Raw genomic sequence first — 114,955 nt, forward strand, 5'->3', positions numbered from 1 at the left:
CGATCTGGACAGAACCATCACCAACGCCGCTCAAGCCCTAGGCAACCTCGACAGCATCGCGTCCCGAGTCCATCACCGACTCAGACCGCCAAGATCCACCGAATCCGCCAGCTAAACCTGGACGCCCGCGAACCGAACCATCCGGACCTAGATGGCGGAGCCCAGCTCAGCGCCGTCCACGTTCGCCACCTTCAAGCGGAGCGGACAACCAGCGGCTGCCGGCCAGGTCAGGCCTGTTGCGATCCTGGGCCGACGAGCCCTCTGGCCAGAGAGCGTGCGCCTGGCCGGCAGCCACCTCATACGGATGCCCGACGGACGGGAGCTCATGGCGCGCTACTTCTGCGGTCTGGACTGGGGCGAGCGCCACCACGACATTGCGGTCATCGACCAGACCGGCACGCTCGTCGCCCAGTTGCGGATCACCGACACCGCCGACGGGCTGGCCGAACTCCTCACCGCTTTGAAACAGGTCAAAGCCAGCCGTCGGGACATCCCGATCGGGATCGAGACCGGCCGTGGTCTGATCGTCGCCGGGCTGCGTAAGGCCGGCCAGCCGGTGGTGGTGCTCAACCCCACCCAGGTCGCCCGCTACCGCGATCGGCTGGCCGCCCAGCGTAAGAAGTCCGACCGCACCGACGCGCACCTACTCGCCCACATCCTGCGGGTCGACGGCGACGCCCACCGGCCCCTGTCGGTGGCGAGCCCACTGTCCGAAGCGATCCGAGAGCTGGCCCGGGCGCACCGGAAGCTGGCGCACGACGGCCGGTGGTCCGCCGCCCGGCTCCGTTCCCGGCTGTGGGAGTTCTTTCCTGCCGCCTTGGACGCCTGGCCCCAACGAGCCGGTCTGACCCGGCCGGACGCCCGGACCATCCTGGCCGCCGCGCCCACCCCCGGCAGAGCGGCGCTGCTGACCCATCAGCGTCTCGAAGACCTCCTCGCCGCTGCGGGACGCACGCGCCTGATCGCCGACGAGGCCGATCGGCTGGCTGGCATGTTCGCCAGGCCGGCGCTGCGGCAGCCACCGGAGATCGAGGACGCGATGGGTCACCAGACGAGCGCCCTCGTCGCCCAACTCGACGTCACGATCGCCAACGCCGCCCGCCTACTCGATCAGGTCGAGCAGCTCGTCGACCAGCACCCGCAGGCGGTGATCTACCGCAGCATGCCCGGTGTCGGCCCGATCCTCGCCGGCCGGCTCCTCGGCGAGCTCGGTGACGACCCCGGCCGCTTTCCCACCGCGCGGCACTTGCGCGCCTACTGCGCCGCCACCCCGATCACCTGGGCCTCCGGCAGTTCCCACCGGCACAGCCACCGCCGCCGTGCCAACCCGGTCCTGGCCGAGGCCGGTCACCTGTGGGCCTTCGCCGCCCTGACCCGCTCTTCCGGGGCACGCGCGTTGTACGACCGCCGTCGGAAAGCCGGTGACCGGCACGCCGCCGCACTGCGCCGCCTCTACGCACACCTGCTCGGCAGCCTGCACTACTGCCTGCGCCACAACGTCACCTTCTCCGAAACCCGGGCCTTCCGCGCGCTCGGCGAGCCGGCCGACGTCGCCGAGCCCGCGGGCCAGGAGTCGGGATGACCGCCGGCCCGGTGGAGGCCGGGACACGCCTCACATCTGCTCCCGGGCCCAGAGCCCTCGCGCGGGATCGGCACCCGACCTCCTCCCGACCGGCCGTCCCCACACTCGGCCTTCGCATCGATCAAGGCCGCAGAACCCGACACGCTCAGCCTCGCGCCCCAAGGCCGCGCCAATCACGACGACCTGTCACGGCCTGCCCGACCTGCCAGCGCAGGTCCACAAACGCAGCCGGCCCGTGGGACCACGGGCCGCACCGTGCCATGCCGAAGTCACCGCGAGCTGGACGAGCAGCGCGTGGTGTCGCACGAGGCGGTCACCGTCGTCCTTCCGGCCGCCCCTGCGACGACCGTGTCCACGGTTTACCAGATCAGCCATCGATGTAGGAGAGCCGCCCCATGTCCGGGTCGTATGAGATCACTGTGCCGCCGTCGGATGACGGCGCGGTCAAGCCGTGGCGCAAGCTGTTGACGGGTCTGGACGTGGACCAGCCCGGTGGCGGCGCCTGCCAGGGCCACTGGCTCGATCCCGCAGCGGTTTACGAACTGCCCAGCGGGGCGTTGATCGTGGGCTGCGACCGGACAGAGCAGGGGCACCGTACCCGGCTGTGGCGGATCACCCGAGACGGCGGGCTCAAGATCGAACGGGATTCGCAGTTCCGGCAGGCCAAGTCCGCGTTCGGCGACTCGATCCGCGCCACGTTACGCGCCGCGTTGACGAGGTACCCGGCCCCGTTGACGACGCCGCCTCGAATGGTGACCGCCGCGCCACCGCGCGCCAACACCCGGGCAGGCGGATGCGCGCGCTGCCGGCAGACAGTGCCGGCCGAGGCGGGCCACCTCGTCCGTGCCGATGGCCGGACGGTCGTCGTCCACTACCCGGCCTGCCCGCCTCCGCCGCCGAGGCCGAACCGGTACCCAGGCGCGTGCCTGCACTGCCGGGGCTGGATCGAGGCGGACGAGGGCATCCTGGTCGACTACCTCGGTGACCTGATGCCCGCACACGGCGCGAACCGGCATGCGTGCCCGCCGCCCGAACAGCGCAGACCAGCGCCGCACCGGCCGAGCACCAACCCCACCCCCTGCCGGCGGTGCGGCCAGATGATCCCCGCCGGTGACGGCGAACTTCACGGTGACGGAGCCCGCCACCCCGGTGACTGCCCGCCGCACGCTGACGGGTACACCGGCCCGACGTGGACGATCGGTTACGGCCTGCCCGGACCGCAGCGGCCCAAGCCGGCCGGCGGCTACCGGGTCGGTGAGACGCTGCGCGCCACCCTGTACGAGACCGCACACCCAGTGCCGGTGGAAACGCCCGGCCACCGGCGGGCCGAGGAGGGACAGCGGGTGTCCGCGATCGTGACCGTGCTGGCCGAGCGCACGCCGGTCTACTACGGCGACGAGGACGGCAACGTCCCCTGTGCCGAACTGCTCGATGACGGCTGGTACTTCCAGGCGGTCGTGCGCCCGGCCACCGATGCGGAAGCCGGCCCGTTGCTGGCCGTCGAGGATCGCGACGCCCGCCGGGCAGAGCTGCAGCGGCAGTGCCGCGAGCTGCTGTCCTGGCCATACGCCGCGCATCCGGACGCGGACCGGCCGATGGCGCCGAACCTGGACGGCGCGGTGCGGGTGCCGCACCGCGCAGGCCGGAACGGGCACTGGGCCAGAGCCGAGGACGAAATCCGTGTCGACGAGGCGACCGAGGTGGTGTGGACGCTTGTCTACAACGGCGCCGACGGCGATGACTGGTCGCTGAGCAACCACGGCCCCTACATCGCCATCGCACAGCCGCTGACCGGCCCGCGGCGGGCGCTGATCGCCGCGCTGCGCGCGGAGTACGCCATCGTCGACCTGGCCCACCACGCCGCAGTCGGCGAGGACGCGGCGCAGGCGCTTCTGGCCGCCGGATGGACGGCGGAACAGGCCGCCGCCGAACTCGGCGGGTTCACGCTCACGACCGCCGCCGACGTGACCGAACTCTTCGCCCACACCGTCCTGTGGACAGCCTCAGGCTGGCTGGTACCCCGCGAGACGGGCCGCCGCCGCTTCCCGCTACCAGACGCCCTGCGCCTAGCCGACGCCGGTATCGACCACGCCCGGGCCACCGCACTGGCCGCCGCCGGCATTCCTGTGACGCAGATGCCCACCGCCGCCGCTCCAGCCGTGCCCGACACCGCCACCCGGGTGGTCATCAAACCGGCCCGCAAGCACGGCCATGCAATGGTCACCACCGAACCGCAGACCGCTCGGACCTGGCTGGCCGCCCACCCGGACCACTGGCGGGCCGACCTGCTCATGGTCGCCACCGGCGTCCGGTGCGTGCACGCCGGGGCCGACTGGTCACTGTGGGACGACGGCAGCCTGGTCCTCCGCAGCATGTGGATCGACCGGGCCGAACGTGACCAGATGCCCCGCACCCTCGCACCGGCCGCCGTCACCGCCCTGAACCTCGTCGTGGCCGGCGGAGCCGGAACCCCGATACGCCAACGGCCCGTGTGGCACCCGCTGCGCGACGCCACCGACCACACCGCCACCACCGTCGACGAGCGGGACACCACCGGGGCCAACTCCTGGACAGGCAAAAAACTCACCCGACACGACTTCACCCTTCCCACCGGCACCGTCACCTGGTGGGAACTCACCACCTACCACGGCGGATGGGCCGGCGGCGACGCCGACCACAACGAACAAAGCCAGGTGTGGCCGGACGAAACCACCGCCCGCACCGCCTACCGCAACCACCAACTCTGACGCCCTACCGCACAGGCCCTCGCCGAGTCGGCGGCGCGTTCGATGGTGTACAGCTGTAACGGCCATAGACGCGGACGGTGGGAGCACGCCGACTCACGGCCCGCGCATGCTCTGACCTTCGGCGCGGATGGTTGTTCCTGGATGAAAGGGGTCTACACCGTTCGTGCAGTCTCGCGACTTGTCGGGAATCCGGTGTGCGAACGGATGATGGGATCGAGGACGTTTTGTGCTGACTATATCCAACAGTGCGCGGAGTAGCGGGCCGAGCGACGTAGGCCACGACCGCGGCGGCGGCCTCGGGAGTGGGCTGCCAGAGAGGCACGTCCGGACGCCTACCCGGCGGCAGCTGGCTACGCGCCGTGACGCTCAGTCGGCGGCATGTGCAGCGTAGCCGATCTTGCACCTAATGCCGGACGGACTTCGACGTGATCGAACGCTGCATGAAACCCTTTAACCTGTTTGCATGACCGACACCGTCGGCGCCTGACAGCACCCGTCAGGCGCACCGCTGACAGTTTCCGAATCTGACAGCACAGCGACAGCCATGAGTGCCGCTCTGACAGTGCAGGTCAGCGCGCTGCGCGGCTGATCGCGCGACTGCGGTCCTGACAGATCAGGCCGCTACCGTTTCGGCACCACATCACATCCACATATCTCCACCCCGGTTCGGTCCCACCTGACCGCCCACCGCCGCACCCCGGCGGCACACGATGCCCACCCGCCTTCGGGCCGGTCGGCACCCGCGCCGCGCGGCGACCGGCAGGTCGTACCCAACCACCAGCACCACCTCTCTCCCGAACCGACCCATGCACCCGGTGGGTCGGTCATTCCCGCGTGCCTTCGCACGCCCCCGACAGTCCGAGGAGGACCCGTCATGGCAGCTATCCCCACCGGCGCCACCGGCACCACCGGCACCGCCGTGGCCCCTGCGGCCGTCCGCATGATGCTCGTCTGCATTTCCGACGAGTTGCCCTACGAGTCACTGACGCCCCGTCATCTCGAGCGGCACTTCGGTGTCCAGGGCAGCCTGCATGCCCGCCTCTGGGCCACGCCGGCGCTGCGGATTTGGCAGCGCCGGTCGATGATCGATCTGCGCAAGGGCCGCCCGGCCCTCTGCGCCGGCGGACCCGTTCGGCTGCTCGACCTGGCCGGCAGGCGCCACGCCGCAACGATGGGCGCGGGCATTCGTCACCAGTGGTGGCAGCGGGCCGTGCAGGGCACCAAGCCGGCGAGCCCGTGGCCGGTCTACGAGGCCCGGCACCTGGCCGACCCGGCCAAGTACCCCCTCGACAAAGCCGGTGACGACTTCCGGAACCAGCCCCGCGTCAACGCGATGCGGATGCACAACGCTACGTACCCGAGTACACCGCTGGTCCTGGAAGAGCTGGAGATGTACCAGGCAGGCCAGGCGGCATACCAGCAGTACGCGGCCAGCTGGGTCATCGTCGGTGACGCATTGCTCACCCTCAACGGCGACCAGTTGGTACCCGCGAGCGACAGGATGACCGACCGGGTCACCTACCTGGAGAAGGCCAACCGCTACCTCGAGACCCTTGAGGACACCCAGCGGCTGCTCGCGGTCACCCTCTGACACCCCCAATAGGCACTGCTGCGGAACCGGTCGGAACCAGCACACCCAGACTCCCGGCACCCGAGGGAAGCGCGTGTGACTGGTCCGACCGGCTCCACCTATCGGCAAACACGCCCACGACGACACGAAGGAGGAGCCAGTGATCGTCAACCTGACCCCGCACCCGCTGAACATCTACCCGTACGACACTCCGGACCACATCTGTTCCGGCGATGTTCTTCCGATACGGGTGCTGCCGCCGTCGGTGCAGCACCAGCCGGCACGGCTGGGATCCCAGGTGATCGGCGAGGAACGTATAGACGACGCCATCCCGGTCATGCGGGTCGCGTTCGGCCCGGGTAACGGCCGGTTCAGCGACCTGCCGGACCCCGTCCCGGGGACCTGGTATGTGGTGTCGCTGGTCGTCGGCTTCGCCGCGGCGCACCGCGACGACCTGCTGGTGCTCCACCAGTACGTCCGCGACATGGACGGCCGCATCATCGGATCCCGCGCGCTGGCCCGCCCGGCAACGGCAGCCGCCGCCCCGGCGCACCCCAGCGAACGCGCGGTGACCGCCGTGACCGCGACACCAGGCAAAGCGAAGCCGTGGTGCAACTACTCGGTCCACCGCACCACGAGCCCTCGCCGGGGTTCGGGCGGCAGGACGAACAAGACACCGCACGGTGTCAGCAAGCGACGCTGGCGTCGCCGCAGATACGACTGGTGGCGGCAGCAACAGTTCCCCCCGGCCGGGCCCTGCTCGCCCAGCCATCCGTAACCAGCAAGCGCTACGGGGCGACGCCTCGGCCCACCGGATCGCACCGGCGGCCCCGGGCACCCTCGCACGCCCCGATGGCCGCATACGGAACCGGTCGGACCCCGCGCACGCACGCTCCTCGCACCGTGAGGACACGCCGGTGACGGGCCCGACCCGCTCCACCTCCTGGCAACCACCGGCCACCCGGCCGACGCCGGTGCACGCACGCGCGCACGGAAACCGCCTCGGCCATGCGGGCGCAGGACAGGCCGACCGCTGACCGGCGCCAGCGCCGAACGCGCCGCGGTGCTGCCGGCGTCACCGGGTGAACAGCCAAACCGGCCTCAAAACGCCCGCCGGCATCCCCACTCTGATCCGGCTGCTCAACACCTGGACAGGTACCGGATCCGGCTGCTGCCACGCCGCCTCTCCCGCTGCTGCGGGGGTCGCGCACGCCCGGCGTCCCAGGGGTTGGGGGCGCTACACCATCGCCGCGGCCAGCGAAACGGCCGCCCTTTCCCTCTTCCGGCGGCCGTCGACCGACCGCCGTCACCCGTCACTCCGCGAAGGAGGAGTCTGCCCATGCACCCGCTACTCTGGTTCGCCCTCGCCGGCGCGCTGCGTCTGGCCGAACACGCCAGCGCCGCACCGGCCGACCCGCGCCGCCCCGGCAGCCCGTTCGGGAACGCCCCGGCGCTGCGGCTGATCGTCGAAACCGTGCCCGGCCTGCGGCCGGTCGTGTACCTGCTCAGCTGCGGCGTGCCGTTACCGGGCAGGCCCGTGGCGCTGTACGCCGCGCGGACCCCGGCCCCGCCCGACGGCTGGCCCACCGATCCGCACGAGGTCATCGACCTCAACCAGCTTGTCCCGGCCGGCACCACCACCGGCCGGCCCCTGCCGGTCGCCCGCGGCTGGTACCTGCCGCTGCGTCGGCCCGGCCAACGGCCGCTGCTCGAGACGATGCGCGCCGCCGCCGATGCCGGCTACAGCCACCTGGTGATCGACGCTGCCACCCTCACCTTCACGGTCGCCAGGCGCCGCCACCGGCACCCGCAGCCATGCTGACCCCTGCCGAACAGTCACCGCCGACAGTGCCCGGCCGCGCCCTTATCGGCGCGATCAGCCCAACCAGGCAGGTCGTCGCGGCCCGCCCGATCGCACAGCACGCCGATCCCGACAACGTCATCGCCACGCTGCGACAAATGTGGCGGGACACGTTCGCCCGCCGCACCTCGGCGATGCTTGCCGCGCTACTCGCCATCGACTGGCAATACCTGCGCGCAGGCGATGCCGCCGGGCACCGCCCGGCCGCGGCAGCCAAGCACGCCGTCGCAGGCAGCGGCGGCATCGGCATGCCCAGCACCCGGCACCGCCAGCACCGGCCGGTGAGCTTCTGCCTCGCCCAACCCGGCGACCTCGCCGTCGACTGGATCTACCTGATCGACCCGGTCGCCGACACCGTCGCGGTCTACACCGGCGACGGCCGGCCCACGGCGCTGCACCGGCTCACCGGCTGACCTCAGCTCGCCCGCACCGGAGCCGCCGCAAGTTTTTCGCCCGCTTGCCAGTCGCATCTCCCATGCAAGGCCGGGGCACGGGCCGCGCGGCCCGTGCCCTGGCCTTGCCCACCCGGAAGGGAAGTACCCTGCTGTGTCCCGTTTCTGGTTCCGCCTCGCCGAGGTCCTGCCGATCGCCGAGCACGCCCTCGCCTGCCCGCAGCACCGGATCACCAGCGCGCAGGCCGGTGCCGGTGATCTCCTTCGTCCCGCGCTGCTGTGCACCCGCATCTGGGGACAGGAGACGCTGCGTTCCAACGGGGTACCAGTCTGGTACGACCGGCATCAGGACGCCGTGCACGGCGCGCAGGCCAGCACCTGGTGGCACCGCGCCACGAATCGGCGCGGCACCGACGAGCAGCCGCTGCCGGAACACCGGATCCTTAGCCTGCGGCAGCGCCACCGCGGCGGGCGCCCGCCGCTGATCACCCTGCTGCGCGAGGGTGCCCGCCGCCGCGCGCACTGGTTCGCCATCAACACCGACCCGGCCCTGGCCGACCGGCCCGAGCGGTTCGAGTTGCACGGCCACCGCGACGACATCGTCCCCGCCGACGCCCACTGGCAGCAGGCGGTCGTGACCGCCGCGGCGGTCGCCGATGGCAGGTACCCGGCGCTGGTAGCTGACGGCTACAGCACCCGCGGCGACGATGTGCTGCCCCGCTTCGACCGGCGCACCGTCGAGACGATGATCGCCGACCTCGACGCCCTGCACGCCGGAACCAACCCCCACACCGACCCGATGCCCGGCGAGTACACGGTGCTGCGCATGCACCGCGGCACCGTCATCGTCCTCTGGGAACACGACGGCGGCAGCCGCACCCGGCTGGTAGAGATCGACCGGGTCAAGCCCGACCCGGACGGCTACTACAGCATCGGCGCATACCACTGGCCGTGGACCCGCACCGAGGGCCCCGTGAATGCCGCGCGGCGCCGACCGTCGCGCGGTCGGCGGCCCCTGCGACGACGCGCCGACGCGGCACCGCCAGCCGATTCCGGCCTGCCTGGCGTAGCCGCCTGAACGCCCGGCGAAACCACCTCGTCTTACATCCGCTTCGAAGGAGGCACCCCAGCATGTCGTATCGACTGTGGTTCCGGCTCGCCGACGTCCTGCCACTCGCCGAGCACGCCATGTCCTGCACCACCCACCGCACCACCAGCGCCCAGTCGCTCGCCCAGGCCCCGCCCGGGCCGGCTCTGATCTGGACCGGCAACCCGATAATGGACCTGCTGACCTCCGGCGGCATGCCCGCCTGGTACAGCGAAGGCGGCACCATCCACGCCGCCGAGGCCCACACCTGGCGATACATCAACGCCCGTCGCTACGGCATTGCCCGGGTCGACGGCTACGACACCGCGTACCTGCCGCTGGATGTGACCCGGAGCCAGCTGTCCGTCATCGACGTGCTACGCGACGTGCGGCGCACCAACCGGCACTGGGTCACCGTGGACATCGACCCAGCCGACCGGCACCTCATCCCGCCGGGCCGCGTGCGCGCCGTCGACCACCGCGACCAGCTTGTCCCAAACGGCGCGGAATGGGTACCGGCCACCGTCACCAGCAGCGCGGTCGGCGGTACCGGGTATCCGGCGCTGGTGGCGGACGACTACCACAACAACGCCGGCTTCGAACTGCCCCGTTTCGACCGGCCCACCATCGAGCGGATGATCGCCGACCTCGACGCGATGCCCGCCGATGCGACGCCCGACCGGCGCGCGCACCTGCACCTAGGTGGTGTCCTGCGGATCATGGAGTGTGGTCGGGTACGGCACGGAGCCAGTCGAGCATCTCGATGAGGTCCAGTGTGGCTTCGTAGCTTTCGATGAGCTTGTCGTACCTGGTCGCCAGGCCTCGCCAGTGTTTGCGTCGACCGAAGCCACGTTCGACCTGGTTGCGGTGGGTGTATGCGCTGGTGTCGAAGTCTGGGGGACGGCCGCCTGATGATCCTTTCCTTGTCCGGTTGGCTTTCTGGTCGGCGCGTTCGGGGATCACGGCGGCAATCTTGCGGGCCCGCAACGCGGCCCGGTTCGCCTTGGACGAGTACGCCTTGTCCGCGGTCAGCGAGTCCGGACGCTTACGGGGACGGCCGACGCCGCCGGGTCGGGTCACGGCGATCTGATCCAACAAGGGCACCAGCTGCTTGGTATCGGAGGCCTGGCCCGGGGTGATCCGCGTGGCGAGCGAACGGCCTCGCCCGTCGGCCATAGTGTGCACCTTCGTGGTCAACCCTCCCCGGGAACGACCCAGACCCTGACGTGCCTGCGAATCCTTGGTGGTGAGCCCCCTTTACGGGCACCGGCGGCGTGCTGGTGAGCGCGCACGACCGTGGAATCGACCTGAGCGTCCCAGTCGATGTCACCGTCAGCCTCAGCCAACGCGACCACCTGCTGCTTGAGACGGGTCCAGGTGCCGTCGGCAGCCCACCGGCGGAACCGTTCATGACTGGTCTTCCACGGCCCGTACCGCTCGGGCATGTCCCGCCACGGCGACCCGGTCCGTTTCACCCAGCAGATCCCGTTGATCACCTGCCGGTGATCGCGCCACTGCCCACCACGACGGGGCTGCGCGGGCAGCAACGGCTCCAACACCGCCCACTCGGCATCAGTCAAATCAAAACGCGCCACGACCAGAACAACGAACCACCATCAAGATCCGCCGGACACCACCTAGATGGAGACGCGGTGACAGTGTTCGAGGCGTACCACCACGGGGCGGGCACCAGCTACCGCGAGGTTGACCGGGTCCGCGCCGACAGCGCCGGCCGTTTCGGACTGGGTGCCTTCCTGTGGGACTGGCGTCTCGACATCCACTCGCCGCAAGGGTCGCCATCTGGCGCTCCGCCGCAGTCCGGACGGTCGTCATGACTGACGGTGGCAGTGACGGGGAGCGACGCGACGCCGAGCCGCTAGACGCGCATCGCCTCGTCCCCACCGCAGCGCTACACCCGGCCAAACCTGCTCATCCGCCGGGCATTGACGGCAGTCCGTACGTCATCGCACGCGTCGCACGGCGACCTGCTCGACGTAGGAGCGGACCTGCCCCGTGATCCACCCACCCTGGAACTGGTAACCCGCCAGATCCAGGCCACCCACCAGTTTCGTCGGGGAATCGCGCCGGCCGCGTGCCACAACCCGGGGCGTTCCCCGGGGCGGGCACGCGGCCCCGGCGTGGTGTCCCCCGCTGACCGAAGGAAGGATGCCATGTTCGAGCCATCCGCGCTGATCACCAACCTGCTCGCCGCCGTCGCCCTGAAGGACTCCGCCGGCGCGGGAATGCGGGCGGTCATGCAGCGCGAACAAGACTTTCCCAGCCCGACACAGGCCCGGCTTACCGGGGTTGCCCTGGACCCGAACGGCCGCGCCTACGCCGACGAGATCCTGGACACGTACTGGTCGGACGAGCGGCACCGCCGAGAACTGTTCAGCTCCGGCAGCAGCACCCGCGAGGTCATCATCGGCAGTGGTGTCCACGCGGCCATCTACGCGGCGATCCGCGTCCTGCGCGGCTACCCGAAGCCGCTGGTGTTGGAGCGCGCCGACCGCGTCGGGGGCAACTTCGCCATGACCGGCTGGCCGACTTTTTTTCTCAACTCCCGTAACCGGGCAGGTGCCGGAGGATTGGCAGGCGATCTTGGGGCGAGCCTGAACTACCTGCCGGGCGCGCCGATCCAGGCGGCGGACCTGAGCATGCGCGAATACATCACGAACGCGGACATGGCGTTCGCGGTCCGTCTCGCGCTGGCGCAGTATGCCGACGTGGTGCCCAACGCCAACGTCGTGTCCGTGAACCCCGACTCCCCCGGAGTGGAAATCGGGATCGAGGGCGACGCGTCGCTGCTCGCCGGACGGGTACTCGACGCCCGCGGCGTGGGAGACCCGAACGATCAGGACGTCGCCGACGGCGTCACGATTCTCACCTTCCCGCAGTTCATGCGGCGGATGGCCGGTGCGTGGCCGCTGCGTGGAGTACGTCGTGTCGCGGTGATCGGTGGCGGCGACTCCGGCAAGTGCGCCGTCGAGTCCTGCCTGGGCATCGGGCCGCAGCCGTTCATGGCCGCTATCGGCGTGGACCAGGTGGACCGGGTCGACTGGTACGCCGTCGGCCTGCCGACCACGTGCGAGCGGTGGCAAGAGGACATCCGCGGCAGGTACCAGGCCATCGGCCGCTACCTGCGGCCGGACCGGTTCGGCGCGCGTCGACTCACCGTGCTGCCCCGCACGGCACGGCCGGTCGCGCTGCCCGGCGCGGGTCTCGTCGACGGCCGCATGTACGACGTTGTCGTTCTCTGCACCGGCAACCGGGAGACGATCATCGACGGTCTCACCGTCGCAACGTTCGAGGAGTACACGACCGCCGACGGGGCCGCCGTCGCACGCGAGCACGACACCCTGCCGGTGTTCCGCGTCGGCCCCCACGCGCGGCTGCCCTTGAGCACGCGGGAACGTACCGACGGTGTCGCGGCCATCGCCGCGAACGAGGTCTCGATCTTCCGGACGGCGCCCAAGACCGCCGCGCTGGCAGCGACCCTCCCCCCAGTGACGCGGGATTAGCCGCAGGGGCTCCCCGCATCCAGCCTCAGGCGCGGGAGACCGCGGCGGCGTGTCGTCAGCGGCGCCCCTGCCGAAGGCCCAGGGGAGCTACGCGAGGGCTCCGGGCCGCCACGGAAAATGCATCCCGCCTGCGGCGACCGGCCGGCACCGCAGCCTCTGACACCGACCGGTCCCAGCCTCGATCTATGCGGCGCCCGTAGAAAACGGGCGATGCTGGTGCGTCTCCGGGTCCCGCTATCCGGTGCCAAACTCGGCCTCCGACGCCCGATAAGCCGCTGTCTCCCACGGCAGAACCCACCACAGTTTCCGGCACTTTGTTGCCTTTCAATGAAAGGATTAAGCCCGATGGCTACCAGAACGATAACCGTCGTACGCGACGACTTCGACGGATCGACCGACGGCATTGGAACCTACCGGTTCGCTTTCAACGGCGTGCTGTACGAGATCGACCTGTCCCGCCAGAACTTCGACCGGATGGCCGCCGCCTTCCAGCCCTTCATCGCCGCCGCCACCCGTCTGCCGAAATCGACGGCGAAACCGCAGACGGACAACCACAACAACGCAAGTCGCCGCGCGCTCAACGCCCGTATCCGGCGCTGGTGGGCCACGCAGTGGCGGGAGCGCAGCCTGCCCGAACCCCGGACCCACGGGTCAATTCCGTCGGCGGTCCGCGACGCCTACAACGACGCCAATTAGCTCCGGCGCACGGCGCCGGCAAGCCCGTGGACACCAAGCTCGGCATGACGGACCCGCCCTGCGGGGTTAGCCACAGACGATGTGCCGGGTCCGGCGTGGACGCGGCAGCAGGCATGGTCGCGACCTACCAGGCGGTCGGTTAGCGGCCCTCACCCCAGGCAGCCCGGGGGCGGGCGTTTGACGTTGGCGCGCTCACGCCCACCCCCGGTGCTCCTTCAGCACAAGGAGCGACAACCAGTGTCTCAGACAACAAACACCCTCCTCACCGCCACCGGCGGCCTCCTCGCCGGACTCACCACCGCCGGCCTGTGGGCACTACACCTACAAACCCACCTGACCCGCGCCCGCACCCGGACCCGGAACCAGAAGCGCGTCATCCTGCAAGCACACACCCTCATCGAAACCCTACGAACCGAACGCGACACCTACCACCAGCAGGCAACCCAAGACGACACCACCGGCCTGCCCAACCGCCGCGCCGCCATCACACACCTGACACACGCGACCGAAACCCACAACGACGTCGGCGTCATCGTCATCGACCTCGTCGGGTTCAAACTCATCAACGACCGACTCGGACACCGCGCCGGCAACACCCTGCTGTCCCAAGTCGCCGAACGCCTCCGCCGCCTGACACAGTCCGACGTCTACCCAGCCCGGCTCTCCGGCGACGAGTTCACCCTCATCGTGCACGGCGGCCTCGACCGCACCATCTCCGTGGCCGCCCGAGCATGGTGGGACATCAGCCGAATCCCATTCCTCCTCGACGGCAGACAAATCGACATCGTCGCCAGCGTCGGCTACACCACCACCCACCACGCCGGCCACGACCCCGACAACCTGCTACACCTCGCCGACATCGCCATGTACTGGGCCAAAACCAACGGCGGCGTCATACACGCCTACGCCGAACACATGGGCGACACCCCCACCGACGGACGCCCCCGCGACTGGCCCCCACCCCACGAGAACTGACACCGCCACAGCCGGGCCCGGCTCCCAGGCACCAGCCACCCCGGGCCCGGCCCCTCCCCCCGACCCACACCCCCACCGCACGCCCGCCGATCTACATCAGCCCCCGCCCACCCAGTCGTGGGATTCCACCCATCCCACACCCGTCATGGAGCGAACCGTGAAGGACATCAATGCCATCCTGCAGCATCTCGCCGGCCTCGACGGCGCCGCACCCGACATGGACCAGATCGGAGGCACCGCCGCGAGGAACACCGCCGCGGTCTGTGACTTCGTCACCGCCGGCTGCGCCTTCGTCGCCGCCAACGTTCAGGAAGAACTACTCGTCGAGGCCGCGCAGGTGCTCTGGAATGTCTACGACGGGGCCGACGGCCCCGCACTCGTCACCGCCGGCGAGCGTGTGCGCGCCGTCGGGCTCGCGCTCGTTCAGGCGCAGGTGGAGCGGGCAGAGGCGCTGGTCCGGTTCCGCAAGGCGTGCGCTGTCCTCCGGCACGACGGCGCGCTCTTCGACGCGGTTCCGGAGCCGGCAACCCCGCTGGGCGGTGTCCGCTGACGGGACGCGCGCTGCTCGCCGTCCTCGTGCCGGCAACCGCGACCGCCGACCGTCGACACTGACCTGGCCCGGATCGCCAAGCCAGGGCGGGTAACGCGCCGGCGACCACCGCACCACCGGCAGCGGTGACCAGACGCCGCGAAGGCCGGTGGCGGTGGCGATCCGCCGGCGCGGGCGCGCCACGTTACCGACGGCGAGCCGTTCTGCCCGGGCCGCCGCCGGCCCTGCTGCGGCCCCATTTCCGCCCACCGCGCCGGTCGACGGCAACCGGCATCCGCAAACCCTTTCACACCCACGGCCATCCGGTCCGCGTCACGCGCGACGCCCGGGTGGCCCTTCGCATGTAAGGAGCCAAACGACGATGACGCATCGACTGTGGTGGCGGGTCGAGGAGATCCTGCCCTTGGCCGAGCACGCCGCTGGGATGCCCCGGCAGCGCAAGACCCGCCAGCAAGACGACGCCCGCTGGCCGGACGTGCCCGCACTGGTCTGGTCCCGCGACGCCGCTGGCGACTGGTTGTCCTCCAACGGCGTCCCCATCTGGTACGACCGCGACGGCACCGAGTACCGGGTACGGGCCGAGACGTGGACCCACACCGCCACCGGCGCCACCGGAAACCCCCGCCCGAACGACGACGGCGACGGATTCCTGCCCCTGCACGCGGTGCACCTCGACGGGCGCCGTCACCTGCTCGACCTGCTCCGCTTCGCCCGCGACAACGAAGTGCCTTGGCTCGGCGTCCACCCCGACCGCGCCAGCAACGAGGACAACACCCGGTACGTGATCTCGCAGAGCCGCGGTGACGTCCTACCCGCCGACGCGACCTGGGTACCCGCGACCGTCACCTGCGACACCGTCGGCGGCGGCTACTACTCGGCGCTGGTCGCGGACGGGTACACCGCCCTGGACGGCGGCCTGCTGTGCCGCTTCCCCCGCGCCGAGGCCGAGCGAATGGCCGGCCACCTGCACGAGCTGTCAATCGAGGACATCCCCGCCGAACTCCCGGTCCCATCCGTCCTCGGCCCCTACGTCGTCGTCCTACGGCAGGAGGACACCGGCGAGGACAGCACCCGGTGGATCGAGGAGGACCGGATACCGGTTGACGCCGACGACCACTTCGCGATCGGCGCCTACCAGTGGCGCTGGACGCCCGCGCCCCTGCTCGAGGGGCAGCCGTGACCGCCGGCCGTAACCAGCGACGGCCCGGCACTCCCAACCCCGCCGACGACAGGGCGTTCCACCGTGCGCTGCAACGGCAGGTCGACACCCTGGCAGCCACGGTCACCCTCAACGGCTCGACCGACAGCTCCAGCGTGACGGCCGAGCGTGCACGGCGGGAACAGGTGGCCGCCGCCTGGCTCTACCTGTCCTGCGTCGCCGTCTGGGCCGAGGACCACCAGCTCGTCGAGCCGCTGCTACGCAGCGCGCCGCCCGGGATCGTGCGCAACGCCGCGAGCGCGCCGTTGTGGCTCGGCCGCGCCTTCGAAGCCCTCACCCGGCACCCGTCAACCCAGTGGCTTCTGCACCCCGAGTACAACCCGATGCTCTGGGCCGGCGCGCCCAGTGCCACCGCCTGCGACGACCTGATCAAATGGTGGGCCACCGAGGCGCCGTCGCTGGCCTGGCCCGACCGGGACGGCTATCCGCCGTCGATCAGCGGCTGGGTCATCGGCGACCTGCTGCAGATCCTGTCCCCGCAGCGGCGGGCCCGGCACGCCCTGGTGCAGACACCGCACTTCGTCGCCGACTTCATTCTCGACCGCACCCTCCATCCAGCCGCCGACACCTTCCGCGACGAGCCCGTGCTGCGGCTGATCGACCCGACCGCCGGCACCGGCCACTACCTCATCCGGGCGGTCGACTACCTCTGGCAGTGGTACACCACCGGCCGCATGGACCCCCGATCGGTCGGCCAGCCACCGATCACCGGCGGACACACTCACCCGCCCCGCGAGGCGGCCCGACGGATCCTCGCCGGAGTCGACGGCATCGACATCGACCCGCTGACCGCGGCGGTCGCCAGGCTCCGGATGACCGTCTACCTCGGACACCTGCTCGCCGACGCCGGGCTGCTCCCGCGTCCGCTGCGCCTGGCCGCCATTCCCGCCTGGGTCACCCCACGGATCGCGGTCGGCGACTCGCTGCTCATCGGCAAGATCAGCCGCGCCGAGTACGGCCGGCTGCACCCACACCTGGTGGACCTGCCCGGCGCCGCCTTTCCATTGCACGACTTCACGTGGACGGCCGACCAGGCGGCGACACCGGCACCCGCTCGACGCCGCCCGAGCTGAGCGGCTCTGCGTCGAGCAAGCCCATGCGACTTGATCGACACCGGTCGTTCGTGTGCGGTTCGTCGTGCCCGGCCCGCGCCAGGGCCACCTGCGCCAATCCCAACCCTGGCTCGGACCGCCATCGCGTCCGAGCCGCACCTACCCGCAAGGAGGAACACCGTGCTGCACCCTGCCACCCGCGCCGCCATCCCCGCAGTGCTCACCCAACTGGAGTCAGCCGCCGACCAGTACGGCTGGGACCAGCCCCCGGTCGTATTCGGCCTGTTCGACCGCCCCGACATCGCCAACGATGCCGGCCCCGGCCTCGGGGCGCTCGAGCTCGACACGACCCTGGCCGCCCCGGACCTGTGGACCGAGCCCGACCCGGCCCGGCCCGACGAGTCGCTGCCCGCACCGGTCATACTCCAGCGCTTCGCCCGGCAGCTCGCCACACCGCCCGCCCGAGTCTGGCTGCGGGACTGGCTGACCCGCGACCGCCGCGCACTCGTCGGCTTCGGCCTGGTGTTCGAGGCCTGGGCTGGACCGGTGGCCCCCGGCTACCGGCGCGGTGACCTCGCCAACGCCCCCGCGGCGCTGCGCCGCGAAGTCCGCATCGCCGCCGCCGTCGACACCGACCTCGGCCTGCACCGCGTCGCACGGGTACGCCACGGCCAGCCATCCACCGCGCGAAGCTGGCCCGAACTGCCGCGGTGGAGCCAGCGACGCGGCATCGTCGTCGGCCTACGCGCCCTCACCGAGCTGGCCAAACGCGTCTAGCGCTGCGATGCGGGCACCTCACCGAACCCGCCGCGCCCGGCACGGCGCCGACCGGCGCGGCAACTCACACCCACGCGGGTTCCAAGCCCACAACCGGGCTGCCGCACCCGCTTCGCCCGCCCAGGCCACGTCCTGGCCCCGAAACCCGGCAGACCGCACAGGGGGCCAAGACGGCCTGGCGTCGCGCTGCCGGCACCAGCGCGCGGGCCCGCCACGGAATCCACGCGTACCCGCCCGCCAACCCCACCCGAACAGCACCCACGAGGAGACCACAGTGGACACCGGCGACTCCGCCGTCCAGAACCGATCCAACCCCTCCGGTGCGAGCACCACGGTGCCCGCACCGGACCCCACCATCGTCGACACCCTCGCCTACCCCATTTCCCCGGACTACGTGAAGTCGTGGACACCGGTGCGGGCGCTGTGTGAACTCATCGCCAACGCCCTCGACGAGGACCCGCTCGCGCGGGTCGGCTGGGCCGACGGCGTGCTCACCATCACCGACGACGGCCCCGGCATCCCCGAGGAAGGCCTCATCCTCGGCTACTCGAGCAAGACCGACCAGCAGATCGGCCAGTTCGGGGAGGGTAAGAAACTCGCCGCCCTCGTCCTGGCCCGCAGCACCGAGATCGGCGCGGTGCGCTGCGAGACCGTCGGCTACGGGTTCATCCCGACGGTCGAATCCCGCCGCCTGCTCGGCGGTCTGATCCCGTCACGCTCCGCGCAGGGCGCCGAGGTCCTCGTCTACAACCTCTACCGCACCGATCGTGCCCGGGGCACGGTCATCACCGTCGCATGCCCGCAGGCGCTGGCCGAGGAGGCGATAAGCCGGTTCCGCGCCCTGGCCGAACCCGGCTACCGCCCGCCGGCGGCGCCCGGCGCCTGCGTGCTGGACGGCACACCCGGCCGGGTGTGGATCGGGGGCGTGCTGGTCAGCACCGTCGGCGGTTTCCTCGCCTCCTACGACCTGCCGCTGACCGACAAAGCCCTGCAGAACAGGGACAGAACGGTGATCGAGGCCGGCGCGCTGCGCGACGCGGTCCGCGCGATCCTCGCCGAAAGCGAGGACCAGCAGGTCATCGACCGGTTCGCCCGCCACATGCTGGCCAACGGCCGGCTGCGGGAGCCGGAGCAGTTCTTCGCCCAGGTCGACACGCCCCGGCCGCGTGCCGCGTGGCGGGCCTGGGGACGTACCCACCTGCCCGCCAAGACATACTTCACCGCCTCCGGCAACGAGGAGGCGGCCCTCGACCTGGTCGACCTCGGCTACACCGAGGTGACCGCCCGCGGCCTGGCCGACTACCAGCGGTGGCGGGTCATGGACCTGCTCGGTGTCGAGGTCGCCAGGGCGCGGCAGACCCGCCACTACGAGCGGACCCGCAGAAAGACCACCTGGGTGGCCCAGCGGTCCCTGACCGAGCCGGAACGGGCCGTCCTGGCCAAGGCCAGCCACCTGGTTCGTCGTGCGATCGGGCCGTTCGCGCTGGCCCGGGTCCGGGTGTATTCCGAAAGCGAGGAAGAGCCCTGCGCGCAGGGCTTCTACAGCCCGCGCACCGGCGACGTGGCGATCCTCCGTGATGCTCTCACCGACCGGCACGAGACCCTCGCCACGCTGGTGCACGAGGCGGCACACCGGGTCGGGCACCGCGGCGGGGGCCGCTGGGTCCCGATCCGCGACTACCACGACCGCACCCGCGGCTTCGAGCGGCTGCTCACCGAATTCGCCACGCTGCTGCTGGGCCACCTCGCCGACGGCGGCACCCTGCCCGACCCGGCCGACCAGCACCACGCAGCACCGCAGGCGCGGCGTCGCGTGTCCGCCGCGGACGATCCCGCCGTGCCGGCCGTCCGCCGCGAACTGGCGCACCTGCTCACCGACCAGCTCCCGCACGCACTGACCGTCGGCGGGTTCAGCGGCGAGAAGGACCTGGTGGCCTCCACCGCGGTCAACCCCACCTACTGGCGCACGCTGACCCACCCGAAAACCGCCGGTTTCCGCAAGACGCAAGGCGGCGGTCCCTGGGACTACGACAAGGTCGCCCTGCTCGCCGAAGCCGCCGGCGTCCACCCGCCGGTCGTGTGGCTGGGCTACCACCTGTGCGAGGGCGCCATGCACGGCCGCAGCCGGGCGAACTGGAGTAAACCCGGGCCGTGGGCGAAGAGGATGCGCGACGCGGTCAACCGCGCCTGCGCCGACCTGGAAGCACTCGGCGGCGGCTACGCCCAACAGATCCCCGCCCTGCAGGCCCTGGCGGCCGGGAAGACACCCGCCCCGACCGGTGACGACGGCTGGCACGCCCCCGCCCGAACCCTGGTGGCGCTGGAACGCCAGCGGCTCGGCCTCGACACGGCACCGGCGTGACCGACGTCCACACCTACGCCGACCTGATCACGGCCGAGATCGACGGCGACATCGCCGAAGGCGCGCTACCCGCCCGGGTGCGCACCTTCGGCGAACTGCACGACTACGTCGACGCCAACGACTACCTCATCGCCGCCCAGGTCCCGTATGACGGCACCCCGGCCACCATCGACGTCGTCGTCGCCGTCCAGGACGAGGTCACCCGCCGGCTGAGCGGACCCGGCCGCCCCTACTGCACGTACGGCGCCTGCACCTATCCACGCCACGACCACACCACCAGCATCGGCGCGGACGGTGAAGACCTGCAAGCGCCCGTACCGATGCGCTGCCGGCACTGCCAGCAGCCCTCGCACTACGACGAGAAGCTGCACCGCTACCGGCACGACGACCCGAGCGCGGCGGACTGCTTCCTCATCCACGAGCCCAACCCGCCCAGCTGATGCGGCCAGGGTTCGGCCATACGAAGCACGGGCGTGACACGGCGAACTCCTGCGGCCGGTCGCAGGAGTTCGCCGCCCCACGAGCGGCCCCGCACAGGGACTTCCGACGCCCGCGCCATCTTCGCCGAGTCCCGGCGTGCCTCGCCCCCGACCACACGGTGCACGCCGGAACCGTCCGGCGGCACCACCCTACGCAAGAAAAGGATCACAACCGATGACCGAAGCCATGTACGGCATCCAGCCGGTGATGGTGGCGGCAGCGGCGCGTACCGGCGCCGGTGCCCGCCTCGTCGCCATCCGCGCGATGCCCGCCACCGACCAGCGCACCACCACCATCACAGGTCTGCCCGCCGAGGCCGCGTGGACAGCCTGTGACCGCATCCGTGCCGCCATCAGCAACACGCCCGGGTGCGTCGTGCCCCAGCAGCCGGTCACCCTCAGCGTCGAACCCGAACCCGTGCCGGCCGGGGACAGCGGCCTCGACCTGGCGTTCGCCGTGGCGCTGCTCGCCGCCAGCGGTCAGATTCCCCCGCACCGGCTCGCCGCCACGCTGTATCTCGGCGAGCTCGGCCTGGACGGCGTCCTGCGCACGATCCCCGCGGTCGCCGACCGGCTCGCCGCCGCAGCCCATGCCGGACTGCCCGACACCGTCGTCCCGCCCGGAAACCTCACCGAGGCAACCGTCGCCACCTCCAGCCGGGTGTCCACCACCCATACCCTCGCCGACCTCGTCGCCGGACTACGCGGCGAAACGCCGCCCACCGCGCCGCAGGCGTGGCCGACCGCCCCGCCGACCGCCGACCTCGCCGACCTACCCGCCAGCCACACCCTGGCACGACGGATCCTCGAGGTCGCCGCGGCGGGCGGGCACCACCTCCTCATGACCGGCCCACCCGACAGCCGGGCGGCGATGCTCGCCGAGCGGCTGCCCGGCCTGCTGCCGGACCTCGACCCCGCCACCGCCGCCGAGGTCGCCACCGCCCACCGCGCCGCCGGCACCCTGCCGCCGGACGCGCCGGTCCGGTACCGGCCGCCGTGGCAGGCCCCGCACCACCGCACCAGCCCCGCCGCCCTCATGGGCTCCCCACGCCGGCCCGGCGTTGTCGGGCTGGCCCACGGCGGGGTGCTCTTCTGCGCCGAAGCCGACCAACTCCCGTCGCCGGCCCGCTACCTGCTGCGATCGGTGCTGGACGACCGGCGCGTCACCGTGGTCGGCTCCGACGCGACAGCCAGCTATCCAGCTCGCGTCCAGCTGCTGCTCGCCACCCACCTCGCCGCGGCGCCGGTCGCAGGATGCGGCTTTCCGTCACCGGCACACCGCCGGGCGCTGAATCGCATGTCGGCGCTGCTCGATCGGATCGACATCCGCGCCGCCCTGCCCTCGATGCCCGAAGCCAGCGAACCGCCGAGTGGGGAGACCACAGCGGTCGTCGCCGCACGCGTGGCAGCCGCCCGCGACGCCGCCGCGACCCGGTGGGGCGCACAGCCCTGGGCCACCAACGCGGAGGCCACCCCCCAGGAACTGCAGGACGCCCTCGCCGGTAGCCCGGCCGGTCGGTTCGCCGGAATGCGGAGGCTGCTGCAGGTGGGGGCGGTGTCGCCGCGCGGCGGCGTGCACGTGCTCCGGCTGGCCTTCACGATCGCCGACCTAGCCGGCCGCCGCCGGCCGACCGCCGACGACGTGGCCGAGGCGATCCGGCTGCACACGGGACAGGAGGCGTGATGAACCACCTCGACAGCAACCGCCAAACGCGGGCCTTCCTGTCCTGGCTGTTCGAACCCACCAACCCGCACCTGCGCGACCTGATCGTCGGCGCCGACGCCGACACCGCCCTGCAACGACTGGCCGGCGAGGCACTGGCCGCGACCCAGTTCCGCGACGAAGTCCGCGACATCCCCCGCCACCTGCTCCGGGACACGTTTACCGAGGAACTCGGGCAGGCGCACCGAGCGGGCATCCGCGTCGTCGTCCCACAAGACGACGAGTGGCCCACCGGTGTCGCCGACCTCGCCGCCGGCCCGCCACCCACGGACGGCGACCGGATGCCAGGCCTGCTGTGCCTGTGGGTGCGCGGTGACAAGCCGGTGGCGGACACGCTGCTCCGCTCGGTCACCGTCACCGGCGCCAGGGCCGCCACCGCCTACGGCAGTTACGTGGCCGCCCAGATCGGCCACGACCTGACCGGCGCCGGCTGGACCGTGGTCACCACCGGAGGGTTCGGGGTCGACTCCGCCGCGATCCGCGGGACACTGGCCGGCGGGGGCACGCCCGTGGTCGTGCTGCCCGGTGGGCTTGACTGCCTCCACCCCGCCGGCAACAGCACGCTGTTCGACCGGGTCGCCCAGTCCGGGCTGCTGGTCAGTGGCTGGCCGCCCGGCGCGCTGCCGAACCGTACCCGCCCGGCGGCCAACGCGGACCTTATCGCGCGGCTGACCCACGGCACCGTCGTCGTCGAGGCCACCCCCACCAGCCGGGCCCTGCGTCCGCTGCACCGGGCGATCGACCTCGGCCGGCCAGCGATGCTCGTCCCCGGACCGGTCACCTCGAGCCTGTCGGCCGGCTGCCATGACGCGCTGCGCCGCCGGCCGCAGGCCCGGCTCGTCACCAGCGCCGCGGACATCGTCGCGGAACTCGACACCGCCCAGCGGCCCGGCAACGACCGCGCCGACGGTGGACGGCAGTGACCATGCCGGCCCGCACCCAGCAGGAGATCGTCGACCGGCTGCGGCACGCCCGCGCCAGCGGCGAGGACCGCTTCGCGGAGCAGGAAGCCATACTGCTCCCGGCGCTCGATTTCGACCATGCCCGCCCGTTCCTGCGGGCGACGGCACGGCGCGACCGGTGGCGGCAGCAGCACGACCACGAATCTCGCGCCCGCGCCTACCTGGTGCTCGCCATCTCCGAAATCATCAACCACCGTGCCCCGCAGGCCCGCCGGGCCGTCGTCGCGCTCGTCGAACTCGCCTGGCTACTCGGCCGCGACGACATCGTCACCGCCATGAACACCGCCAGCTACGCCCGCTTCGGGGCGCCGAAAGTGAAAGCCTTCACCGACGGGCTCGGCTGGCGGTTCGCCGGAACGGTCGAGGACCCCGAATCCCGGCACACGCTCATCCGCATGGCGCGTGGCCAGCAGTGCCATCCGGACGGATGCCGGCGCGGCTGCGCCGACTGATCCAAGGCCGGCCCAGCACTGCGCCGACGCGACGAAACCCGCCCGGCGGCGCACCGGCTGGGCCGGCCACCTTCCCCTCAGGCCGGAACCGGAGCTTCTCCGTCACGGCCATGACGGCAACCACCGCAAGGCCAGAAGTACTACGACCACGAACGTCCCCACGCCGCCCTCGGCGACCGGCCATCGATCAGTCGCACTCCCGGCAGCGACTACCGCGTCGCCTTCGACCAGCCGCCCGAACCCCTCGACACCTTCCTACAGCACCGGGCCTGACTACCAGCGCCGCCGTACATCGATCCGCCAGCGGCGTTGCCGCACGTCGAGCACACAACGGCCTCACTCCACGGAGGACTCGTCATGGCACCGCTCTTCAACGCACCAGTTGCCCATCAGCCCCCACGTCCGGCCGATCACGGGAGGCAGCGATGACCGGCCGCGACGTGACGTGGCTCGTGATCGCCATCTGCGCTGTACTGCTGCTGTGCTCCGGTCTGTTCAGCGCCGTGTTCGTCGGCGGCGGCGCCGGTACGCCGGCCGGATGCTACCTGCCGGCCGGTCCCAGCGCCTCACCGTCGAACCCGCCGGTGGACCTGACCCCGCCCGCCGGCAGGTTCGACCCGATCGGGGACTGGAGCAGCGAGCAGGTCGGCAACGCGGCGACGATCGCGACGGTCGGCATCCGGCTGGGCATCCCGCCACGCGGATGGGTCATCGCCGTCGCGACCGCGATGCAGGAGTCGAAGCTGACCAACCTGCCACACCTGGGCGACCACAACGACCACGACTCGGTCGGGCTGTTCCAACAGCGGCCGAGCCAAGGCTGGGGCACCGTCGAGCAACTGACGCACCCGGTCTATGCCAGCACGAAGTTCTACCAAGCGCTGCAACGCGTGGACGGCTGGCAGGCGATGCCGCTCACCAAGGCAGCGCAGGCGGTGCAGAAGAGCGCCTATCCTGACGCCTACGCCACGTGGGAACCCGACGCGATCACCCTGGTCGGCACACTCACCGGCCATGCCGCCGGGCTCGGGGACTGCGACGCCAACGTCGGCCCGCTCGGCTGGACCCAGCCGGTCCTCGCCGAGGTCGGCAGCGGCTTCCGCACCGCGCAGCGTCCCTCGCACGACGGCGTCGACCTCGGCGTCGGCAAAGGCACCCCGATTCACGCCGCCGCCAGCGGCCGCGTCACCCGCGTGCGGTGCAACGCCATCGACGTACGCACCGGCGGCGACTGGGGCTGCGACCGCGACGGCCACCCCGAACTCACCCGCGGCTGCGGCTGGTACGTCGACATCGAGCACCCCAACCCCGGCGGCCCGGGCGGAATCATCGTCACCCGCTACTGCCACCTGCTCACCCACCCCGCCGTCGTCGAGGGCCAACACGTCGTGGCCGGCCAGGTCATCGGCATCGCCGGCAGCAGCGGACACTCCTCCGGCCCACACCTGCACTACGAGGTCCACCTCGGCGACCGCAGCCCGACGACAGCCGTCGACCCCGTGGTCTTCATGCGGCGAGTCTGCGCCCCCCTGGGCCGGGCCACCACCACCTGTGGTTCTGATCATCGACGACAGACTCTCTCGATCTTGGCGGGCGCCTTTACGGATCCGCCAAGATCGCGGCAACTACGGGCGTGGTGGCGTCGATACTCCTGGATGTCAAGTTAGCGCCATGTAGGGCGTGCCAGAAGGCGATGTCGCCCGGTCAACGACCTGCTGCACGACTTGCCAGTTGACCCGAAGGGCCCTATTCCATACACCGCCGCCGATGACGGCCGTCACTGGCGACCCACCATGGGAAGGCTCCGCGATGACTGGCCCACCCCGCGCCGACCCGGCCACCACAGACGAACCCGACGATCTGGTCGCCCACCTCGTTCGGAAACTGCTCGACCTGGACTACACCGCCACCATCGCGTTCGGCAGCACCACCACCCTGCTGGTACCGCCGAGGCGGCGCCCCACCCAGGTCATCGACATCCGCCCCGGCCGCGGCACCACCGCGTTCCTCGACGCGGTCAAGCTCGCCGACCAGGTCCTCGACATGCGCCAGCCCGGCCCACTGCGGATGCTCGCCGTGGTCTCCGACGGCAAGCTCGCCGACATCGAAGCCGGACAGAGGCTCATCACCACCCTGCACCGCCGCGGGTGCACCGTGCTGTGGCTATGCCCCGCCGGCCTGCCCAGCCACACCTTCAACGACACCACCACCGTGACCGTCGCCAGCCCGGCCGAGGCGATCGAGCACATCGCCGCCGCCGCGATCGCCGCCCTCCACAACGCATAAGAAGACAACCGCACAACGCTGCCATCGATCCTGCACCGGTCGCCGACCGGCCGCGTACGCCCTCGCCACACCCAGTCACGCCGTCGACCCCGATCGTCCCACCGCCACCGACCTGCCAGCTCCCGACGCTCGACCCCGCATCGAGGACCAGTCCGTGCTGGCCAGGCAGGTCACCGACATCGCGGGCAGCTCTCGGCACTCACCCGGCCCGCGCCCGCACCACGAGGTTCGCCTCGACGACCGCAGCTCGGCAACAGCCGCCGGTCCGGCACGGACCGCACAGCCCGCTGGTCGCACAAAGAGCCCCACGGCGATCGGCTCCGATCGCCGTTTTCGCCATGTCCCAGAAAGGACAAGCACGTGCGCCGAATCCTCACCTGCCTTCGCGCAGACCACCCGCGGCAGAGCCGCCTACCCATAACCGTCCTCGCGGCGACCGAGCTCCGCCGGCCGATCGCCAGCGACCCGGACAAGGCGATCTGCGACCTGAGCCGACCCTCCCTGATGGCCTGGGTGGCTTCACAGCCGGCGGACGCCATCCTCGTCACCTCCGGGGCTGGTCCCCGCGCTGCTGGTCATCGTCTACCTCTTCTTCCGGCGGGATCGAAGCGGACGAGTCGCTCGGTGGCGCGGGTGGCCGGACCGATGGTGGTGGGACCCGGGCGGGTCGAATGAGGCAGGTGCTGCGCAGCCGGGCGATCCGCACCTTCGCGGTCACCCAGTTCCTGCTGGAGGTGCAGTTCTGGTTCCCGATCTGGCTGATCTACCTGCTGGACCTCGGCTTTCCACTGACCACCGCGGTACTCGCCGACGGCGTGTTCCGGATCGTCTCGGTGGCCTGCGAGTTTCCGGTGGGGGTGCTGGCGGACCGGGTCGGGCGGCGCCGGGCGTACCTGATGCTGGCCGGCGGTGCGGTGCTGACATTCGCGGCGATCACGCAGATCCGGACCGTGCAGATGCTATTCGCCGCCTGGGTGCTCTGGGCCGTGCTCTGGGCGCTCACCTCCGGAGCGGCCAGCGCCTACCTCTACGAACTCTGCCTCCAGGACGAGTTGGAGATCAACCCGGCCAGGGCCTTCGGGCTGATCCGGGCGGTGGGTAGCGGCTCCGTGCTGCTCTCGCTGCTCGCCGCCGGCTATCTCTACCAGGCGGACCCGCGGCTGCCCTTTGCCGTGACCGCCGGACTGGCCGCGTTGGCCTTCCTGCTCGCACTCACCCTGCCGGAGATCACCGGATCGAGGGTGGTCACGACGCTCTCCTCGGTGCTCGCCGACATCCGGGCGGCGGTCACCGATGTCCGGCTGCGCCAGGCCGTGTGGCTGGGCGTGCTGCTGCTGCTCTTCGGTTGGAGCGCGCGGATCCTGTTCCAGCCGCTGGCTCTGGAACTGGGCCTCTCCGCGCGACTCACCGGCACCATGTATGCGGCGTTCGCCGCGGCCGCCGTACTCGGCGGCCTGCTGGCCGGGTACGTCCCGGTGCGGCGACGTCGGCTCGCGCTGACAGTGTCGTTCCTGCTCGTCCTCGCCACCCTGGTCGCGGTCAGTCAGGCGGAGTGGCTCGGCCCGTTCCTGTTCCTACCCGTGATGGGCTTCGGCTACGCACTGGGCATGACGGTGCTGGAGGTGGTGACAAACGAGGCCACCCCGCGCCGGGTCCGCGCCTTGGTCTTCGGCGTGGTCACCAGCCTGGCCGGGGTGGGGATCGCGCTCGCCCGCCCCGGCCTGGGGATCCTGTCCGAGCAGCACTCGACCGCCTTCGCCGCCGAGGTCTGGGCCGGGGTCGGCGTCCTACTGGTGGGACTGGCGATCTGGCAGATCCGCCGGCTGCGCCCGGCACCCGATGCCCAGGACGCCGGGCCATGCTTGGCTGCCCGACCGCCAGCGGTCGGGCTACCGGGAAAGCAGTCGACCGGCGCGACCGCCGACCGGCCGGACCCGGCGCGACCGCAGCGGAACACCGATCTGGGCCCGCCCGGGACGAGTGGGCATGCCGCGTCACCCACCGCCTCTGCCCTACACCCGCACAGCCGCCTGACCTCCTCGGCTCGCAACCCGCAGAACGGCCGCTCGCGGCGTCGACAGGCGTAGCAGATCAGTCCGGGTACCAACCAGGACACCCCACCCGTGCCCGGCCGGCCGGACGCCGGTGCCGGCGTTCGGCCAAGCACGCGTGACCACCCCGTACCCGGGACACGGCCGACCAGCCGCGCCCGGATCACCTCGTGAAAGGAACTCGCCATGCGCTACATCGCGCCCAACGCCGAACAGCTCGTCGAGCTGCTCACCGACATCATCCGCCGCCACAACGGACACCGCGCCCTGCACGAGCCTGTCCTGATCGACATCGACGATGTACGCGTCAGCATCGACTTCGTCGAACTGTCGGACATCACCGACGAGTGCCAGCGGAGCGGCTGCTGCGACGACGGCCAAGACGGCCCGGACGAGGACGCTACCAAGGAGGGCGTCCACTTCGCGGTCGTCATCGGCGGCTACGTCCCCTAACTCGGAAGTAGACTACTTCCTCCCCGAATAGGGCCGCTTCGCGCAGCGGAGCGACAGCGACTAGGTGGTGTCCGGCGGATCTTGATGGTGGTTCGTTGTTCTGGTCGTGGCGCGTTTTGATTTGACTGATGCCGAGTGGGCGGTGTTGGAGCCGTTGCTGCCCGCGCAGCCCCGTCGTGGTGGGCAGTGGCGCGATCACCGGCAGGTGATCAACGGGATCTGCTGGGTGAAACGGACCGGGTCGCCGTGGCGGGACATGCCCGAGCGGTACGGGCCGTGGAAGACCAGTCATGAACGGTTCCGCCGGTGGGCTGCCGACGGCACCTGGACCCGTCTCAAGCAGCAGGTGGTCGCGTTGGCTGAGGCTGACGGTGACATCGACTGGGACGCTCAGGTCGATTCCACGGTCGTGCGCGCTCACCAGCACGCCGCCGGTGCCCGTAAAGGGGGCTCACCACCAAGGATTCGCAGGCACGTCAGGGTCTGGGTCGTTCCCGGGGAGGGTTGACCACGAAGGTGCACACTATGGCCGACGGGCGAGGCCGTTCGCTCGCCACGCGGATCACCCCGGGCCAGGCCTCCGATACCAAGCAGCTGGTGCCCTTGTTGGATCAGATCGCCGTGACCCGACCCGGCGGCGTCGGCCGTCCCCGTAAGCGTCCGGACTCGCTGACCGCGGACAAGGCGTACTCGTCCAAGGCGAACCGGGCCGCGTTGCGGGCCCGCAAGATTGCCGCCGTGATCCCCGAACGCGCCGACCAGAAAGCCAACCGGACAAGGAAAGGATCATCAGGCGGCCGTCCCCCAGACTTCGACACCAGCGCATACACCCACCGCAACCAGGTCGAACGTGGCTTCGGTCGACGCAAACACTGGCGAGGCCTGGCGACCAGGTACGACAAGCTCATCGAAAGCTACGAAGCCACACTGGACCTCATCGAGATGCTCGACTGGCTCCGTGCCGTACCCGACCACACTCCATGATCCGCAGGACACCACCTAGCCCCACCCCGGCCGCGCTACCGGCGGCCGGTCGTCCCTTCGCTACTCATACATCCCCGCCGTCTCGCGCGGTGCCCCACGTCGGGCCACCACACCCGCGGCGGCCGCTCCGCCGACCTGTGGCCGGCCATCGCCCGACGCCGACGCCGCGTACGGCGGTCCCGCCGGGTGTTTTCGCCGGGTAGTTCTGGCCCCACCTCTCCAGGAAGTTCTGGACCCATCGCCTGCACCGCAGAGGACTTCATCAATTGGCGCTCCAACTCCAGTTGGCCCCGCCCGTCCCAATCCCTGGAACAGCCTGCCGCCGGCCCAGGAAGCTCCGCTGAGCCGGAGCTCGACGATCGCGGTCGGTGTGTCGCCTGCTGGACGGCGGCGCCGGGGCACAGGGCTCGATGGCAAGCCGGTCGAAGACCGGCGCGGCAGCGCTCTCGGCAGCAAGTCGCACGGGACGTGGGGCCACGATGACGCCGCGCGGCATCGAGATCGGTGTGGAGCCTTCAGTTTCTGGAGTTGAGGCAGTGGGTCCGGAATTCGCTGGAGTAGTGGGGCCAGAACAAGTCGGCGAGAACACGCCGGGCGCCCCGGGCTGGGGCATCCCACCAAGCCCGGCCCGCGGAAAGGGCCCGCCCTATACCTATTCCATAGAAGTTGATCGGCTTTGGTCGTTGACAACAGCGTCGACGCGGACGAGTTGAGTCGCTACATCCTCACGCGCCCCACCACGTCGACGGCCATCTCCTGCAGGTGCGGATCCGCCGCGACCACGCTGTCTACCAGTGTGTCGCCGTTGTCGAGGTTCTGACCCCGAACCTGACCTGGACCACCTTGGCTACCGAGCCCCGTGCCACCTGGTACCCGGGCACACCCGAGTACGCCGACGGGGTCCCCCTCACCGACGTGGCCGACCAGCTCCTCGCCCGCGCCCGTACCATTCTCGCCGGGCTTCCCAACCCCGGCTGCTGACCCCACCTCCGGCCGCCGGCCGAAACCGGCCCGCCGGACTCTCGCACCACCGCACTCGCACGACCTGGCCGTCGCCCGGCCGACCCGCGCAAACCGCGCACCCCGGGCACGGCCGTACGGCCGTGCCCGGGTTCCCACCTCCCCGCAGAAGGGAACCCCATGCACTCGAATCCCACTCCGGTCGCCCGCACCACCGGCGCCGGACCCCGAAGGCCGAACATCGCCGTGATCGGCGGCAGCCTGACCGGCCCCGTCACCGCCCTGCTGCTGCTGCGGGCCGGCTTCGACGTCACGGTCTACGAGGCCACGCCGGCGTCCGCCCCGCTGGGCGGCGGGCTCATCGGCCTGGAACACACCGCGCTCGACGTGCTCGACCGCCTCGACATCCCCCAGCGCGAGTTCATCGCCTACGACTCCGAGACGATCCTGCAGGTCGCGGTCCGCGACCGCCAGCCGGAACAGACCGTCCTGCGCACCTACCCTGGCCGGAACACCACCTGGACCCTGCTGCACCGCGCGTTGGCCGCCCGGGTCCCGGCGGGCGTCCTGCGCAAGGGAATGCGGGTCACCGGCCTGACCGAGCGTGCCGGTCGGCCCGTCCTGCGGTTCGCCGACGGGCACGCCCCCGAACCGGCCGACCTGGTCGTGTTCGCCGACGGCCGATCCTCGACCGGCCGCCGCCTCCTCGACCCGGCCCGTAGGCTGCACTACGCCGGCTACGTCGCCCACCGCGGGATCGCCGCCAGCACCCCACAACCCGACCTGCGGGACTTCGTCCGGCTGGAGCCGTGCCCCGGCGCCCAGTTCAACATCGCGCCGGTGCCCGGCGGCTGCGACTGGACGTTCTACCTCGGCTGTACCGCCACGGAATACGAGCAGCGTTTCGGGGCGAAGCCCACCCGCCGGGTCTTCGCCCTGCCGCAGCACATCACCCCGGCCGCACGTACCCACGTCGACGAGCACGCCGACCACCTGCTCCCGCCCGACCACGCGGCGGTCGTGCGGGCCACCACCACCCGCATGGCCGTGCCGGTGCTCGACATCGACCCGCCCACTCGCATGGTGTGGCCAGTCGGCGACGGGCACGCGGTCCTGCTCGGCGACGCCCTCGCCCCGGTCCGCCCGCACACGGCCCGGGGCGCCAACAACGGCATCGAACCGGCCGCCGGACTCGCCGTCGCGCTCACCCAGCACCGCCGGTACGGCGCCGACCTGCCCACCGCCCTGCACGCCTGGCAGCGCCGGCACCTTCCCACCGCAGCCGCCGCCGTACGGCAAGGGCCCATCATCGGCGACAAGCTCGGCCTCGGCTCCCGATAGCCCGCCGCCTCCCGCGGCCAGAGCCCCACCGAACCCGCCCGCACCTTGGCCGGAAACCCCACGTCGCACCGCCCGCCGCGTGCCGAAGTCGACGGCGAAAAGCAGACCGGGCGACACCAACGCCGTTCGCCGCGCCCTCAACGCCCGCGTCCGGCAGCGGTGGGTCAACCGCTGGCAGTACACAACCTGCCCGAGCCCAAGACCCGAGGGGCAATCCCTTCCCCCTCTTGATCAGGATGGGGTGAGACACCCCGTGTGAGTGGGGTGCTGACCTGCTGAGGGCGGGGATCGGAGATCCTTGTGTACGTGTCCACTTCATCTGGTGAGCAGCCGGCGTCCGGCGGTGGGGATCCTGCGCCGAAGCCGTCGCGGCGGGTTTTCAGCCCGGAGTACAAGCTCGCGATGGTCGCCGAGTACGAGAACGCCCCGAACGGCGAGAAGGGCGCGATCCTGCGCCGGGAAGGCCTGTACTCGTCGCACATCATCGAATGGACGCGAGCCCGCGACGCCGGGCAGCTCGGCCAGGTAGGAGGGAGTCCGGCAGCCGATTCCGGCTCGGCGGTGGCGGGGTCGCGGGTGAAGAAATCCGCGGAGCAGGTCGAGTTGGAGAAGCTGCGCCGGCAGAACGAGAAGCTGCAGGCGGATCTGAAGAAGACCCGCATGGCGTTGGACATCATGGGAAAAGCGCACGCGCTCTTGGAAGAACTCTCCGAGAGCGCGGACAACGACAACCCGCCGAAGAGATCCTGACCGCCGTGTTCGGCGAGCTACGCGACGCGGACATCTCGGTCCAGCGGGCGTGCGTGCTGACCGGGACGTCGCGGGCGACCTACTACCGGCGGGCGAAGCCGGTGGTCGGGCCTCGGCACGGGCCGTGGCTGCCTCGCACCCCGCCGCCACAGACGCTCAGCACGGCCGAACGCGACCGGGTCCTCGCCGTGCTGAACTCGCCGGCCTACGCCGACCTGGCGATCCCGCAGGTCTGGGCCCGGGAACTCGACGCAGGCCGTTACCACTGCTCGATGTCCACGATGTACCGCATCGCCCGCGCGGCCGGGCAGAGCCGGGAACGACGCCGGCTGGCGACCCATCCGCCCCGGGTGCGTCCGGAGCTGGTCGCGACCGGGCCCGGTCAGGTGTGGTCCTGGGACATCACCGCGTTGAAGGGACCCGTCAAAGGCGTCTGGTACCGGTGTTACGTCGTCATCGACATCTACTCGCGGTACGTCGTCGGATGGCTCGTCGCGGCCGCCGAGGACGCGGTCGTGGCCCGTGACTTCCTGGCCGACGCGATCAGCCGTAACGGGATCGAGCCGCACACCATCCACGCCGACCGTGGTGGTGCCATGGTGTCGAGACCGGTATCGGAGATGCTCGTCGACCTCGGTGTCCTACGGTCGCATTCCCGGCCCCGGACCTCGAATGACAACCCGTACTCCGAGGCTCAGTTCAAGACCATGAAGTACGTGCCGGACTTCCCGGCAAGGTTCGGATCCCTCGCTGACGCGAGAAGCTTCTGCGACGGCTTCTTCACCGCCTACAACCACGAGCACCGGCATTCCGGGATCGGCTGGCACACCCCGGCGTCGGTGCACTACGGCACCGCCGGGCAGATCCGCGAGCAACGCCAACGCGCCCTCGACACGGCCCACGCCGCTCACCCGGACCGGTTCAACCGCCGGCCACGGGCACCGAGACTGCCCGACCAGGCCTGGATCAACCAGCCAGCCCAGCAAGACCAAACCGTCTCAGTTTGACTTGACAACTACCGCCCGGCTGTCCGCGACACCTACAACAGTGCCCACTAGGTGGTGTCCGGCGGATCTTGATGGTGGTTCGTTGTTCTGGTCGTGGCGCGTTTTGATTTGACTGATGCCGAGTGGGCGGTGTTGGAGCCGTTGCTGCCCGCGCAGCCCCGTCGTGGTGGGCAGTGGCGCGATCACCGGCAGGTGATCAACGGGATCTGCTGGGTGAAACGGACCGGGTCGCCGTGGCGGGACATGCCCGAGCGGTACGGGCCGTGGAAGACCAGTCATGAACGGTTCCGCCGGTGGGCTGCCGACGGCACCTGGACCCGTCTCAAGCAGCAGGTGGTCGCGTTGGCTGAGGCTGACGGTGACATCGACTGGGACGCTCAGGTCGATTCCACGGTCGTGCGCGCTCACCAGCACGCCGCCGGTGCCCGTAAAGGGGGCTCACCACCAAGGATTCGCAGGCACGTCAGGGTCTGGGTCGTTCCCGGGGAGGGTTGACCACGAAGGTGCACACTATGGCCGACGGGCGAGGCCGTTCGCTCGCCACGCGGATCACCCCGGGCCAGGCCTCCGATACCAAGCAGCTGGTGCCCTTGTTGGATCAGATCGCCGTGACCCGACCCGGCGGCGTCGGCCGTCCCCGTAAGCGTCCGGACTCGCTGACCGCGGACAAGGCGTACTCGTCCAAGGCGAACCGGGCCGCGTTGCGGGCCCGCAAGATTGCCGCCGTGATCCCCGAACGCGCCGACCAGAAAGCCAACCGGACAAGGAAAGGATCATCAGGCGGCCGTCCCCCAGACTTCGACACCAGCGCATACACCCACCGCAACCAGGTCGAACGTGGCTTCGGTCGACGCAAACACTGGCGAGGCCTGGCGACCAGGTACGACAAGCTCATCGAAAGCTACGAAGCCACACTGGACCTCATCGAGATGCTCGACTGGCTCCGTGCCGTACCCGACCACACTCCATGATCCGCAGGACACCACCTAGACCGGCCAGCTTGTATGCGGGCCGGGTCGGGGAGGCGGCGGCCGGTCGAGGATCGACCGTCGGCGAACACGACCCGGTCGCATAGCGGCCCGCCCTGTGTGACCGCCAGCGATAGGTGGCGAGCTCGGCACTGCAGAGCTGGCGGTCAACGCGGTGCCGCCAGCGCCAGGTGGCGGGAGTTGCCAGGCGAGGTTGGCGGAGAACTCGCCAGCGCCCTGCGGCGGCACCGCCACTCCTCACTTCGCGCCTGCCAGCTGCGACGACCGACGCAGCCTCAACCCAACCGCTCGTTCCGTGAGCCTTCTACCGAAAGGAATCCCCGATGGAGGACGACAATTCAATCCCATCGATGGTGCCGGGCCAGCGATACCAAGTGTGGTACCGCACTGGAGCTCACCGACGCGACCGCACGGCCGTGATGGTCTACCTCGGCGAGGACGGCGACCAGCTCCTGTTCGATGCCCGCCCTGCGGCAGGGACACAGCGCATGCCACGCCTCTGGGCCCGCAGGGCCGAGCCGGTATCGGCGGACACTCCCGCCCACATCAACAGGCTCGCGCAATGAGCGCACGTAGGTACGTAGTGCGCCGACTTGATGGATACCGCAAGGGCGACAGGCGGTGGGTCGTTTGGGACACCGTCCGCGGCGGGTGGGCCGACGATGCGCAAACAACCCGTCGCGACGCGCAGGACATCTGCAACGAACTGGAGGCAGAGGCCGCAGCCGCGTCCGCACCTCCTCCCTCGGAGCCGTCGCAGGCGTGACCCGCCACCTATCGCTAATCACCGCCATCTATCGCTGGCGGTCTCACCCTGGCTCGCGCGGCTCCGGCCGCGGGAGTCCACCCAAACGACTTGATCGTGCCCCGCTTTGGAGCGTGCATAAGTGCACGCCTCGTCCTCACCTATTGGTAGCAGGCAAGAAAGGAACGCGTCGGATGACCGACAGTACCAAGAACCCATCCGTCCTGGACCGGGTGCTGACCGCGCTCGCCGAGCGCGGCCCGGCCACCGCCGCAAACATCGGCAAGTCCATCGGCATCGCCTATTCCACGACTACCCCCAAGCTGCGTGAGCTGGAAAGCGCGGGCCACGCCGAGCGGGTTCGCACCGGGCAGCGCACGACAGTGTGGCGGTTGACCGAAACCGGCAAGGCGGCAGCCGCGTCGGTCGCGGCCGACAGCACCAGCATGCACGCGCCACCTGCTGCTGCCTCAGCGAGTCACGACGACCGGGCTGGAGGCGAGCGGCAGCAGCGAGGCAACCCCCGCCCGGAGGCGGAACCGGAGCCCGGCACCGGAGCACCCTCCGAGAACCAGGTACCTGGTAAACCGCCAGCCGACCGACAGACCGGCGACTCGACGGCGGAGACCCGCCAGGCCAGGCCAGCGCCAGCGAAAGCGGCAGGCCCAGTCGGGACAGCCGCGCGGATCGCTGCGCCGCAGGCCGAGCCCGACCCGGAACCGATGCCCGAGCTGGAGACCGATCCAGGGACGCCACGCCGCAGGGCTACGCAGGACCAGCCGACCGGTGAACCTCGCGCCGACGACCGTATCGGCAAGTTGGAGTCTGACCCCACGGCGGAAGTCAAGCACCAGACAACGGCGCCGGCCGGGGGATCCGGAGCCAGCACGCAGGAGCGCGACGGCCGTCGGAAGTCGGCTCAGCCCCGACGCCGCAAGGGGGAACTCCGCGACGAGGTGCTGGCGCTGCTGCAACGCAACCCGGACACCACCTACAAGGTCGGGGAGATCTGCAAGCTGATCAACCAGGCCCACGACGGCGGCCAGGTCAACAAGGCCAGCGCGGGGGCAGTGGCGAACGCCCTGGACAAGCTCGTCATCGCCGGCAACGTCACGCGACTCGACACCACGGTCGCGACCTACCAGGCAGTCGATTAGCGGCCTTCACCCCAGGCAGCCCGGGGGGCGGGGCGTTTGACGTTGGCGCGCTCACGCCCACCCCCGGTGCTCCTTCAGCACAAGGAGCGACAACCAGTGTCTCAGACAACACACACCCTCCTCACCGCCACCGGCGGCCTCCTCGCCGGACTCACCACCACCGGCCTGTGGGCACGGACGCCGAGAAGGTCGCCGGGCAGCAACGCCTCGACCGGCTGCTGCGTACCGGCTGTGCCCTGCTATGGCCCGCCCCGCCCGGTTCCACCCCGCTGACCGGCGGGCAACAGGTCACTCTCACCGCCCCGTCCCGCTCCGGACAACCGATCGCCCGAACCGCCACCGCAGCCTTGGCCGCGCGCACCTGAACACAGGAGGCCCGGCGGTCTCGCCGCCGTCCGCCGTATCCGGCCACCGCGGCGCGGGGCGACCGTCAGCCGCGACTTGACCCGTCGCGGCCAACGAAGCCTGGCTTGCGTGATGACCGCCGGCCCTTGGGTCTGCGGCATCACCCCCGCGCGCCGACACCCAACCCACACCCGATCCCTTCGAGGAGATCCACCATGCAGTCCACGCCCGGCCCCGGGCCTGTAAGCCTTCGGCCCGCCACCTCGATGACGCCCGCAACGGTCCCGGATTCCCTGCGCGGTCTGGGCCTCACCGAGCAGCACCCGCACCCAAACGCGGTGCACACCACCTTCCGGCACGGCGACGACGACCGCGTCATCCTCGTGTACTGCTACCCCGGCGACCTCGCCGAGCCCAGCGACGACGGTGACTGCCACGTCGAGATTGTTTGCTTCGACCAGGGCGGCGACCGCGACCTGTGGCAGACCACCATCCGGCACGTCGACGCGTTGCCGCTCGCGCTCGCCCTGCTGCGCGCCACCGTCGGCAACCACGACTGAACGCGACGCCAGCGGGCCAACCCGCCGGTCGTCCTCGTCACGGTCGTGAAGGGCGAGCGAACCCACCGGCCTCCGGCCCGCCGCCTGCCTCCTGCCCGCCTCGCTTCGACGGCTGGTGGGACCGCCCCCCCTTTTTAATTGAGGAGTACGAAACGATGCGATACCACGCCGACACCGGCTATCCCTTCGACACCGAGAACCACGCGTACCAACGGATGCTCACCGTCAACGGCGAGCACCTGCGGGCTCTCGCGTGGAACCGCGACGACGGCCGACCCGTCATGCTCACTCTCTACGACCTCGCCACCGGCGACGCGCTTACCCGCGCCCTACTCGACTCCATCGAGGCCAGCCACGCGCACCCCCTGCTTGCGGTGCACCGCGACGGCACGCTGAGCGTCCATGGCCCGTTCGACGGCGGGACCGCCGCCGAGCGGCACGCCTTCCCGGACGCCGACGTCGACTGCCGCATCGTGCCGATGCACCTCGAGGTCACGGTCGCACGCGCGGTCCTTGACGGGGACGGTGGCCATGACTAAACGCCGGCCTCGGCCGCAACCTGAGACGGCGCCCGGCACGGAGGTCCGCAGCACCGTGCAGGACCCATCGCCGCAGGCGCGTACCGCTGATCTCGCCGGGCTGCTGGCGTTCCTGTCGTGGGTGCAGGACAACGCCGCCGTCCTCGGGCGGCGACCCGCAACGGTGGCCGTCTACCGCAGCGCCTGGCACGTCGCTAACAAACGGCTCCATCTGCCTGCGGTGACGCCGGTCGATGACCTGGACCTGGAGCTGCTGGCCCAGCAGATGATTTCGGCGGGGCCAGCCAATGCCAAAGGCAGCGCCCGCGACTACCAGGAGAGGCTGGCCATCTGCCGGCGCTGGCACCAACGGTGGCGCGCCGGCCAACCCGACTGGTGGCAAGCCGCAGGCAACACGCCGGCCGCGCCGCAGACCCCAACGCTCATCCACCGGTTCCCGCTGCGTCCCGGCCTGTCGATCGCTGTCGAGGTGCCTGCAGACCTGCGCACGAGCGAGGCTGACCTACTGCATACGTGGCTGCGCAACCTCACGATCGACTGACCCGAAACGGCGATCTGCACCGGCCTGCACGGCCGGCCCTCTGCCCGGTCCGGAAAGCGACGACGATGAACTACATACACCCACGCGCAGACCAGCCCGACGACGAGCGTGCCGGTCGGCTCAGCGTCGGTAACCCTGTGCTGGGCAAGACCCGCCTGCTGGCCAGCGAATGCAGCACCTGCATCTTCAACCCGGCAACCTGATGCAGCTTCGGCGCGGCCGGCTGCGGCAGATGGTTCACCGAAGCGCGCGAGCGGGCCGGCTACATCATCTGCCACAGCACCCCTGCCGTACGCCGGCCGCCCGATCCGCCGGAGCCTTGCCGACCGCCACAGCACCTGGCAACTGCAGGTCATCGAACGACGGTGGGGCTTCATCGAAGTACCACCACCCGACGCCGCCCATCCCACCGACTGACCGCCGGTTCGCCGCGCCCGTCACCGCGGACGTGGCACCCATCGAAAGGAGTTCTGTGCCGGACATGAACGACTTCCCGCGCCGCCAACAACAGATCATCGACACGGTCGGCTGGGCGATCATGCACGTGCTGCCCACCGAAGACGAGCCCGACACCACCACGTCGTTCGCGTACACCGTCGGACTGACCGCCCACGATCTCCCTGAATTGGTCATCGCCGGCCTCGACCCGCTCATCGCCCAGGAACTGCTGAACGACACGGCCGGACGCGTCTCCTCCCGGGCCGAGCGGTTCACCCACGGCCAACGCGTCGCCGACCTGCTCGCCGGCTACGACGCAATCATCGTCGAGGGACCCGCCACCGACGCGCTGCATCCCGGTGCCGCCTACGCCCGGTACGGCGAGGATCGCGTGCGCCTCCAGCAGATCGTGTGGCCGGACCCGCACTCCAGGTTCCCGTGGGACGACGGCTACGAATACCCCGCTCACGTACAACCGCTGCTGGGACGTCCATAACCCGATGAGCGGCATCACGGAAGCCATCAACGACCTGGCGCTGGAAGTTGGCGCGACCGTCAACTGGACCGCATTGAGGGGATCTCAGCGACGCGAATGGGTTGATTGGTGCGACACGGGCGAAGGCGTCGAGATGGGATGGTACTGGAGTGGGGTGTGGGGCCCTCGGTAGGTAGTTCTCACCACAAGATCACCCACACGGTGAGGACCCCACGTGATCGCATATCGTGCCACGGTCGACGTCCCCAGGGAACTCGTGCGCTACCTCGGCCGGTTACTCGCCGCCGAACGCCGTACGCGGGGCACCCGCGACAACAGCCGCGCCTTGACCTGCTTCTACCAGGCCCTTCTGGTGCTGATCTGGTTCCGCAAAGGCGAGGATATCGCGCTGCTGGGCGCCGGGTTCGGCATCTCCCGGGCGACCGCCTACCGATACGTGGCCGAAGGCGTCGCCGTCCTCGCCGCCCAAGCGCCTGGTCTGCACGACGCGTTGCGTCGGATCGCCGACGACGGCTGGTCGTACGTGATCCTGGACGGCAAGCTGTTCGACTGCGACCGGCTCGCCGAGACCACGCGCAGCGTCAAGGGCGACACCATCGACGCCTGGTACTCCGGAAAGCACCGTGACTTCGGCGCGAACATCCAAGCCGTCATGCGTCCCGACGGACTGCCGGTATGGACCTCCGACGCGATGCCCGGACACCTACACGACCTGTCCTGCGCTCAACACCTGGGCGTCACCGCGGCCCTGAACTGGGCCGCCGCGGAACTTGCTTTGCCCGCTCTGGCGGACGCCGGCTACGAAGGGGCAGGTCACGGCATCAAGACCCCGGTCAAGCAACCCGCCGACGGCCACCGGCTCCACATCAGCAACCGTGCCTACAACCGGCTGCTACGCGGCCTGCGCTGGCAAGGCGAACGCGGCTTCGCGATCCTGATCGGACGCTGGAAAACCCTACGGCACACCACCGCGAGCCCACGCCGTATCGGCGACATCGTCGCCGCAGCCCTGCACCTGACTCACTTCGAATACAAATACCTACCCGACAGTCGCTGAGATCAACTCATTGCACAACAATCTGCTATCCCCAGCCGTGAGCGCGCTCATCAGCGCCGCCGCGACCGTCGAGTTCAACACCGGCCTGATAGAGCGGCATCAGCAAGACCTCAATCACATACTCGACGCGGCGAAAGCCAAAGGCGGCCTCCCCGAGGACCTACTGCCCGTCGCCAGCGCACTGGCGAACATATCCCTGACCTGCCTCGACGAGCGACAAGCAGCCGTCGATCGAGTACGGACGCTCGTCATTCCGCTCGCCGAACTCGGAGTGCTGGAAATGCCCGTGTGACGGGCGGGGCGCGAAACGGGCCCCGCGATCTAACGGCGACGCCGTCGCTGTCCTCGCCCGCTCACTACAGAACCCGGATGTCGCTGTGGGAGACAGCGGCGTGATTCGCCTGGCCCCACGCCCCGCGCCTGGGGCCTTGTTTTGCCCAAAATCGACACAGGAGCGTTACTTTCCATGCCCAGTCACACCTTCGGCAAGGACGACCTTGTCGTCATCAGCCCGGCTTTCGCTCGCCCTGGCGAGGAGAACGTCGTGTATCGCGTGGTCGAGGTTCACCGAGTGAACCTCGACGCCGCTCCCGTCAGCGGCGGGCGCCCTGTCCGGGCACCCAAGGACATGTTTGAGCCCACGCCGGAGACCACCGCCGCTGCCGAACAGCCGGACGGCACGCATCCGGCCCCAGCCAACCCCGTCACCCTGTGGGCCGGCAGTGTCGTCACGGTCGCCGGGCCACGGTGGACAGGGCCGGCTGGCCAGCTCTACGTCGTCCTGCGGACGAGCGGCGACAAGGTCTCCCTGGTCAAGCTCGGCGGCGACAACGGCCGCTACTGGCGTGGCGTCCACCGCAGCTTCTGCACCCTCGTCGACCCGAGCCTCATCACCATGTCCCCGGCGACTCAGTAACCGCGCGCCGGCGCGTCACCTCCGGTGGCTAATCCGCGCCGCCAGATGGCCGGTCTGCCGCCAGCCCACCAGTAGGCGACAGCGCACTCCGGCAGCCCGCCGCCGAGGTTTTCAGGTCAATCAATCTCCAATCATTCGCATGCGGCGCCCCGAAGGCTGGCCCACCCACCACTGGGCGGGCCCGCCTTTCGTGGGCGCCGCTGCCTCTTCGCCGGGAGAAATCCATGCCTCCGTCGACAAGCCCTCTCGTCCGGGTGGCCGCACAGTTCGGCTACGACCTCGACGAAACCTCACTCCTCACCGACCCGGGCGTCCCCGCGACCGACACACAGGCCGCCCGGCTGTGCGCGATCCTGATCGAACATGCCAGCACCATCAACGACCCCGACCTGCGCTACACCATCAGCCAGGACCCGGACTACGTGCACGGCATCGCCGCGGACGCTGCTACCGCGATCGAGCGCGCCTACCGGGCCATCGCCGTGCTCCTGTCCACCGCGGTCAGCACCGGTGCCGCGCGGCAGCTCACCCCAGGCGGCAGTCGCGCCGCAGTCGCGTCGCCCTGGCGTCCCGGCGTGGTCCGCATCGCCGGCGCCCACGGCGGGCCCTACCCCTGCCAGATCTGGCAGGCGGACTGGAACGGCTGGGCCCGGCCCCGCTTCACCCGTGACATCGTCGCCCAGCTGATGGCCGACCTGGACGAGGACTGGCGCCGCAGCGGGCAGCACCCCGACTCCCTCGCCGGACATCTGCTCGAGGACGGCAACGTGCTCCTGTTCCACGACGAGGGCGTCCAGGAGGTCATCCACCCGGACGACGACGACATGTTCGCCGTTGGCGCCGGTACGTGGACGTGGGAGGAGTGGCCGGAGTAGAACCCGGCCCGCCACCCGACCCGGCGCGCCCCGGGCCGTACTCGCCCGCCCGGGCGAGGCCCGTACTGCGGGCCGGCACGGCCAAGGCGCGAGCCGAGCCCTGCAAGCAATTCCTCTACCCCAAAGGAGGCGAGATGCTCAAAATCCTCGCTGTTTCCGTCCGAGGGCATCGGTACCTGGAGGGAAACCCGAGCGTTCACCCCATCAGCGAGGTACCCGCCGGTACAGGGACCCTGTTCCCTGACCTCACCGCGGCGCAACACCACGTGCAGCGCGAGTACCGCACCCTGTCGGTGTTCTGGCGCGTCGAGGTCATCGACGAGCGTGGTCAGGTCGTATCGCGCGGCACGCGTGACGGCCTCAACGGCACCGGCAGCCGCTGGGTGTGGCAGCCCGCGCAAAAGCCGTGACCGGCGCACCCACACCACCCGATCCCGACTCCGCTCGACGTCCGGACACTCCGGCGAGCGGCACCAGCTCCACCCGTTCCTGCGGCGTCATCCGTAGCTGACCGACGCCCGCTTTCGGCACCGCCACCGGTTGTCCGCCCCGCCTCTTGACGGCGGTTCGGCGCGGCACCAACCCCAATTCCCGACCGGGAGGTGGCCACGCCGGAGGCGTGGCCACCTCCTGTCCCTTTACTCAGGAGGAACAACGGATGGACTCTCCACCCACACCAGCGCACCACAGCCCCGACCGCGACTTGATCAGCGAGAGCGGCAACGGTAGTCGTGTCTCCGCTGCACCGATCGACGGCGTCAGGGGACCGGCGATGACCACACCGACAGCGGGTACGCCCGCCACACCTGCCGGCGCGGCCGGGATCAACGCGGTCAGCGGGCTGCCGAGGCTACGCGCCGGCGAGCTGCAGAACCAGGTCCTCGCGGTCCTGGCCAGCGCCGGCGTCGCCCTGGACGTCGGCGACATCGCCGGGGTCCTCGCCGGACGGTCCTCTGGCGCGATCGGTCAGGCGTGCGACCGGCTCGTCGCGCGCGGCCACGCCGAACTCCTGCCAAGCTCGCCCAAGCAGTACCGCATCACCTCGGCCGGGCTAACGGAGCACCGGGCGAACCCGACGCTGATACCGCCCGCACCACAAAGCACCGCCGCTCGACCCGCGTCCCCGGCCCTGCCCGCCGCCCCAACCCCACGCCCGGCGGCATCCACCAACCCCACACAGCCGGCGGCTGCGACCGCGCGACCGGCGACACCGGCGGCGCCCGCGCCGAAGAAGCCGACCACGGGGCCGGTGCGGCGCCCGAACGGGCAGCTGTACTACCCACGGCTGCTGGCCAAGCGCCCCGACGTCGACGTGCTGCGCGACCTCCGCGACGCCGACGTGCCCGTGCTGCTCTACGGACCGCCCGGCACCGGAAAAACCTCGCTGATCGAGGCCGCGTTCGGCACCGACCTGTACACGGTGCCCGGCGACGGCGACACCACCGTCGGCGACATCGTCGGGGACTACGTGCCCACCGACAGCGGCGGCTACGAGTTCGTGCCCGGCCCGCTGCCGCGGGCGATGGAAGCCGGCGGGGTGCTGTTCATCGACGACGCCACCCTGATCCAGCCGAAGGTCCTCGCCGTGGTCTACCCGGCCATGGACGGCCGACGGCAGATCATCCTCAAGGCCGCCGCCGGCCGGGTCGTCACCGCCGCCCCCGGCTTCTACGTCGTCGCCGGCCACAACCCCGGCGTCCACGGCGCCGTGCTGACCGAAGCCCTCTCCAGCCGGTTCTCCACCCAGGTCAAGGTCTCTAGCGACTACGACCTGGCCGCCGCGCTCGGCGTCGACTCCCGGATGGTCCGCGCCGCCCGCAACCTCGCCACCCAGTACGACAGCGGCGAGATCGGCTGGACCCCGCAGCTGCGCGAACTGCTCGCCTTCAAACGGATCACCGACGTCCTCGGGGTCGACACCGCCATGGCCAACCTCATCGGCCTCGCCCCGATCGAGGACCGCGAAGTGGTCCACAAGACCGTCTGCCAAGCCTTCGCCCGCGCCAAGATCCTGCCCCTCGCCCTCGGCAACCAGCTGTAACCCCCGGAACGGAGGCACACCCATGTCGTTGTCGAAACACCTCAACCCGGACCCGGACGCCGCGTCCACCCCACTACCGGCCGACCACGCCTGGCTGCGCATGTCGGCCGCGCTCAGCGCGCACATCCCCCCGATCGCCGGCCGCGAGGACCTCCTCGTCGTCATCGAACCCGGCGCCGGTAACGGCGCACCAGCCTGCTTCATCCGTGAACGCGCCACCGTCGAGATCGACGGCACGTACCTCGGCATCGACCCCCGCACGGTCGACCCGCACGACCCCGACGCCCGGGAGAAGTACCCCGTCGCCTGGGGGCTGCTGGTGCACGAGGCCGCGCACTCCCAGCACACCCGCTGGGAGTTCGGCACCGGACCCGCCCGGGTGGCCGAGGCCGCCGCGCTGCTGGAGGAGTCCCGCATCGAGGCTGCCCAGCTACGCCGCAGGCCCGGCGACCGCCGCTGGCTCCGCGCCGCGGTCACCAGGATCCTGCTCGACGACATCCCGGCCACCGACGACCTGTGGGCCGCCGCCGCCAGCGCCGCGCTCGTCCTCGCCAGGGTCGACGCCGGGGTCATCGACCCAGACGAGGCCGAACAGCTCCGCCGCGCGGTCGCCCGGATCCTGCGCCCGACCCTGCTCAAGACCCTCACCGGGATCTGGCGCGACGCGCACCAGGTGCCCGACCACGACACCGACGCCATGCTCGCCCTCGGCCGACGCTGGTGCGACGCACTCGGCGTCGACCCCGACACCCCACCGCCCTCACCCGGCCCCGGCCAGGCGGGCTCAGGCAACGGGCAAAGCGGCGGTGGACAGGGCAGCGGAGGTAGCGGCCCAGCCGGCGGGGGCGTGCTCCGCAAGGCGGCCACCTCCGTCGTCGGTGCCGTGGCCGTCCACGACGCCGAAGCCGCCCAGGCCGCCGCCGCTGCCGCCGCCCGCGCCCAACAGCGGACCCGGCAACGCAAGGCAGAGGCCGACCAGCAGAAGCGGTCCCAGGACGCGGCCAGCGCGGTCTTCGGCGGTGACGGAGGTACCGGCGGCGGAGGTGGCGCGAGCACCAACGGGAACCCGCTGGTCCGCAAGCAACCTCCTCGGAGTCGTACCCGGCAGCCCAGCGACGATGAGCGAGCCGCCGCGCGGCAGCTCGCCCGCGCCCTGCGGGAGGCCGCCTACCGGGAACCGACCGAGGCGGTCACCACCTCGGTGACCCCGCCCGGCCGGCTCGTCACCCGCGCCGCACTTGCCGCCGACGCCCAACGCGCCGCCGGACAGATCCCCACCTCCGAGCCGTGGCGGCGTACCGAACGTCGCCGGGTACCGCAGCCGCCGATCCACGTCGGGATCGTCGCCGACGTCTCCCCGTCGGTGGAGGCGTTCGCCGGGCCGATCGCCTCAGCGGCGTGGATCACCGCCCAGGCCACCGCCTGGGCCGGCGGCACGAGCGCCACCGTCACCTTCGGCCAGTACGTCACCGCCGTGACCCGTCCGGGCCAGCCACCCGAGAGGGTCCGCCTGTTCGGCAAGGAGGGCAACACCCGGGGTTTCCCCCTCGCGGTGGACGTCCTCGACGCCGCTCTCGGCCTGGCCGACCCCCGCGGTGGCGCGCGGCTGCTCGTCGTGGTCAGCGACGGCGAGTTCATCGCGGCCGAGATCACCGAGGGCCAGAAACGTCTGGACCGTCTCCTCCGCGCCGGCTGTGGCCTGCTCTGGCTCGGCCCGCCCGACTCCCGCCCGCTCACCGGCGCCGACGCCACCATCCTCGGCAAACCCAGCGACGCCGGCAGGCTCATCGCCCGCGCCGCCGCCACCGCACTGCGCAACACCTGAGGCTACGCCAGGGTCGGCACCGTCCACACCGCCGCTGGCGGGCGGGCGGTGCCGACCCGTGCCCGACGCGGTCGACACCGTCTATGTCCTCACCCGCATGCCGAAAGCCGCCGAAGGCCTTGTCACGAACATCGACGACCCCGGCGACAGACAAAACCACCTGTCGGAGCCGACATCTGCCGAGCACAGTGTCTGGCCGCCACCCACAATGCGCACGTGCCGGCGTCACAGACCGCCGATCCGGACCTGATCGCGTGCCGCGGTGAAACCGGCAGCGGCTGGTCGACGTCGGGCTACGCCTGGGTGATTGGGTGCGGTGCCTGCCGGACCCTGGTGCCAACGGCGGCGTGAGCTTCGGGGAGGTGCGGGCGGTGTCGATGTGGAGGTGGCCACCGGCCGCCCACTCGAAGCCCGCGTGGCCGCAGACTCGCAACCGCGCCGTGCCTGATCGGCCAGCTTCACGACGACGGGCACACCGTCACCGCTGTCGCCATCAGCGACGAGGTTGAGCCCCAGAACGTGCTGCCGGTGCTGCGGAGCCTGCTGGACGATGCCGCCGGCGACATGGGCCTGATGACCGACCAGGTCATGACCCATGGCTGGATCTCACTCGGCATCCCCACCCCGCCGGGGCGGGCCACGCCGACGTCGGCCGCGCCGCCGAGGCTCCATCTCGATCTGCACGAGGCCAGCGTGCCGCCGCGCGCCGAGTGGCTGTACCTGCTCGGCGACCGCGAACCCATGCTCCTGGTCTACGAGGCGACCGTGCACTGCACCTGGGCCCGGCACAGCCGCCACTGGCTGCCGGCACCCGCCGACGCCCCGCTGCCGACCGGCCTCGGCATCGTCGGAGACCTCGCCACCGGACACGGCGAGGACCGTTGGCGGCCCGCGACGATCGGGCTCGCCGGCCCGCACACCGCCTGGCAGGCCGAAATCTGCTCGACGGAGTGGGCGCGCGGCGTGATCGTCGCCCGCCTCGACCGGGAGGTGCTGCGCGACGTCATCGACGTGACGTGGCAGTGGCACGAGGGCCGGCTGCCCGGCTCCGGCCTGCCGGTACTGACCCTCGCGGCACACATCCTGATCGTCTTGTGGTGGAACGGGTCGGGGCACGAGCAGACACAGCAGATCTCGCCCGGCTTCCAGATCCGGGCCGACGAGATCACGCCTCGGATCCTGCCGAACCTCGACGTGCACTACGTCATCGGCCAGCACGTCCTGCCCTGGACGCTGCCCACCGAGGAACGGCCCGGATACCGGCCCGACGAGCTGCGCAACGGCGTCCCGCCGATCCGGGAGTGGGTCACCGAAGCCGGAGTGCACGCCGCCTACCCGCGCCCTGCGTGGGTACCCACTGCCGCTCATCGCCGCCGCGCTGGCCGACCTCGCCGACGGCGGCCCGGCGGCGCTGGCCAGCTACGACCACCCGTACCGGGTCTGCCTGATCGCGGGCGGGCACGCAGTCGTCGTCACCCCCACCGCCTGGGAAGGCCGCTCCCCACGTGACCCTGCCCCGCCCGCTCGGCGGTACCTGGACCGACGACCCGCTGGTCCCGGTCTTCAGCCCGTGGCAGGTCGCCACCCGCTGCGGGGTCCTCCGCAGCCGCAACCACTAATCCGAGCGAACCGATCGAAAGAGGAGAGAAGTGCCCGACCACGAGAACCGAGCACGTACCGCCCGGCAGGCGGAGGAGGCGCATCCGACTACGTCTGACAAGCACCTCGCCCCGCACCACGTCATGGTCGGTGACCTCGGCGTCTTCGCCGGCGACTGGGCCGCCTACGACCAGCACGGCCGAACCCGCTACCCGACCGGCTTCCTCGGCCGCCTCGACGCCCAGCGCGGGCGCGACGGACAGTACGCGGTCTTCTCCTGCGACCGGGACGTCGCCGAGGCGATCGTCGCCGAGCAGGAGCGGCTGCGCGACGAGACCCGGCAGCGGCTGACCGCCGAGGGCCTGCGGGGGCCGGATCTCGACGCCGAGGTGGACCTGGCGTACGCGCCGCTGCGCTTCGAGGGCGACGAGATCGTCATGGACGAGCGGCGCGTCCACGGGGGAGCCGACGGGCTCTCACGAATCTGCCCGGACGCCGACGGCCGGTACACGATTTGCGCCTGGCAGTGGGAGTGGCGCACCGTCGACCCCGCCGACTGCGACCGCGTCGTCGGCACGCCACCGACGGCGGCGGAGCAGCCCGCCCGGATCCCACTGGTCCACAGCCCGCTGCACGTGCCTCACGACCGGCTCAGCGTCACCAGCCTCGACGAGCGGGAGACCTACAACGGGGTCGCGTTCTCCGCCACGCTCTGCCTCGACGGCACACCGGTCGGGGCGATCGAGAACGAGGGCAACGGCGGGGAGACCTGGCTGCGTCACCACGACCCGGCCCGGTTCAGCTGGCGCGACATGCACGAGTTCGTGCTCGGGTGCCGCTACCTGCGCCAGCCCACCGACGAGGAGAAACTCCTGGACCGGCTGGTCACCGAGTACGACCTGGCACGGCAGATCGCCGCTCTTCCGCCGGACACGACCCTGGCCCGGTCGGTGGACGACGACGGCGACTGCTGCGGCGACGTCGTCACCCTCGAATCCCTCCATCGCCTCGACCGACCCGACCAGGCAGCGGCGTGGACAAACCTCGCCCGCTACCTGTCGACCGTCAAGCGGAGCTTCTTCGCCACGCACTGGCAGGTGTGGCTCAACGGCGCATGGAAGCGCGTGCCCGCCCTGGCCGCGACCGCCGACGTCGAGCCGAGCAGGCACTGAGGTACCGCGCAACGTACGGCTCCGGTGGTCCACCGGAGCCGTATTGACACCACGAGCAGAAGGGGCGAGCCCGGCTACCGGGCTCGCCCCTCAACCGGTTTGAGAAAGAGGTACAAGAATGACCGATCCCATCGAACGTCACGCGCATCCTCGCGGCACCGAGGAGCCGAGTTACTGGCCCGATCTCGGCCGCCGGTTCCAGCAGATTCAGGCCACGTTGATTCACGGCGACGGCGAGCCGGTGCTCTCCGGGGACGACTTCTACGGCGAAGCTCTGCGACGCCTGCTTACCAGCGACTCCGGCTGGATGACCCGGGCCGAGTACGAGTGGCACCTTCGAGGGCACCACGTCTTCAACGGCTCGGCGGCGGAGACCGCGCGGCGGCAGGCACGCGAAGCGCGAGCACGGTACGCCGTGTCCGCCCGGGCGATCCGCGTCGAGCTGGCCGCCCGGCTGCGTGAGGCCGGGTCAAGCGAGCGGATCGTGCCGAGCCGGTACCGCCGTGACGGTGTGCTCCTCGCCGCCGACTGGATCGACCCCGCGACACCGGCGTCGCCGTATCCCCAGCCCGAGCGGGACCGGGAGGCCATGCCTTCCCGCACCGGGGACTACCGGTGGTCGCGGGTGTTGGAGGCGCTGCGCGCGGCGGGCGAGCAGGACGGTGAGCAGGCCGCCGCCTGGTGGGCGCAGTACACCATCGGCGGCTCCAGCCATGGTGATGTCGCCGCCGTCGCGCGAGCGGTGCTCGGGGGCATCGACGCCTGCGACCCCGCCGTCCTCGACGGCCTGCCCGCCTTCGACCTCGCCGGCTACGACGCCGAGCGGTACCGCATCCAGGCACCCCACGACGCACCGAAGTGGGACGACCTGTCCGACGCCGACCGGGCCGCCGCGATCGACGCCACCCGCGACGGCTTCACCACCGCCGTCGAGGACGGCGTCGCCGCACGGTGCGCGGCCCTGCTCGACATCGACGCCCCTTCCGCCGAGTAAGCCGCTCCGCCTGCCAACCCTGGCGGGCGTGCCCGACCCATCGCCCTCGGCCGTCCGGCCCGAGGGCAGTTTCGTATCTGAGAAGGAGCAGCACGTGAGGAAGCTCTGGTTCGACCTGCGCGAGGCCATCGCGCGGGCCGAGGAAACCATCGCCGGCTACACGGCCGGCACGACGAACGAGCCGCCGGAGCCGTGGCTCGTCCTGGACATCCCCGGCGCGCGGCTGTGGTTTACCGCGGTAAACGCGCCCCACCCCCGCAGCGTCACGATCGCGGCCGTTCACGATGACGGGCCACCGCCCCGCGCGGGGGCGTTGCCGCTGTACCGGCAGCCCTTGACCGAGCCCGACACCGACGGTGAGAACACGCTGGACCAGCTGCGCGCCGCCGCGCGGCAGGGGCACCGATGGCTCGTGGTTGACACATCGGTCCCGCCGCGGCTGCGCACCGCCGCTGCCTACGACACCGACCGGGTCCCGGAGACAGCGGTCTGGACCCCGGCCTGGCTCGCCACAGGTGATCTCGGCCCGTACCCCGGACAGGTCGCCCACGGCTACCAGCACAACGGCTCCGTCATCCCTCGTCTCACCGGCGAAACGGTGCAGCGCATCGCCGCCGACTCCAACGCCCGCCCCTTCAAGTCCCCCGAGCAGGACGCCGACCTGCTGGTGCTCCGCCACCACGACAGCAGCATCGAAATGTTCGTGGTCCGTGTACCCGGCGCGAACAACCTCGGTCACCACAACGAGCCGTTCGTCGTCGAGACGCGGCAGCTCACCGCCGGCCCCGACGGCTGGTACCACCTCACCGCCGGCCGCTGGCCCTGGCGCCACGCCACCCCACCCGCCCTGCCGCCCACACGACGCCAAGGCCAGCGCCACCAGCACGAACCGGACGTCTTCGAGGACAACGGACTGGACGCAAGCAGGTGCACGGTGTGCGGGGCGACCGGCTACGACATCGCCCACCAGGAGTTGCCGTCGATGGCCGGGTACGGCACCGACACCACCACGTCGTGCCGGATCTGCGGCTCCTCGCAGACCTACGCCGAGGAAATCGGCTGGAGCAGCCACCGCACGGTCTGGCCACCAGTCCTCGACCCGTCCCCAACATCGGACGAAGAGGTGACCCGGCCGTGATCGACGACGACTACCTCCCCGGCGAGGGCGACGTCATGCCCGCGACCTGGTGGCGCCTGCCGGAACCCTTCGGCCTCATCAAGCGGGTCCGTAGCAGCCAGATCCCCGGCCACCCGCTGATCGCCTTCGTCGACGAGTTCACCACAATGTTCGCGGTCCGGGTGTGTGCGGGCGGTCGCGAGTAAGTCGAGCAGGTCTTCTTTCGCGTTCCGGGCGGCGAGGATCGGGACGCCGATCTTGACGGGTAGGTTGACGAGGGTGTCGACTAGGCGGTCGACGTGCTTGCCGGACATACGGGCCGCGGAGCGGGTCAGCCGGTTGCGCATCCGCCATTCCGGGTCGGTGCCGCGGCCACGGCGTCCGCGTTGAGTGAGGGTGACTCGGCGGCGGACCTCGGTGACGGCCCGGTCTCGTCATAAAAGTCGAGGGCGCTACGACGCTTCTGACCGAGCCGCACGACGACGCGCGCGGCCGGTTGGCCGGAGGCACCACCGGCCGCATCATCGGACGCCGGCATTTCGGGGCCGGCGTGGACCTGGTTCGGACGCTTCAGGTAGAAAGCGGATCGTCAGAGGTCGAACGCCCCTGCATGGACGCCGTTTACAAATGTCCTCCACGATTCGGCGACGAACGTGAGAACCGGGCCGCCGGCGTCCTTACTGTCACGCATCAGAACCACGCCGTGGGTCAGCAGCAGATTATCGGCGACCTCAATGCACGAGCCGCTATTGTCTGAGCGCCGCGACTTCCGAAAGCGTGCCGACGCCAGTGCGTCCGGGGAGAGCGGACCGTACATCTCAGGCACGAGATAACTCCTTGACTGATTGGTGGATGAGGTCCCTGGACGCGGTTTCGCCAAGGGCACAGTTGCGGATCGCGGTAATGGCCGAGTCGAATCGCTCGATCTCTGCCGCCTTGTTGATGAGTAGGTGACCCATGAAGCCGTCGACGTAGACCGTCGGCGGCTCGGCGCTGTTGGCGAAGCGCAACATAGCGAACGGCCCGGTGACGATGCCTTGGTGCGTTCCGGCCTCGAACGGCACGACGGAGATAGAGACGTTCGACAGCTCGCCGAGTTCGTTGATATGACTGAGCTGACGGGCCATAACATCCGGGCCTGCCGCGTAACGGCGCAGTACGGACTCACCGACGATCCACTCCAGCCGTGTCGGGTCCATCTCACGCCTGAGGATTTCCTGTCGCCGCATGCGGACCTGCACACGCCGCTCGATCTCCGCGTCGTCACGTACACGACCGTCGAAGCCCGGAACGCGCAGCATCTCGCGTGCGTACTCTTCTGTCTGCAACAGTCCGTGAACGCGTTCCGATTCGTAGGCGAAGATCTGCGAGGCAGCCTGCTCCAACCCGATGTAGATACCGAAGTTGGCCGATAGGACATCCGAGTACGGATGGAACCAGCCTTTCACCCTGCTCACCGCAGCCAAGCCCAACAGCGTGCGCCGCTCGTCCTCCGTGGCGCCGTACAGCTCGCACAGAGCCCCGATCTCGATCTGCTTGAGCACAACGCCCGGGAGACCGTGCTCCATCTTGTAGTAGGTCGGCCGGGCCCGCTCGATATGCCCGGCTGCCTGCTCCACTGTGATCAGGCTGCCGTCAGGGTTCCGGGCACGGGCGCGAAGATCGCGGAGCATCCGTCCGATCCGCCGACGGGCGACGGCCGCACCGGCGTGGTCATCCATCAACTTCACGCTGGACTCCTCCCGACGGCGGGGCGTTGCGTTCGTGCGGAACATGTTCAAACACAGATTTAACACTCGCTTCCGCCTGACTGCAACGGTCCGTGACCTGCACGGATACATCACCCGGTTCCGCATCAGCGTAGAGCACGACGCCAAACTTTGAACGTTGTGTTTTTTTCGACGCGATGGTTCACTCAGGAGGTGGCGGTCGTCACACACAGCGGCAGCCCCGATGAAGAACCCCTCCGCAGCCCTACCGGACCCGGCTAGGGGCCACGAGCGCCTGGTTTGGGTTAGCAGGTCACCCCTCCGCCCAAACCCTCATTGGACCTTTCTGACCAGGGAGAACCCATGAGTCTGGTTCTAACGCTCGCAGTCTCCGGCTCCGCTACGCCGGTTGCATCCGGCGAGGTTGCCCAACGACGGACGACACCAGGTTGCAAGGCGCTCTCGACGAAAGAGGAGACAGTATGCCGAAGCCAACCGTCGGGCCGTACGAGCGGCTCCCGGAGGACGTCGAGCCGGCAAGCAGCTACCGCCACGACGACCCGATCTGGGTCCATCGTGCTGGAGCTTGGCGAGTCGGCATGGTTGACACAGCCTCATCACAGGCCGTGATGGTTACATATCAGCCGGCTACGGGCCGCGGTACCGGAGTCGACACCGTCTTACCTCAGTATGTCGCCCGTCGGTCGGAGCCGGCGAAGGTGTTCGAGTCGGCAGCACGGCCGTTACAAGCAGTCGCACAGCAGACACTGGCGACCAGGTCATGCTGCGCCTCGGCATGCGACACACCCACCTGGTCGAGCAGTACTGCCAAGGCGTCACCGACGTGACCGAGCGGGACGAGGTCGCCGCCGACTTCAACGCCTACTACCGGCAGATGGCCGAGCAACACCAAAATGAGGAGGCTCTCGCCGCCAACGTCGTGCTGGTCGCCGCCGCCGGAAACCGGCCCGACGAGGCGTCCGTCGGCTATCCGGCGGCCTACCCCGGAGTGCTCGCGGTCGGTGCCACCGGGCGGGACGGGAAACTCGCGCCGATCAGCGTCACCGGCCGCGCGGTCGGGCTCGTCGCACCCGGAATTTGCATCGCCTCCACCAGCCGGACCGGGGCATACGAGTTGAGCAACGGGACGAGCACCTCCACGGCGATCGTGGCCGGGGCCGCCGCGCTGGTCCGGGCGAAGTTCCCGGACCTTCCCGCCGCCGAGGTGGTGCACCGGCTCACCGCGACCGCCACCGACCGGGGGCGCCCGGGGCCGCGATCCCGAGTACGGGCACAGCGTGCTCGACCTCGTCGCGGCGCTGACCGCCGACGTCGCGCCGGCCGGGCCCAGCCCCAGCACCCAACCAGTACCCACGACGGACGCCACACCAATGGCCGTGGCCGCACCGCCACCCGGCGACGCGTCGACCGGCATCCGGCTCAGCCCCGCCGCCTACGTCGCCGCCGGTCTCTGCCTGCTGGTGACGCTGACCGGCGTCGGCGTACTCGGCGGGGTGCTGGTACGCGCCCGGCTCCGCCGGCCGGTCGCCGACGGGCCGCCAGGTCCCGGGTACCCGTCGCCGCACAACCACGCGCTATCGGAAAGCGAGCGGATCGCATGACGTCAGTGGTGACAGTAGGCCCGATGAACTCCGGACATCGCCACGCCGGCGCCCGGTTGTCAACCCCCGGGTGCCGCGTGGTGAGGCAGCGCCCCGGCCCGGGTGAGGCTGCTGCCGTCGTTGTCGTCACCAAGGTTTCACCGTCGGCCTACGTCCCGTCGCTTCCGACCGGCGGGTAGAAGGGGAAATGCGGCATGGCCAGTAACAACATCAACGGCCCCGGGTTCAGCGGTCCGGGTGACCCGCCGCCGGTGCCCGCCACCGTGGCGGAGGTCTGCGACAACCACTCGGTCGGTGTGGTCATCACTGACTCCCGTGACCGTGTACTGCTGATCACCCGGGCGACGCTTCCGGTCGGCCGGGCGCCGATCGCTGGGCATCGTGACGACCACGGCTCCGTCGAGGACACCGCCCGCGACGAGGTCGCCGAAGAGGTGCAGCTGACGGTCACCAGCCTGGTGAGGGTCGTCGACGGCCGTTGGCGCACCAACGCCTGTCGCCGCCAGCACGGCCCCGAAGGGCTCGGTCACAGGTGGACGATCTTCCTGGCCACAGCGGCAGGCGAGGTCCGACCCGATCCCGCCGCCGCCAGCGACGCAGCCTGGTACACCCGCGCCGAGTTGCGGGTTTTGGCCGGGCGGACGATCGCCTATGCGACCGGCGCGCTGACCGCTCCCCAGTTCGCCGCCAACCCCGGCCTCGAACCGGCCTGGCTGGCGTTCGTCGTCGAACTCGGCCTCATCGACAACGTTGATCCCGCCGACCTGGCCGCGACGGAGATCCTGGCCAGCACCTCCCCGTACACCCTCCCAACCGCGCGTTCCCGGTAGCAGCTGAAGAGCCGAGCCGACCGGACGCAACGAGCTGCCAGCCGGGTCTCGCGGCCTTCAGCGATAACAGATGGACAACGAGTGGATGAGGAAGCGCCTGCCGCGGAGGTCCGGGACCGTCCCTGCCTGCCGACAGAACCGGCCGACTTTCCGGTACTCGCCCAACAACCCCCCACCGAGGACAACATTGATACCACCCTGCCTTGGCGCTGTTCGACTACGAGACCAACGCCTTCGGCTCTTGCTGCCGGATGTCGATGTTCAGAGCGGGGCGCGACCGGATTGGCGCTCGGCGTCGGCTCCCCCGTCGCGACGGACACGCGGGGCACCTCAACCGGTACAAGCCGAGGCGAGGGCGTTCTACGCGATGGCCCACCTCGCCATGACCTGCGTCGCCGATCGGCACGGCGAGGCGAAGCTGTTCGGCTGGTGGTATGCCATGGTCGAGGGCGGCTCACACGAGTACGAGCAGGCGACGCGTACGCATCTCGGGGAAGGCATCACCACGCTGGAGCGCGCCTGCGTTTCCTACATCCATCGGGCGGTGGGCTCGTGATGACCACGCCGCCCGAGCAGCCAGCCGATTCGACCTCGGGTCGCCCGGAACCACCCAGACGGGGTCGCCCCGGCGCGGATCTCGGTCACCGCCCCCCGACCAGCGACGAACACATCACGCGTCCTCCCACGATGCGGCCCGTCCTAGTCTCCGAACCCGGCCCGCTGTGGAAGAAGGTGCTCATCCAGCTGACGCTCCTGGTCACTCTCGCGAACACGGCCGTGGCGTCAGTCCTCGCCGCTGCGGCGTTCCCGATGGCAAGCGCCGTCTGCTCCGTCGACGACGCCGCCCTCATCTGCACCGCTCAAGGGCAGGCTATCGCGGCTGCGGCCCCGTTCTACGGCGGTCTGATCGGCACAGCACTCATCGGCATCGCCGCCTACATCCTGCCCCGGCGATACCGATCCGTGTGGGCCGCGGCCGGCGTCGCCTTGGTCCTTGCCGGTTGGATAGTCGGCTACGGCGTCGCCGCGGGCGGGCCGTGATGTCGGAGCCGCCGCACGCCTGCCACACGGCGGCTCGCCCGCCATCCAAGAGCCCGCTCTCGGGCAGCGCGATGACGCCGGTAGGGCACCACCAGGGGGAGGACTCCGCCGACGTCCTCACCCGACCGATGACCAAGGAACCAGACCAGCAGCCAGCCGAGGCGTTGACAGGACACGCTCACCGCCTCCCCGCAGACCAGCAGCCGCCGACCAGGCGACGCACGGCGACCAACACGCACAGGAGCCCCGTCGATGCCCCTCAACGTCACCTACTCCGATGAGCCGACTCGGATCGCGAAACTCGTCGACGCCTACCTCGCCGGCCAGTCCGGGTCCGTCCTCGGCGACGGCGACGGCCCGCACGCCACTCTGACAGTCGGCGCCGACGTCCGGGACGACTGCGCGGTCTACGACCTGCCCGGCCCGGTCACCCTGGTCGTGGGATCCGACTACGTACGCGGTCCCAAGTTCGTCCTCTACGAGCACGGCCTGCTGACGAACGTCGACATCGGCTACTACCTGGTGGCCGCCAACGTCAGCGACATCGCCGCGATGGGCGCCGCGCCGATCGGCGTCCTCACCGTCGTGCGTTACCCCCACGACCTCGACGACGGCGGATTCCTCGACATCATGGCCGGCATCCACCAGGCCTGCACGGACTTCGGCACCCTCAACGTCGGCGGGGACATCGGCAACGCCGAACGCATCGTGCTGTCGGCGTCGGCGATCGGCCTCTGCCGCACCGGCACGGCGTTGACCCGCCGCGGCGCCCAGCCGGGCGACCAACTCTGCGTCACCGGACCCTGCGGGGTCCTCGGCGCGGCGGTCGCCTACTACCTCAAACGCGTTGCCAACGGATGGAGCCTGCCCGACACCCTCGAAGAGGATCTTCTCGCCGGCTGGCGCCGCCCGCAGGCTCGGGTCGCCGAGGGTCGCCTGCTCTCCACCGGCGGTTACGCCACCGCGTGCCAGGACACGTCCGACGGCCTGAAAGCCACCATCGAACAGCTCGCCGCCGCCAGCGGTGTCGGCTTCGACATCGTCGAAGACAACATCGTGATCCATCCCGCCGTCAGCGCCGTCGCCAAACTCATCGGCTCCGACGATGTAACCCTCGCCATGAGCGCGTCGGCGGACTTCCAGTTGGCCTTCACCGTGCCGGCCGACAGGCTCGACGCCTGCCGAGACGCGTTCGCCCGCGCCGGCCTGGCCTTCGATGTCATCGGCCGCGCCACACCGCCCGAGGCCGGGCTCGCCCTCATCGGCCGCGACGGCGCCCGGCACACCCTGCCCGGCGTCGCCTGGAAACACCAGGCCACCGACGTCGCCGACCTCGTCACCGGCACCACCGCCGTGACGCCGTAACCGTGTCTGGAACGGCTCCGCGCCTGCGGTGGACCCCGACCGCTCCTCGCGGCACCACACGCCGGTCGAATCACCGCACCCGACACCTGTCCCAGAGACAGGTCCTACCCACCGACGTACGCCCAAGGCGGCACGCCGGCCGTTGGCCGCCCGGCGACGCACCAAACATCCCCTGTTGCTCGAATCGTGAAAGGCGCCGCCGTGACCCCGGACGCACCCCCCTCCACCGCCCAGCCCGGGTCGGAACATCCCACCTGGTGTGATCCCGGCGAGTGCACCGCCGCGATCAGCACGCCTCCCCGGCACGCACCGCCCCCCACTCATCGAAGCCGCCGCTACCCCTGCAACCCCGGCCAGGACCGCCGGCCGGTGACACTCGCGGTCCAACTCGTGCAGTTCATCGACGATGATCCTCCCCGGCGCGGCTTCCTTCGCTTGGAACTCGGCGATTCCGACATGCGGCAGTCGTTCTTCGTCGAGGTCGACCAGGCTGGCGCCTTGCACGCCGCGCTCACGGCGGTGCTGGCCTCCACATCACCCGATCCCGTGACAGCGCCAGCTCCGGCACGGCCGGAGCCAGCGGCTCGGACCGGTGACGACGACCATCCTCGGCCCGCCAACGAACCGGGCTCGTGAAGCCTCCGTCCGCCCCGGATCAGAGACGGCAAGGTCCACTCCACCGAGTCAGATTCGCGCGGTCGAAGCCGGCTCGATGGTGACGACCGCGCCGTGGAGCGAGGTCAGGGCGCGGTTCTGGTGTGCGATCGCCTGGCGGAGGGCGTCGGCGGGGCCGGTCTGCCCGGCGGTCGCGGCGGCCCCGGCGAGTTCGGTCATGCAGTCTTCCATCCCGGAGCCGATCCTATTCAGGATGGCGAGCAGGACCGCCGGTTCGTGCAGGGGCACATCGTCGCGGAGCAGGAGAGCCAGGTGTTCCAGTGCCTGTTGTGAGTCGATGGCCAGGTCGACGAGCGTCGGGTCTGCGGCCTGCGGGTGGTCGGCGAGGGGCGCACGGGTGTCTCCGGCAGGTTGAATGAGCGCCACTCCGGCACCTTGTTCGAGCACCACCGACATCGAAGCACCTCGAAGGTCGCGCAGGTCTATGAAAAGATCGGCACCGTGAGTCGGCACCAAAGATGCCGAACGACAGCCGCTGACGACGGCGCCCAGCGCCCGGTGCCGAAAGAACCTGCCGAACTGGTGCCCGATCAAGGTGCCGAAATCACACGGGTTCGTGATGGTGCCATCAGTCCAGGATGGCGACGGATACCTTTGCTGCCCTCGGACCCGCGATCACCGCTTCGACCTGAGCGGCCCCGCCCTGCAGGCCGTTTTTCTGTCCTGCTCATGCCTGCGACCGCTGGGTCACGGTGTTTCGTACGGTACGACTGCGGTCGGGTGAGGCGGTGACGGCCGTTCGGCCGTCACCGCTGCCCTGCCGTCCACCTCGCCGTCGTCCTGTTCACCAGGCGCACGGGCCGGGTGGTGCCGGCAGGCCGGCGGGGCATCCCCTGCCCGGGTCCCCGGCGCCGGGCGGCGCCGCTGGCCTAGTGTGGTGTGGGTGAGCGGCGTCTACGATCCGGACCTGGCCGCGCGCAGTGTGCGCGATCTCGCCGTCGTCACCGACGCCGAACTGGCCGCCGGCATCCGGGCCGCGTACGTCGAGGTGGCTGAGCGGCGGCGGCAGGTGGACGGCCAGCCGCGTGAGCACTGGGAGCGGGCCGCGTACGCGGCGCTGCGCCACGGCAGGGACGCCCTCGCAGCTATGCCGGACGATGTGCCGCCGCCAGTGCTGGTAAAGGCCGTCGGCCCGGTGCTCGGCCAGTGGTGGCCGGCTCAACCCGCAAAGGCGCGGCTAATCGCCGATGCGGTGCAGCGGCTACGCAACGCCGCGAAGATCCGCCAAGCTTGCGGTGGACCGGGAGGCGGGAGATCAGTTCGACGGTGAGCAGCAGCGCGATCGGTGGCCATGCGGCGATGAGTTGGCTGACCAGGTGCGGCAGGGCGTGCAGCACGTTGGCTGCCACGGACGCGGCCACGCCGAGTAGCAGCGTGGCTCGGACTGCCCAGCGGATGCGCTTGAGGCCGCCGATGGTGACCGCTACGGCGAGCGCGGACCTGAACCTCTGTGGCACGGCCGCACAAGCCGCCAACCTTCGACATTCTTCGGCGGCGGGAGGCGTCGCGCCGCAACAGAACCGGCCAACCGACCGGCGTGTTCGTCTACCGTGAGACGGTGACCGAGCCCGGCGGCTCATTCCCCACCATCGACCTGAACGCGCCACCGCCGCCGCGATGACCAGTGTTGCCGATGTCGTCGCGGTACTGGCCGCCGGATTGGAACAGGTCCGCCAGTGCCGCGCCGCGGTGGCTGACGCAGCCCCACCGCTCGCCCGAGCCCACACGCGCCTGGCCGAGACCGGTGTCGGCTCAGCCGACGCGCGCCTCGATGCCGCGTGGAATCTCCTCACCCAAGCCGACGACCGCCTGCACGACGCAGCCACCGCCCTCGCCACGGCCACCGCAGCGGTCACAGACTACGTCGCGACGATCGGCGCGCACCTACCCCACACCGGGACCGCCGAGCCCACAGCCGAGCAGCCCTGGCCCCGGCTGGCCACCTCCGCCACGAACCAGCCGGTGCCCGCCTTCGTGGCCCGGGCCGCCGCCGAACTGCGCACGCTGCTCCCCAAGGGCGCCAAGACGGTCGGCCTACTCACCACACCGGACGGCGGGACGCAAGGCGAACCGATCTGGAGCGGCGCGGACGGCCCCGCCGCCGAAGCCGCCCGGCTGCGCCGCGACTCGCCCCGCCGCTGGCACCAGAACGTCGCGGCGACCCAGCACGTCGAAGGCCACGCCGCCGCGATCATGCGCCGACCCGACGGTCCCCGCCACGCCGTCCTCGTCGTGTCCAAGCGGCCGTGTCCCGGCCCACTGGGCTGCGACCGGCTGCTAACCGGCCTACTCCCGGCCGGTGCGACACTAACCGTGTACGTGACCGGCAAGAACAGCGGTCCACAGCTGTGGAAAACCTACACGGGTACCGGGGAAGGGGTCACGACATGACATACACCGTCACCTGGGGCCTGAACGAAGAGACCGACGACACCCACCACGCCCGGGTCACCGACACCGACGAGCTGGACCACCTGCTGGACACCATCGCCGCCACCCGCGGCGACGGCGGCGCCCCGTTCGCCGTCACGATCCTCGCCGACGACGACCCCGACGCCCACCGGGCGCTCCAGCTCGGAATCGGCCACCCCGACCGGGCGTTCGTCCTCTGCTTCGGCGACGACGGCGGCTACGCCTACGAACCCGACCTGCCCCCCTGGCCCGAACCGATCACATTCGACTACCACGGCGAGGCCACCGAGTACGGACCAGCGCGCACCCGTACCACGCCGGCAGCGGCCCGCGAAGCGGCCCGCGAGTACATCACGGCAGGCCATCCGCCAGCCAGGACCAGCCTCGATCCCGAGGCATGACAACGACACCCCGTCACGCCCGCACCGAGCCGGCCACACCACGCGGTGGAACCCTCCACCGGTCCCGGGTCGAGAGTTCGAGACCTCTCGCGTGGCGCTACCGCCGAGCTGGAGGTCCTGGTCGGCTACGACGATCTCGCAGGCGAGGCCTGCCCCCCAGATCCACCCACCCCTGGAGCAAGGTCCTCGGCCCGAAGCTGCAGCACCCGCCGTCGATGCTGCCGCCAGCATCCATCAAGTTGCTGCCGAACCCATGCCGCAGTTGGTGCGGAGACACCGACCGGGCCAGGCCAGCCCGCCCGCCGGCACAACGCCGCCACCAAGTCATTGACCGCGTCCGGTGTCATCGGCGCGCAGACCGGTTCGCGGAACAGGTTGACCAGCACGAAGTCCGACTACGCCGCCCGAGCCACTGCCAGACGTTCCAACTCGTAATCGTCGAACGCCTGCACCAGCAGGAAGTCCAGCGGCACCGTCTGCTGCCGGCGCGACTTGGCCCACGCCCGGTTGACGTTGTCCCTCCAGACCACATGCAGATGCAGGGCCATTGCGTGTTCGGTGAATAAACGCATGAGCAGGGGTTATGCGGGGTGAGTGACCTCTGTGGAGGCGGTCGGGGCGGGTGAGATCGCCTAGGTGATCATGGGAGTTCTCACGCTTCCAGACACTTCGAGGACCTCACCCGCGATGTCAGCATGCCCGATCCAGGTACTGTCCGCAGTCACCACCCCCACCGTCCCACCGGCCCGTCCGATAACCGAGGGTGAACGTGACGGGTTGCTGCAGGCGCTGTCGGCGGTGCCGGATCCGCGTAGTCCGCGCGGGTTGCGCTACCCCCTGGCTGCGCTGCTGGCGGTTGCGGTGTGCGCGGTGATGAGCGGCGCATCGAGCGTGACCGCGATCAGTGATTGGCTGCACGACCTCGACGACATCGCCCGCGCCCGGCTCGGGTTCGTCCGTGCGGTGCCGGCCACGACCACGATGTGGCGGCTGCTGATCCGGCTGGACGCCGACCTGCTCGCCACGATCCTCGCGGGCTGGCTGCGCACCCGGACCCGGCCGGCCACATCCCGACCGCCGCGGTACCGGCAGGTCATCGCCGTCGACGGCAAAACGGTGCGGGGTGCCCGCCGTGCCGATGGCAGCCAGGTCCATCTGCTGTCCGCGTTGGACACCAGTACCGGAATCGTCCTTGCCCAGGTCACCGTCAACGCGAAGTCCAACGAGATTCCCGCGTTCGCGCCGCTGCTGGACGCCGTCGAACGGGTGCTGGGCAGCCTGCAAGACCTGATCTTCGTTGCGGACGCACTGCACACGCAGGTCGGGCACGCCACCGAGATCGCCCGGCGCGGCGCTCACCTGCTGATCCCCGCCAAGGGCAACCAGCCCAGGTTGTTCGCCCAGCTCAAGGCGCTGCCATGGGCGCAGGTCCCGATCGGGCATCAGACCCGCGACAGTGGCCACGGCCGCCGGGAGACCCGCACTGTCAAAGCCGTCACCGTCACCACTCCCGGCGGGATCGGCTTCTCGCACGCCGCACAGGCCATCCGGATCACCCGGACCCGCACCGCCATCAAAACCGGCACGACCACCCGCGAGACCGCGTACCTCACCATCACCCTGCCCGCCGCCGACGCTCAACCAGTCGATCTGCAGGAGTGGATCCGTCGCGAGTGGCTGATCGAAAACCAGGTGCACCACGTCCGAGATGTCACGTTCCGTGAAGATTCACATCAAGCACGGACCGGCCAGGGACCCGCCGTCATGGCCACCCTGCGTAACACCGCGATCGGGTTCCACAGGACCTGCGGCGAAACCAGCATCGCCCGCGCCACCCGCCGAGCAAGCCACCGCCCACACGACCTCATCACCGCCGTCACCAGCATCAACCCCAGAACGCAATGACCCTGCATGCAGATGCGCCCGCGGCACCTCGCAACCCAGCGGCGTGGAGTCCAGCAGCAGATGCACATCGCTGCGGCGCAGTCCCGCCGCCTCGCCGCGGCGCAGCCCGGCCCGAGCCAACAGCAGCACCACCAGCCGGTCCCGGGCGTTACGGCACGCCCGTAACAAAGCGACGATCTCGGCGTCGCTGGCCCGGTCCACCCTCGTCTCAGGCACCCGTACCCGATGCCGGGCCCGCAGCCGCCACGACATCCCCACCCGCTCGCCCCGCACCGGCGTGGGCAGATCCCGGTCATCGGCCAGCTCGTACACCACCGCCAACAGCCGGCCCGGCGCATGCCCAGCCGTCACCGCGTGCAATCACCAGCCCGTGCACCGCGGCCAACACCGCTTCACCCGCCGCGCCCCACGCGCCGGCGCCGCACCCGGACCGGCCCACACCTCACCACCCACGCGCGTCGCGTCAGCGGCGCTGACCGCCCGCCCGGCATGGCGCAGCCACACCATAAACCGGCCCAACTGCTCCACCCCGACGACCCAGTCCCGGCCCGTGAGCCGGCACCGCCGCAAGAACAACGCGATCGCGCCCGCGTACGCCCGCGTCGTCAACTCCGCGCCGTCACGGCCGAACCGCACATGCCGCAGGAACGCGTCCGCCACACCCACCGCAGCCAAGTCCTCGTTGAGCACCGTCCAGTACCGCACCCCAGACGGCATCGTCACCGGGAACGCCCGCACCCGTCCACCTCGCCCTCGCCCTGGCCAGCAGAAACAACCACCAGCCACGAGAACGACACACCCAAAGATCTGTTGCGCGACCGCCAGCCGACGCGCCGGATGCAACGTCACGCCACACCCAGCCGACCCGCGGAGAAACCGAGCCGATCAGGCGCCTGGCCGACAAATTGGCCTCTCACCGCAACTCCGCGCCGAGCGCCGAATCCAGCTCCTTCTGATCAGGGCCGCTTGCCCTCCTGAAGCGGCAGCGGCGGCGGCTACCCATCGTGCAATTTCAACACTCTTCAACGCAGACGACTTGACCTTGGTCGAGAGGCGAGCGTCGATCGTGCTGGTCATCGCGCGGCCTGCCCATCAGGAGAAACACGACCGACGGGTCGGACGGTGACCTCTGCCTGGACACCGATGGAGGTCATTCGCATGTCCGACCCGACCGAACCCCGCGCGTCTGAACGCGCGCTGCTGCCCCGCGACGTCACCGACCCCCTGCTGTGGCGGCTGGCCGTCGACGTGGCCACCGCTCACCAGCTTGGCCCCGACGATCGGTGCGTCAACCTGCAGTGCGCCGGCCAGTCCGGTCCGTGTGTGGCCGCCCGGATGGCCCAGCGGGCGATGCGGTTCTCGCGCCGCCCGAAACCGCAACCACGACCCCTGCCACAGGCCACCGACGCCTGGGAACGGACGCCGCAGCGGCCGGTCCGCGACTCCGGCGGCTTCGTCGGCTGGTTCACCGCCCGCATCACCGCCACCGCCACACACCTGCGGGTGCGAATGCCACAACGGCTACCACGCCGCATTCCCGGCGCAACCCTGACCGCCGCCTACGCCGCGTAGTGGCAAGCGCCAGGGCAAAGCAACTACCAGTCCAGCCTTTCCGCGCCAACGGCTGGCCGCAAGACCACTAGACCGCACGGTCAGCCGGCGAGCCCAGTACCAACAACAACGGTTCCACACCGTGCCCTGATCACCGGCGTATCCCACCGCACCGGCATACCGCCGCCGCACCCGCCAGTCAATCCCGCATCAACCTGGAAGGAACAACAGTGAGTCCTGATTGCCTCGTCGGTGTCCTCGACCCCGACCAGTCGGAGACCGTCCGTGTCCGGTACGTCCACCTCGACGGCTCGCCCGGCCATGTCCTGCCGACGCTCGACCGGATCTGGTCGCACACCTGCTCCCACGACACCACCGCACTGGTCGACGGGCTGCTCGCCCACCACTGGTCCTATTTGGACGGCGACGTCTCGGCGGACACCGCGATCACGCTCACTGGTGAGCAGCCGGTACCCGGCATCGGCATGGCCAGCGAATCCGACGACAGCCAGGCCGAGGTCCTGCCCATGCAGGCAGCGGTCGACCGCGTCAGCTGGGTCTACGTCATCGACTCCGTGCACGCGACGGTCACCGTCCACGACCAGGGCGACCTCGGCCGGCCGCTCACCCGCCACCACCTCACCGACCCGGCGCAGCAAGCGTCCCGCACCGAGGAGCCCCTCCCGGCCGACCCGGCCGCGGCCGTACGCGGCGCAGGCGGCACGCACGGCCGCGCCCTGGCCGACGCCTGGGCACAGGACGCCCTCGACAGCGCCCGCGCGGACGCTCGCGTCACACCGACCAACCCACGCCGCCCGACCCCGACCAGCCGCCCACCCACTGACCCCTCACAACAGGACAACCCCGAGCGGACATCGAACGATTCACCGGCAAGTACACCGGCGTACGCATCACCCCCGAGATGCTCACCACGCAGCACCGCCGGGCCCGCATCGCCGCCATGTTGGCCGACGCCCTGATCCGCGCCGTGACCGCGATCGACGCGGCAGAAAGGGAACGGGCCGTCCAACCCCGAACTGGAGGAACAGCATGACCTTCCGTACCGAGACCACCCTCACCGGCTACGCCCGAGCGGCCATAGCGATGAAAACCCGCATGCACGACTTCTGCACCAGCACCGCCGGTGTCGAGTACACACGAGCTTTCGTCGAGACCCTCTTCGCGAACTTCCCCGAACCCGATCCGCACGGCGAGGCCGCACCCGACCAGAACGTCGCCGAGGTCATCAACCGCGCCAGCGGCACCGTGTGGGCGCAGGGCGAGGCGTACGTCCTCGCCCCCGCCATGACCGCCATCGTCGCCGCAGCGGCCGAAGCGCTCGACCTCACCGGCGACCTCCTCACCGCCGACGCCGCCCCCACCGACGGCGGCGTGCTCTTCCTCCCCGAACCGATCTACCACCGCAACCTCAACGGCCAGGTCAGCGGAATCGCTGCGATCACCTGGGCCACCGTTTCCTCCCCCAGCGGCCGGTCATGGCTGATCTGCGGCTGGGCCGACCGCGACGACCCCGAAGATCCTCACGCCGCCCGCATCCGGGGCTACACCCAGCAGGATCCGACCCTACGGTCGCGACTCGGCCCCTACGTGATGACGAACCTGGACATGCTGCCGATCGCGGCACCGGTACCCGCCGTCGAACACCCGGACGACCTCGAGCCTGACCGCGATTGGGAGACCGCGCCCGACGGCCGGTACGTCATCGCCGACGCCACCGCCCGAACCCACGTCTGCGCGGCGATCGCCTACGCGTTCTGGCGCATCCAGGCACAACCCATCAGCATCGCCGCTCCGGCGCCACTGGACCGGCCCGCCCGCCGCCGCGCCGCACGCGCCTCCATCGTGCACGACACCCGCGTGGTGATGCTGCGGCGCACCTCCGCCCTGACCGAACCCGGCGACGGGAACGCCCGGTGGCACTACCGCGTCCGGTTCGTCGTACGCGGTCACTGGCGCCGCCTGATCGACAAGCACGGGCAGGCGTAGTGAGGTCGGTCCGAGGCGCGGTTCCGGCCTTGCGGCCGGTCCGTTTCCTCGGACCGCCTCCCGAACCGGACAGGCGCGTCTCCGCGCATCCGGCTCTCCACGTGCCCGTGCCGATGGGCTCAGCTCACCGTTGCGCTCGCGGTCCATGGTGTCGGGATCTTCTCGCCCCGGTACCGGTAGCGGACGATCGCGACCGGTGAGGCTCCGGTGAAGGTGATCCCGTCCGCGACGATCTTCCAGCCCTGCATGAAGCGTCTTCGCGTCGCCTTCCATCCCAGTCCGTTGCGGCGCTTGCGGATCCACCGCACGATGCGCCACCACGTGAACGCGTCCACCTTGCTGAAGAACCGTTTGGACACGCCGTGCCGGAAATAGTTGGCCCACCCGCGCAGCGCCGCGTTAACGCGGCGCAGCAGTTCCGCGAGGTCGTAGCCTCTCGACCTGTTCGTCAACGCCCGCACCTTCGCCTTGATCGACGCAATGGCCTTGCGCGACGGCATGGTGTAGACGTACTGCCTCGACGTCCCTCGCTTGCGGTGCCGCTGGATGCGGTGCCCGAGAAAGTCGAAGCCCTCGTCAATGTGCACCACTCGGGTCTTGGCCTCAGCCAAACGCAGCCCCAGCGGTGCGATCAGCGCGGCGACCTGCTCCCGCAGCGCCTCCGCGACGGCCTGGTTGCCGTAGACCATGACGACGAAATCGTCCGCGTAGCGGACCAGCCGCCAGTTGCCCAGACCCTTACGGCCGCGCAGTACGCGCCTTCCGCTGGTCCCCATCATCTGCTGCCACTGGCCGACGAAGTGCTCGTCCAGCGCCGACAGTGCGATGTTAGCCAGCAGCGGGGACAGGATGCCGCCCTGTGGCGTCCCGGTGATGGACTCTTCCCGATGGCCGAGCTCGGTGAGGATCCCGGCCTTGAGGAACGCCTTGATCAGCGTGAGCACCCGCTTGTCTCCCACTCGCTGGCGCACCCGGTCCATGAGGGCCGTGTGGTCGATCGAGTCGAAGCACGCTTCGATGTCAGCTTCCAGCACCCACTCGTATCCGCGGGTGGTGTAGAACTGGATCTCCGCGATCGCGTCGTGCGCGCGCCGGTTGGGGCGGAACCCATACGAGCACGGCTTGAAGTCCGCCTCGAAGATGGGTTCGAGCACCAGCTTCAGCGCCGCCTGGACCACCCGGTCGGCCACGGTCGGTATCCCGAGACGGCGCCGCTTGCTGGTACCCGGCTTCGGGATCATCACCTCCCGCACCATCACTGGGACGAACGTGCGCGACCGCAGTTGCTCACGCACGTCGGCCAGGAACGCCTCAGCGACTCCCACAGCGGCGATCCAGCCAGGTTTGATCCCGTCCACGCCAGCTGTGCGAGCCCCGGTGTTGCCGCTGACCCGCTCCCACGCAACGGTAAGAAACGCCGGGTCAGCCACGAGGTTGAACAAGTCGTCAAACCGGCGCGCAACATCCTCGCCGGCCCATCGGTGCAGCTTCGCCTGTATCCCCAGTACCCGTGCCCGCGCCTCGTCGAGGTTCGGCCACGACGCGTCGGTGTTCACCGACGACCTCCTGGCATTACAGTCCGCAAGCTGCGAACACGCTGTCCGCCTTCGCCCTGCGAGCGGTTTTCCCGCTCTCCGTGGTGGGACGTCACTCCCACGACTACTACGCGGACTCCGCCCCGGCCGACACCCTCAGCAGACGACGTGCCTGCCCGCCTACGCACTGGCCGTACGCCCGGCGGGCGGTGTCGGACGGTTCCCACGTTCACCGTCGATCGTTCAGCGGGTGAGGTGCCCAGCTTTGCCCCTGCGGCATCGCCACGGCTACGCCGTAGACCTTCACCGTGGCCTCCCTGCCGACATTCGAAATCCGGCTCAGGAGTTGCCCGGCCCCGCCGACGGCGTGGCCGGGTGCGTACCGCACCCCGGCCCGTATCCACCAGATTTGAGCCGAGTGATCCTGAAGAGGCTTTCACACGCTGGTTCCTCACGTACACCTTCCCGCTTCGCTTGCCGGACCCGGCCCGTCTGGTAGTTCCGGACCGTCCCGTCGTTGTCGGGGCTGCTTCCCGCCCTCCCCGGCGTCTCCCGGCTCAGGCTGCCCCCAGCTACACCCGGCTGCTACGACAGCCCAGGCGGTGGTGGTCTCTCACCCCCACTCGATCGACAGCGCCTCGTGGCGCACCCGGATCTGGATTCACGCCCACATCAAGGGACCCGACGACGCGCCGCTGCTGCACGGCGAGAAGGTCGCCGTCCTCGCCCGCTAACGCAGACCACCGCACCCCAACTCCGCATCGACGACCGCGCGGGTCGACCCCGACCGCGCGGTCGTCGCCGTGCCCCCAGCCCGTTCAGCGATTCACGAGGAGACATCACCCGTGGGAACCCCCTGCTACGTCGGCGCCGCCGACCCCGCCCAGCCGACCATCGTCCGCGCCCGCTACGTCCACTTCGACGGCTACCCCGCATCCCTCATCCCGCAACTGCGCGGCATCTGGGCCACCACCACCCGCCGCGACACCAACGCCCTCATCGACGCGGTCCTCGCCAACGACTGGGACTACCTCGGACCCGACCTCACCCCGGACCCGCAGCCCTTCGCCGGCCAGCACCACGTCGCGGGGGTCGGCATGACGCTCGACGACACCGCGCCGGAGCCGCTCACCGTCTTCCCGCTCAGCCGCGCCGTCGACCTCGTCGCCTCGTGGATCTACGTGATCCACCCCGCCGACGACACGGTCACCGTGCACAGCGGCGACGGCGAGCCGGTCGGCGTCCACAGCCTCGGCTAACCCTACGAACCAGGAGGAATCCGCCATGCCCGGCTCCGCCGCGCCGCCCTACCGAACCCATCACCCCGACCCCGCTGGCAGGGGGGTCGGGGTGAAGCTCCGATCCCTGGTGTCACTCGCCGTGGCGCTCATCGCCGTGTTCATCCTCTGCGCCGGTGGCCTCGGCGGATTCCTCGGCGGCGGCACCGCCGTCGGCCGGCTGCTGCGACTCAACAAGCCTGGCAGCGGCGAGGTCGACGACGCGGACGCGGCCGACGCCCCGTTGTGCGACCGGCAGCGGCTGGTCACCGCCGCCGACCTGCTGCCCAGCGCAGCGGATAGTGCGGTGCCGGCATCTGCGGCCGGCGGGGAGCACCAGCCGTGAGCGTCTACCTGTCTGGCCCGCGCGTCGTCCTGGTCCACACCAGCGACCCGCACACTCGGCTGCGGCCCGGTGCTCTCGGCACCGTCCGCAGCCACGACCAGCAGTCGAACACCGTCGCCATCGCCTGGGACGACGGCTCCACCCTGGCGATGCTGCTCAACGACGGCGACCGCATCACGCTTGCCCCAGGCTCGCAAGCCGTCACCGCAGACGCGCCCGACGACGAGCGTCCGGCGTCGGCGGGCAGCCCGGCGCAGGACTCCGGCGCTCCGGCGTCACCGGTTGCCGACAGCGATGCGGTCACTTACGTCATCGAACTGCCGTCCTGCGACATCCACCGCACCTTGAGCGGCACGGTGGTTCCCGCCGGTTATGACGGGGCGACCCGGTTCGGTCCGTGGGCCTTCATGTGCGATGGCTGCTTCCTCGCCTTCGGCCTCGGCCTCGGTGTCGGCCGCGGACAGCGGCTGATCCTCGGCCGCCGACCCGACTCCGGCGCGGCCGCCGACAGCAGCGGCCCGGACTGAGTCGCAGCCGCTTCACCCTCCAGCCGCGTACGGGCGTGCCTCGAACGCGCCGACGCCTTCGAATGAATCAACGCACGGGCTGGATGAACTGCGACTCGCAGCCGGGCGACACCCAAACGCGGGTGGCCGCCCGTCAGCGGCCACCCGCCCTTTCTCTGCTCGGCCGCGACAGCGCCGGGACCTTCTTCTGCCGCACTGATGGGAGAACCACGGTGAAACCCTTCGTCACTGGACAACGCGTTGCCCCCGTGATCGACGGTGACATCGCCAGCGCCTTCGGACACGGCCCGCAGGGCACCGTCGGCAACTACGACCCCGACCAGCAGATTCTTGCGGTCACCTGGGACGACGGCACCCAGCAGACCCTGCCCGCCGAGACCCGGCTCATCCGGCTGACCACCAACTGGACGCCGTCCGCCCGCACCGGCCTGTCCTGGCAGCAGACCCTGGACGCGGTCCGCTCCGCCGGCGAGCGGGCCGGCCAGGACGGCGCCGACTGGTGGTGTCGCCACCACATCGGCGCGAGCGCCACGGGCAACCCGAACGCGGCGGCCCGCAGTGCGCTGCTCGACTTCGCCGAAGACTGCCCGGAGATGATAGACAGGCTGCCGATGTCGGCCGTCCGCGACGAATCTTTCACGGAGCCGCCGACCGAGACGGACCTGCTCACCCTGCGCCACGGCGTGCCCGTTCCTTCTGGCGAGACGGTCAGCGATCAGCAGCGAGACCAGGCGCACGATGCCTACCTGGAGGCGTTCGACACCCGCCTTGCTCGAGTACGTCGCCGAGCGGTGCCGGCTGGTGACCAGCCCGGCCGGCAACGGCCGCGACCATCCCGGCGATTTCGCACCCCGCGCCGCCCAAATGGTAAGCACCCGACCTGACCACCGCTCCGCGTAGCCGCACACGGCTACGCGGGCTCTTCCCGCCGCTGTGACTCACCAAGGCCGCCGCACGCACCGGGAAGCGGCTCCCTCACGCTCCGACCACGGGCCAACCGCATCCGACCCTGCCATTCAGAATCGGGCTACCTCTCGCCGGACGACTTGTGTCCGTCGCCGCAGCGACCGTCAATTCGCGCGGATCGCCGATTACTCATCACACCCGCCGCCAGATCACGTGCAGCCATGCCTGAAGGAATGACCATGCCTACCGCCGGATCCACTCCGCCATTTCCCGAACCGATCTTCATCGATCGCTACGACCTGCCGTACATCGAACTTCCCTATGGCCCGATGTACCTGTCGGCCTCCGTCAGCATCTTCATCGACGACGGCGTGCTCTATTGCAAGAAATGCTACGAGGGCGTCGAGGGGCGCCTGGCCGCCATACCCGAACCGTGTGAGCCGGCACTGCCCCTGGAGGAGTTCGAACGCCGTACCGAAACCCACACGCGGCCGGAATGACGAACAGGGTGAGGTTCGCGCGCGGCCACTGGCCGACACCTCACGGCCAAGGACGGCACCGCTACCAGATCTGGATTCGCACCCACATCAACCCCGGACGGGGCCCGGCCAGACGGTCGGGCCCGCCTCATTCCACGACCACGAACCGCGTTCTCGACGAGACGGAGACCAACATGCCCGACACCACGGCACCCCTACCCGGGTTCAACTCTCGCAACCGCGCCTACCTCCGATTCCTTGACCGCACGTCGGACCTCGACCTCGCGGTCTACATCGACGCCGACAGCGGCCGGCCGCTCACCTTCACAATCACCGATCCCCAGTCAGGCGACGCCTTCACCGTCATCGCCGACAGCTCCCTGGAGATGACCGACCCGCACGCCCTCCTCGCGCTCGACCGGTTCGGTGACACCGTCAGTTACGGCCTCTTCCGCGACAACGCCACCGCCCAGGCCAATGCCGCACCGCTGGCCGAGGCGCAGCGCCTGATCAGCGTGCACACCATGCCGCTCCATCATCCCGACACCGCCGAACTGCCCGACACACTCCGACAGGCACTCGACCATGAACTGGTCCGGCATGTCCGGCAGAGGTATCCCGATGCCCATCGCAGCGCGCTGCTGCTGCTCGACCGGACCAACGCCACCGGAGAGCTCGTCGGGCCGTTCACCGATCCGACCTCGGCCGCGCTGTGGCAGCATTCCCACCCGAGACCCCACACCGAGCGGATCGTCCTGCCACTGGATCGAGCCGTCAGAATCGAGGGCCGATGAACCCGCCACGCACCGGTCCTGTCCCGGCCGCGGACCCGGCACGGCCGGTGGTCGCGATCGACGTCGACGGGGTCCTCAACCCCGACCACCCGCCCACCGCCCGCCAGCTCGGCTACCACCGGCACCACTACGACGGTCCCGACCCAACCGGCCGGCATGTCTCGGGAGAGGTGTGGCTGCACCCCGACCACGGCGCGTGGCTGCAAGAGCTTGGCCATCACGCTGACCTTGTTTGGTGCACAAGCTGGGGCACTGTCGCCGCGACGTGGGTCGCGCCCCGGCTGGGCCTCCCGGACGACCTGCCCGTCATCGACGTCGGCCAAGCCGGCGTGCGGTTCGGGCGCCAGCTCAAGCTCACCGCGCTGTACCGCGCCGTCGGCGGGCGGCCGGTGGCCGTTCTCGACGACGAGTTCGGCGGTCGCGATCCCCTCGAAGCCGCTGAACGCACCACCCACGGCAGCGCCACCCTGCTGGTCCCCGTCAACAGCGTCACCGGCCTACAACGCGGCCACATCGAGCAGGTCATCGACTGGCTCGGCCAGGTGGCCATCGACGATCGGAGGGCATATGCGCCAGGCGACACGGTGGCCGGGCCTGCCGGGCCAGATGAGGACGACGCGTCGCACGAGGAGGACGGCGATCTCGGCGTCGGCGATCCGCTGCTACGGAAGTCCCGCCTGTTGTCCAGGCTGTGCTCCACCTGCATCTTCCACCCCGGCAACTTGATGCGGCTCTCCCCAAATCGTCTGCGTGACCTGGTAGTCAAGGCACGACGGGACGAGTCGTTCATCGTCTGCCATAAAACCCTTCCCTACTCCGGAAATCCGGGGGGCAAGCCGGCCATCTGCCGAGGGTTCGCCGACCGCTACTCGACGCAGGCGCTGCAGGTGATCGAGCGGCTGTTCGGGTTCGTGGAGGTCGACCCACCCGGCGAGGAGGCGGACCGGGCCGACGCCAGCGCGCCGACGGGAAACCGTGCCAACGGGAAGGGCTGAGCCCGGCACGGCAAGGTAGATCGGCATCCGAGGTGGGCTGAGCGGGTAGACCGCTCAGCCCACCTGCGGGTTGTCGAGGAAGAGGGCGGCCCTTTTTTTGCGTTTGTCGGCTCGTCGCCATCTGTTGACCTCACTGACTCCCGCCCGGCCGCCTTCCTTCTTCTGGCCCGGGGTGAGGTCGTCGTCGTTCCACTCGTAGTGTCCCTTGATGCGCCCCATGTCGCCGAACTCTAGCTGCTGCGGCCCAAAAGGATCCCTGGATCGGGAGCAGGCGAAACGCTGTCGTGCTGGCCGGATCAAGGTGCGGGCGTCGCTACAGCCGCTTGCAAATGAACTCGCCGGGCCCGCCGTCGATCATGATTTCCTGGCCGGGGAGCGCTTCGTACAGCTTATTGATGGCCTCGACGGTGCCGGCGGCCTTGCAGTGGGCGCCGTCGGGTTCGGTGTGGACGAGGTACGCGGTGGGGCACTCGCAGACCCTGCCGAACGCGTAGAACCGGCCGCGCATCGCCTCGTGGACCAGCGTCATGGGGTAACACACGACGTGCTTTCCGCAGATCGTGGGTAACTCGACCAGGTCCCCGACGGCCTCGCTGGCCGAGAGCTCGGTGGCCGGTTTCCACGGACCGAGCCTGATGAACGGCTCTGTGGAGCGCAGGTCTATGGCATTGGCGAAGGCGAGAAACGCGGCGTCGTCGATCGGGGTGCCGTGCGGCCAGATGACCGGGGTCGCCACCGGCCAGAGTTGCGGGAGTTGTTGGCGGGTCGCGGCCGTGACGGCCGGGGCTTCGGTGGTGAATCGAACGCCGTGCAGCAGGAGCTGGCCGAGCACGATGGTGGTGGCGTAGCCTTGGGGCGCGTCGGGTTCCGGCAAGCCGTCGACGGCGACCGTGATAGGCGTCACCCAGATGGTAGCGAGCCGGTGTTGCCCGGCGTACCTGCCGATCCAACACTGGCTGGTCGGCAGGGGCACCTTCTGGTCGCGCAGATCCCACAGACGGTGGTACTCGGACGGCGGAAGGCCGTAGCCAGCGTCGCGTTCCTTCTCGGAAGACACCAGCATCGCGGTCAGCGCGGTCTTCTGCAGCCACGCCGCGACCGGGCCGGCGTCCTCGGCGGTGAGGTGACCGGCGTTGCCGAGGATGAACGGCGTCAGGGTGCGCTTGGCGACGTCTTCGAGGCGGCTCATCCAGCCGTTGTTGCACGGCCCGCAGATGCCGACGGTCTGCCGGAACGGGGGCCGGACGCCAAGGTCCCGCCCGATGCGGTTGAGCGGCCCGGTCACGTGTGGGGCGGGCCGCAGGTCGAGCCCGATGCTCGAGAGCCAGTCGCCAAGAACGTGCTCCTGAGTGAGTTTGCCGGTGAAGCCGCAGAACGCGCAGGTAGCCATAGCTTGGCCTTTCCCTCGTCGGACACCGCGCCCGTGATACCTATGACCGGCACCACGGTCAGCCGGCTCACGCTGGCAAGCGGCCGTTCACCGGGCGGGCGGATCGACGTCGAGTATGCGCCGACAGTGACGGGCGTCGGCGTAAAGTTTCGGCGGCTCTGGCAAGATCTTCGTAGCCAAAGATCACTGATGACCAAGTCAGACGCGAGGAGATGCCGGCTGCGTCCCGCACCCTACCCATTTCGCCGCTGAGCCAGTGGAGCGGCGACCTTCGTCATAGGCCTCTGCCCCCATCGTGGACCGGACAGTTCGACCGGCCGCAACCCACATCGTCTACATCCCGGTCGAGCCGGTGACCGTCATCGAGGTCAGCGCGGAAGCGACGAGGCTGGACACATCCCCTGCGTCTACTCCGAGCCCGTTTGAATCTTCAACCCGAGGTTGTCGAACTCTGCCAGCGGAGGTTGGCGAGCGTGGCGGCACCGGCTCGACCTGTTCGACCCTGACCGACCCGCGTTGCAGTGCGGACACATCACCGCGTACCCGCGCGGCCCCGAGGTGCTTGACCCCGCGTACCTCGGCGGGCACGGCAACGTCCTGTTCAACCCTCAGCTGCGCCATCCCCGGCCGGTGCCGCCGAACCTCGCCACGCAGTGGCTGCTCGTGCTGCTCGGCTACGACGTCGCGGGCATCAAGGGCGCCCCGGGCGGCGGCCGAACCTACGGCGCCGAGGTCGGCCCGATCGCCGCAGTCACCCACCTGCACCTGCACGGACGCACGCTCAAGGACAGGTCGTGTACGGCAGTGCCGAGTGCGCGAACGGCGCATGCGTGGAAGGTGACTGGCCTGGGAGTGGGAGGCCCTGACGCAGGCTGGCGGCCGTGTTCTACGTTACGGAGGGCCGTCGCGGTAGCTGTGTCCGGTGCTGTTGTTGCCGTTGGGTGGATTCGTGTCGGCGCCGGCGCGGAAGCCGTTGAGGTAGCGGCGCACGGTGCGTTCCGAGGTTCCCACCTTTTCGGCGATGGCGGTCGTATGCATGGTCGGGTCTTGTCGGTAGGTGTCGATGATCGCCTTTCTCGTTATCGCGCTGCGGCGGTGGCGTTGCGGCGTACCGTCGGTGTGGCCGTGCTTAGCGTGCGGTCCGTCATCGTCGGAATCCGGGCCGCTGCCGAGAGACGACGGATGATCAGCGACGGGCTTGTGCCGGGATGGCGGGCGCTGGCCGATTGCCGGGTCGTGCTGGTGGGTCTGCGCGTAAGTGGTCGCTTCGCTCGGTGTCGGGTCGTCGGCGGGCGTGTCGTCGGCCGGCGTTGTGGTGGCGACTGCGCCTGCTGGTGCAATCGACGGTGACAGGGTTTGGGCGGCGTGTAGCCGGCCGGACAGTTCGACGAGGCTGATGCTGGCGACGACGACGAGACCGTCGACCGACATTGGCAGGAGGTAGGCGGACACTCCGGTTTCGCCGTAGCGGGTCGCGACGCCGACCATGTGCCAGTACGACACCCAGGCAGCGATTGCGGCGATCGTGGTGGTGGCGAGCAGGCGGATGGCGGCGAGGAGCTTGCGGTGGACCGGGACGCGGGAGATCAGTTCGACGGTGAGCAGCAGCGCGATCGGTGGCCATGCGGCGATGAGTTGGCTGACCAGGTGCGGCAGGGCGTGCAGCACGTTGGCTGCCACGGACGCGGCCACGCCGAGTAGCAGCGTGGCTCGGACTGCCCAGCGGATGCGCTTGAGGCCGCCGATGGTGACCGGTGCGGCGGGCCGATGTCCGGTGGACCATACCGCTGTTGTGGGTATCGGGGTGGTGCTCATGCGGCGGCGCCTGGCTTGCGGCGGGCGTGGCGGCGTACGTCGTTGGTCAGCGCGCGGGCCAGTTCGCTGGTCTCGTCGGATGGCTCGGTGTCGAGTTCTTCGAGCCGGCGGGTCAGCTCTGCGAGTCGGTCGGTGATCGCGTCGATGTCGTTGAGGTCGGCGTGTCGGCGCATCGCCGCCCGGTACAGCTCTTCCGCGTATGGGTCGTGGTCGATGGCCTTGTCCAGCACGGTGAGTGCTTCGTCGGGCTGGTCGCCTAGCGTGTCGGCGAGGGCGAGGTGGGCGTCGAGGGCCTGGCGTCGGATCGCTTCCCGGTAGGGCTCGGCCCACTCGTAGTTGGCGTGTTCGGCGAATGGGCCGCGGTAGGCGGCGACGGCGAGCCGCAGCGCGGCGACTCGCTGCGCGCCGGTGGCCGTTTCGGCTACGGCGAGCGCGTCGCGCATCCGCCACAGGTCCACGTCGAGGGCGTCGCGGTTGAGCACGTACCGGTGGCGCGGGTGGCTGATGTAGGTGGCTTGTCCGCCGGTGCGTCGCAGTGCCTGACGTAACGCGTATACGTAGGTGTGGATGCGGTTCGGGGCCTTGGACACGGTCGCGTCGGGCACCAGGTCCTCTTTCATCGCGTCGACGGTGGCGGCGCCGTCGCGGGCGGCGATGAGGTAGACCAGTAGTTCCATGGCCTTGGCGCGTAGTGGCTGGTCCGGGTCTGCGCCGACGATGGCCGGCCGTCCGAGTACCTTGACCGCGACGACGCCGGGGCCGTCGTCCGCGCCGTGCATGCCAGGGCTGTCGGGCAGGTCCGGGCCGTCGCCGCGGGCCTGCTCCACCGGGGCCGGGGCCGCCGCCGTGTCCGGGCCGGCCACGTGTTGGCGCGTGGTCGCGTCCGCTGCGGGGGCGTCACCGGTTCGTCGTCCAACGGCCGCGGGGCCGGTGGGTTCTTCGGCCCGGCCGGCGGTGGGATCGGCATCTGCTGGTTGAGGGTGTTGGCCTGCCGCTGGCGCGGTCGTGGCAGGTGGCGTGGCCGGGCGCGGTTCGGCGGGTGCCGGCGGTTGGGGCAGGCCGGTGTGCGACTCGGCGAGGGTGGGTAGGAGGGCGGCGGCTTCGGCTGCGGTAATGACCGTGAGCCGGCCGATGTCGGCGGGGTGGTTGCCGTGGCGGGACCTCTCGCCTTCGCCGGGGGTGGTGGTGCCGTCAGTGGCCACGACGACGGTGTTGCCGTCGGGCCATTGGCCTAGCAGGACCCCGTGGATGTCGAGGCGCTGGCCCTGGGCGAGCAGCGCGGTGATGCGGGTGCGCTCGTGCGCCACGGTGGTGTCGGCCAGGAGCAGGATCGGTGGTAGCGGCTCCTCGTCGGGGTCGGCCTGGCGTAGTTGTGCGACGGTGTCTACCTCATGCCCGTACACCAGGCGGGTCCGGTGCAGTGTCTGTTCTTCCAGCAGTTCCAGGGCCGCGGCAAGGTCGCCGGTGACGGTCAGCCGCGGCGTGTCCGGCACGTGCACGGCGGCGGCGCCGAGCAGGGTGGCCAGTGTGGCGGCGGGTAGCACCACGCTGCCTCGTCCGTGGGGGTCGTCGCCGCCGGTCGCGAGCGCGGAGGCGAGGAAGCCGCGTACTGCCGCTTCGGCGCCGGCGCCGGTGAGCCCGAGACCGGCTGGTGGCCACGCCGCGAGCATCGGGTTGCCGAGGGCGGGCAGGTTCAGCGGCGGCGGGTCAGCCGGGGCGTGGTCGCCGACGTCGTCGGTCAGTTCCGGGTCGGCGTCGGTGTCGGTGTCGGTGTCGGTGTCGCTGTCGCTGTCAACGGCTTCGTCCGGTTCGGTTCGGGGGTCGTCGGCGTGGTGGGTCAGGTCGCCGGTGGTGTGGTGGTGGTCGACCGGTGCGGGTGTGCGCAGGTTGCGGCGTATGCGGGTCACCACGTCGGGCAGCGGTGTCAGGTCCGGGTCGTCGTGCCGGGTGTGGGCGCCGGCCGGGTGGGGTGTGTAGCGGCGTCGCCGCAGCCGCCACACGAGCCTGGCGGCGGCGGCGATCGCGAGCGCCAGGCCGAGGTCTATCCAGCTGTTGCCGGTCAGGGACACTCCCGGCGGCGACGGGTCGGCGTGCGTCGGTGCGGCATCTGGCGTCGAGCTTGCCGGTTCGCCGGCGGTTGCGGTGGTGCTGGCCGGTGCGGGCGCGTCGGCTGGTCGTGGGGTGGTGGCCGGTGGTGGTGTCTGGCCGGGGTGGTCGCCGACCACCCCGTCGTCGCCGGGCGCGAGTGGGCCGGACGGCGTCGAGGGCTGTGGTGTGACCGTCGCCGGTGGGGTGTGTGTGGTGGGCGGCGTTGTCGGGACGGTGTCCGCTGGCGGGCTGGTCGGCGTGGTGGCCGGTGGTATGAAGGTGCCGGGTTTCGTGCCGGCGGGCGGGGTCGCGTCGTCGGGCAGGACGAGCTTCCAGGTCGGCTCGATGTGGTGCCCGCCGCGCATGCGGCCGTGCTCGTCGTACCGGTCGGTGTTGAGGTGGTAGATCTCGGGCCACCGGTGGGGGTTGCCGAGCCACTGGTGTGCGAGGTCCCAGAGGGTGTCGCCGCGTTGCACGATCACGGTGTACTGCCTGCCGGCGGCGGTCAGGTGCACCGGTCCGGCGTGGGCGGCCAGCGCGAACCGCGGCAGGCTGGTCACACCGTCGGGAATGGCTGGGCTGGCGGTTGTCGTGGGCGTTGCCGGGACGGTGCGGGGCGTGGCGTCGCTGGCGGCGGTGCCCGGTAGGTGGGACGGCCAGGCGACGACGGGGGTGGCCGCGCGGCCGGGCGGGGGTGCGGTCGGGCCGGCGGTATACGGCGTGGCCGCCGGTGTGGGGGCGGTGACGGCAACGGTGGCGGCGGTGGCGGGTCCGGCGGCGAGTCCGGCGACAAGCAGCGCGGCGAGGGACTGCATCGGGGAGATCAGCCGGATCCGGCGGGCGGGGTGCCCGCGGCGGGCGGCGGCCAGCTCCACGACGAGGGCGTGGCAGAACGCGGCCCACACCAGCCACACGGCGACCGTGAGGAGGCCGACGACCGCGGTGTCGGGGAACCCGCCGACGAGGAGCGCGGCGATCTCGTCCCAGCTCGTGGGCAGGTCGTGGGGGAAGGGCCAGCCGATGATCCGGACGAGGCCGGCGGGGATGCCGGCGACGACGGCGAGCGTGACGATGCCGCTGCCGGCGCGTACGGCGGCCCGACCCAGCCGGTGTGTTGCCAGCATGACGTTCCTCCCTTGCCGTTGTTCGGTTGCGGGTTCAGTCGGCCGGGGTGACGGCGGCGGTGGCCGTGGCGGTGGCCGTCACGGTGACCGTGGCGAACCCGAAGTGGCGCAGCGCCGGGGTGGCCTGCCGGCTGGTGGCGGTCACGGTGATCTCGGCGGCGGTGACCTTGTCGACGGTGCCGTCAGCGCCCGCGGCGGTCAGGTACTGCCTGGCGGCCTGGGCGGCGCGGGCGGGGTCCAGGCGTACCTCGCCGATGCTGCGGTACAGCGCGAGGTCGATCTGCTGGGCGCCGGCGCGGGCCGCGGACTGGGCCAAGCTGTAGCCGTGTGACCGGGCGCCGAGGAGGGTGCCGCCGCCGTAGAGGGCGGCGGCGAACAGCAGCCCGATGACCGCGATGTACAGCACCTGGATGGTGACCGCGCCGGTGTCGCCATGCCACGGCTGCGGCCTGCGGCGGGCGGGTGTGGCCGGCGGCGGCGGAGTGTGTTCAGGCATGCCGACCGCCCTCGCGCGGCGGTGTGCCGGCGGCCGGTTCGAGGTGCCGGTATACGTCGATGGGGCTGGTCGCGGTGGCGGCGACGGTGGTGGCGCCCGGTAGTCCGATGCCGGTGAGCCCGCGGAGTGTTACCCGGCACGACACGGTGACCCGGACCAGGCCGCCGCGGCGGAATCCGCCGGTGTCGACGTCGATGCCCAGGCTGTCGCAGCGGCCGGCGAGGTTGGCCTCGGCGGCGTCGGTGGCGTCGCGGTTGGCGGCGTGCGTGCTGCGGGCCAGCGACGCGGCCCGCGCGGCGGCGGAGGCGGCGGCGTTGACGTGCAGGTTCGTCCGGGCCATCACGAAGGAGGCGGAGGTGATCAGGATGACGAGGACGAGCATCGGGACACCGATGGCCAGTTCCACCGCGACCGTCCCGCGGTCGCCGCGGAGCCGGCCTGCCGCGGTGCGGTGTGGTCGTCGCCTGGCTCGGGTGTGCCACTGAGGTGTCATGGGGTGGTGATCCGTTCGGTGGGTGCCTGCACGGTGACCGTGACCGGGATGGGCAGGCCGTGCGTCGTGCCGTGGATGGTGACCGTGGTGGTGTCTGTGCCCCGGTGGACGGTGACGGTGGGGTTGTCGACGAACTCGCCGCCGAGCTGGGAGAGCATTTCGGCGGCGTCGGTGTGGCCGGCGGCGGCGGTGCCACCGGCTACGCGGGCCGTCTGCACGGCGTGGTCGGCGGCGGCGTGCGCGGCCAGGTTGCCCATGCCCCAGAAGAACGCCTGGACGAGCAGCAGGAGCAGCCCGACGATCACCGGGGCGCCGATGGCGAACTCGACCGGCGTCGACCCGCGGTCACCGCGCCGTCGCCGCCGGACCGCCGCACCGGGCATTCCGGCGGGGCCGTGTGCGGTGCCGGTGTGCATGTCTGTGTCCCCTCGCGCTGAGGCGGCTATTGGAAGACCCAGCCGGTCACAACACCCGCGACGCCGCTTTTGTAGGAGGCGTAGAGGGCGAGGATCACCGCCGCGCCGAGACCGATGCCGATGGCGTACTCGACGGCGTGGCTTCCGCGGTCGGGGCTCTCCCGCAGCGCCGCGGCGTGCCGGCCGAGGGCGGTGAGGCGGGCGACGAGCGCCCGCAGCGTGCTGCGCATGGAACAGTCCTCCTTCATCGATCGTGCGGGGTGGTCGGTTGTGGGTCAGGGTTGAAATGCGGCGAGCGCGGGGTAGATGAGTGCGAGCAGGAACAGGCCGGTCAGCGCCATCAGTGGCAGGGACATTCGTTCGGTCGCGGATTCGGCTCTGGCCTCGAGGTCGGCGGTGAGCCGGTCGGTGAGGCTTTCGCTGCGTCGGATGAGGGCTTCGCGGATCCGGCTGCCCTCACCGGCGGCCAGGTGCAGGCTGCCGGCGAGCTGTTCGAGCTCGACGACCCCGGTCTGCTCGCCGAGGTCCCGCAGCGCCTCGGCGATGGGCTGGTGATTGTCTCGGGCGTGGGCGAGGGTGTCGCGGATACGGTGTGCCGCCCACCCGGAGGCGTTCCGGGAGGTGCTGGTCATCGCCTGCTCGATCCCGGCGCCGGCGGCCAGCGACGTCGGTATGACGTCCAGCAACGCGGCGATGGTGTAGCGCATGAGCAGCCGACGCTTTTCGGCGTCGTCGCGCACGGACGCCTCCGCGGTGACGTAGCCGCCCGCGGCCAGTAGCACGCCGATGCCGAGTGGGACGTGCCAGCCGACGCCGGCGCCCATGAGGTTCAGCCCCGCGACGGTGGCGGCCGGCGCGAGCAGGCCCAGGACGGTCAGGCCGAGTTGGGTGGCCAGGAACGTGGTGGGATCGCGGTCGGCGACGGCCAGGTCGCGCAGGGTTTGCGCGCGGGGCAGCCGCAGCTGGTAGAGCGGGGCGGCGAGTGCCTGCCGGGCGCGGTGCACGCCGACCGGTGGCGGCACCGGCGGGCGGCGGACCGCGTCCAGGGCCTGCGCCACGGACGGCCCGCGGGGGGACAGGTTCACGCCCAGCCAAGCCACCGCGGCGCCTAGCAGCGCACCCAGGACGATCAGTGTGGTCATGAGATCGTCTCCCGCCGCATGCTTGGCCGGGGCGTCGTATCGGCTGTCGCGGGCCCACCGGGGTTGGTGAGGATGCGGGGCAGGTCGGGGATGCGTCCCATGCGGACCATCCACAGCAGGCAGCCGGCGAAGCCCGCGCCGATGACGGCGAGGACCACCTGCCCGAACGGGCTATCGTACGGCTGCAGGAAGTCGCGGGCGAACATGACCAGCCCGACCGCGCTGCCGAGCACCACGGTGACGATGATCCGTACCGAGGTGCGGATGCGGACCCGGCCGGTCGCGATACGCAGCCGGGCCGAGGCCTGCCGGCGGGCGGAGCGGCCGACGCCGGAGAGGCTGCCGGAGATGTCGCGGGCCTCGTGTTCAGCGGCCTGCAGCAGCACGTTCGCGACCAGGTCCGCGGTCGGGTCGGCCAGTTCCTCGGCGAAGGTGCGCAGCGCCTGTGGCAGTCGGATCCCGGCGCGCGGCGCCGCGGCGAGCGTGGCGAGTTCGTCGCGGATCTCGGCCGGCGCCACGGCGGCGGTCTCGACGATGGTCTGTTCCAGGCCGGCGGCCGAGCGCAGGGTGCCGGACAGGTTCTCCGCCCACGCGGCGATCGCCTCCACCCTCGCCAGGTTGCGTTTCTGGGCCCGGTCGGGGCCGATCACCGCCGGCAGCGCGTACACGGCGACACCTGCCAGCAGCGCGGCGACCGGCCAGCGGGTGACCGCACCCACCACGGCCGCGACCCCCACGACACCGGCCAACCGCACTACGGCTAGCCCCAGGCCGGCACGCCGGGCGGCCCGCGGCGCTCGCCGGCGTTCCGGCCGGCCCCGCAGCCCGTCGACGAGCAGCAGCAGCGCCAGGCCGACACCGGCGGCGAGCAACGCGAACAGGGCACGCATCACCAGCTCCGCAGCAGGTCGGGGTTGAACCCTGCGGCGGCGAGCTCGTCGACGGTGTCCGCGCGGATCGGCGCGGCGGGCACGGCCGCCCCGCCGGGCCCGGGCCGGTAGATCTCGTTCGAGATGACCTCGGCGCCCTCGGCGTGCAACACCTCCCGGACGCTGGAGACCACCCGGCGGTGGCTCTGCGACGACCAGGCCAGGTGCACCACGAAGTCCACCGCTACCCCGACCAGGGGTGCCGTGTCGTCGAACCGCAGCCGCTCGTCGGACTGGGTGGCGTACACCATCAGCTTGGTAAAGGCCTGTCGGCTGCTGCTGGTATGGATCGTGGCCATGGAGCCGTCGGTGCCCTGCGACATGCAGTTGAGCAGCGGCACGACCTCCCCACCGCGAGCCTCGCCCAGGAACACCCGGTCCGGGGACATCCGCAGGGCGTAGCGCACCAGTTCGGACAGGCTTACGCCGCCCTCGCCCTCCATGTTGGCTTCGCGGGCCTGCAGCGCCACACAGTCCGGGTGGTCCGGGTCCAGGTCCAGGGCCAACTCGTCGGTGTCCTCGATCGTGACGATCCGCTCCGTCGCCGGGATCGCCTTGGCGCAGGCCCGCAGGACCGTCGTCTTGCCGGTGTACGGGCCGCCGCAGATGATCAGGTTCTTACGGGCGCGCACCATCGCGATCAGCAGGTCCCGCAGCACCGGGTCCGTAAGCTGGTGTTCGGTGGCCAGCTCGTGCAGGGAGGCGTTGAGCAGGGCGTAGCGGCGGATCGACACGGACGGTTCCCGAGCCAGCAGGGTGGCGAACATCCGGGAGCCGTCAGGCAGGCGGACACTGACCCGGGGCATGCCGCGATCGAAGCGCCGCTCGTCCACCCCCGAGCGGGCGGCGATGTCACGGATCCGCTCGATCATCTCCTGCCGGGAGGTGAACAGCGGCGGCATCCGGTGCTTGCTGCCGTCGCCGTGTACCACCCAGACGACCGGCCCGTTGACAAAAACGTTGGTGACCCGCCGATCGCGCAGCAACGGCTCAAACGGGCCGAGCGTGGTGAACCCCTCGCGCAGTTCCGCCGCGACGTGCCTCTCGGCCGGCGGATCCAGCGGCATCCGCCCACCGGCGAGACTGGCACGGGCGTGCTCGTCCAGAACCTGGGCCACCAGCTCGCCGACCCGGGCGTCACGTTCCTCGGCCGACATGTCGGCCGAGGTGAGCCTTGTCGAGATCTCGGCGCGCAGCGCGGCGACGACCGTCTGGTGCGGGGAGACCTTCCACCGGGTCGGCATGTCAACGCACCGCATCCCGGCGCGTATCCGCGCGGTCGCCGATGACCGGCGGGACCACCCGCACGTCGGGAACCCGCCACGCGACAGTGGCCGGCTCCTGGGGGTCGAGCGCGCACAGCGTCGCGGCGATACCGGCAACGGCCCGCGCCACGTTCAGCTGCCGCCAGTTGGGGATGCGTAGCTGCCCCGCCAGCACGCCGGCGCCCCAGCGTCCGCGAGGCACCGTGCCGATGACCGAGACATTAAGATCGCGGGACAGCTCGTAGGAATTGTGCCCCCCACGGCCTGCGCGGACCAGCCACAGCCGGCCGGCCAGGGTGCGGGTCAGCCACGGCAGCCGCGCACCGACCTGCGCCTGCTCGGCGAGGGTCGGCGCGGCCAGTAGCAGCACGTGGTCGGCGGCGGCGGCCAGCGCGATACTCGGGCTGCCCCGGTCCAGGCGGCCGACGTCGAGGACCACGGTGGCGCTCGTCGCCGCCTGCCGCAACGTGCCGATCGACTTGTCCACCAGCGTGCGCACCGCCGCGGTGGCCCCGTCGCCCGGAATCGCGAGGACCGCATCCGCGCCGACAGACAACCGCTGCCGGAAGGACTCGGGGATCGGTCCCCGCCACGGCGGCGCGGCGGCCAGCCCGGACAGACCTGGTTCGGGATGGTGGCCGAAGCGGGCCCACAGGTCACCACCGGACGGGTCGCACTCGATCACCACACAGTCCGGTCGCGGCCACAGCGCGGCGAGACCCAACGCGAGGGTGGTGGCGCCCGGCGCGGCCTTGACGGACCCGACGGCGATCAGCATGCGCGTCACCGCCCCATCCCGAGCTGCACCAGCGTCACCTCGCCGGCCGCGGCCGCCACCCGGCGCCCGTCCGCCTCCGCGATCAGCAGCGACACGACGCTGTCACCGGACTGGTCACCCGCCTCGTCCAGCGACCACACCGTCGCCTCCGCCTGCACCGGCTGCGGGGCGGCGCCGGTACCGGTCGGGGTGGACGTGGGAATCACCAGCACCAACACGCGGCTGCCCGGGGCGAGCGCGGACGGCAGACGCCCCGGCTCCACACCGACCGCGACCACGGCCTGCCCCGCCGCCGGCCACGCCGCCGGGCCGAGCTGGGCCGGCGACAGCAACGCTCCCGCCACCAACGGAACCGCCGCCGTCCTGCCCACGACGCTGCCGCGATCCGCCGCCGGCACCGTCGCGACCACACTGTCGGCGGCGACCCGCACGGTCGTGAGATCCGCTGCGGTGAGCACCTGCCCAGCGTTGATCTGGTGGGCGGTGGCCAGGACCGGCAGACGGCTGTCGACCCGATCAGCGACGACCGCGCCGGCCAACGCGAACCCGAGGACCAGCAACACCGCGAGCATGACCCGCAGCGGACTGACACCCCGCCGCAACAGCGGCCCGCCCGGCGACGCCGGTCTCGCCCGGTGCCCCGAAGCGGCACCGGAACGCTCCGGCCGGGCCGACACCGCGGAAACCGTGGTCAACGCGCTCACCGCCCACCGGCGTTGATCGCGGGGGCCTCCACGACGGTCACCATCGTCTCCGCCGTCGTGGCCAGGTTCGGCACCGTACCGGACCGCCCACCGCCGACCCAGGCGACCCGCCAGACGATCGTCGCGGTCAACCTGCGAGTGGCCGGCCAGTCATAGACGTGCCCACACGTCGGCGACGGCTGGCGCGGATCGGTACCGGCGGTCCACGCGGTACCCCGCCCACAGGTGACCGACGTGCCGTCACCCAACCCCCAGACGACCTTCGTCGGCGTGGCCGTCGCCGTCACCGACAGGCCCGGCACGGACGCGGTCGCCGACCGTGCCGCCCACGACGTGTCGACCCACAACCACACCGGGACATACGCCAACACGTTGACCCTCGACGCGTCCGGGTTCGTGCGGATCGCGGGCGCCGGCAACCGCAGCCTCGCCCGAGCCGCCCGCGCCAGCTCCTCAGGAGCGACCCGCGGGGCAGCGTCCATCCACATCGGCTGCGACCGCGCCGCGCCCCTCCCGTCGCCGATCATGCAGACCTGCACGTACCAGGCACCCGCACCCGCCCCCAACGGCGGCGGCGCCTGCGACTCGACCCGCTCGTAGTAGCAGGACCCGCCGGTGTCGTCGCCGTCGTCCGAGCCGCCGCCAACCCTGTCATCAGCATCGCCGCTGTCGCCCCCGCCAGGCCCGCCTGGCGTGCCGACATCCACCTCACACTCCGCCGAACTCGGCTCCTGCTGGCAGTCCACGCCCCCGACACCCCCGTCGGCGAGAACCGCCGTACCTGACACACCGAGAACGACGGCGACAACGATGACAACTGCGGCACGTAAGATCGTTTTCAACATGTCTGAACCGCCTGCACCCCGAAACCAGTCACCTTCCAGCCGTCGCCGACGTTCCGCACGGTCGCCTTCGTGAAGCGACGCCCACCAGGGATGTCGTTGACCAGCTCACCCGAGCGCGCGTACACAAGAAACGCCGTGTCATCGACACAGTCGGTAACGGTCACCGACGTAGGCTCCACGTCCGGCGACACACCGGACACCCGCGGACTCGTCACCAGGTCACCCTTGAGCACCTGGCCCTTGTCGCGGTAACCCCTCAAACCGTCCCGCAAGGTCTGCAGCGCGGTACCCGCCGCGTAACGCTCCAGGTCGGGGTCGTCCGGATTCGCACTCAACCCCGCAGTGGCATACGCCTGCCACATCCCCTGGTAGGCAGCCAACGCCTGCTGCTCCGCCGTACCACGGGCGCTCTGCGGCGGCGCCGACAGAGACGGCGCCGACGAGCCACCGCCAGAAGGTGCCAAGCCGCCGCAGCCAGCGACCGCCAGCGCCAGCGCGAAACCCGATGCGAACGCGGCCAGCCCGCGACGCCGCCAGCGGACACCTACCACGAGACCCCCACCACCACGTCGCCCACGCGCCCCCGACGCAACCCCACCATCTGCGACCTCCAGTACCACGTCCCGGGCAGAAGCCCGCTCCAACACACGAAGCCGAACCTGGCGCACCCGCAGCTCGCTGGCCCAACAGAGACACCGCCCGCCAACTACACTTCGAGCCACCAAACCGCACCTACGCGCCAAACAATAGAAAAAGGACATCTGAAATCTCCTTTGTCGACCGACGTCGTCGCCGGAGGCGAAGCGTCGCTCGATCGCAAATATCGCCAAGGCCGGTTACCTCCCAGTTTTGGCCACCACCAAGGCTCGTGACCGTGGCTCTCGTAGGTCGCCGCCCGCCCGAGCTGATCTCATGGGTACGCCTATTCAGACGCGGAGGTACTCAAGTACTTGACGGGCAACCTCTGCGAGTGCTCGCGCCATGGTGCCATACATTGGGAGTGGCTGGCGGTGCAGCGGCACCCAGACGAGTCTCAGATGCATATTCCCGTCATAAGTCACTACCGCCGGACCAATGCCCTTCTCAACATACGCGTAGGCTGCGGTGCCCAGATCGGATATCGGCGTCAGGGTGACAGCATCGGGGATTGCTCGCTGGAGACCCTCGTATATGCCTTCCGCACTGCTGTTGTCAACGATCGTCATCTGGGCCATCGCCACACCGCGGTTCTCGCCCTCGCCGATGGCGGCGCTGCACCTCATCGTTGTCACAGCTCCGGCAGACGAAATGCTCTCCTGGGGATCGTTACCCGGCCTGCCGACCTCCGTCGCAATCGGAGCCCAACTCACCGCCGCGCAGGGGTGTTCCACGGTCCTGAATATGCCGCGGGTCGTGGGTGCTACCGAGAGCCGACTCGAATGGGAGCTTGGTAGATCCGTGGAGGATCTTGTCAGGGGCGCCTTATCTGGGCCGTCCGTGGAAAAATAGATGATCGCGGCGGCAAGGATGGATCCAACGGCGATTGCCGCCACGAGAACGAGGACCATAGTGGGAAACCGCAGTTGTGGTTGGCGTGGCATGGCGGGTGGGCCGTTGTCATCGTGCGGGTACGACATTTTTGATCTCCTCAACCCTTGTTCTGTCGATTTACTGGCCGCCGAGGTGTTCTCTTTCATGTCCGTTACTCTTGGTGTCGATCGGCATCTCGTCACGGTCCCGGTTGGCCAAGTTGACTACCACCCGGCGAGTACCAGGAAATTTGGAATCTTCCTTGTCGTCTGCCGTCATCGCCGGAGGTGAAGCATCAACCGTGCACATATGGCGATCATGTATAAGTCGTTGCCGCGTACGCCGGCAAGACCCGCTCCTCGAGTCGAGCCGCGTGATGCGGACGTACAGGTTGCCGTCATACGCCGAAACCACCGGTCAGACATTGCGTTCAACGTAGGGGTAGGCGGATCTGTCAAGTCCATGAATCGGACTCAGCGTCATCTTCGCGGCATGCGAACGACGGAAGCTTCGGTAAACCGCGTCAGCCGCACCTTCCCCGCTAACCACCATCATCTTCACCACTGCCACTCCAAGGATCTACCCTCGTCCCAGGATGGCGCTGCACCTCATCGTGGTTATGAGTCCCGCGTTGGAGATCGCGAGCTCCGGAGCAGCCCGAATGGGGCCCGACCTGAACCGACAGCGGATCCCAATTCACGGCGCCGCACGGTCGAACCACCGGGACGTACCGTTGGCCAAGAACGTTCTCCACCGCCGTGACGCGCAGATCCCCCGGGACCGAACCAGGCGATCGGGTACTCGAAAGCCCGCCCCTTCGTACGTCAGCGAAGAAATCACTGGTCATCGCGGCGGCAACCCCGAGGACGCAGACCGCCGTCCCAACGACAAGACGCACCTGTCCCTGCCTCAGCCGACCGGCGACGACCTTCCTCAAGTCCCTCATACCCAGCAGCCCGTCGCCTGCGACGCCCGCAAAGAGGCAATGCCTAGATGCCGGACAACGGCTGCCACGGCTGGGAGGCTTCGGCATCCGCTTCGGCTCCCGCCCCATCGTCGCCTACTGCCGGCGTCTCCGAACCGCGGAGGGCCAGGTTAATTTCCTGCCCGATACTGCGAACAGTGTTGTGTAGGTCGATGAGGGCCTGGCCGCGACCACTCGCGCGGCTGCGCCGGGCGCGGACGGTTTTCGCTGACAACGTCGCTGCCGCCGCCTCTATGCCATCCAGAATGCGGGCATAGTCGCAAAGACGGATCGGGGATGCGGTCGGGCCGAGAGCCTCCGCTGATGTCTGCATCGCTCCTCCAGATCGGAATCGTCAGGTACCAACAGGCAAGGCGTCACCAGCGGAACTGGCATCGTGCTCCCTGTCAGCACTTCAACCGCGAATCGTGCGGTCAAGTATGCCAACCCTCGCCGCTCCCATACAGAGCTAATGCATTGACACCACTTGACACTCATCAAGCGAGCCGGACGGTCCGGCGGCTGCTAGGAAACGGTCTGGTTACGGCGCCAACCACTTCCAGATCGCGCCACCAGAAGGCATTTGCACACCTTACGACGGCCGCAGACGCCCGTCCGCCCGATCCTCCGAAGCTGCCCACCCCCAGAAGACCCGTGTCATGTCGTGTCAATTGTCTTGGCGCATCCCCCGACATATCTTCGCCTTGATATCCGGCACGCCGGACATCAACTCAGCACTTGTCCTAACCATCCGGTCGCGGGAAGTCCGCGTCCCGCTAACGCTATTCGGAGGTGCGCAGTGCATTTAAGCCCGTTCACTGGTACGTATCTCACCGACCCGGCCAGGGTGTGGCGGGAACTTCTCGCCCGTCCCGACGACGTGCACCACGCCGAGGATCTCGGCATGTGGCTGATCAGCCGGCACGAGCACGTGCGGCAGGCGTTCGGGGACGCGGACAGTTTCGGCAACGCGCTGACGCTGGCCCCGGTCTACGAGATGTGCCCGGAGGCGCTCGCCATCGTGATGCGGCTCGACGTGCCGGCGACGACGGCCGCCGCCGACTCCCCGGTGCACACCCGCACCCGGCGGGCGCTGCGGGCCACCTTCGCCAACACCGGCCCCCGGGTCGCCGCCCAGTACGGGCCGATCGTGCGGCGCCGGGTCGACGGGCTGGTCGAGGCCCTCGCCGCCCGTCGGGGCGAGGTGGTCGACCTGATCCCGGAGTTCACCGCCCTGCTGCCGCTGCTCGTGGTGCTGGACATCCTCGGCGTGCCGGAGCGGGACGTGGCCCGGATCCGGCAGTGGGCCGACGGTCAGATCGCGCTGGTCTGGGGTCGGCCGGAGCCGGCCGAGCAGGTCAGGCTGGCCCAGGGGCTGCTCGACTTCTGGCACTACTGCCAGGACCTGGTCGCCCGGCGGGCCGAGGGTGATCTCGACGGCGACGACTTCATCTCCCGGACCCTGCGCTACCGGGACGGCGACGACGAGGTGCTCACCGTCGCCGAGGTGGCCAGCATGGCGTTCAACCTGCTGGTCGCCGGGCACGAGACCACCGCCGGGCTGCTCGCGCACGGCCTCGAACAGGCGCTGTCGGTGCCGGGGCGGTGGCGGCGCGTCGCCGAGGACCCGGCGACCGTGCCGGCGTTCCTGGAGGAGGCGCTGCGGTTCGGCCCGGCCATCGACGGCTGGCTGCGGGTGACACTGCGGCCGGTGACGATCGGTGACGTCACCATCCCGGCCGGGCAGCGGTGCCTGCTGCTGATCGGCGCCGCCAACCGCGACCCGGCCGCGTTCTCCGCTCCGGACCGGTTCGATCCGGAGCGTGACGACGCCAAGGACCACCTCTCCTTCGGTTACGGCCCACATTTCTGTATCGGGGCGGCACTCGCCCGGCTCGAGGCCGAGATCGCGCTCGTCCGGCTCGGGACGCGACTGCCGGCGTTGCGACTCGTGCCGTGGCACGAGCCGCAATTCCAAGCCAACCTCGCATTCCGATCACTCCGTGCACTGCCCGTGTCGGAGCAGCGGCTCACCCTCATCAGCCGCGAGGCCAAGTAGTCCGCAATCCAACCGTCGACACTCTCGACTGCGCCCCGACGCTTCGGTTGCCGGCTGATTGAGATGGCAGATCGCAGTCCGGATGTGCTCCGCTGCCATCCCTGGATCAGGGCCATTGCGTGTTCGGTGAATAAACGCATGAGCAGGGGTTATGCGGGGTGAGTGACCTCTGTGGAGGCGGTCGGGGCGGGTGAGATCGCCTAGGTGATCATGGGAGTTCTCACGCTTCCAGACACTTCGAGGACCTCACCCGCGATGTCAGCATGCCCGATCCAGGTACTGTCCGCAGTCACCACCCCCACCGTCCCACCGGCCCGTCCGATAACCGAGGGTGAACGTGACGGGTTGCTGCAGGCGCTGTCGGCGGTGCCGGATCCGCGTAGTCCGCGCGGGTTGCGCTACCCCCTGGCTGCGCTGCTGGCGGTTGCGGTGTGCGCGGTGATGAGCGGCGCATCGAGCGTGACCGCGATCAGTGATTGGCTGCACGACCTCGACGACATCGCCCGCGCCCGGCTCGGGTTCGTCCGTGCGGTGCCGGCCACGACCACGATGTGGCGGCTGCTGATCCGGCTGGACGCCGACCTGCTCGCCACGATCCTCGCGGGCTGGCTGCGCACCCGGACCCGGCCGGCCACATCCCGACCGCCGCGGTACCGGCAGGTCATCGCCGTCGACGGCAAAACGGTGCGGGGTGCCCGCCGTGCCGATGGCAGCCAGGTCCATCTGCTGTCCGCGTTGGACACCAGTACCGGAATCGTCCTTGCCCAGGTCACCGTCAACGCGAAGTCCAACGAGATTCCCGCGTTCGCGCCGCTGCTGGACGCCGTCGAACGGGTGCTGGGCAGCCTGCAAGACCTGATCTTCGTTGCGGACGCACTGCACACGCAGGTCGGGCACGCCACCGAGATCGCCCGGCGCGGCGCTCACCTGCTGATCCCCGCCAAGGGCAACCAGCCCAGGTTGTTCGCCCAGCTCAAGGCGCTGCCATGGGCGCAGGTCCCGATCGGGCATCAGACCCGCGACAGTGGCCACGGCCGCCGGGAGACCCGCACTGTCAAAGCCGTCACCGTCACCACTCCCGGCGGGATCGGCTTCTCGCACGCCGCACAGGCCATCCGGATCACCCGGACCCGCACCGCCATCAAAACCGGCACGACCACCCGCGAGACCGCGTACCTCACCATCACCCTGCCCGCCGCCGACGCTCAACCAGTCGATCTGCAGGAGTGGATCCGTCGCGAGTGGCTGATCGAAAACCAGGTGCACCACGTCCGAGATGTCACGTTCCGTGAAGATTCACATCAAGCACGGACCGGCCAGGGACCCGCCGTCATGGCCACCCTGCGTAACACCGCGATCGGGTTCCACAGGACCTGCGGCGAAACCAGCATCGCCCGCGCCACCCGCCGAGCAAGCCACCGCCCACACGACCTCATCACCGCCGTCACCAGCATCAACCCCAGAACGCAATGACCCTGTCCCTGGATCGCCGCCGACCTCCGACGCAGCTTTCCTTCGCGACTTCGGGGCACTCCCCGATTCGGATAGCGGCGTTTCGGCGCAAGTTCAAAATACCCCGGACGCTCGTTCGCAAAGGAATCCTGCGCCCGCGACTCTCACGCAGTTGGAATAACACGGCCCGCACTCCCTTCGCCTGCTGCACGCTTAATCGCGCCGGGCTGCAGGGATAGACCACGCCGCGCTCGCCGAACCAGATTCAGACTGCAAAGTCCCGAACGGAGGTGCTTAACGGGAAAAACCGGTAGTAGAAACAGGAATCGAATTCAAGCAGAGGAAGGAAGCCATGCGACACATCAAATCGTCAGTCAATCGCACGCTTGCTGGAGCAGTGACATTGGTCATCGCCGGCGGCCACCTGGCTGGCCTGGCTCACCTACTGGCACCTGTGCGTGGTGGCCGTGGTACACACCGCCGCCACCCTGGCCTTCACCTGCGCGAGCGTGGCCACCCGGGAATCGGTGGTACCCGCCGAACGCCGCGCCTGGGCGAACAGCCGCCTCGAGACCACGCATGGACAGCGAACGCCGTCGGCCCGCCCGCCGTCGGCCTGCTCATCTCCTGGATCGGCGCCCCGGCGGTGATGGCGGTCGACACAGTCAGCTTCCTCGCCTCCGCCGCCGGCATCCGCCGGCTGACCACCCCTGAAGACCCGCAGCCACAACCCCGCCGCCGATGGATGTGGAACGGGTTTTCTGCGGGCGGCGCTAGCCTCGTAAGAGTGCCGAAGGTGCGTGGTGAGGGCGCCGGCGTGGGTAGCCTGCGGTGGTGAGTACACCATCCGGCGACTACACGGCGACGCTTCCACGAAAGCGCATGGGCGCCGCGGTTCTGTTCACCGACGCTGCCGGGCGGGCTTTGCTGGTTGAGCCCGCCTACAAGGACTATTGGGAGATCGTCGGCGGGTGCGTCGACGCCGACGAGTCCCCGCGGCAGGCGGCGGTCCGTGAGGTCAAGGAGGAGTTGGGCAAGTCGATCGTCCCCGGCCGGCTGCTGGTGACCGACTGGGTGCCGCCGCGGCCGGGACGCACCGAGGGTGTCATGTTCGTCTTCGACGGTGGCGCCCTCGACGAGCTGGGCACAGCTGACATCCAGCTGCCGCCGGACGAGCTGCGCAGCTGGGCTTGGTGTGACCAGGAGCAGATCCGGGAACGGATGTCGGAGCTGCTGGCCCGCCGGGTGATCGCCGCGCTGCACGCCAAGGCCGAGGGCACGATGTTCGACCTGGAGAACGGCTTTCACACGCACTGACTTGCACAAGCGGCGCGCACCGGGGAGAACGGTGCGCGTCGTCTTGCTGTTCAGGCTGCCTTGTCGTAGCGGTCGGCGGCTGCGGTGCCGGGTCGGATCGGCGCCATCTCGGCGACGGGTTCGGTCAGGAGGGTGACGCCGCCGGAGCGGTAGAGGCTGTCGTGGATGCCGTCGGCGTACAGCAGCCCGGTCAGGTCGGCGCGGGCCTTGGCGATCGGGTGGGCCCGCTGGAACCCGGCCGCCCCGATCAGCGGTGCCAGGTCGGCGACCGCGCGGACGGCGGTGTCGACGCCGGCGGCCTTGCCGACCCTGGCGGCGAAGTCGGCGTGCGGATGCGAGTCAGCGGCCAGGCGGCTGGTCGTGAGCGCCGCCAGCAGCGCGGCGGTGATCTCGGCGTGGGTGCGGCCGAGGACCACCAGGGCGTTGTCGCGTACCCGGGGCAGCACGCCGACCCTGGTCTTCGCGGCCAGGGCGCCGGTGACCAGGGTGTGTGCCCCGGCAGCGGTGCCCAGTGCCGCCGCGGTCACCAGGGGCCGGAACCGGGCGAAGTGGCGCCGGAACACCCCGAGACCGTCTCCGGTCCGGCCGACCAGGTCAGTCGACGGATCGACGGGCACCTCGTGCAGGCGTAGCACGCCCCAGGACCAGCCACCCAGCCCGAACGGCTCGATCACCTCCCGCTCCAGCCGTTGGGAGCCGGCGTCGACGACCGTGGCACTGATCCGGCCATCGGGGTCACGGAAGAACGGGCCTTACCCCCGGAACTTGGACACGAGGTCTATGCGGCTTGTGTGATGGTAGCTGATCTTTCTTGGGTCCGCTCGTAGGTGATCGGGGACTGCTGTCCGAGCCGGGAGTGGCGGCGGACGGTGTTGTAGCGGTGCAGCCAGCGGAAGCTGGTGAGGCGTAACTATTCAGGTCACGCGGCAGTTGTGGGCATCCATGGTCTGCCGAGCAGCGCGTTGCGGAGTTCGGTAGCTGCGCGGAGGCCGTTTTTGCGGATGGTCGAGATGTAGCCGCGGATGGCCAGGAAGGTCTGGGCGCCGGTGAGCGTGCGGAAGCCGCCGCTGACTCTGGTCTTGGACTTGACCATCCGGACGGCTTGTTCCGCGGTGTTGTTCGAGAACGCGACGGTGAAGTCGGCGGCGAACCGCAGGAACTCGGATTTCCGGGCTTGCAGTCGTAACGCCAGGTTGCGGGCCGGTGTCTGTCTGCCGGGCTGGGCGGGATGGACGGCCAGGGCCCGCTCGACGAGGCGGTCGTAGCGTTCGGACAGGTCGTCGTACTTGAATCCGGGGAGCCCGGTGTGGCCCCGATCGCGCCAGTGAGCGGCCCAGCGGTGCGCGTTGCCGAGCAGGGTGACCAGGTCGTCGGCCCAGCCGTCGGCGGCGGCGTGCGGGTCGAACTCGCTGATCCCGGTCGCTTCCCGCAGGATGTGGGCGTTGCACAACGCGTGCGTGCAGGTGGTGAAACTGTCGTAGCCGCTGTACGCGTCGTGCACGGCGATGCCGGTGAAACGGGGCAGGATGCCGAACGCGGTCATCGCCGCGACGGCCCGGCCGTGCTCGTCGATGTGATAGGCGGTCAGCCTGCCGGTCGCGGCCGCGTGCAGCCAGTGGTTACGCCCGGCGACGCGGGTCACCGTCTCATCGAAGTACGCCACGCCCGCGGCGGCGATCGCGTCCTTGATCGCCTCGTTCGCGGGTCCGGCAGCCGCGGCCATCCGGGCACACGCGGTCGTCACCCACCCGGTCGAGACCTCGATCCCGGCCACATCGGCGAGGATCTCGGCCACCCTGGCGACCGGGATGTGGTGCTGCGCGGCCAGATAGGCGGCCAGCATCGTGACCGTCGGCCCGTATACCGCCGGCCCGGTCACCCCGGCCGGCGCCGCCGCACGGGTCCGGGCACCGCAACCGGCACAGACCAGCTGGTGCAGCAGATGCTCGGTGACCCGCACCCGGATATCGGGCACGTCGAACAGCTGCCGCACGACCGGATCCCCGGCCGGCCCGGCCATAGCGGGATCGAGACCGTCACCGCAGGCGCCACACGCGGGCGGGTAATGATCGACCTGCTCATCCGGGACCGGCACCTGCGACAACGCCGTACCCGTACCGCCCGGCTGCTTACCCGGCTTACGGCCGCTACGGCCCCGCATCGATGCCGGCGGCGGCTTGCCCAGCCCGTCCGACGACGGCGGCTTGCTGGAGTTCGTCGAGTTCAATCCCAGCTTGCGCCGCAACTCGGTGTTCTCCGCCCGCAGGACCGCGTTCTCCCGCCGCAACTCGGCGTTCTCCACGACCAGCCGGGCGTTGTCCGCCTCCAGCACACCGACCCGTACGGACAACTCGTCCAGCCGCGCCGTCAGCCCGACAACCAGAACAGCGAGTTCGTCATACGACGGACTCTCACCACCCTGACCAGGCACCACCCCAAGATCATCCCATAGTGGACGCCACGCTCAGAAACAGAGGTCAGCACCACAAATCACGTGACCTGAACAGTCACGGTGAGGCGAGCGTCGCGTTCGTCGGTGAACGCTCGGCGGCCTTGCAGGGTCTCGCGTTTGAAGGTCGCGTTGAACGACTCGGCCAGGGCGTTGTCGGCCGAGGTGCCGACCTTGCTCATCGACTGCCGGACGCCGGCCGCCGCGCAAGCGGCCGCGAAGGCTTTCGATGTGTACTGCTTAGGTTCAAGGGGTCGTTGCAACATTGGCTACTTGTGCCGATTTTAGGTGTTCGGCCAGGGCTTCTGTGGGAGTTTTCCATCCCAGCGTTTTGCGTGGCCGGTTGTTGAGGGCAGCAGCGATGGCGTTGAGGTCGCCGACGGTGTGTCGCGATAGGTCTGTGCCCTTCGGGAAGTATTGGCGTAGCAGCCCGTTGGTGTTCTCATTCGTGCCGCGTTGCCAGGGGCTGTGCGGGTCGCAGAAGTAGATCGCAAGGCCGGTGTCCAGCCGCAGTTGGACGTGTTGGGCCATCTCGGCGCCCTGGTCCCAGGTCAGCGAGCGTCGTAGCTGCTCGGGCAGCCCGGTGATCTGTTCCGCGATCGCGTCGCGGACCGCTTCTGCGCCGTGCCCGGCCAGTGGCGGGCCGTTCTTCACGACGGGTTGCTGGCCGTGTCCTTCCATGCGGGGCAGATGCAGCAGCATCGTGAACCGGGTAGTGCGTTCGACCAGCGTGCCGATCGCGGACCGTTCGAGGCCGATGATCAGTCGGGTAGCGGGGACGCATCGCTGCGTCCCCGCCCCCTCAGAACCGTGCAAGCAGCTGTTCACCGCACACGGCTCAAGCCAGCCCCAAGGGCTCGCGGTCAGGAGCAGGTGCAGGATTCGTCGGCCCGGCGGCTCCAATCCGCCGTTGACAGAGGGTGTGAAGGAGACGGAGTCGTTGAGCGCCCGGTGAGTCACCGCCAGGGAACGCGACGTACTGCTTGGAGATCGCCTTCCTGATGACCACCCGCCACGCTTCCCATTCCTGAGGGCTTCGCGGTGGGTGGTCGGCGTGCAATAGAAGACCTCCGCAGGTCGAACAGCGACCTTGCTGCGCCTGGAGCAGGCGCACGGTGATGCCGTCGACCGGTGGAGGTAGTCCCTTGCGACGCCGTTCGGCCCAGTACGACTCAAGCGCCGGGTCGTCCGGAGACGCCCTGCCCCTGACCAGCTGATGCCGGACGATCTTCGTCCAGGAGAACTTGAGCAGGTAGGCACCGCTGTCGCGGTCGCCGAACACCCACCGGTCCTTCCTGGCCCTGTTGAACCGGCCGAAGTACTTGTCGGATATCCAGTGCTTCGGCTTGTTCGGGTGGCTGCGCTTTGCCCACTTGTAAGCGAGCTTCCACATGTGATTGTCCAGCGCGGTGAAGACCTCACTGGACACCACCGTCCGGTAGTAGGCCGACCAACCCCGAACGATCGGGTTGATCTTCTTGAGCACTGCTCCCGCGTTGGCCCCTCGCAGGGCCAGCATCTCGGTACTCAGCCGTTCCCGGATCCGCCGTTGAGCCGCTGCGCTCGGCTTGATCAGCAACTTGCCGTGATAGCGGCGGACGTTGAATCCCAGGAAGTCGAACCCGCTCTCCGCGTGGACGATGCGAGTCTTGTCCTCGTGGAAGGCGAGCCCCCTGAGCGTCAGCCATGCCGCCAGCCGTTCCTTGACCTGTCCGGCCTGCTCACGGCTGGTGCACATCGCGACAAAATCGTCTGCGTATCTCACCAGCACGGGGCTGCCGCTCTGCACACTCTGTCCCGCACCGGGTTTGATGGAGACATCGAAACCTGGGAGAAGATCTAGCTATGCCCGCACCGAAGAAGTACAGCGATGAGCTGCGTGAGCGTGCGACCCGGTTGGCGGTCGAGGCCCGTCGGGATCCGGCCAGTGCGGTAGGGGCGATCCGGCGGATCGCCGGCCAGCTCGGGGTGCACCCGGAGGCGTTGCGTGGGTGGGTGAAGAAGTCCGAGACCGACGCCGGTGACCGGCCGGGTACCACCAGCAGCGACGCGGAACGCCTGGCCGCGTTGGAGCGGGAGAATCGTGAGCTTCGGCGGGCGAACCAGATCCTGCGCTCCGCGGCGTCTTTCTTCGCGGCCGAGTTGGACCGGCCGTCGCGGTGAAGGTCGCGTTCGTCGACTCGCAGAAGGCCGAACACGGTGTCCAGCCGGTCCTGCAGGCGCTGCAAGGCACGCCAGCCGAGATCGCTCCGTCGACCTACTACGCCGTCAAGACCCGCCCCGCCTCGGCCCGATCGAGGCGTGATGAGGAGTTGACCGCGCTGATCGAACAGATTCACGCGGCCAACTACGGCGTGTACGGGGCTCGCAAGATCTGGCACGAGCTGCGCCGCCAGGGTGTCGAGGTGGCCCGGTGCACGGTCGAGCGGCTGATGCGCGAGTCCGGGCTGCGCGGGCTGCTGCGCGACAAGGCACCGCGGACGACCCGCCCGGCAGCCGAGACCAGCCGCCCGGGAGACCTGGTCAAACGTGACTTCACCGCGCACCATCCGAACCAGTTGTGGGTCGCCGATCTGACCTACGTGCGCACCAGCGTGGGCTGGGTGTACGCCGCGTTTCTGTGGAATCAGTGATTTTCAATGGCCTGGCTGTGGGTGACGCTGAGGATGGGTAGCAGGGTGGCGGTGGTGGGGATGCCGAGCTGGCGTGCGGTGGGTCCGGCGGGGGTTGGGGTGTCGGCGAGTCGGCTGATGAGCGTGTCGAGGGCGGCCTGGCCGTCGTGGACGGCGGCGCGTTCGTCGTCGGTGAGTGGGATCGAGGCGCGCATGCGCTGCAGGTTGGTCTTGGCCTCCAGCAGCTGGGCCTTGGTGGAGTCCTTGGGGGTGTAGAAGTCGCAGCGGGCGCAGGCCATGCGGTGAGGGCATTGTTCGAAGAAGGTGTAGCTGCAGTAGCCGTGGCCGAGGTCGTAGTGCTGCCAAGGTGTTCCGGTGGTGGCGGTGCCGGTGGTGACGGCGTCGCGGTCGATGAGGACTTCGATGGTGCGTAGGTTTCGGGCGAAGTAGCCGGCCTCGGTGTATGCCTTGGTCAGGGTGGCCGGGGTGATCTTCGCGTAGTGCTGGGTGCTGTTCGGGCTGCGGTGGCCCAGCCAGGCTTGCAGCTCGAACAGGGTCATCGGTTCTTTGGCGTTGTAGAGCTGGCTGGCGATGGTGGAGCGGGCCCGGTGGCTGGTGATGGTGCCGCGGACGTCGCTGGTGGGCACGTTCGCCTTGGCACATAGCGTCGGGATGAGGGTGCGGTTGATGTACTCCTTGGCGACCGGGTGGGCGCGGGTGGAAAACAGCAGGTCGACGTGTTCGCTGGTCTTGCGGTCGTGCCGCTTGGGTTGGACGGGTCGGATGTTCTGCCAGGCGTCGATGGCCTGGCCGACGATCGGGTCGACGGGCTTGGTGAACGCGGTGCCGGTCTTGTGCACGGGGACGTCGAGTAGGCAGACGGCGTCCTCGGCGAGCACGTCGCGGGAGTCGCCAGCGATGGGGGTTCCGTTGTGCTGCCAGCGGATGCAGCCGACGCGGAGCCGGGTGAGTTCGTCGCTGCGTAGGCCGGCGAACAGCCAGGTCAGTGCCAGTGCGCGGGTCAGCTCGATCGGGTAGTAGCTGCCGGCGGCGGTGCCGAGCAGGTCGGTGGTCTGCAGGTTGAGCCCGGCCCACAGCAGCTTGGCCCACACGTCGTCGGCGATGACGCGGGGGTTGGTGCCGATCAGGGCGGCGACGCTGCGCGGGACGGCGAGCGCGCGGGCTGGGTCGAACCTGCGGGGGATCCACTCCCACTCCTGCAGGTCGCGGAAGAAGGTGCGGGTGCCCATCAGGATGTGGGCCTTGGTGCGCGGGGCGATCGGCGCGCCGATGCGCTCGTGCAGGTGGTCGCGGCGGCCGACCCAGTCACCGACGGTCATCCGGTCCACCGCGGCGACCCAGGCAGCGCAGATGGCGCGGGTCCACCGGCGTGGGTCGACCGCATCGGGATGTTCGGCGGCCAGCCACCGTCCGGTCTTGGCCATGTTGCAGCGGATGTTGGCGCGGACGTCGGGTGTCAGCGCCGAGGTGTCGTACCAGCGTTGCAGAACCTGCGCCCAGGCCGCCGGGACGCCGGGCAACCCCGGCGCGTGGTTGAACCCGGGACGCACCGGAGGCTGGCAGTGGCCGAGGCCGGCAACCGCGCGTTGCAGCGTGTAGAGCGTGGTCGGGTGACGTCCGGTGCTGGCCGGGTGCGTGTGCAGGCCGGCGAACGCCCCAGTGGTCAGGTCCTCCAGCCGCGGGCTGCGGTTGATCAGCAGAGCCTGGGCCAGGATCCCGGGTAACCGGTAGCGGCCCTCGGAGTCGGTCTGGCTGCGGTAGCCCCACCCCTGCGTGATCGTGCTTACCGACTCCATCGCCGCGGCGACCGGCTGCTCACCGAAGACCAGGTGCGCCAAGTGCAGCCGGTTGAAGTTGCCCACGTGCTGGTAGTCGGTGAACCCGCCCAGCAGCCAGCCCAGCGCGAGCAGGAAAGGGCGCACCGTGACCTCGGTCGGTAGTGGCTGCGCGTCGCGGAACGCCCGGCTGCTGGCGCCGACCAGCCGGGCCCAGTCCCAGCTGGTCCACCCCCACCACGTCCGGCCCACGGTGGCGCAACCGCCGAGCACGATCGCGGTGGCCTGCCGGCCGGCACGGCCGAACCGGACCGGGTCGCCGTGAGCGTCGTGAAGGGCGGCGCAGGCGGCGTCCAAAGGTTCGACCAGCCGCGACAACGCTCGCCACGACAGGGCAGTGCGCCGGGGCACGCCACGGCAGCGGTTGCGGCGCAACGCCTTCGCGTCCAGCGCGACCAACGCCGCGGCCTCACCCGGGGACAGCCGCGGCCGGCGGTCCCATCCGTCCGAACCCTCAACGAGAGCAGCGTGGTCTACTGCAGACGATCCGCCGGTAGAAAGGCGTAGCGGCGCGGTGCTCATTGGCCGGTCCCGTCCAGCGCGGCGAGGGCAGCGACCCGCCACGCGTGCAGTTGTGACATCGACGCGGCCAACCGCGCGGACAGGTCCCGGCCGGACAGGTGGATATAGCGCATCGTCGACTCGGTGCTGCGGTGGCCCGCGAAAGTGGCGATCGCATGGATCTCCCAGCCCATCCGAGCCAGGTCAGTCAGGCACAGATGCCGCGTGGTGTGGGTGGAAAACCGCGGCGTCTGCGCGGCCAGCGCGATGCGCCGCACGACCTTCGACCACGTCCACAACGTCAGCGCCTGGCCATGATTGCGGCGCGACTCGGACAAGAACAACGCGCCGCGCATCCGGCTGACCGTCGCCCGGTGGGCCAGATACCCCGACAACAGCGCACCGGTCACCGCCGAGTAGGGCACCACCCGTTCCAACCTGTTCTTGGTCGTCTCTGCCCGCACCCGCACCATCCGGTGCCCTGGATCCAGATCGTCGGTGCGCAGCGAGCACAGCTCCTCCCGGCGCAGACCGCAGTCGTAGGCCAGCGCCAGCATCACCCGGGTGCGCGCCGACTCGCTCCGCACAACGTCCAAGATGGACAGCCACTGTTCATCGGTCGGAATCCACGGCAGCTTCGTCAACCGCGGCACCAGACCCCGCTGCCCACCGCCGAACGTGCGGCCCGCCGTATACCGGCCACGCCCGACCGGGTTCGACTGGCGCACTCCTTCCTCCATCAGGAAGTCGTAGAACAGCCGCACCGGCACCAGCCGCTGCTGGATCGTCGCGTTCGCCAGCCCAGCGCCCGACTCGATCGACACCACGTTGACGCCGAGACGGCCCGGCCGCCGCGTCAGCTCACGCACGTAGACCGCCACGTCCGCCCGACCCGCCGTCAGCGGATCGACGCCAAGCCGCTCACACATCTCCAGGTACTCGGCCAGCCCGCGCCCGTACGCGTCGATGGTGCGCGCCGCCCGACCCAGATCGACCCAGACCTGCAGCCACACCGCGGCCATCTCATGCCGGTCGAGTACCGGCCACCGCTCCACCAACTCCACGGTCGCTCAACGCCGCCACCACCCCAGCCGTGAGGCAAGAGTCAGCCACCAGACAGATTCCACATAACAGCAGATTCCACGTAACTTAGAGGTAGAGGAACCCGCGTTCACCGACCGGCAGGTAGGTGATGTCACCGACGTAACGCTGGTTGACCGCGGGGGCGGTGAAGTCCCGGCTGATCAGGTCCGCAGCCTTGACCGCGGCCGGATCCGGGATGGTGGTCCGGGTACGGCGACGCAGCCGCAAGCCCTGCACACCGATCGAGCGCATCACCCGTTCGACGCGCTTGTGGTTGACCGCGGTGCCGCCGTCGCGGAGCTCGGCGGTGATCCGCGGTGCCCCGTAGGTGTTGTCGGCCGCGTGGACCTTGCGGATCTGCCGGGCCAGCACGAGGTCGGCGGCCTGCCGGGCCGCCCGTGCCGGCGCGGTGGACGTCCAGTAGTAGTAGCTCGACCGAGCCACCCCGAGGACCTGGCACAACCGCTTCACGCCGTAGCGCTGCTGGTGGTCGGCGACGAACTGGAAGCGGTTCACCAGCGCGTCTCCCCGGCGAAATACCGGGCCGCCTTGCGCAGGATGTCGCGTTCCTCCTCCAGCTCCCGGACCCGCCGCCGCAGCTCGGCGTTCTCCGCCTCGACCGAGCCCGGCTCCGGCTTGGCCGCCGCTGCGGCAGGCCGCCCGGACCCACGGTCACGGCGCTGGTCGTCGGCGCGAACCCAGCTGCGCAGTGTCTCCCGGTTGACGCCGAGATCGTCGGCGACCTCCGCGATCGTGGTACCCGGCCTCGACCGGTACAACGCCACCGCGTCGGCCTTGAACTGTGCGGGATAGTGCTTGTTCGCCATGCTGTTCCAGGACTCCTGATCTACCCGGACCTCACGATCCAAGGTTCAAGTGTCCAAGATCAAGGGGTAAGGCCCCCGCGCCTTGACCTGCTTCTACCAGGCCCTTCTGGTGCTGATCTGGTTCCGCAAAGGCGAGGATATCGCGCTGCTGGGCGCCGGGTTCGGCATCTCCCGGGCGACCGCCTACCGATACGTGGCCGAAGGCGTCGCCGTCCTCGCCGCCCAAGCGCCTGGTCTGCACGACGCGTTGCGTCGGATCGCCGACGACGGCTGGTCGTACGTGATCCTGGACGGCAAGCTGTTCGACTGCGACCGGCTCGCCGAGACCACGCGCAGCGTCAAGGGCGACACCATCGACGCCTGGTACTCCGGAAAGCACCGTGACTTCGGCGCGAACATCCAAGCCGTCATGCGTCCCGACGGACTGCCGGTATGGACCTCCGACGCGATGCCCGGACACCTACACGACCTGTCCTGCGCTCAACACCTGGGCGTCACCGCGGCCCTGAACTGGGCCGCCGCGGAACTTGCTTTGCCCGCTCTGGCGGACGCCGGCTACGAAGGGGCAGGTCACGGCATCAAGACCCCGGTCAAGCAACCCGCCGACGGCCACCGGCTCCACATCAGCAACCGTGCCTACAACCGGCTGCTACGCGGCCTGCGCTGGCAAGGCGAACGCGGCTTCGCGATCCTGATCGGACGCTGGAAAACCCTACGGCACACCACCGCGAGCCCACGCCGTATCGGCGACATCGTCGCCGCAGCCCTGCACCTGACTCACTTCGAATACAAATACCTACCCGACAGTCGCTGAGATCAACTCACTGCACCTGCCCACGGGCGACGAGCCGTCCGAGGCCATCTCGCCGCCGGCGACTTGATCCGTTCCGGAAGACACGCGTCGATCACCCACATGAAAACCGCAGCCCTCGGCTGCCCCATAACCCCGGAGGAGCCACCCCACCATGGCGGAAGGACCCATCCAAAAGCTCTGCACCTGCCGCAACAGCAACGGCAAGAAATTCGGCACCAAGTGCCCCCAACTGCGCCGCCCGGGCGGGGGGTGGAGCCCCGCCCACGGCAGCTGGGGATACCAACTCGAACTGCCCCCCAAAGCCAACGGAGCGCGCCGACAACTGCGCCGCTACACCTTCGACAGCTCAAAGGCGGCCGACGCCGACCGCACCAAGGCCAAAGACCTCCTCGCCCTGGCCGGCGGCGACGCCACCATCGCGATCGAGATCGCCGACCTGCTCCAAGAACTCAAGCGCGGACAGCCCCTGCCCGACCGCGAAGTCATCGCCAAACGGATCCGTGCCGGAGTGCCCGCCACAGCCGACATGACCGTCGGCGAGTACCTCACCCAGTGGCTCGCGTCCCGCCGCAAGGTCGAACCGGGCACGGTGCGCTCCTACGAGTCGCACATGCGCGTGCACCTCGTCCCCCACCTCGGCGCCATCGGCATCCAGCAACTGCGCGTCGAGCACATCTCCGCGATGTTCACCGCGATCGCCGAACGCAACACCGCCATCGAACTCACCCGCCAAAGCGACGACCCGCAGATCCGAGCCAGTGTCAGAGGGTTGCGGACCACGGGCCCGGCCACCCAGGAACGCATCCGCGCCACACTGCGCAAGGCGCTCAACGACGCGATCAGCCACACGAACCGGCGGCTGATCGACTTCAACCCGGCCGAGCACGTCGAACTGCCCTCGGCACCGAAGCACAAGCCGAAGGTATGGACCGACAAGCGAGTCCAGCAGTGGCGCAAGACCGGGGAAAAGCCCCACCCGGTTATGGTGTGGACCCCCGAACAGGCCGGTGCGTTCCTCGACTACGCCGAAGCCCACGACATCATCCTCTACCCGATCCTCGTGGGCATCATGCACCGTGGCATGCGCCGCGGTGAGGCACTCGGACTGCGCGACGACACCGTCGACCTCGACAACGCCCTCGCGACGGTGGACCTGCAACGCACCGTCAACGGATACGACCCGGTCGACAAAAAGGTCAAATCCGAGGCCGGTGATCGCACCTTCGCCCTCGACCGTCACACCGTCGCCGCATGGCGCGCCTACCTCGCCCGCCGTGCCCGCTGGCAACTGGTCTGCGGCAGTGAATGGCCCGACACCGGATTCTTTTTCGTCCAGCCCAACGGCGACAAATGGCATCCCGACGCCGTCAGCAAACGCTTCAACCGGCTCGTACGCGACTCCAGACTGCCGCCGGTCCGCCTACACGACCTACGACACTGCGCCGCGACGTACCTCAAGGCCTCAGGCGCCGACCTCAAAGACGTCCAGGAACTGCTCGGCCACTCCACCCACACCATCACCGCCGACACCTACACCTCCGTACTCGTCGAACAACAGGTGGAGCGGAACAAGCACGAGGCCGCCGCGAACCTGGTTCCCCGCCAACGACGACGAGGCCGGGCAGCGTAAATCCGATCATGTGGGCGGCGCGCGCCGGGTGTGGGTCAACTCGCAAAGCTGACCCGCACCCGGGCGCCTCCGCTCAAGCACCGTCACATGTGCCCCACCGCCGATGCACGTGCTACGTACGCTCATGGCCGAAACTCATCAACAATGCGCCCCGGCCAGCCCATTTCCCGAGGGCGCTGTCCAGCCTTCCCGGCACACAAAGGCCCAAGACGACCTTGCCCGCCGACCGACGTGCTGCCGAACGCGCCGCAGGGCGGCTCGCGGTCGGCGCACCGGCACGGCTGGTAGGAAGCCGATGCGGCCCACGCCAACCTGGGCCGCACCGCGACGCCGAGTCGCCGATCGGGGGCACGGGGGTGCGGGGCGTGGCACCAGCTCTCCGATCAACACCTCGGAACGTTGCCCTCGCAGCAGGCCCACCACCGCGCCCTGGCCACAGATCAAGGTTAATCACTACGACTGCGGCACGCCTGTCGGATCCGCCTAAAAACCTGAACCGGCGTTGACGATGCCGGGCTGGGCTGGACTACCGCGACGGCATCCCCGGCAGCCGTGTATCGATCGGGGCCGCCCCGTCACACGCGGATCCCCGCCAGTCGTCACCTGAATGATCGGGCGCCCGGGTGGCCACCCCAGGCGCCCACTGAAGAGCCCTCGATGTCGTTGCAGGTGGCACCGACGTCAACCAGGCGACCGCAGTGGCTGGCGTGAGCGGCCCGCGCTGGTGACACCCGACGGCGCCGACCAGCGGACAACGAGCTTCGCGCTGTGCTGGAGGCCGCCAATGTTGAAAGTTGAGCCAGCCGAGAAGACAGCCTTCCAAGCGTTGGCAGACACGGAACACGGAACGTGAGGTTCACGTTCGTGCTGCCCACCACCAACGAACCTCGCTACTACGGCCCTGTCCGTTGCGACCTCCGCCACCGAGGCGCTGTGAACCGCAATTCAATCGATTAGATTGCTATCTATACACCCAGGTCGGGGGCGATTTCTGTAGGCCGCCGGGGACTCGAACCCCGAACCTATGGATTAAAAGTCCACAGCTCTGCCAATTGAGCTAGCGGCCCGCCGCAACAAGGCTACCCGAGGCTCCGCCGAGCGGGCGCGTGGCTATCTCAGAGGGGAACTCGCCGACCTTACGCGCTCCCACCACAGCCGGTGGGCCGCGTCGGCCAGGTCGGTGGCGGCGGATGGGCCGTTGCTGGCGGTAGCCGGCGCTGAAGGCGGTGACACGGGCGAGGTCGAGTCCGCGCTCGTCGCCGTAGCTGAACAGCAGCGTCGCGGAGCGGACGACCTCTTGCCCGAGGGTGCGTACGCCGAGTCGGTCCCAGTCGAGTACGGCTGACACGCCGCCCTGATCCCACAGCTGGTTGGTGTGCTGGTAGTCGCCGTGGGTGTAGCCGCAGGGCCTGACCGGCATCCCCGTGGCGGGTCGCTGCCCGGCCGCTTGCTCGACCAGTTGGCGACGCTGGTGCAGTTGCGTCTGGGCATAGCGGTCGAAGTCGTCGCGGTCCCGCCGCCGGGCGGTCACGTCGAGATACTGATCGATCTTGGCATGGGCGGTCGACGGGTCGGTCGGCACGGCGGCGAGGTGGTCCGGGACGGGTGGCATGACCTCGCCGAGGCCGACGTGCAGTCGGCCCAGGGGCGTGCCGAGGGTGGCGGCCTCGGCACGGGTCAGGGTCAGGCCGTGGCGGTGAGCGCCGGTGGCCCAGGGCACGACCGTGTAGACAGCGGCGTCGAGGATGACCACGAGCGGCGCGGGTACGGGCAGGCCGAGGCCGGCCAGCGCGGTGGTGGCGCGGTGGTGGCGCGGTGCTGTCGGCGGGCCGCAGTGGCGTCGACGTCTAGGACCTGCTTGACCGCCCAGGTGCCGGTCGTGGTGGTGACGCGCCAGTTGCGGTTCATCAAGGCCCTCGGTGACCACGCTGGTCCTGGTGACGGGGCCGAGCCGGAAGGCGTCGACCACCTGCCGCAATGTGCTCTGATTCATGGTGGTGTCGCCCGCGCCGGCGTCGGTGGACCGCATCGGCAACTCATACCAGCCGTGCCGCGGCGGCGATACGAGCCACGCCACGAGGTGCGAGGGCCGTCACCGCCCCGGCGTTCGTTCTATCCCACCGTGGGTTACAGGGGCGTCCCGACGCGGTTACTGGAGCGCCGGCGGGCCGAGGTGGTCAACGACGCAGAGGGTTGACCGCGTCTGGCAGGAGACCGCGCCCAGACGCGACGCGTCGGGCCGTGGGGCGGCCGGCCGCGCGCCGTCTGTCGGGCTTCGGGACGAGCCGGCGCCCCGCCGCGGGTTGCCCCTGCCGCGCGGCTGGCCGAGCCCTACCTGCTGTCCACCGACCAGTTCCACCGGGCGCTGTTCCGCGAGCTGCGCACAGCCCAGAATCGGCTGACGATCCTGCACCGGCTGTAGGTGCTGCACCGCTTCGCCTGGTCCGCCGCCGACGGCCCCCGGAAACCTCCTACCTGTACACGCTCGGCCCGATCGGCCTGCGGCGACACCCGACCGCCTACGCCGACCCCGACGACCTCGGACTGAAAGCGCCATGCTCGAGCATCGACCGCGCCGAACGGATCGCGCACAGCCGCCGCCTCAACCACCTGCTCGGCATCAACCAGTTCTTCGCCGACCTGCACTCCAAGACCCCTCAACCGGCCCGATCGTCGGCTGCTGAACTGGTGGTCCGAACAGCACGCGACCGCCCACTACAGCACCAACGAACGCACCCAGGTCGGCACCAAGGCGATCAAGGTGTTCCCCGACGGGCACGGCGTGTGGAGAGCCGGCGACGACGCCGAAGGCTCGGACGTCGACGGCTGCGACACCGGCGACTTGCGAACTGCGGAAAGTCGAGCGTCCATCTGTTCTGGTCACCACCTGGGCGGGTCACGGGAACGTCTCCCTGCGCGCTCCCTGGCCCGGCACCACCCGGGTGGTGCCCCTTCTCGACGTGTCGATCGCCGCGAAAGGGCCCATGCCATGCGCGACCCCCGCTCGCCGTCCGCCACCGACCCACCGGTTCCGCCTCACGTCGGCGACATCCTGCTGTGGCGGCTGGCGGTCGACGTCGCCGCCGCGCACCAATCCGGCCCCGACGGCCGCTGCACCAACCTGCTGTGCGCACCCGAGCCGACCTATCCGTGCCGGCCCGCCGCCACCGCACAGCGAGCGGCGCACGCCGCCGGAAGCCGGACACCTGTCGCGCGAGGCCGCGCTCCGGTACCGCCGGCCGCCGTCATTGGCCCCAGCCGCGCTGATCGGTACGGCAGCGGCTGCCGGACAGCCAACTGGCCCTGAGCCGTATCAGCGCGACGTGTGGCCGCCACCGCTGCGCCGCCCCGCCGCAGAGCGAGCCGCCTGACCTTCGCACAACGACGCCCAGTCCGCCCCTGTCACGCCGCCACCGGGCGGCAGCCCGCACATCCCGCGCGATCCTGCAGCGCCCCGTCTCCATCCCCGGCGGCGTCTGCCGCGCCGCCGGGCCGATCCTGCCCGGAGGTGCCCGTTGAGTTTCCACACCGAGAACATCCTCGCCGGCTACGCACGCGCCGCCGTCGCCGTCCGCAGGTCGCCGGGCCGCGGCGCCGCGGTGAGCCGGATCGGCCGCGCGACGAAGGCTGCTTGGGTGCGCGGCGAGCGGTTCGTGCTCGCGCCGGCGATGACCGCGATCGTGGCCGCCGAGCGGCCTGCGCTGCGCTGGCAGCCGCACCGACGCAACGACCCGCCCCAGCCACTCGCCCAGCGTGACCGGGCGGGTGTGTCTGGGCCGTTCGGCGAGGTGGACCGGCGGCAGCAGGGCGAAGGCGCGGGGATATGGGCCTGACCATCGCCACGATGCCGAGCGCTCAAGGGTGGCAGGTGTCCGCTGTCGCAACGGCGTCGGCCGTGCTGGCGTCCGGTGGGCGCGGACAGATCATCGCCGCCTGCGGGACCGGCAAAACCATCACGGCCGCGCACGTGGCGCTGCAAGCGTGCCCGGCGGACGGGATCGTCGTCGTGGCGTGCCCGACCGTCGCGCTGGTCGCGCAAGTCCTGCAGGCATGGGACGGGGTCTGCGAGCACGTGCTGGCGGTCTGCGGCGACGACGGGATCGCTGAGCCAGATGCCGCCGCTCTGGCGACAATGTTGTTCGGCTTCACCCTGCCGGACCCGGCGACCCACGCAGAACCGCCGGTCGTCGTGACCACCGACCCCGACGTGATCACCGCATGGCTTACCGAACGGATGTCAGGCCGGCGGCTGATCGTCACCACGCACCGTTCGGCCGCGCACCTCGGACAAGCGCTCCTGCGCGTCGGCCGCCTCGCCGACATCGTGGTCGTCGACGAGGCCCACCACACCGCCGGCCGCGACGACAAGCACTGCGCCCTGCTGCATGACGATGCGACCCTGCCGGCCCGCCGCCGGCTCTACCTGACCGCCACCCCACGCGTCGGCGACACCGCCGACGACGGTGCCGCACTGTCGATGGACGACCCGACAGTGTTCGGACCGGTCCTCTACCGCTACCCGTTCGCCCAAGCCATCGCCGACCAATGGCTCGATGACTACCGCATCGCCATCGTGGCGGTCACCCGCGCTGAACTGCTATCAGTGCTGCGCACCCTCACCGGCACCGGCCGGCCCAGCGCGGCGCACCAAACCGAGTGCGCCGACGGGCCCCTACGGACCGCCATGGTCGTCGCCGCCATGGCCCGCGCCGCCGCCGAGTTCGACCTGCAGCGCACCATCGTCTACCACCCGCGCATCGCCACATCACGCGCCTTCGCCGAGGCCATGCCGGACATCCTCACCGCACTGCCCGACACCACTCGGCCGGCCCGACCGCTGACCTGCCACCACGTGGACGGCCGCCATGACGCCACCTACCGCCGCGCGGTACTCGCCGACCTGGCCGACCCGCCGGGTGACGGCTGGACCGTGGTCTCCAACGTTCGGCTGCTCGGCGAAGGCATCGATGTCCCCGCCGTGGACAGTGTCGTGTTTGCCCACCCCAAGACGTCAGCCACCGACATCGTGCAAGCCGTCGGCAGGGCGCTGCGCCGCAACCCGGCCGGCAGCGGAGTCGGGACCATCCTCGTGCCGGTCCTGGCCGCCGACGACCCCGACGCCACCGCCCAGGCCGACCTGGCCGGCTACGGCACCGTCTGGGAGGTCGTGCGGGCGCTGCGCGCCCACGACGAAACTCTCGCCGCCGCACTGGATCTGCAACGCCAGTCCGGCCCGGCCGACCGGTGGACGCTGCCGGACAAGATCGTGGTCCGGGTCCCGGACGGTTACGACGTCGGGCAATACCTCCAGCACCTCACCATCCGGCTCGTCGCCGCCACCACCTCACCCTGGTGGGAAGGCTACGGCGCCACCACCGCCTACCACGCCGCGCACGGCCACCTCGGCGTCGCGGTCGATCACCTCACCGACACCGGCTACCCCCTCGGCCGGTGGCTGCACCACCAGCGCAAGGCCCGCCGCAGCGGCGTCCTGTCCGCCGCCCGGATCGCCGCGCTGGATTCCCTCGGCATGATCTGGAATCCGCGCGGCACCCGCTGGCTGGCCGGATTCGCCCACGCCGTCGCCTTCCGCGAGCGCGAAGACCACCTGCGGGTGTCGCCCGAGTACATCACCCCCGACGGCTACCCCTCGGTTCGTGGATCCGCACCCAGCGCAAGCAGTACCACGCCGGCCGGCTCGACCCCGACCGCGCCGCCGCCCTCGAAGCCCTCGGCATCGAATGGTCCCCGTACGAGGCGATGTGGCAACGCGGCATCACCGCCGCCACCAACTACCACGCCAGCCACGGCCACCTGCAGGTGCCCGACAACCATGTCGAAGCCGACGGATACCGCCTCGGCCAGTTTATCGTCGCCCAACGCATGCTCTACAAACGCGGCACCCTCGCCCCCGACCGCATCGCCGCGCTCGAGGCGCTCGGCATCATCTGGAACTCCCGCGAACACCGGTTCAACCTCGGCCTGTCCGCCGCCGCCCGCTACTTCCAGACCCACGGCGACCTGATCGTCCCCACCGAGTACAGGACACCCGACGGCTACCCCCTCAGCGCCTGGCTGAAGAACCAACGCGCCAAACTTCGGGCGAGCAAACTCGCGGACCACCGGATCCGCGCGCGCTCGACGACATCAGCCCGACCTGGCGCAACGGCCAGTAACTCCGCCCACCTAGCTCCACGCTGCTGCCCGCCCGGCGGGCTCACCCCGCGCGGCACAGGCCAGGCCGACGGGGTTGGTCGTGGGCGCCTCGCCGAAGCAACGGTCGGATTCAGCAAGGCGCATCAGATCGACGAGCGGCGGGATCACCCTCCTCGGCCGGCTCTACGACAGACCCGCGGCTTCGCCAGGTAAAGCCGTCGCTCGGTGACGTTCCCGAGCGGTCCGGCAAGGAAGCGCGGCGGAACTGCAGGTGGCTGCCCGCCGCCGGGCGACAGACGAATCCGCGCCGGCAACGCCACCCGTGCCCGCGCCGCCAGCGCGCCCATCGATCGGCTCCCCACGCTCACGCCGCCCGCCGGCCGGCTCCACGACCGTTCTCGGCGTTGGGCACTCCCTCACCTCCGCGCAGCCGCTGGTGCGCGGCCACGTCGACACCGCCGAACCGCACGGCTACACGGCGTGGATGTACCTGATCGACGCCGAGGCGCGCACGATCCGGGTGTACGAGGCCGCCGTGCACGACCGGTGGCTGCCGCACAGCCTGCACCCGCTGGACCCCCACACCGCTGCGGCGCCGTCCGGCGGGCGGCCGCCTGCTCAACCCGAGCCCGCAGACCACAACCGGAACGGAGGCGAGCCGATGACCATCGCCTGCCGGATCGCCGAGGGGCGAGTGCCGTGAGCCCCGACCAGCAGCGGCGGCTTTACTACGCCGCCCTCGCGCGCAGCCGGCGCGAGGTGACGCCGCCACCGCCGACCAGGTCGGCCACCACTGGATGCCGGCGACGGTCAGCGTGGACGGACTGCACACCGCCTGGACGGCCGAGGTCTGCACCGGCGAACACGCCCGCGCCGTGACAGTCGTGCGGTTCGACCACGACACCCTCGCCGACGCCATCGACACCCTGCACACCTTCTACGCCGACCAGCTGCCCGGCTCCGGGCTACCGCAGCTCGACCTGTACGGCGACGTGCTGGTCACCACCTGGTTCACCGGCACCCCCCACGCGCAAAGCCAGGTCACCTTACGCCGACGCGCACGGCCGGTTCATCCTCGGTCCGCACCTGTGGCCGTGGACCGTCACCAGCCCGCCTCCCGCGACGACGATGCACAACGGCGTCGCCCCGATCCGGGAATGGGTGTCTGCGCCCATCGACCCCTGCCCAGCTCACCCCTCGGTGGCATGACCCCTCCGCATTGACCGTGATGGCCATCAACAGCAGCGTATGGGCTGCACCCGCAGATGGCGACCCGGTCCGCGCGAGCGATCCGGCCGGATGTGGACGGGGCTGGTCGGCCCTCAGCGCCGTTAGGGTTCCGGCATGGTTGCCGATGCGCGGTACAGCCTTTGGAACGGTCCGGGGACCAGCTTCGCCGTCCAGACGGCGCCTCTTCCACACGAGCTGCATCCAGATGAGGTTCTCGTGGCGGTGGACCTCGCCACGATCTGCGGCAGCGACGTGAAGACCGTGACCGGCCGCCGGCCGGGTCCACGCCCGTGCGTCCTCGGCCACGAGCAGGTGGGTACCGTCGCTGCGGTCGGCGCCAATGCCGCAGTGGCGGTGGGGCAACGGGTGGTGTGGTCGGTCACCGCCTCCTGCGGACGATGCACCCGGTGCGAGATCACCCCGCAAAAGTGCGTGAACGTCAAGAAGTACGGCCATGAGCCCTTCGACACCGCCCGGCCGCTGACGGGAGGGCTGGCCGCGCACTGCCTGCTCTTTCCCGGAACCACCGTCGTCGCGGTGCCGGACACCATCTCGGACGGGGTGGCCGCGCCGGCCAGCTGCGCAACCGCGACGGCCGCCGCAGCCGTGGCGGCGGCCGGATCACTGCAGCCGGGTATGCGAGTTCTTGTCGCAGGCGCTGGGATGCTCGGGATCACCGCCACCGCGATGTTGGCCCAGCTCGGCGTAACGGTGGTCGTGTACGAGCCTGACCGCAGGCGCCAGGAGCGGGCGCTGCTGTTCGGCGCGGCGGCCGTGACCGCGGAGCCGGTCGACGGCGCCGACGCTGCGCTCGAACTCTCCGGTCGCGCCGGGTTGGTCCAGATCTGCCTGGATGCCCTGACCGTCGGCGGCACCCTCGTCCTTGCCGGCTCGGTGTCACCCGGGCCCAGCATTGCGCTCGACCCGGAACGGGTCGTGCGGAACCTGCTCACCATCACCGGGGTGCACAACTACCGTCCCACTGACCTGCAGACCGCCGTCGGCTTCCTGGCAGCGCACCAGCACCACTACCCGTTCGCTGACCTCACCGCCGGCCGGTGGCCTCTGGAACAGCTCGATGAGGCGTTCCGCGCCGCGCTGGCCGGCACCGCCGCACGGCAGTCCGTACGACCGGGACGCTGACTGGGCAGGCAAGCCAGGCCATGCCGCACGCGGCGACGCGCTCGGGACATCGCGACCTGTCTTCGCCAGCGCCCGTCGCACGGTCACAGCACCGCGCCGCTCCAGCAGATCTGCCGCGGTGGTACAACACCTGCACACGACGTCGACCTCTGCACAGGCCAACCTCGCTCGCCTATGGGACAACACTGAGACGCCCACCCACACGGTCGATCGCCCACGCCAGCGGGCATCGCCGCCCCGGATCGG

116 protein-coding genes, 1 tRNA gene and 6 pseudogenes (1 of these 123 cut by a window edge) are annotated in these 114,955 nt (G+C 70.2%); 88 read left to right on the top strand and 35 right to left on the bottom strand.

Going from position 1 to position 114,955, the window contains the following annotated elements:
* The 9 genes from ACN27G_RS29035 to ACN27G_RS29075 all read left to right on the top strand — a co-directional run.
* A protein-coding gene (locus ACN27G_RS29035; RefSeq protein ID WP_421495889.1) for a plasmid mobilization protein crosses the window boundary here: on the top strand, positions 1-115 show its 3' portion. The gene continues 317 nt to the left of window position 1, outside the view; 115 of the gene's 432 nt are visible here — the last part of the coding sequence; the start codon falls outside the window, past its left edge; the stop codon is at positions 113-115.
* A gap of 189 nt (positions 116-304) precedes the next feature.
* The gene (locus ACN27G_RS29040; protein ID WP_421495890.1) at positions 305-1,582 is read left to right on the top strand and encodes an IS110 family transposase; all 1,278 of its coding nucleotides are present in this window, start codon (positions 305-307) and stop codon (positions 1,580-1,582) included.
* A gap of 395 nt (positions 1,583-1,977) precedes the next feature.
* Positions 1,978-4,329 carry a hypothetical protein gene (locus ACN27G_RS29045; RefSeq protein ID WP_421495891.1) on the top strand — a complete coding sequence of 784 codons (2,352 nt, stop codon included), beginning with the start codon at positions 1,978-1,980 and terminating at the stop codon, positions 4,327-4,329.
* 874 nt (positions 4,330-5,203) lie between these two features.
* On the top strand, positions 5,204-5,920 hold the full coding sequence (locus ACN27G_RS29050; RefSeq protein WP_421495892.1) for a hypothetical protein: 717 nt from the start codon (positions 5,204-5,206) through the stop codon (positions 5,918-5,920).
* Positions 5,921-6,059: 139 nt separating this feature from the next.
* The gene (locus tag ACN27G_RS29055; RefSeq protein ID WP_421495893.1) at positions 6,060-6,677 is read left to right on the top strand and encodes a hypothetical protein; all 618 of its coding nucleotides are present in this window, start codon (positions 6,060-6,062) and stop codon (positions 6,675-6,677) included.
* 561 nt (positions 6,678-7,238) lie between these two features.
* Positions 7,239-7,721 (top strand): hypothetical protein, encoded by a 483-nt coding sequence (locus tag ACN27G_RS29060; RefSeq protein WP_421495894.1) that lies wholly within the window; start codon positions 7,239-7,241, stop codon positions 7,719-7,721.
* Complete coding sequence (locus ACN27G_RS29065; RefSeq protein ID WP_421495895.1) at positions 7,715-8,173, top strand: hypothetical protein; 459 nt, start codon at positions 7,715-7,717, stop codon at positions 8,171-8,173. Before ACN27G_RS29060 ends, ACN27G_RS29065 begins: the two co-directional genes overlap by 7 nt.
* Before the next feature lie 133 nt (positions 8,174-8,306).
* Positions 8,307-9,230 (top strand): hypothetical protein, encoded by a 924-nt coding sequence (locus ACN27G_RS29070; protein ID WP_421495896.1) that lies wholly within the window; start codon positions 8,307-8,309, stop codon positions 9,228-9,230.
* 53 nt (positions 9,231-9,283) lie between these two features.
* Positions 9,284-10,006, top strand: a complete 723-nt coding sequence (locus tag ACN27G_RS29075; RefSeq protein ID WP_421495897.1) for a hypothetical protein — start codon at positions 9,284-9,286, stop codon at positions 10,004-10,006.
* Here ACN27G_RS29075 and ACN27G_RS29080 read toward each other — a convergent pair.
* A protein-coding gene (locus ACN27G_RS29080; RefSeq protein WP_421495817.1) for an IS5 family transposase occupies positions 9,957-10,834 on the bottom strand; the annotation gives its coding sequence in 2 pieces (ribosomal slippage) (positions 9,957-10,484 and positions 10,487-10,834; 876 coding nt in all). The genes ACN27G_RS29075 and ACN27G_RS29080 overlap by 50 nt on opposite strands.
* Positions 10,835-11,410: 576 nt before the next feature.
* Between ACN27G_RS29080 and ACN27G_RS29085 the strand changes: the two genes are divergently transcribed.
* The 40 genes from ACN27G_RS29085 (at position 11,411) to ACN27G_RS29280 (ending at position 51,266) form a co-directional block, all read left to right on the top strand.
* The gene (locus tag ACN27G_RS29085) at positions 11,411-12,760 is read left to right on the top strand and encodes a hypothetical protein (protein ID WP_421495898.1); all 1,350 of its coding nucleotides are present in this window, start codon (positions 11,411-11,413) and stop codon (positions 12,758-12,760) included.
* A gap of 345 nt (positions 12,761-13,105) precedes the next feature.
* Positions 13,106-13,456, top strand: coding sequence for a histone-like nucleoid-structuring protein Lsr2 (locus tag ACN27G_RS29090; protein ID WP_421495899.1), 351 nt, complete (start codon positions 13,106-13,108; stop codon positions 13,454-13,456).
* Between the two features lie 237 nt (positions 13,457-13,693).
* Entirely contained in the window at positions 13,694-14,431 is a 738-nt protein-coding gene (locus ACN27G_RS29095; RefSeq protein ID WP_421495900.1) for a diguanylate cyclase domain-containing protein, read from the top strand.
* Positions 14,432-14,588: 157 nt separating this feature from the next.
* Positions 14,589-14,981: a hypothetical protein gene (locus tag ACN27G_RS29100; RefSeq protein ID WP_421495901.1), complete on the top strand. Its 393-nt coding sequence runs from the start codon at positions 14,589-14,591 to the stop codon at positions 14,979-14,981.
* 361 nt (positions 14,982-15,342) lie between these two features.
* Positions 15,343-16,161: a hypothetical protein gene (locus ACN27G_RS29105; protein WP_421495902.1), complete on the top strand. Its 819-nt coding sequence runs from the start codon at positions 15,343-15,345 to the stop codon at positions 16,159-16,161.
* The gene (locus ACN27G_RS29110; protein ID WP_421495903.1) at positions 16,158-17,273 is read left to right on the top strand and encodes a hypothetical protein; all 1,116 of its coding nucleotides are present in this window, start codon (positions 16,158-16,160) and stop codon (positions 17,271-17,273) included. Before ACN27G_RS29105 ends, ACN27G_RS29110 begins: the two co-directional genes overlap by 4 nt.
* A 159-nt stretch (positions 17,274-17,432) precedes the next feature.
* Complete coding sequence (locus tag ACN27G_RS29115; protein WP_421495904.1) at positions 17,433-18,029, top strand: hypothetical protein; 597 nt, start codon at positions 17,433-17,435, stop codon at positions 18,027-18,029.
* A 274-nt stretch (positions 18,030-18,303) separates the two neighbouring features.
* The gene (locus ACN27G_RS29120) at positions 18,304-20,391 is read left to right on the top strand and encodes a hypothetical protein (protein ID WP_421495905.1); all 2,088 of its coding nucleotides are present in this window, start codon (positions 18,304-18,306) and stop codon (positions 20,389-20,391) included.
* Positions 20,388-20,831, top strand: coding sequence for a hypothetical protein (locus ACN27G_RS29125; RefSeq protein WP_421495906.1), 444 nt, complete (start codon positions 20,388-20,390; stop codon positions 20,829-20,831). Before ACN27G_RS29120 ends, ACN27G_RS29125 begins: the two co-directional genes overlap by 4 nt.
* Positions 20,832-21,045: 214 nt before the next feature.
* Positions 21,046-22,554, top strand: a complete 1,509-nt coding sequence (locus ACN27G_RS29130; RefSeq protein WP_421495907.1) for an ATP-binding protein — start codon at positions 21,046-21,048, stop codon at positions 22,552-22,554.
* Positions 22,554-23,516, top strand: coding sequence for a DNA-processing protein DprA (locus tag ACN27G_RS29135; RefSeq protein WP_421495908.1), 963 nt, complete (start codon positions 22,554-22,556; stop codon positions 23,514-23,516). Before ACN27G_RS29130 ends, ACN27G_RS29135 begins: the two co-directional genes overlap by 1 nt.
* Before the next feature lie 2 nt (positions 23,517-23,518).
* Entirely contained in the window at positions 23,519-24,007 is a 489-nt protein-coding gene (locus ACN27G_RS29140; RefSeq protein WP_421497497.1) for a hypothetical protein, read from the top strand.
* 425 nt (positions 24,008-24,432) lie between these two features.
* Positions 24,433-25,674, top strand: a complete 1,242-nt coding sequence (locus ACN27G_RS29145) for a M23 family metallopeptidase (protein ID WP_421495909.1) — start codon at positions 24,433-24,435, stop codon at positions 25,672-25,674.
* A gap of 142 nt (positions 25,675-25,816) precedes the next feature.
* A complete protein-coding gene (locus ACN27G_RS29150; protein WP_421495910.1) occupies positions 25,817-26,293 on the top strand; it encodes a hypothetical protein in 477 nt (158 codons plus the stop codon).
* A gap of 680 nt (positions 26,294-26,973) precedes the next feature.
* The gene (locus ACN27G_RS29155) at positions 26,974-28,380 is read left to right on the top strand and encodes an MFS transporter (protein ID WP_421495911.1); all 1,407 of its coding nucleotides are present in this window, start codon (positions 26,974-26,976) and stop codon (positions 28,378-28,380) included.
* Positions 28,381-28,530: 150 nt separating this feature from the next.
* Entirely contained in the window at positions 28,531-28,797 is a 267-nt protein-coding gene (locus ACN27G_RS29160) for a hypothetical protein (protein ID WP_421495912.1), read from the top strand.
* Between the two features lie 106 nt (positions 28,798-28,903).
* Positions 28,904-29,781, top strand: a protein-coding gene (locus ACN27G_RS29165) for an IS5 family transposase (protein WP_421495817.1) whose coding sequence is annotated in 2 segments (ribosomal slippage) — positions 28,904-29,251 and positions 29,254-29,781 — 876 coding nt in all. Because the reading frame shifts where the segments join, the coding sequence is not laid out codon by codon here.
* Between the two features lie 762 nt (positions 29,782-30,543).
* Positions 30,544-30,762, top strand: coding sequence for a hypothetical protein (locus ACN27G_RS29170; RefSeq protein ID WP_421495913.1), 219 nt, complete (start codon positions 30,544-30,546; stop codon positions 30,760-30,762).
* Between the two features lie 159 nt (positions 30,763-30,921).
* Positions 30,922-32,082, top strand: a complete 1,161-nt coding sequence (locus ACN27G_RS29175; protein WP_421495914.1) for an FAD-dependent monooxygenase — start codon at positions 30,922-30,924, stop codon at positions 32,080-32,082.
* A 306-nt stretch (positions 32,083-32,388) separates the two neighbouring features.
* Entirely contained in the window at positions 32,389-32,832 is a 444-nt protein-coding gene (locus ACN27G_RS29180; RefSeq protein WP_421495915.1) for a transposase, read from the top strand.
* Between the two features lie 5 nt (positions 32,833-32,837).
* Complete coding sequence (locus tag ACN27G_RS29185; RefSeq protein ID WP_421495916.1) at positions 32,838-33,839, top strand: IS3 family transposase; 1,002 nt, start codon at positions 32,838-32,840, stop codon at positions 33,837-33,839.
* Positions 33,840-33,932: 93 nt separating this feature from the next.
* Positions 33,933-34,810 (top strand): IS5 family transposase gene (locus tag ACN27G_RS29190; RefSeq protein ID WP_421495817.1). Its coding sequence is split into 2 segments (ribosomal slippage): positions 33,933-34,280 and positions 34,283-34,810, totalling 876 coding nucleotides; the frame shifts between segments, so codons are not numbered across the junction.
* 957 nt (positions 34,811-35,767) lie between these two features.
* A complete protein-coding gene (locus ACN27G_RS29195) occupies positions 35,768-36,730 on the top strand; it encodes a hypothetical protein (RefSeq protein ID WP_421495917.1) in 963 nt (320 codons plus the stop codon).
* Between the two features lie 167 nt (positions 36,731-36,897).
* On the top strand, positions 36,898-37,095 hold the full coding sequence (locus ACN27G_RS29200; protein ID WP_421495918.1) for a hypothetical protein: 198 nt from the start codon (positions 36,898-36,900) through the stop codon (positions 37,093-37,095).
* Between the two features lie 246 nt (positions 37,096-37,341).
* Positions 37,342-37,635, top strand: coding sequence for a hypothetical protein (locus ACN27G_RS29205; protein WP_421495919.1), 294 nt, complete (start codon positions 37,342-37,344; stop codon positions 37,633-37,635).
* Positions 37,636-37,790: 155 nt separating this feature from the next.
* Complete coding sequence (locus ACN27G_RS29210) at positions 37,791-38,174, top strand: hypothetical protein (protein ID WP_421495920.1); 384 nt, start codon at positions 37,791-37,793, stop codon at positions 38,172-38,174.
* Positions 38,175-38,229: 55 nt separating this feature from the next.
* A complete protein-coding gene (locus ACN27G_RS29215; RefSeq protein ID WP_421495921.1) occupies positions 38,230-38,715 on the top strand; it encodes a hypothetical protein in 486 nt (161 codons plus the stop codon).
* A gap of 65 nt (positions 38,716-38,780) precedes the next feature.
* Positions 38,781-38,918: a hypothetical protein gene (locus ACN27G_RS29220; RefSeq protein WP_421495922.1), complete on the top strand. Its 138-nt coding sequence runs from the start codon at positions 38,781-38,783 to the stop codon at positions 38,916-38,918.
* A gap of 278 nt (positions 38,919-39,196) precedes the next feature.
* Positions 39,197-39,649, top strand: coding sequence for a DUF4262 domain-containing protein (locus tag ACN27G_RS29225; protein ID WP_421495923.1), 453 nt, complete (start codon positions 39,197-39,199; stop codon positions 39,647-39,649).
* 214 nt (positions 39,650-39,863) lie between these two features.
* Complete coding sequence (locus ACN27G_RS29230) at positions 39,864-40,706, top strand: transposase family protein (protein WP_421495835.1); 843 nt, start codon at positions 39,864-39,866, stop codon at positions 40,704-40,706.
* A gap of 37 nt (positions 40,707-40,743) precedes the next feature.
* On the top strand, positions 40,744-40,998 hold the full coding sequence (locus ACN27G_RS29235; RefSeq protein WP_421495924.1) for a hypothetical protein: 255 nt from the start codon (positions 40,744-40,746) through the stop codon (positions 40,996-40,998).
* Between the two features lie 174 nt (positions 40,999-41,172).
* Positions 41,173-41,622, top strand: a complete 450-nt coding sequence (locus ACN27G_RS29240; protein WP_421495925.1) for a hypothetical protein — start codon at positions 41,173-41,175, stop codon at positions 41,620-41,622.
* Between the two features lie 224 nt (positions 41,623-41,846).
* Positions 41,847-42,497 (top strand): hypothetical protein, encoded by a 651-nt coding sequence (locus ACN27G_RS29245; RefSeq protein ID WP_421495926.1) that lies wholly within the window; start codon positions 41,847-41,849, stop codon positions 42,495-42,497.
* Positions 42,498-42,631: 134 nt separating this feature from the next.
* Positions 42,632-42,907, top strand: a complete 276-nt coding sequence (locus ACN27G_RS29250; protein ID WP_421495927.1) for a hypothetical protein — start codon at positions 42,632-42,634, stop codon at positions 42,905-42,907.
* A gap of 362 nt (positions 42,908-43,269) precedes the next feature.
* Positions 43,270-44,538, top strand: a complete 1,269-nt coding sequence (locus ACN27G_RS29255) for an AAA family ATPase (RefSeq protein WP_421495928.1) — start codon at positions 43,270-43,272, stop codon at positions 44,536-44,538.
* Positions 44,539-44,560: 22 nt separating this feature from the next.
* The gene (locus tag ACN27G_RS29260; RefSeq protein ID WP_421495929.1) at positions 44,561-46,363 is read left to right on the top strand and encodes a hypothetical protein; all 1,803 of its coding nucleotides are present in this window, start codon (positions 44,561-44,563) and stop codon (positions 46,361-46,363) included.
* A gap of 519 nt (positions 46,364-46,882) precedes the next feature.
* Positions 46,883-47,872, top strand: a complete 990-nt coding sequence (locus ACN27G_RS29265) for a hypothetical protein (protein ID WP_421495930.1) — start codon at positions 46,883-46,885, stop codon at positions 47,870-47,872.
* A 140-nt stretch (positions 47,873-48,012) separates the two neighbouring features.
* Positions 48,013-49,134 carry a hypothetical protein gene (locus ACN27G_RS29270; protein WP_421495931.1) on the top strand — a complete coding sequence of 374 codons (1,122 nt, stop codon included), beginning with the start codon at positions 48,013-48,015 and terminating at the stop codon, positions 49,132-49,134.
* A gap of 118 nt (positions 49,135-49,252) precedes the next feature.
* A complete protein-coding gene (locus tag ACN27G_RS29275) occupies positions 49,253-50,128 on the top strand; it encodes a hypothetical protein (protein ID WP_421495932.1) in 876 nt (291 codons plus the stop codon).
* A gap of 94 nt (positions 50,129-50,222) precedes the next feature.
* Complete coding sequence (locus tag ACN27G_RS29280; RefSeq protein ID WP_421495933.1) at positions 50,223-51,266, top strand: hypothetical protein; 1,044 nt, start codon at positions 50,223-50,225, stop codon at positions 51,264-51,266.
* 86 nt (positions 51,267-51,352) lie between these two features.
* Here ACN27G_RS29280 and ACN27G_RS29285 read toward each other — a convergent pair.
* From ACN27G_RS29285 to ACN27G_RS29295, 3 genes and pseudogenes are all read right to left on the bottom strand, one after another.
* Positions 51,353-51,676 (bottom strand): annotated as a pseudogene (locus ACN27G_RS29285) (ISL3 family transposase); the annotation flags it as partial.
* Positions 51,677-51,834: 158 nt separating this feature from the next.
* Entirely contained in the window at positions 51,835-52,062 is a 228-nt protein-coding gene (locus ACN27G_RS29290) for a DUF397 domain-containing protein (RefSeq protein WP_421497498.1), read from the bottom strand.
* A 1-nt stretch (position 52,063) separates the two neighbouring features.
* The gene (locus ACN27G_RS29295; protein WP_421497499.1) at positions 52,064-52,966 is read right to left on the bottom strand and encodes a helix-turn-helix domain-containing protein; all 903 of its coding nucleotides are present in this window, start codon (positions 52,964-52,966) and stop codon (positions 52,064-52,066) included.
* A gap of 883 nt (positions 52,967-53,849) precedes the next feature.
* Between ACN27G_RS29295 and ACN27G_RS29300 the strand changes: the two are divergent.
* The 7 genes and pseudogenes from ACN27G_RS29300 to ACN27G_RS29330 form a co-directional block, all read left to right on the top strand.
* Positions 53,850-54,179 (top strand): annotated as a pseudogene (locus ACN27G_RS29300) (S8 family serine peptidase); the annotation flags it as partial.
* Between the two features lie 73 nt (positions 54,180-54,252).
* The gene (locus tag ACN27G_RS29305; RefSeq protein ID WP_421497629.1) at positions 54,253-54,576 is read left to right on the top strand and encodes a hypothetical protein; all 324 of its coding nucleotides are present in this window, start codon (positions 54,253-54,255) and stop codon (positions 54,574-54,576) included.
* 194 nt (positions 54,577-54,770) lie between these two features.
* Positions 54,771-55,406 carry an NUDIX hydrolase gene (locus tag ACN27G_RS29310; protein WP_421495934.1) on the top strand — a complete coding sequence of 212 codons (636 nt, stop codon included), beginning with the start codon at positions 54,771-54,773 and terminating at the stop codon, positions 55,404-55,406.
* A 367-nt stretch (positions 55,407-55,773) separates the two neighbouring features.
* The gene (locus tag ACN27G_RS29315; RefSeq protein WP_421495935.1) at positions 55,774-55,962 is read left to right on the top strand and encodes a hypothetical protein; all 189 of its coding nucleotides are present in this window, start codon (positions 55,774-55,776) and stop codon (positions 55,960-55,962) included.
* A gap of 176 nt (positions 55,963-56,138) precedes the next feature.
* Complete coding sequence (locus tag ACN27G_RS29320; RefSeq protein ID WP_421495936.1) at positions 56,139-56,447, top strand: hypothetical protein; 309 nt, start codon at positions 56,139-56,141, stop codon at positions 56,445-56,447.
* Positions 56,448-56,699: 252 nt separating this feature from the next.
* Positions 56,700-57,812, top strand: coding sequence for a thiamine-phosphate kinase (thiL, locus tag ACN27G_RS29325; RefSeq protein ID WP_421495937.1), 1,113 nt, complete (start codon positions 56,700-56,702; stop codon positions 57,810-57,812).
* Positions 57,813-58,202: 390 nt separating this feature from the next.
* The gene (locus ACN27G_RS29330) at positions 58,203-58,448 is read left to right on the top strand and encodes a hypothetical protein (RefSeq protein WP_421495938.1); all 246 of its coding nucleotides are present in this window, start codon (positions 58,203-58,205) and stop codon (positions 58,446-58,448) included.
* A gap of 48 nt (positions 58,449-58,496) precedes the next feature.
* Here the strand turns inward: ACN27G_RS29330 and ACN27G_RS29335 are convergent, their stop codons facing one another.
* The gene (locus ACN27G_RS29335; protein ID WP_421495939.1) at positions 58,497-58,883 is read right to left on the bottom strand and encodes a hypothetical protein; all 387 of its coding nucleotides are present in this window, start codon (positions 58,881-58,883) and stop codon (positions 58,497-58,499) included.
* 487 nt (positions 58,884-59,370) lie between these two features.
* Between ACN27G_RS29335 and ACN27G_RS29340 the strand changes: the two genes are divergently transcribed.
* The 3 genes from ACN27G_RS29340 to ACN27G_RS29350 all read left to right on the top strand — a co-directional run bounded on the left by ACN27G_RS29340 (position 59,371) and on the right by ACN27G_RS29350 (position 61,300).
* A complete protein-coding gene (locus ACN27G_RS29340; RefSeq protein WP_421495940.1) occupies positions 59,371-59,757 on the top strand; it encodes a hypothetical protein in 387 nt (128 codons plus the stop codon).
* A 347-nt stretch (positions 59,758-60,104) separates the two neighbouring features.
* On the top strand, positions 60,105-60,878 hold the full coding sequence (locus ACN27G_RS29345; RefSeq protein WP_421495941.1) for a DddA-like double-stranded DNA deaminase toxin: 774 nt from the start codon (positions 60,105-60,107) through the stop codon (positions 60,876-60,878).
* Positions 60,875-61,300, top strand: a complete 426-nt coding sequence (locus ACN27G_RS29350; protein WP_421495942.1) for an Imm1 family immunity protein — start codon at positions 60,875-60,877, stop codon at positions 61,298-61,300. The genes ACN27G_RS29345 and ACN27G_RS29350 overlap by 4 nt, the downstream gene beginning before the upstream one ends.
* 395 nt (positions 61,301-61,695) lie before the next feature.
* Here the strand turns inward: ACN27G_RS29350 and ACN27G_RS29355 are convergent, their stop codons facing one another.
* Positions 61,696-61,872 carry a hypothetical protein gene (locus ACN27G_RS29355; RefSeq protein ID WP_421495943.1) on the bottom strand — a complete coding sequence of 59 codons (177 nt, stop codon included), beginning with the start codon at positions 61,870-61,872 and terminating at the stop codon, positions 61,696-61,698.
* 205 nt (positions 61,873-62,077) lie between these two features.
* On the opposite strand from ACN27G_RS29355, the gene ACN27G_RS29360 reads away from it, so the two are divergent.
* Positions 62,078-63,205: an ISAs1 family transposase gene (locus tag ACN27G_RS29360; RefSeq protein WP_421495944.1), complete on the top strand. Its 1,128-nt coding sequence runs from the start codon at positions 62,078-62,080 to the stop codon at positions 63,203-63,205.
* Positions 63,206-63,565: 360 nt separating this feature from the next.
* On the opposite strand, the gene ACN27G_RS29365 is transcribed toward ACN27G_RS29360, so the two are convergent.
* Positions 63,566-63,943, bottom strand: coding sequence for a hypothetical protein (locus tag ACN27G_RS29365; protein ID WP_421495945.1), 378 nt, complete (start codon positions 63,941-63,943; stop codon positions 63,566-63,568).
* A gap of 420 nt (positions 63,944-64,363) precedes the next feature.
* On the opposite strand from ACN27G_RS29365, the gene ACN27G_RS29370 reads away from it, so the two are divergent.
* From ACN27G_RS29370 to ACN27G_RS29380, 3 genes are all read left to right on the top strand, one after another.
* Complete coding sequence (locus ACN27G_RS29370) at positions 64,364-64,777, top strand: hypothetical protein (RefSeq protein ID WP_421495946.1); 414 nt, start codon at positions 64,364-64,366, stop codon at positions 64,775-64,777.
* Between the two features lie 209 nt (positions 64,778-64,986).
* The gene (locus ACN27G_RS29375; protein ID WP_421495947.1) at positions 64,987-65,736 is read left to right on the top strand and encodes a hypothetical protein; all 750 of its coding nucleotides are present in this window, start codon (positions 64,987-64,989) and stop codon (positions 65,734-65,736) included.
* Between the two features lie 70 nt (positions 65,737-65,806).
* On the top strand, positions 65,807-66,763 hold the full coding sequence (locus ACN27G_RS29380) for a hypothetical protein (RefSeq protein ID WP_421495948.1): 957 nt from the start codon (positions 65,807-65,809) through the stop codon (positions 66,761-66,763).
* Positions 66,764-66,882: 119 nt separating this feature from the next.
* On the opposite strand, the gene ltrA is transcribed toward ACN27G_RS29380, so the two are convergent.
* Entirely contained in the window at positions 66,883-68,319 is a 1,437-nt protein-coding gene (gene ltrA / locus ACN27G_RS29385) for a group II intron reverse transcriptase/maturase (RefSeq protein WP_421495949.1), read from the bottom strand.
* A gap of 584 nt (positions 68,320-68,903) precedes the next feature.
* Between ltrA and ACN27G_RS29390 the strand changes: the two genes are divergently transcribed.
* From ACN27G_RS29390 to ACN27G_RS29425, 8 genes are all read left to right on the top strand, one after another.
* Positions 68,904-69,032 carry a hypothetical protein gene (locus ACN27G_RS29390; RefSeq protein WP_421495950.1) on the top strand — a complete coding sequence of 43 codons (129 nt, stop codon included), beginning with the start codon at positions 68,904-68,906 and terminating at the stop codon, positions 69,030-69,032.
* Between the two features lie 111 nt (positions 69,033-69,143).
* A complete protein-coding gene (locus ACN27G_RS29395) occupies positions 69,144-69,557 on the top strand; it encodes a hypothetical protein (RefSeq protein WP_421495951.1) in 414 nt (137 codons plus the stop codon).
* Positions 69,558-69,648: 91 nt separating this feature from the next.
* Entirely contained in the window at positions 69,649-69,921 is a 273-nt protein-coding gene (locus ACN27G_RS29400; RefSeq protein WP_421495952.1) for a hypothetical protein, read from the top strand.
* Positions 69,918-70,448, top strand: coding sequence for a DUF4314 domain-containing protein (locus tag ACN27G_RS29405; protein ID WP_421495953.1), 531 nt, complete (start codon positions 69,918-69,920; stop codon positions 70,446-70,448). The genes ACN27G_RS29400 and ACN27G_RS29405 overlap by 4 nt, the downstream gene beginning before the upstream one ends.
* Before the next feature lie 35 nt (positions 70,449-70,483).
* On the top strand, positions 70,484-71,332 hold the full coding sequence (locus tag ACN27G_RS29410) for a hypothetical protein (RefSeq protein WP_421495954.1): 849 nt from the start codon (positions 70,484-70,486) through the stop codon (positions 71,330-71,332).
* Positions 71,333-71,593: 261 nt separating this feature from the next.
* Positions 71,594-71,854: a hypothetical protein gene (locus tag ACN27G_RS29415; RefSeq protein WP_421495955.1), complete on the top strand. Its 261-nt coding sequence runs from the start codon at positions 71,594-71,596 to the stop codon at positions 71,852-71,854.
* Between the two features lie 173 nt (positions 71,855-72,027).
* Entirely contained in the window at positions 72,028-72,627 is a 600-nt protein-coding gene (locus ACN27G_RS29420; RefSeq protein WP_421495956.1) for a hypothetical protein, read from the top strand.
* A gap of 47 nt (positions 72,628-72,674) precedes the next feature.
* Positions 72,675-73,622 carry an HAD domain-containing protein gene (locus ACN27G_RS29425; RefSeq protein ID WP_421495957.1) on the top strand — a complete coding sequence of 316 codons (948 nt, stop codon included), beginning with the start codon at positions 72,675-72,677 and terminating at the stop codon, positions 73,620-73,622.
* Positions 73,623-73,676: 54 nt separating this feature from the next.
* On the opposite strand, the gene ACN27G_RS29430 is transcribed toward ACN27G_RS29425, so the two are convergent.
* Complete coding sequence (locus ACN27G_RS29430; protein ID WP_421495958.1) at positions 73,677-73,841, bottom strand: hypothetical protein; 165 nt, start codon at positions 73,839-73,841, stop codon at positions 73,677-73,679.
* Between the two features lie 94 nt (positions 73,842-73,935).
* A complete protein-coding gene (locus ACN27G_RS29435; protein WP_421495959.1) occupies positions 73,936-75,012 on the bottom strand; it encodes a hypothetical protein in 1,077 nt (358 codons plus the stop codon).
* Between the two features lie 516 nt (positions 75,013-75,528).
* Between ACN27G_RS29435 and ACN27G_RS29440 the strand changes: the two are divergent.
* Positions 75,529-75,789, top strand: a pseudogene (locus tag ACN27G_RS29440) (hypothetical protein); the annotation flags it as partial.
* Positions 75,790-75,903: 114 nt separating this feature from the next.
* Here the strand turns inward: ACN27G_RS29440 and ACN27G_RS29445 are convergent.
* From ACN27G_RS29445 to ACN27G_RS29495, 11 genes are all read right to left on the bottom strand, one after another.
* Complete coding sequence (locus ACN27G_RS29445) at positions 75,904-76,827, bottom strand: winged helix-turn-helix domain-containing protein (RefSeq protein WP_421495960.1); 924 nt, start codon at positions 76,825-76,827, stop codon at positions 75,904-75,906.
* Positions 76,824-80,039: a BTAD domain-containing putative transcriptional regulator gene (locus ACN27G_RS29450; RefSeq protein ID WP_421495961.1), complete on the bottom strand. Its 3,216-nt coding sequence runs from the start codon at positions 80,037-80,039 to the stop codon at positions 76,824-76,826. The genes ACN27G_RS29445 and ACN27G_RS29450 overlap by 4 nt, the downstream gene beginning before the upstream one ends.
* 34 nt (positions 80,040-80,073) lie before the next feature.
* The gene (locus tag ACN27G_RS29455) at positions 80,074-80,535 is read right to left on the bottom strand and encodes a hypothetical protein (protein ID WP_421495962.1); all 462 of its coding nucleotides are present in this window, start codon (positions 80,533-80,535) and stop codon (positions 80,074-80,076) included.
* Positions 80,528-80,941: a hypothetical protein gene (locus ACN27G_RS29460; RefSeq protein ID WP_421495963.1), complete on the bottom strand. Its 414-nt coding sequence runs from the start codon at positions 80,939-80,941 to the stop codon at positions 80,528-80,530. Before ACN27G_RS29460 ends, ACN27G_RS29455 begins: the two co-directional genes overlap by 8 nt.
* Positions 80,942-81,024: 83 nt before the next feature.
* Positions 81,025-81,444 (bottom strand): TadE/TadG family type IV pilus assembly protein, encoded by a 420-nt coding sequence (locus tag ACN27G_RS29465; RefSeq protein ID WP_421495964.1) that lies wholly within the window; start codon positions 81,442-81,444, stop codon positions 81,025-81,027.
* A gap of 26 nt (positions 81,445-81,470) precedes the next feature.
* Positions 81,471-81,674 carry a hypothetical protein gene (locus ACN27G_RS29470; RefSeq protein WP_421495965.1) on the bottom strand — a complete coding sequence of 68 codons (204 nt, stop codon included), beginning with the start codon at positions 81,672-81,674 and terminating at the stop codon, positions 81,471-81,473.
* Positions 81,675-81,719: 45 nt separating this feature from the next.
* Positions 81,720-82,586 carry a type II secretion system F family protein gene (locus tag ACN27G_RS29475; RefSeq protein WP_421495966.1) on the bottom strand — a complete coding sequence of 289 codons (867 nt, stop codon included), beginning with the start codon at positions 82,584-82,586 and terminating at the stop codon, positions 81,720-81,722.
* On the bottom strand, positions 82,583-83,476 hold the full coding sequence (locus ACN27G_RS29480) for a type II secretion system F family protein (protein WP_421495967.1): 894 nt from the start codon (positions 83,474-83,476) through the stop codon (positions 82,583-82,585). Before ACN27G_RS29480 ends, ACN27G_RS29475 begins: the two co-directional genes overlap by 4 nt.
* Positions 83,476-84,759: a CpaF family protein gene (locus ACN27G_RS29485; protein ID WP_421495968.1), complete on the bottom strand. Its 1,284-nt coding sequence runs from the start codon at positions 84,757-84,759 to the stop codon at positions 83,476-83,478. Before ACN27G_RS29485 ends, ACN27G_RS29480 begins: the two co-directional genes overlap by 1 nt.
* Before the next feature lies 1 nt (position 84,760).
* Positions 84,761-85,567 (bottom strand): hypothetical protein, encoded by an 807-nt coding sequence (locus tag ACN27G_RS29490; protein ID WP_421495969.1) that lies wholly within the window; start codon positions 85,565-85,567, stop codon positions 84,761-84,763.
* Positions 85,564-86,130 carry an SAF domain-containing protein gene (locus ACN27G_RS29495; RefSeq protein ID WP_421495970.1) on the bottom strand — a complete coding sequence of 189 codons (567 nt, stop codon included), beginning with the start codon at positions 86,128-86,130 and terminating at the stop codon, positions 85,564-85,566. The genes ACN27G_RS29490 and ACN27G_RS29495 overlap by 4 nt, the downstream gene beginning before the upstream one ends.
* On the opposite strand from ACN27G_RS29495, the gene ACN27G_RS29500 reads away from it, so the two are divergent.
* Positions 86,129-86,278 carry a hypothetical protein gene (locus tag ACN27G_RS29500; protein WP_421495971.1) on the top strand — a complete coding sequence of 50 codons (150 nt, stop codon included), beginning with the start codon at positions 86,129-86,131 and terminating at the stop codon, positions 86,276-86,278. The two genes, ACN27G_RS29495 and ACN27G_RS29500, sit on opposite strands and share 2 nt — an antisense overlap.
* Here the strand turns inward: ACN27G_RS29500 and ACN27G_RS29505 are convergent.
* Positions 86,259-86,393 carry a hypothetical protein gene (locus tag ACN27G_RS29505; protein WP_421495972.1) on the bottom strand — a complete coding sequence of 45 codons (135 nt, stop codon included), beginning with the start codon at positions 86,391-86,393 and terminating at the stop codon, positions 86,259-86,261. The genes ACN27G_RS29500 and ACN27G_RS29505 overlap by 20 nt on opposite strands.
* A 94-nt stretch (positions 86,394-86,487) precedes the next feature.
* Between ACN27G_RS29505 and ACN27G_RS29510 the strand changes: the two genes are divergently transcribed.
* The gene (locus tag ACN27G_RS29510; RefSeq protein WP_421495973.1) at positions 86,488-86,862 is read left to right on the top strand and encodes a hypothetical protein; all 375 of its coding nucleotides are present in this window, start codon (positions 86,488-86,490) and stop codon (positions 86,860-86,862) included.
* 238 nt (positions 86,863-87,100) lie between these two features.
* Here ACN27G_RS29510 and ACN27G_RS29515 read toward each other — a convergent pair whose 3' ends face one another.
* From ACN27G_RS29515 to ACN27G_RS29525, 3 genes are all read right to left on the bottom strand, one after another.
* Complete coding sequence (locus ACN27G_RS29515) at positions 87,101-87,658, bottom strand: hypothetical protein (protein WP_421495974.1); 558 nt, start codon at positions 87,656-87,658, stop codon at positions 87,101-87,103.
* Positions 87,659-88,033: 375 nt separating this feature from the next.
* Positions 88,034-88,654 (bottom strand): hypothetical protein, encoded by a 621-nt coding sequence (locus ACN27G_RS29520; RefSeq protein ID WP_421495975.1) that lies wholly within the window; start codon positions 88,652-88,654, stop codon positions 88,034-88,036.
* A 951-nt stretch (positions 88,655-89,605) separates the two neighbouring features.
* The gene (locus ACN27G_RS29525) at positions 89,606-89,914 is read right to left on the bottom strand and encodes a hypothetical protein (RefSeq protein WP_421495976.1); all 309 of its coding nucleotides are present in this window, start codon (positions 89,912-89,914) and stop codon (positions 89,606-89,608) included.
* A 465-nt stretch (positions 89,915-90,379) separates the two neighbouring features.
* Here ACN27G_RS29525 and ACN27G_RS29530 point away from each other — a divergent pair, with 465 nt between their 5' ends.
* The 3 genes from ACN27G_RS29530 to ACN27G_RS29540 all read left to right on the top strand — a co-directional run bounded on the left by ACN27G_RS29530 (position 90,380) and on the right by ACN27G_RS29540 (position 94,408).
* On the top strand, positions 90,380-91,639 hold the full coding sequence (locus tag ACN27G_RS29530; RefSeq protein WP_421495977.1) for a cytochrome P450: 1,260 nt from the start codon (positions 90,380-90,382) through the stop codon (positions 91,637-91,639).
* 345 nt (positions 91,640-91,984) lie between these two features.
* Positions 91,985-93,112, top strand: coding sequence for an ISAs1 family transposase (locus ACN27G_RS29535; RefSeq protein ID WP_421495944.1), 1,128 nt, complete (start codon positions 91,985-91,987; stop codon positions 93,110-93,112).
* An 813-nt stretch (positions 93,113-93,925) separates the two neighbouring features.
* Positions 93,926-94,408, top strand: a complete 483-nt coding sequence (locus tag ACN27G_RS29540; protein WP_421495978.1) for an NUDIX domain-containing protein — start codon at positions 93,926-93,928, stop codon at positions 94,406-94,408.
* A 50-nt stretch (positions 94,409-94,458) separates the two neighbouring features.
* On the opposite strand, the gene ACN27G_RS29545 is transcribed toward ACN27G_RS29540, so the two are convergent.
* From ACN27G_RS29545 to ACN27G_RS29565, 5 genes and pseudogenes are all read right to left on the bottom strand, one after another.
* On the bottom strand, positions 94,459-95,082 hold the full coding sequence (locus ACN27G_RS29545; RefSeq protein WP_421495979.1) for an acyl-CoA dehydrogenase family protein: 624 nt from the start codon (positions 95,080-95,082) through the stop codon (positions 94,459-94,461).
* A 245-nt stretch (positions 95,083-95,327) separates the two neighbouring features.
* Entirely contained in the window at positions 95,328-96,842 is a 1,515-nt protein-coding gene (gene tnpC / locus ACN27G_RS29550; protein ID WP_421495980.1) for an IS66 family transposase, read from the bottom strand.
* Between the two features lie 56 nt (positions 96,843-96,898).
* Positions 96,899-97,123 carry an integrase core domain-containing protein gene (locus ACN27G_RS29555; RefSeq protein WP_421495981.1) on the bottom strand — a complete coding sequence of 75 codons (225 nt, stop codon included), beginning with the start codon at positions 97,121-97,123 and terminating at the stop codon, positions 96,899-96,901.
* Positions 97,104-97,622 (bottom strand): annotated as a pseudogene (locus ACN27G_RS29560) (IS30 family transposase); the annotation flags it as partial. The gene ACN27G_RS29555 and the pseudogene ACN27G_RS29560, both read right to left, overlap by 20 nt.
* Positions 97,623-97,695: 73 nt before the next feature.
* Positions 97,696-98,646, bottom strand: a complete 951-nt coding sequence (locus ACN27G_RS29565) for a group II intron maturase-specific domain-containing protein (RefSeq protein WP_421495982.1) — start codon at positions 98,644-98,646, stop codon at positions 97,696-97,698.
* Positions 98,647-98,702: 56 nt separating this feature from the next.
* Between ACN27G_RS29565 and ACN27G_RS29570 the strand changes: the two genes are divergently transcribed.
* Positions 98,703-99,020, top strand: coding sequence for a transposase (locus tag ACN27G_RS29570; RefSeq protein WP_421495983.1), 318 nt, complete (start codon positions 98,703-98,705; stop codon positions 99,018-99,020).
* Positions 99,017-99,490, top strand: a complete 474-nt coding sequence (locus ACN27G_RS29575) for an IS3 family transposase (protein WP_421495984.1) — start codon at positions 99,017-99,019, stop codon at positions 99,488-99,490. Before ACN27G_RS29570 ends, ACN27G_RS29575 begins: the two co-directional genes overlap by 4 nt.
* Here the strand turns inward: ACN27G_RS29575 and ACN27G_RS29580 are convergent.
* From ACN27G_RS29580 to ACN27G_RS29590, 3 genes and pseudogenes are all read right to left on the bottom strand, one after another.
* Positions 99,484-101,724 carry a tyrosine-type recombinase/integrase gene (locus ACN27G_RS29580; RefSeq protein ID WP_421490903.1) on the bottom strand — a complete coding sequence of 747 codons (2,241 nt, stop codon included), beginning with the start codon at positions 101,722-101,724 and terminating at the stop codon, positions 99,484-99,486. The two genes, ACN27G_RS29575 and ACN27G_RS29580, sit on opposite strands and share 7 nt — an antisense overlap.
* Before the next feature lie 119 nt (positions 101,725-101,843).
* Complete coding sequence (locus ACN27G_RS29585) at positions 101,844-102,890, bottom strand: tyrosine-type recombinase/integrase (RefSeq protein ID WP_421490902.1); 1,047 nt, start codon at positions 102,888-102,890, stop codon at positions 101,844-101,846.
* A gap of 88 nt (positions 102,891-102,978) precedes the next feature.
* Positions 102,979-103,736 (bottom strand): annotated as a pseudogene (locus ACN27G_RS29590) (IS3 family transposase); the annotation flags it as partial.
* A gap of 82 nt (positions 103,737-103,818) precedes the next feature.
* Here ACN27G_RS29590 and ACN27G_RS29595 point away from each other — a divergent pair.
* Together ACN27G_RS29595 and ACN27G_RS29600 are read left to right on the top strand one after the other, a co-directional pair.
* Entirely contained in the window at positions 103,819-104,550 is a 732-nt protein-coding gene (locus ACN27G_RS29595) for a transposase family protein (RefSeq protein WP_421495985.1), read from the top strand.
* Positions 104,551-104,701: 151 nt separating this feature from the next.
* Entirely contained in the window at positions 104,702-106,180 is a 1,479-nt protein-coding gene (locus tag ACN27G_RS29600; RefSeq protein ID WP_421495986.1) for a tyrosine-type recombinase/integrase, read from the top strand.
* 994 nt (positions 106,181-107,174) lie between these two features.
* Here ACN27G_RS29600 and ACN27G_RS29605 read toward each other — a convergent pair.
* Positions 107,175-107,247 (bottom strand) — tRNA-Lys (locus tag ACN27G_RS29605).
* A complete protein-coding gene (locus tag ACN27G_RS29610; RefSeq protein ID WP_421495987.1) occupies positions 107,238-108,209 on the bottom strand; it encodes a phosphotransferase in 972 nt (323 codons plus the stop codon). The genes ACN27G_RS29605 and ACN27G_RS29610 overlap by 10 nt, the downstream gene beginning before the upstream one ends.
* On the opposite strand from ACN27G_RS29610, the gene ACN27G_RS29615 reads away from it, so the two are divergent.
* The 7 genes and pseudogenes from ACN27G_RS29615 to ACN27G_RS29645 all read left to right on the top strand — a co-directional run bounded on the left by ACN27G_RS29615 (position 108,158) and on the right by ACN27G_RS29645 (position 114,709).
* Complete coding sequence (locus tag ACN27G_RS29615; RefSeq protein ID WP_421497500.1) at positions 108,158-109,447, top strand: replication-relaxation family protein; 1,290 nt, start codon at positions 108,158-108,160, stop codon at positions 109,445-109,447. The genes ACN27G_RS29610 and ACN27G_RS29615 overlap by 52 nt on opposite strands.
* A gap of 248 nt (positions 109,448-109,695) precedes the next feature.
* Entirely contained in the window at positions 109,696-110,013 is a 318-nt protein-coding gene (locus ACN27G_RS29620) for a hypothetical protein (protein WP_421495988.1), read from the top strand.
* Between the two features lie 11 nt (positions 110,014-110,024).
* Positions 110,025-111,593 (top strand): annotated as a pseudogene (locus ACN27G_RS29625) (DEAD/DEAH box helicase family protein); the annotation flags it as partial.
* A 38-nt stretch (positions 111,594-111,631) separates the two neighbouring features.
* Complete coding sequence (locus tag ACN27G_RS29630) at positions 111,632-112,549, top strand: helicase associated domain-containing protein (RefSeq protein WP_421497501.1); 918 nt, start codon at positions 111,632-111,634, stop codon at positions 112,547-112,549.
* A 223-nt stretch (positions 112,550-112,772) separates the two neighbouring features.
* The gene (locus ACN27G_RS29635; RefSeq protein WP_421495989.1) at positions 112,773-113,039 is read left to right on the top strand and encodes a hypothetical protein; all 267 of its coding nucleotides are present in this window, start codon (positions 112,773-112,775) and stop codon (positions 113,037-113,039) included.
* Between the two features lie 94 nt (positions 113,040-113,133).
* Entirely contained in the window at positions 113,134-113,559 is a 426-nt protein-coding gene (locus tag ACN27G_RS29640) for a hypothetical protein (protein WP_421495990.1), read from the top strand.
* 121 nt (positions 113,560-113,680) lie between these two features.
* On the top strand, positions 113,681-114,709 hold the full coding sequence (locus ACN27G_RS29645; RefSeq protein WP_421495991.1) for an alcohol dehydrogenase catalytic domain-containing protein: 1,029 nt from the start codon (positions 113,681-113,683) through the stop codon (positions 114,707-114,709).
* The last annotated feature ends 246 nt before the right edge of the window (positions 114,710-114,955 follow it).

This window comes from Plantactinospora sp. WMMB334 (assembly GCF_049179095.1).
Lineage (GTDB): Bacteria > Actinomycetota > Actinomycetes > Mycobacteriales > Micromonosporaceae > Plantactinospora.

Coding starts and splice junctions, on each gene's coding strand:
- ACN27G_RS29040 (WP_421495890.1), top strand. CDS start 305: ATGCCCGACGGACGGGAGCTCATGGCGCGCTACTTCTGCGGTCTGGAC.
- ACN27G_RS29045 (WP_421495891.1), top strand. CDS start 1,978: ATGTCCGGGTCGTATGAGATCACTGTGCCGCCGTCGGATGACGGCGCG.
- ACN27G_RS29050 (WP_421495892.1), top strand. CDS start 5,204: ATGGCAGCTATCCCCACCGGCGCCACCGGCACCACCGGCACCGCCGTG.
- ACN27G_RS29060 (WP_421495894.1), top strand. CDS start 7,239: ATGCACCCGCTACTCTGGTTCGCCCTCGCCGGCGCGCTGCGTCTGGCC.
- ACN27G_RS29065 (WP_421495895.1), top strand. CDS start 7,715: ATGCTGACCCCTGCCGAACAGTCACCGCCGACAGTGCCCGGCCGCGCC.
- ACN27G_RS29075 (WP_421495897.1), top strand. CDS start 9,284: ATGTCGTATCGACTGTGGTTCCGGCTCGCCGACGTCCTGCCACTCGCC.
- ACN27G_RS29085 (WP_421495898.1), top strand. CDS start 11,411: ATGTTCGAGCCATCCGCGCTGATCACCAACCTGCTCGCCGCCGTCGCC.
- ACN27G_RS29090 (WP_421495899.1), top strand. CDS start 13,106: ATGGCTACCAGAACGATAACCGTCGTACGCGACGACTTCGACGGATCG.
- ACN27G_RS29105 (WP_421495902.1), top strand. CDS start 15,343: ATGACGCATCGACTGTGGTGGCGGGTCGAGGAGATCCTGCCCTTGGCC.
- ACN27G_RS29130 (WP_421495907.1), top strand. CDS start 21,046: ATGACCGAAGCCATGTACGGCATCCAGCCGGTGATGGTGGCGGCAGCG.
- ACN27G_RS29135 (WP_421495908.1), top strand. CDS start 22,554: ATGAACCACCTCGACAGCAACCGCCAAACGCGGGCCTTCCTGTCCTGG.
- ACN27G_RS29140 (WP_421497497.1), top strand. CDS start 23,519: ATGCCGGCCCGCACCCAGCAGGAGATCGTCGACCGGCTGCGGCACGCC.
- ACN27G_RS29145 (WP_421495909.1), top strand. CDS start 24,433: ATGACCGGCCGCGACGTGACGTGGCTCGTGATCGCCATCTGCGCTGTA.
- ACN27G_RS29150 (WP_421495910.1), top strand. CDS start 25,817: ATGACTGGCCCACCCCGCGCCGACCCGGCCACCACAGACGAACCCGAC.
- ACN27G_RS29160 (WP_421495912.1), top strand. CDS start 28,531: ATGCGCTACATCGCGCCCAACGCCGAACAGCTCGTCGAGCTGCTCACC.
- ACN27G_RS29175 (WP_421495914.1), top strand. CDS start 30,922: ATGCACTCGAATCCCACTCCGGTCGCCCGCACCACCGGCGCCGGACCC.
- ACN27G_RS29195 (WP_421495917.1), top strand. CDS start 35,768: ATGACCGACAGTACCAAGAACCCATCCGTCCTGGACCGGGTGCTGACC.
- ACN27G_RS29205 (WP_421495919.1), top strand. CDS start 37,342: ATGACGCCCGCAACGGTCCCGGATTCCCTGCGCGGTCTGGGCCTCACC.
- ACN27G_RS29210 (WP_421495920.1), top strand. CDS start 37,791: ATGCGATACCACGCCGACACCGGCTATCCCTTCGACACCGAGAACCAC.
- ACN27G_RS29220 (WP_421495922.1), top strand. CDS start 38,781: ATGAACTACATACACCCACGCGCAGACCAGCCCGACGACGAGCGTGCC.
- ACN27G_RS29225 (WP_421495923.1), top strand. CDS start 39,197: ATGAACGACTTCCCGCGCCGCCAACAACAGATCATCGACACGGTCGGC.
- ACN27G_RS29240 (WP_421495925.1), top strand. CDS start 41,173: ATGCCCAGTCACACCTTCGGCAAGGACGACCTTGTCGTCATCAGCCCG.
- ACN27G_RS29245 (WP_421495926.1), top strand. CDS start 41,847: ATGCCTCCGTCGACAAGCCCTCTCGTCCGGGTGGCCGCACAGTTCGGC.
- ACN27G_RS29250 (WP_421495927.1), top strand. CDS start 42,632: ATGCTCAAAATCCTCGCTGTTTCCGTCCGAGGGCATCGGTACCTGGAG.
- ACN27G_RS29255 (WP_421495928.1), top strand. CDS start 43,270: ATGACCACACCGACAGCGGGTACGCCCGCCACACCTGCCGGCGCGGCC.
- ACN27G_RS29260 (WP_421495929.1), top strand. CDS start 44,561: ATGTCGTTGTCGAAACACCTCAACCCGGACCCGGACGCCGCGTCCACC.
- ACN27G_RS29275 (WP_421495932.1), top strand. CDS start 49,253: ATGACCGATCCCATCGAACGTCACGCGCATCCTCGCGGCACCGAGGAG.
- ACN27G_RS29290 (WP_421497498.1), bottom strand. CDS start 52,062: ATGTACGGTCCGCTCTCCCCGGACGCACTGGCGTCGGCACGCTTTCGG.
- ACN27G_RS29295 (WP_421497499.1), bottom strand. CDS start 52,966: ATGGATGACCACGCCGGTGCGGCCGTCGCCCGTCGGCGGATCGGACGG.
- ACN27G_RS29310 (WP_421495934.1), top strand. CDS start 54,771: ATGGCCAGTAACAACATCAACGGCCCCGGGTTCAGCGGTCCGGGTGAC.
- ACN27G_RS29315 (WP_421495935.1), top strand. CDS start 55,774: ATGGCCCACCTCGCCATGACCTGCGTCGCCGATCGGCACGGCGAGGCG.
- thiL (WP_421495937.1), top strand. CDS start 56,700: ATGCCCCTCAACGTCACCTACTCCGATGAGCCGACTCGGATCGCGAAA.
- ACN27G_RS29335 (WP_421495939.1), bottom strand. CDS start 58,883: ATGTCGGTGGTGCTCGAACAAGGTGCCGGAGTGGCGCTCATTCAACCT.
- ACN27G_RS29345 (WP_421495941.1), top strand. CDS start 60,105: ATGACCAGTGTTGCCGATGTCGTCGCGGTACTGGCCGCCGGATTGGAA.
- ACN27G_RS29350 (WP_421495942.1), top strand. CDS start 60,875: ATGACATACACCGTCACCTGGGGCCTGAACGAAGAGACCGACGACACC.
- ACN27G_RS29355 (WP_421495943.1), bottom strand. CDS start 61,872: ATGCGTTTATTCACCGAACACGCAATGGCCCTGCATCTGCATGTGGTC.
- ACN27G_RS29370 (WP_421495946.1), top strand. CDS start 64,364: ATGTCCGACCCGACCGAACCCCGCGCGTCTGAACGCGCGCTGCTGCCC.
- ACN27G_RS29380 (WP_421495948.1), top strand. CDS start 65,807: ATGACCTTCCGTACCGAGACCACCCTCACCGGCTACGCCCGAGCGGCC.
- ACN27G_RS29415 (WP_421495955.1), top strand. CDS start 71,594: ATGCCTACCGCCGGATCCACTCCGCCATTTCCCGAACCGATCTTCATC.
- ACN27G_RS29420 (WP_421495956.1), top strand. CDS start 72,028: ATGCCCGACACCACGGCACCCCTACCCGGGTTCAACTCTCGCAACCGC.
- ACN27G_RS29430 (WP_421495958.1), bottom strand. CDS start 73,841: ATGGGGCGCATCAAGGGACACTACGAGTGGAACGACGACGACCTCACC.
- ACN27G_RS29435 (WP_421495959.1), bottom strand. CDS start 75,012: ATGGCTACCTGCGCGTTCTGCGGCTTCACCGGCAAACTCACTCAGGAG.
- ACN27G_RS29445 (WP_421495960.1), bottom strand. CDS start 76,827: ATGAGCACCACCCCGATACCCACAACAGCGGTATGGTCCACCGGACAT.
- ACN27G_RS29450 (WP_421495961.1), bottom strand. CDS start 80,039: ATGCTGGCAACACACCGGCTGGGTCGGGCCGCCGTACGCGCCGGCAGC.
- ACN27G_RS29455 (WP_421495962.1), bottom strand. CDS start 80,535: ATGCCTGAACACACTCCGCCGCCGCCGGCCACACCCGCCCGCCGCAGG.
- ACN27G_RS29465 (WP_421495964.1), bottom strand. CDS start 81,444: ATGCACACCGGCACCGCACACGGCCCCGCCGGAATGCCCGGTGCGGCG.
- ACN27G_RS29470 (WP_421495965.1), bottom strand. CDS start 81,674: ATGCGCAGCACGCTGCGGGCGCTCGTCGCCCGCCTCACCGCCCTCGGC.
- ACN27G_RS29475 (WP_421495966.1), bottom strand. CDS start 82,586: ATGACCACACTGATCGTCCTGGGTGCGCTGCTAGGCGCCGCGGTGGCT.
- ACN27G_RS29480 (WP_421495967.1), bottom strand. CDS start 83,476: ATGCGTGCCCTGTTCGCGTTGCTCGCCGCCGGTGTCGGCCTGGCGCTG.
- ACN27G_RS29485 (WP_421495968.1), bottom strand. CDS start 84,759: ATGCCGACCCGGTGGAAGGTCTCCCCGCACCAGACGGTCGTCGCCGCG.
- ACN27G_RS29500 (WP_421495971.1), top strand. CDS start 86,129: ATGACCCGCAGCGGACTGACACCCCGCCGCAACAGCGGCCCGCCCGGC.
- ACN27G_RS29495 (WP_421495970.1), bottom strand. CDS start 86,130: ATGCTCGCGGTGTTGCTGGTCCTCGGGTTCGCGTTGGCCGGCGCGGTC.
- ACN27G_RS29520 (WP_421495975.1), bottom strand. CDS start 88,654: ATGGTCCTCGTTCTCGTGGCGGCAATCGCCGTTGGATCCATCCTTGCC.
- ACN27G_RS29525 (WP_421495976.1), bottom strand. CDS start 89,914: ATGCAGACATCAGCGGAGGCTCTCGGCCCGACCGCATCCCCGATCCGT.
- ACN27G_RS29555 (WP_421495981.1), bottom strand. CDS start 97,123: ATGTTGCAACGACCCCTTGAACCTAAGCAGTACACATCGAAAGCCTTC.
- ACN27G_RS29570 (WP_421495983.1), top strand. CDS start 98,703: ATGCCCGCACCGAAGAAGTACAGCGATGAGCTGCGTGAGCGTGCGACC.
- ACN27G_RS29600 (WP_421495986.1), top strand. CDS start 104,702: ATGGCGGAAGGACCCATCCAAAAGCTCTGCACCTGCCGCAACAGCAAC.
- ACN27G_RS29615 (WP_421497500.1), top strand. CDS start 108,158: ATGTGCTCTGATTCATGGTGGTGTCGCCCGCGCCGGCGTCGGTGGACC.
- ACN27G_RS29610 (WP_421495987.1), bottom strand. CDS start 108,209: ATGCGGTCCACCGACGCCGGCGCGGGCGACACCACCATGAATCAGAGC.
- ACN27G_RS29640 (WP_421495990.1), top strand. CDS start 113,134: ATGCCGGCGACGGTCAGCGTGGACGGACTGCACACCGCCTGGACGGCC.
- ACN27G_RS29645 (WP_421495991.1), top strand. CDS start 113,681: ATGGTTGCCGATGCGCGGTACAGCCTTTGGAACGGTCCGGGGACCAGC.